Origin of the sequence: Burkholderia sp. Bp9004 (assembly GCF_003858025.1) — a bacterium.
Classification (GTDB): Bacteria; Pseudomonadota; Gammaproteobacteria; order Burkholderiales; family Burkholderiaceae; genus Burkholderia; species Burkholderia diffusa.
Window position 1 is genome coordinate 168,316 of sequence record NZ_QTQD01000005.1, and the last position, 99,286, is coordinate 267,601.

A 99,286-nucleotide genomic window follows, 5' to 3' on the forward strand; every position below is an offset into this window, starting at 1 on the left:
GCACGATCGCGTTGATTCAAACATCGTTCATGTTGTGGGCGGTTGCGTCTGATATGAAAGGCGCCAACGCGGAAGTACGCGACTGCGGATTGCTGTCGCGCGCGAAGATGAAGAAACGTATCGCTGCGGACATGACAAAGGGCTGAGCGTGCTTTCCTTCCTGCGGTCCCTTTTTGCTCGGCGCAAATTTCGCCGGCTTCCCGTGGTTCGTTTTCAATCCAGGCCGATCGATCTCGGCATCGACGGGGCCCCGTATTCGGGCTGGGAAGTCGCGATCCTGGAGGCGTCCGGCGGTACCGTCGGCACGGCGACGTACAGTCTGGCACCTCGAATCGATCGGGTATTCGTCCATCGACTGGAAATTCTCGCGTCGATGAGACGCCGCGGCTATGGTCTCGCCTTCCTGTCGTATCTGCATCGAACGTATCAGTTGCCTATTACCGTGATCGACGAACTGCCGGATGGCCGACCGTTCTGGCTCGCCGCGAGAACCTTTCAATCCGGAACATTGCGGGTAACGTCCGGGAAATCGTCCGATGAGTTCCGCGACGAACTGCTTCAATGGCGGCATCGGCAGGCGGTCATGCTCGGGCTGCGCCCCCAGTCGAAGAAAACATCGGATTCCTAGGAAAACCTGCATGCCGCCCCTCGCGTAAACGGACTTGCTTGCCGCTCATGCGCGACATAGATTGTCGTCATCGAGGTCCGATTTTCTGGAGGTGCCATGCAACTATTCGTCGAACGTGTCGACGTTTGGGCGGCCACCATCGAGGACAAGCCGGGCGGTCTTGCGCATGTGTTGAACGCGTTGCGGGATGCTGGCGCTGATTTGCAATTCGTTGTCGCCCGACGCACGCCCGAAGCATCAGGCAAGGGGGTCGTGTTTGTCGCGCCGCTACAGGGAGACAAGGAGATCCGTGCAGCCACGCAGGCGGGATTCAATGCCACCTCGGGCCTGTACTCCATCCGTGTGATGGGACTGGATCAAGCAGGGATCATCGCAGAGCTGACCCAGCAACTGTCGGACGGCGGGATCAATCTCCGCGGCGTATCCGCTGCCGTGCTCGGCTCGCAGTTCATTGCTTATCTCGCGCTCGGCTCGCAGGCCGACGCCGATAGGGCGATGGACATTTTGCAAAGGGCTTGACCAGCCGTTGTTGTCCCGTGTCTTTGCGTGCCTTCGCGCTTCGTTGTGCCATGTGCGGCAAGTACAGTGCGACGGCAGGTGGATTGAATAGCTCGACGGTAATCGTTCACAGTTGAGTTTTGATGAAAAATAGACGCGTTGTGATAAGAATACTTATCCCGACAACGTCGATGCGAATGAATGTCGCTGTTGAACTCGCCGCCTGGCATGTTCGGTCGGAAGGGGCGGCGCTGCGGTAGCGAGGTGCGTGACGCGCGCGCGTCGAAGTCCCGGACGAGATCGGAGCATGATGCAGGGCAGGACGCCGCCCGCGCATCCCTGCTCAATCGCGCGTCCGCCGAAGCGCGCGCCCCATCTCGGCGATCGGCATCGCCGCGATCGAATTCAGCAACCGCGTCTCGCCGGCGTCCGGGCGCGCGATTGCCCGCACGTCATCGAGCGTCTGCGCCACGTGGCGATCGAGCGGTTCGAGAAAGCGCCGCAGCTCGCTCTCCGCCGCCTTGTCCCTGAGCCCGATTGCCTGTCCGAACGCGATCAGCGCATCCACATCGATATCGACAAATCGCGTCGCGGTGCCGAGCGGCATCGTCAGTTCGCAGTGCGGCCAATGATCGCCACGATGGTCGGGCCGGTGCGTCGGCGTGTGATACACGACCGTGCTGACGATGTCATAGAACGGCGCAAGCCGGTAACCGCGCGCGTCGACGAAGAACGACAGGTTCTTCAGGTGCGCGTCGGCATTGCCGACCACCACGTTGAACACGGTCCAGCGGAATACCGACAGGCGTGCCAGCGCGCGCGTGCTGGTGCGGTCGATCGCGCGGGCAAGCTCCTGCGCATTCGCGCGCTGGTACTTGAAGCCGCGGTCGTAGTTGAGCAGCTGCATCGCGTCGATCGTATGCACGCGCCCGGCCGGCGCCGACGCGACGTCGCGGTCGAACCGGTCGATCACGTAGCACGCGGATGGCGCGCGCAGGAAGTGCACGTCGGGCACGTCGAGCCCCATCCGCTTCGCGAGCTTCATGCAGAAGAATTCGTTGATCGCCGAGTGCGGGTAGCCGGCCGCGCGCATGTCCGGCTTGAGCAGGTGCATCGACGGCTCGCTGCCGACCGGCTCGTACAGCGTGTAGTCGGATGCGTTGCCGCGCAGCACCACCAGCAGCTTCTGCTGCGCGCCGGCCGCCGACATGCGCTTGGGTGCGGTCGCCGTCAGCGCGCGCTCGGGCATTGCCTGGATCCGGCGTTCGAGCTCGTCGAGCGGCAGTGGCTGCAGGCTGCCGGGCGCTTCCTGTTCGCCGTCGGCCAGCAGCGTCAGCGCGCCGGCCGATTCGCGCCCGAAGTACGCGAGCAGGCCCCACGCGTCGGCGGCATCGACCTTCGCCTCGCGCGCGAGCGACGTGCGCATGCCTTCCTCCGGCAGCAGGTTGTCGAAGAACCACTGGACCGGGCGATCGGTCGACGTATCGGTGAAGGTGCCGGCGCGCAGCGCGAACGCCGGCGACAGCGGGTAGGCGGTCGGGGACGCGAGCCATTGCGGGTCGTACGCGAACGACCAGATGCCTTTGTCGTCGGTCAGCGTGCCCATGCGCTCGCCGTTGGCGGAGGCGATCAGCGTTCTAGCCGCCATGGCTGCTCCTGCGGCGTTGCGCGGCCTTCAGCGCGGTGGCTTCCGAAATCTCGACCGACGACTCGGCGTACAGGCGCACGCCCAGCTCGCCGAGCAGCATCATGACCTTGCCGATTTGCGCGGTCGGCTTGCCGGCTTCCACCTGGCTGATGAATTTCGGCGACAGCCCGGTCGCGTTCGCGAGTTCGTCGCGCGTGAACCCCTGCTGGAGCCGCGCCGCGCGGATGAGGTGGGCGAGCGCGCCGATCGTGTCGACGGACTGGGACTCCGACATGACGTTCTCCGTACTTCGTATCTGATCGGGAACAGTATTGCACAACTCGGCGGCCCGGGCATCATTTCGTATCCGTACAGGAACGAAAGTCCAGTAAAAGGACTCGGAACATCGTTTCGTACCCGAACGGGAACAAAAGCTCGTAGAGCTGTATGTTGAAACCGCCTTCGTATCCAATCGAATACGAAAAAGTGTCGAGCCGGCCAGGCCGGCGAGGACGCATGGCGCCGACGGTTATCCGCCGCCGGCGATCACGGTCAGTGGGCCAACGTCGTCGTCGACGGCCCGCGCGGCGCGCGTCCGTCATTCCACAAACAGGTCGGGCCCGAACCTTGCGCCCCGCAAGCGCCGCCCGCGGCCGCACCGCGACGTGTCACACATGACGGATTGGGAGGGAGGCGCGCATGGAGCCGATGCCGGTCGTACTTCAGTGGGATGCGGTCCTCGTCAGGATCGCCCTCGCGCTGGTCGCGGGCGGGCTGATCGGTCTCGATCGCAGCGAATCCGGCAAGACGGCCGGGCTGCGCACGACGATCCTCGTCTGCCTTGCCGCGTGCCTGTCGATGCTTCAGGTCAATGCGTTGCTGCTGCAGGCCGGCAAGCCGCAGGGCGCGTTCTCGGTGCTCGACCTGATGCGCCTGCCGCTCGGCATCCTGACCGGGATGGGCTTTATCGGCGGCGGCGCGATCCTGCATCGCGACGGCCTCGTATCCGGCGTGACGACGGCCGCGACGCTGTGGTTCGTGACCGTGGTCGGTCTGTGCATCGGCGGCGGCCAGTTGTCGCTCGGCGCGCTCGGACTCGTGCTCGGACTCCTCGTCGTGTGGCCGCTGCGGCTGGTCGAGCAGCGCGTGCGGCGCGTCAGGACGGCACTGATCACGATCGAGTACGAATTCGGCTCGCCGGCGCGCGAGCGTCTGACGACCGGGCTGCGCGACGCTGGCTTCGCGTGTCGCACGCGCGGTTTTCGCGAAACGGCCGCGCGTGCGGCGCGCGAAGAGGAACTGTTCGTAGCGTGGCGCGAACCGACCAATGCCGATGCGATGCTGCCTCAATTGATCCGGATCGCCGAATTGGCTGGCCTGACGTCGATCCGTTATTCCGCGGAGAACTGAGCCGCACGACGCTTTCCGAGCGTAGGTTGGCTGCGTGCCCCGTGCCCCGTTCAGCGTCCGGCTTCCGCTCCGGCGCCGTCGTGCGAATCGCCGTTCGGGCTGGGCGGGCTCATCGCGAGATGAAGTGCGGCCGGGTCGACCGGTTTCACGAAATGCTCCAGAAACCCGGTCGCGAGACAGCGTTCGCGATCCGCGTTGCGGCCATAGCCGGTCAGCGCGAGAAAGATGCACGGCGTGACTTCGTTGATCGCCTTCAGCCGCCTCAGCAGCTCATAGCCGTCCATCACCGGCAGCCCGATGTCGAGGATCGCGACGTCGGGACGGTAAGCGCGGTACGCGGCCAGCGCGGTCACCGGGTCGTGCACGACGGCGACTTCGTGACCGGCTTCGCGCAGCCATTGCGCGAGCGTCGATGCGGCATCCTCGTTGTCGTCGACCAGCATCACGCGCCGGCCGGTGCGGCCCGGCGCCATGTCGCGGATGCCGTGCGGCGGCTGCGGCGCGGCCATTGCCACGGCTTTCGGCCGGTACTCGGGCAGTGAGATCGTAAACGTGCTGCCGCAGCCGGGTCCGGCGCTGTCCGCGCGCACCGTGCCGCCGTGCAGGGTGACGAGACTGCGCACGAGCGCGAGGCCGATACCGAGGCCGCCGTGCGCCTGCTTCGCGTCGCCGTCGAGCCGGTAGAACGGCTCGAAGATGCTGTCGAGGCGGTCGCGCGGAATGCCGGCGCCGTTGTCGCTTACCTCGACGAGCGCGGTGCCGTCGGCGCCGCGGGCCGCGCGCACCGTGACGTCGCCGCCCGGCAGCGTGTATTTCGCCGCGTTGGTCAGCAGGTTCGCGACGACCTGCGACAGCCGCACCGAGTCGCCGTGGCAGCGCGCGTCCGGATCGGTGTCGACATGCAGGCGGTGACGGCGCTGCTCGAACAGCGGGCTCGCGACCTCGACCGCGCGGTCGACGATGTCCGCGAGCTGCACAGGTTCCTTCTTCAGCGCGATCTTGCCGCGCGTGATGCGCGACACGTCGAGCAGATCGTCGATCAGCCGGACCATGTGATCGAGCTGCCGCTGGATGATCGCGATCTCGTTCGGCGTCGCCTGGCCGTTGCGATGGCGGATCAGCTCCAGCGCGAGCGAGATCGGCGTCAGCGGATTACGCAGCTCATGGCCGAGCACCGCGAGAAACTGATCCTTCGCCTGATTCGCGTCACGAAGTTCGCCGAGCAGCCGGTCGCGCTCGGCATTCGCGGCGACGAGCTTCTCGCGCGCGGCGACGTGCTCGGTCACCTCGACCGCGCTGACGATCACGCCGAGCCCGTCCGCGAGCGGCTGCGGATTGAAGTGCAGCCGGTACACGCGGGCGTCGTCCGGCTCGGGCCGGTCGCGGTGCTCGCTGATCGTCGTCGAGCGGCCCAGCGTGCGGGCGGTTTCCAGCGCGCGCACGATCGCCGGCGTATCGCCGCCGGGTAGCACCGACGTCAGCCGCTGGTCGACGATGTCGGTCCGGCCGCACAGCTCCGAGAAACGGTGATTCGCGAGCACGATCCGGTGTGCGGCGCCCGACAGCAGCGCGATCGGCAACGGCGCGTGCATCAGGACGCCATTGCGTTGCTGCTCGGCGTCCTCGCGACGGCGGATCTCGTCGCTCAGCGCGCGCGAGCGCTGCTGCGACAGCGCCAGCGTCAGGTGCAGCTCGTTTTCGTCGTTGCGCAGCGATGCGTCGGGCAGGATGCGGCGATGCAGCGCGCATACATGGCGGAACGTCTCCGATTGCTCGGCGCTTGGAAACACGTCGCCCGGATAGCCGCAGTAAAGCGAGAAGCGATGTTGCTCGATCAGCTCGTTCCATAGCGCTTCGAGCCGCAGCGCACCGGCGTACCGCTCCTGCGCGCACAGCAGCGCGACCATTTCGCCGAACACATGCACGGGTCGGCCGGCGCGGACCGCCGCTTCGACGATCGTGCCGATCGAGCGGCGAAAGCGCGTGGGGTCAGGGAGGTCGCCGTCCATGAAGCTGTCGAGCAGCGTCTGCGCGCTCGACATGAAGATGCGCTCGCGGGCCGCGTGGCCGATCGGTGCGCCGAGCGTGCGCAGGCGTTCGTGCACTGCCGCGAGGCAGTCGGGTCGCGCGATCACGATCGCGCTGCCGCCCGCGCGCAGCGCATCGGCCGCGAACAGTGCGACTTCCGACACGAGCTGCGCATCGGACTCGTAGAACTGGACGAAGTGATCGGCCCGCATCGGTGCCGATTCCAGCAGGGGAGATGCAGTTTTCATCGCTCACGACCAGACAATGCCGTTGGCGGCCGGCGATTCCGTGCCGCAGCCATATCCGGGCCGACGCGAGCAAGCCGCGTGCCGCGCGTGCCCCCAGGCCCGAGGGCCGTGCGGCATGAGCCCGGTATGCGCGGGCGGTGCCGGATGACGCTGCGTTTGTAAATTCTGCCGCGGATCGCAGGACGGATGCGCGATCAGGGTGGCGCGGTAGAGGCGGCTCGACGGTCAGTCCCGAGCCGGAGTGGTCGCCGGTCAGTGACAAGGCCGGACGAACCCGCGGCGCGTCGGTGGCGCGGCGCAATACCGGCGCCGGATCGCGGCGCCATGCCCGGCGCCCGACGGCCAAATGCTCAGAACTTTACGCGCAGCCCGTGCGACGCGCGGCGACCGGTGCTCGCGGCCATATCGATCGATGGAATCGTCCGATGGACGCGCTCCGGGTGACGGGGGGACGGTGTTCTTATGCAACGGGGTGCCGTGCGGCGCGAGGCCGATGTGCTACGCGCGAACGCCTGTCATCAGGAAAACGTCGTCGCGACCATGATGCCGAACACCAGGCCGAGCGCGATGCCGGTCAGCCGGCCGTAGATGGATGCGCGCACATTGTCGTCCAGCTCGAACGGCGAGCGCTTGTGCTTCCATACCGTGCTGAATGCCACCGGACGGGTCAGCAGCACGGTGCATGCGATCAACACGGGTGTCGCGACGAGCATCGCGATGCGCGGCCCGTTCCAGTCGACGCCATGCATCATCAGCGAAACGAGCACGGCGAGCGGCACCTCGACGCACAGGCCGAGCAGCGATCCGCCGACGAAGGAGTCTCCCGGTGATTGGAGCATGGTCGTCCGTCCGTTCGAATGAAAGCCGCACCCGTTTGCGAGCGGCTGAAAGGGCGACCGCGGCCCTTGTCGGAGGCCATGGTCGATCGTGTGGCCGGATGTTAAGGCAAATTGTCGACAGGTTGTCGGCTATTCAAGCTATTTAACAAATGTTCGATGGAAACCGGGTATCGTGCGCGGCACGGGACGAGCGCGCCGTGGTACAAGTCGGGCTTCGCACGCTTCGTGCGCGACGCGGCGCGGTACGCCGGCGACGCGCGTCGGGCGGCCTGAGCGGCAGCGATCAGCGAACGACAAGGACTCGACCGCACACCGCTCAGGCCCGAAAACCCGATCTGAACGCGATTCGACGGCGCGCGTGCAGTCGCAAAGCATTGCCGATCAATTTCCCGGCCGGTGCGCTGAACGAGTCGGCATGGATCCTGTCGCGATTCGACGGCTGCTGGCGCTGGTTCGCGGATCGGGACGATTCGCGGTGGTATCCGGCGGCCCGGATGTTCCGGCGCACGGAGCCTGGGCGCCGGGACGACGTGATCGAGCAGTGGCGCGTGCACTTGAAACCAACCAGGGGACTGCAACATGATCGAACATCTGACCAATCATCCGGCGACGATCGCCTGCAAGGTGTGTGGTGCCGACGCGGACATCTGCGGCGTGGTCGATTTCTCGCGTTGCGGCGCGGACATGATCGCCGGGAAAAAAGTCGATCCGTTCGTCGGCGTGCCGATCTACTACTACGCGTGCAGGCAATGCGGGTTCACCTGCACGCCGGCCTTCGACCACTGGACGCACGATGATTTCGCGCGTCACGTGTACAACGACGACTACGCGCGCCACGATCCGGAGTATCTCGAGCATCGTCCGCAGCAGCATGCCGACCTGATCTGCACGAGCTTTCCGTCGATGCGGGAGAACCGCATTCTCGATTTCGGCTCGGGGCTCGGGCTGCTGGAAAAGAAGTTGTCCGCGCGCGGGTTCGCGGATGTGACCTCGTACGATCCGTTCAGCCATCCCGTCGCGCCGCAGGGGCAATTCGATGCGATCCTGTCGTTCGAAGTCTTCGAGCATCATCCGGATCCCCGCAGCCTGTTCGCCGACATCATCCGGTACAGGGGGCCTGCCGGCGCACTGCTGTTTCAGACGTCCCTGATCACGCCGGAGATCCTTGCGCGTGGGATCGAGCAATGGTGGTACTGCGTGCCGCGCAACGGGCATATTTCGTTCTATACGAGCCACGCGCTGACGCTGCTGGCGACGCAGCATGGGCTCGAATTCGGCTCGTTCAGCCCGGAATTGCACGTGGTTTTCGATCGTGCGTCGGCGCCGGGGTGGCTTTCGAAGTTCTTTCAGTGAAATGGGGCGCTCAGTCAGCCGCGACATCGGCTGCCAGGAATCCGAGACGCCATTGTTCAGGAGGCGATCCATCATCCCGAGCCGGATATCCACACCACGCACGTCGCCCCGCAGGCGCGAGATCGGCCTCATTCGCGGCTTTCACCGTCAATGCCGCCCGGCCACGGAGATGAAGCCTCGCGCGAGGCAGTGCCGTTCGCGCGTCGGCCGCCGTTCTTGATGCAGGTCACGTGAGACGCCGAAGCGTCGGATCAGGATGAACGTGTTCGGCCGACAGCGCCGGCCAATGCCGGCCCGCGCTTGTCGCTCGCGGCTCGGCCGCGGCCATCGGAGGGCTCGTCATGGATCACGGGAATGCACACGTCGTCTGGTTCGACGACCTGCGGCGCGGCGACGTGGCGCGCGTCGGCGGCAAGAATGCGTCGCTGGGCGAATTGATCGGCAACCTGTCCGCACAGGGCGTGAGCGTGCCACCCGGGTTCGCGTCGACAGCGGACGCTTACTGGCGATTCATCGATGCAAACGGATTGAGGCAAGCCATCGGCAGCACGCTCGAGGCATTCGGCGCACGCAAGATGGCGCTCGCCGAGGCCGGTGCGTCGATCCGGCAGGCGATCCTCCGCGGAGACTGGCCCGACGACATCGCCGACGCGATCCGGGACGCGTATCGGCAACTGTGCCGACAGGCCGGCGGAGACGACGTCGATGTCGCCGTCCGCTCGAGCGCCACCGCCGAGGATCTTCCCGACGCGAGCTTCGCGGGCCAGCAGGAAACCTATCTGAACGTGCGCGGTGAGCATGCGCTGCTCGCGGCGTGCCGCCGATGCTATGCGTCGCTGTTCACCGACCGCGCGATCTCCTACCGCGAAGAAAAGGGCTTCGATCACTTGCGCGTCGCGCTGTCGATCGGCGTGCAGCGGATGGTGCGTTCGGACCTCGGCGCGGCCGGCGTGATGTTTTCGCTCGACACGGAAACAGGATTCGACAAGGTGGTGCTGATCAGCGCGGCATGGGGGCTTGGCGAGAATGTCGTGCAGGGCACCGTGGACCCCGACGAATACGAGGTGTTCAAGCCCTTGCTTGGCGATCCGGCGTGCACACCGGTCATCGGCAAGACGCTCGGCGGCAAGGCATGCAAGCTGATCTATGCGCGCGACGAGAATGCACCGACCCGCAACGTGCCGACCTCGAAAGCCGAGCGTGCCACCTTCGTGCTGGCGGACAGCGACATCCTGGCGCTTGCGAAGTGGGCCTGCGCCATCGAGGCGCACTATGGCCAGCCGATGGATATCGAGTGGGCGAAGGACGGCGTAAGCGGAGAACTGTTCGTCGTGCAGGCACGTCCCGAAACGGTGCAGTCCCGGCGCGAATCCAGCGCCATCAAGACCTACCGACTTGGTCAGACCGGCCGCAAGCTGCTCACCGGCGTCAGTGTCGGCGAGGCGATCGCGGCCGGCAGCGTGTGCGTGATCGAGAGTCCGCACGACATGGGGCGATTCGTCGACGGCGCGGTACTGGTGACGCACACGACCGATCCCGACTGGCTGCCGGTGATGCGTCGCGCCGCGGCGATCGTCACCGATCATGGCGGCCGCACGTCGCATGCCGCGATCGTGAGCCGCGAGCTCGGATTGCCGGCCATCGTCGGCACCGGCAACGCGACCCGCATGCTGCACGATCAGCAGGAAGTGACGGTCTCGTGCGCGGAGGGCGAGGCCGGGTTCGTGTACGAAGGCATCGCGCAATACCACGTGGACGCGATCGACCTGACCGACCTGCCGGCCACCCGTACGCAGGTCATGCTGAATCTCGCGAATCCGGCCGCGGCGTTCAGGTGGTGGCGACTGCCCGCCGATGGAATCGGGCTCGCGCGCATGGAGTTCGTGATCAGCAACCATATCAAGGCCCACCCGATGGCGCTGGCCCACTACGACGCGCTGACGGACGCGCATGCGAAGCGCGAGATCGCCGCCCTGACGTCGGGGTACGACGACCCGTCGAACTATTTCGTCGACCGGCTGGCGCACGGCCTCGCGCGTATCGCGGCGGTCTGTCATCCCGCGCCGGTGATCGTCCGCATGAGCGACTTCAAGACGAATGAGTACGCGCATCTGGTCGGCGGCGCGCAGTTCGAACCGCTGGAAGAAAATCCGATGCTCGGATTTCGCGGCGCGTCACGCTACTATTCGCCGCGCTACCGTGACGGATTCGCGCTCGAATGCCGAGCCATCGCGCGGCTGCGAAACGGCATGGGATTCAGGAACGTGGTCGTGATGATCCCGTTCTGCCGGACGCTCGACGAGGCGGACCGCGTGCTCGAGGTCCTGGCCGCCAACGGACTGAAGCGCGGCGAAGACGGATTGCAGATCTATGTGATGTGCGAAATCCCGTCGAACGTCATCCTGGCGAGCCAGTTTGCGCAGCGCTTCGACGGCTTCTCGATCGGAAGCAATGATCTGACCCAACTGACGCTCGGCGTAGACCGCGACTCGGCGGAATTGGCCGGGTTGTTCGACGAACAGAACGAAGCCGTGAAGTGGATGATCGCCCGCGTGATCGAGTCCGCCCGCAACGCGGGGGCGAAGGTCGGCTTGTGCGGCCAGGCGCCGAGCGATCATCCGGCATTCGTCGATTTTCTCGTGGCGTGCGGCATCGACTCGGTTTCCGTCAGCCCTGACAGCTTCATCGCGGTCAAGCGGCGCGTGGCCGTCGCGGAAAGCGCTGCGCCCGGTGAGCGTGCGTCGCCGGAATGAGCCACATCCAGTCGGCCTCGCCGCCAATTGTCGCGGCCTGCTCGCGTATCGAAAAGAGCGCCGACGAGCGTTCGCCGCTGACGAACGCGTCGTCGATCTGACGAAGCCGCCGGATTTCAGCAAATGTACGGAGATGCGCGAAACCGGCACGCGCAGCCGCGCGTACTCGAGCGCTTCCCGTGCGATCCGATAAAGAACGGAGGCTGCCGCGGCGTCCACGCCGGTCTCGGTTAGTTCGGTATCAATCTTCACGCCATATCGCGAGAACAATTCCTGCGCGAGCCCTTCGTGAAGCTCGGAAGCGAGACGGGTCCGTTCGGCCTCGCGGGTACGCTGCAATGTGCGCGCCAGTTCGCGCAGCGCGTGTCGCGATTCACGCCATTCCCGCTCGGTCGCATTGCGCCGCGTGACGTCCTGGAAGGTCAGCAGAACCGACGCGCGGGAGGATTCGGCTGAACCGACCGATTCCCGAGCGTGGCGGCGCGCACACGACCGTCCCGGATCGGAATGAACGCAGGGTCAAGCCATGCCCGTGCGCGGTCGGCCATCTTCCGAGCGAGCGAATGCCGCCTGCAGTACAGGATGCACGTCGGTGAGCCAATGATCGCCGGTAAAGAGTCCGTAGTGGTCGCAGTCGTCGATGTCGACGCGTTGCCGCGCATTCGCTGCGAGACCGCTGCACATGGCCAGCGCGGCATGGGTCTGGCCGGCACCGGTGACGGCATCGCATTTGCCTTCAACGGTCATCAACGCGATCGAGCGCAGCGCGGCGGGATCGACCAACTGGCCGTGAACGTGCCAAGTCCGGTTTGCCAGGCATGCCCGCTGGAAAACGATGTCGACCGTATCGAGGAAGTACTCGGCGGGCATGTCGAGGAGCGTCAGGTATTCCCGCAGCGCGCGGCGTGCGGTTGCGAGTGCGTTGGCGTCGCCGCTCGACACCGCTCGTCGATAGCGATCGACCAGCGCCACGTAGTGTTGCGGATAGGCGAGCGCGATCTCGGCACGCTGCAGATAGGCCGGAAATACCTGTCGTCCGTATCCGGCGAAGCTGTGCGGCACCGTCTCGATCAGCGTGGCGCGACACCAGTCGAGCGAATGCGAGCGGGCCGCGATCCCGAGCGCACTCGGATTGATGCGGGCATCGAGGGGGCCACCGATCAACGTCAGGCTCGCCGGCAGCGCGGCACCGCGTTGTGCGCGCAGCGCAATGGCGCCGAGCGACGGAAACGTCGCCTGACAGACCGCGACGACGTGCACCGGGCGCGCGTCCGCAAGCAGGGTATCGATGAAACCGTCGAGCATCGACACGTATTCGTCGAGGCCGAATCGGCCCGCGTCGCGCGGCACATCGCGCGCATCGATCCAGTCGGTGATGCAGACGTCGCCGTCGGCCAGCAGGGTCTCGACCGTCTCCCGCATCATCACGGCCACATGGCCGGCCAGCGGCACGCAGAGCAGGATCACGCGTTGCGCACCCGCGTGCGAGAAGCGGCGCAGCGTGCAAAACGGAGTGTGCGCGACGATCGTTTCGTCGAGGTCGATGCGACGGCCGCCTACGTCGATCGACTCGATGGCGAACCGTGGCGCGTCGGGCTGCAGGTCGAGCAGGGGTTCGAACAGGTCGGTGTAGTACGACGACGCGGCATCGGGCCAAAGGCCGCATGTGAACCGCGCCGCCGTGTCCCACGTTCGCAACCATTGCCGTTGCTGTTCGATCAGGTCATACCACATGGCGCATGGGCGGGAAGTCGCGTGAAATTCGGACAAGCCTACTGTCGCCGGATCGTGCGGCGACGGGTTGACCTGCATCAGCGTCGCCCCGATCGCCGGTGCATGAGCTGGTGTACGGATCCCGGACGGAAGCACGGAGTGGAACATGGACACGTCTCGACGCATACTCGTCGTCTTCTACTCGCGCAGTGAAACGACGGCGGCGGTCGAGCGGCGGCTTGCCGACCGCGAACGGCACATGAGCGCGTAGCGGGCAACGTGACGGCGCGGACGACGCGCGCGTCGCCCGATGCGTGACGGTCGATCACACGACCTGCGATTTGCGAGCCGGTCGCCTCGCGGACGACGATGACGGCCCCATGCCTTGCCCGAACCACGGAATCTCGGCACCGAGCGAGGCGACATACCGTGCCCAGCCTCCCGGGTTGTCGGAGAACAGCCACGCGCATACGGGCTCCGCGAGGGCATCGCGATCGAGCGGCTCGTCGAGTAACAGCTGCGGCCACAGACAGTATGCGTGGAGGACCGCGCGCGTGAATTCACGCACGGTCATGTGCGCGAATACCTGATTCAGCAGTGGAATGTCCGCGAGCATCGGCTGCGCGGCCAGCAGCGAATCTAGCGTCCTGTCATCCGGTTCGTATTCGAGCACGCAACTGAGCGTTCGCAGGATGCTGCCCAGGTGCACGAGCAAGGCGCGGCGAGCTTCGGCTTCGTTTGGCATGGGTGGCGTCCGGATTGGCGGAACGGATTGCTCCGCGTGTTTCCTTGAAATCTATGAGCGATGTCGCGCGAGAACGTTGATGGCGGTCAATCACAGCAGTCAGGACCGTTCGGCATATCGGCGACGGTGGCCTCAGCAGCGCGCGTATTGCCAGAGCGGGATTTCACGCCGCACCGGGCGACGGGAAGTTCGACGCGAAGACCGGGCAAGCAATCCGGGGCTGTCCCGCGAGGCGTGCGCATCGGTGTTTCGATGGGCCTGCATCAGACGAATCGGGGAACGTTTCGATCGTTCGCGTCTGCCGGATGACCTGCATCAAGAACGATTGCCCGGCAGGAGCGAATATTGATGTTCTTGCATGTCGACCTCTACATGTGCCGTGCCGTCTGCGTCTTCACGTTCATGATACGGACACCATCATGCCCGCCTTATTTACGAACACGTTGAATCGCCAGATCATTTCCCGTTCCGAAGCATCGGCACCGAGCGTGTCAGCTGCTACGCCTCACCAGCATCACCGGATCGACGCCGATGGCGACCGGCTGCTGAGTCCGCACGAAATCGCGATCCTGATGGTGCTCGCCAGCGAGCCGCGCCGCCAGCAGGGCGACCCCGTCGACCTGCGCTGCCTCGTCGATCGCGGTCTCGTTCGACTGGATGCAGCATCGCTTGCCGAGGCGCCCGCCTGCCTGTCGGCCGACGGGCGCCAAATGGTGTTGCGACTCGCCAGAAGCGATCGCACCAGGCAAGGGCGCAACGTCGACGTCACGACTGCATTTCGCGCGATCGCGGCGGAAACATCGGCCGGGATCGCGCTCCACGCCGCGCGCTGACCTGTATCAATTCCGCGCGGCGCAGCGGGAATTACCGTTGTCTTCATCGATTGCGGACAGGAGTCGATGGCCATGAAAAGCGACAGCGAGCTGAAGAAGGACGTCGAACAGGAACTCGAGTGGGATCCGTCGATCGATGCGGTGCGCATCGGCGTCGAAGTGCACGAACGCATCGTGACGTCGACTGGTCAGATCGGCTCGCCGAGCGAACGGCGGCTTGCCTTCGATGCCGCGTGGTCGGCGCCGGGCGTGCGCGACGTGGTCGATCAACTTACCGTTGCATGATGGTTCGGGTGGCGGCGGACATCGATCGATGGTCCGCCTTGCCCCGGCCGGGAGAACGAACATGAATGCCGCGATGCTCTGTACCCGCGATGTCGCCATGTGTTCGGCACGCGCAACCGTCGTCGAGGCGGCGGAAATGATGCGCGACGCGCACGCCGGCGATCTGATCGTCGTGCGCGAAGAGGAGGGGCGATGCGTGCCGGTCGGCATGGTGACCGATCGCGACATCGTGCTGACGGTGGTCAGCCCCGATGCGGAGGCCGGTTCGCTGTTCGTCGGTGACATCATGTCGGCGCCCGTCGCGACCGCGAACGTCGACGACGACATCTGGCTGCTCGCGAAGCGGATGCGCCAGCACGGCGTCCGTCGATTGCCGGTCGTCGGCGACGACGGCGAGCTCGTCGGCATTGTCTCGCTCGACGATCTGCTGCGCGCGGCCGCGGCGCTGCTCGACGAGTTGCGGCTCGTGGCGGCCCGCCAGCCGTATTTCGAGGAGAAACAGCGTGGCTGATCCAGTCGGTTCCAGCTTCCGTCGCGCCGGGCATGACGCAGCGGCGGTCTCGATGCCGGTGCGATGCGCCCCTCGGCCGCGCGCGATCCCATGACACGCGGCCGGCATACCGGCCTGCGCACCCCGATGCGCCGGTGGCTCGGCGCAATCGGTCTCTGCCTGCTGCTGTCGAGCGCGACGACGTGGCTCGGGGCGATCCACGACCATCCGGTGAGCATCGGTGTCTTGACCGGCATGACCGCGCCGGAGTGTGGGCGCGTGAGCGCGCGGCCGGCTGGATCGCTGCTGATGACACCGATTCCCGAATACGACGTCTGCCTGCCGCTGTTCGTTTATCGCGCATCGTATCCGGATGCCGCGAGCGACGTCGCGTCGTACCGCACCTGGATCCTGCAGCAGCGGGTCGGTGAATTCTGGCAATTGTTCGGCTATGTGCTTCTGCTGTGGGCCGCGATCCTGGGCCTCGTTGCCGGTCCGATATGGATCTTCCGGCGGCAGGCCGGATATCGTCATCGCGCCTCGCGGCGTGGCGCGACCGATGATCGAAGCGGCATGCGCTCGCACGGCAAGCAAGGGGGTAATCATGACGATTTCCGGTGAATTGAACGCGGCGGACTGGACCGTGGCGATCGAAACGGTTGGCGTCGCGAGCGGCGGCTATAGCTGCCGGGTCCACGTGATGGTCCGCTCGCCCGACTGCAAGTGCGAGCATGTCTTTCCGCATCACCGGGTATTCGCGACCGAGCGCGAGGCTGCGCTGGAGGGGTTGCGCAGCGGAATGACATGGATCGAAATGAAGAAATCGGACACCTTCACGTACTGACGGACGGCGGTGCTCACCGTCATCTGCGCTGTATTCGAACCGGCGAGCACGGCGATACGAACCCTGCGCGAGGCATGACCTGAGACCTGCGAATGCCGCGTCGCCGGCATTCCGCCGGGCCGCGGGCATGCGTTGATCCCGATCAAAGCCGCGCGGCACGGCCTCAATACGATGGATCGCATCTCCGCGAAGAATGACAACCATGAACAGGCTCAGACGCGCATGCCGCGTGCTCGTGCTGTGCGCGTCGGCGTGCTGCGTTCCGACGCAGCCGGCACATGCCCAGCATGGGCGTCATGTCCCCCGCCAGGAATTTCACCGCAGGGATTTCCACGGGCGGGACTTTCGCCACTTCGCGCCGAGGGAGCGTGCGCGATGGCAGGGCGGTCGATGGGTGCAGGACTGGCACGGCGGGCGTTACGCGTGGTGGTGGATCGTCGACGGCTACTGGTACATCTATCCTGAACCGATGTATCCGTATCCGACCTACATTCCGCCGGCGATCGTCGTTCAGCGGCCGCCACCGACCCCGGCCCGGCTGCCGCCGGCACGCACGTGGTACTACTGCAACGACCCGCGCGGATACTATCCGTATGTCGCGTCGTGCAATGGCGTGTGGACCGCGGTTCCGTCGACCCCGGGCCCCGCGCCGCAATGACGGAAGCGACGCTTGTCCGCAACGAAGCGGCCGGATACCGGCTGCACGATTGCGCACGAGCGACGCGGGAGGGCACATGATGAACGGATTCTGGCCGGACGCTGACGTCGACGACGTGCTGCTGGCGGATTGGTATGAACTGACGATGATGCAGGCCGCGTTCGATGCCGGAATGAACGACACGGCCAGCTTCGAGTTCTTCGTGCGGGCGCTGCCCGAGCATCGGGCATTCCTGATGGCGGCGGGACTGGAGCACGTGCTCGACTATCTGGAGGGCCTGTGCTTTACGGCCGCCACCCTCGAGCGACTGGCCGCGACCGGGCGCTTGCGAGCGGATTTCCTCGCGTCGCTCGCCGGCTTCCGCTTTACGGGCACCGTCGACGCGATGCCGGAAGGCACGGTGTTTTTCGGCGACGAACCGATCCTGCGGATCACGGCGCCGCTTCGCGAGGCGCAGTTCGTCGAGAGCCGCGTGATGAACCTGCTCCATTACGCGACGCTGGTTGCCAGCAAGGCCGCACGCGCCACGCTCGTCGCGCATGGCAGGTTGCTGGTCGACTTCGGCCTGCGGCGCGCGCATGGCGCGGAGGCGGCGATGCTGTCCGCGCGGGCCAGTTACCTTGCAGGATTTTCCGGCACGGCGACCCTGCTCGCCGGCTTGCGTTACGACATTCCCGTCTATGGCACGATGGCGCATTCATACGTCCAGGCGCATGACGACGAAGCGCTTGCGTTCGAGCATTTCGCGCGGTCGCAGCCGGATAACGCGTTGCTGCTGATCGATACGTACGATACGGAGCACGCGGCGCACAAGGTAGTCGAACTGGCGCGGCGGCTTGCGCCCGAGAACGTGCGCATCAAGGGCGTCCGGATCGACAGCGGCGATCTGGCGGCGCACGCGCGCAACGTGCGCGCGATTCTCGACGACGGCGGCCTGACGGACGCGACGATCTTCGCGAGCGGCAATCTCGACGAACACCGGCTGCAGGAACTTGTTCACCAGCATGCGCCGATCGACGGTTTCGGAATCGGCACACAGATGAGTACGTCGGCGGACGCACCGTGCCTCGACTGCGCGTACAAGCTCGTCGAGTATGCGGGCCGGGCGCGCTGCAAACGCTCGGAGGGCAAGGCCACGCTGCCCGGCCGCAAGCAGGTGTTTCGGGAATACGGCCCGGACGGGCGAATCACCGCCGACAGCATCGGACTCGACGGCGAACACATCGACGGAACCCCGCTGTTGCGGCCCGTCATGATCGGAGGGGCGCGACTCGCTGCCCCCACGCTCGGCGAGAGCCGCATTCACGCAATGCGCGAACTGTCCACGCTACCCGATCCGATGCATGCGCTGATGCCCGTCATGCCGCTGCAGCCGGCGATTTCTCCGGCGCTGTCGGCACTCGTCGCGCAGGAGAATGCCAGGTTGGACACGCCCGCTGGGCAGCAAGCGGCATGATCGATGCCCATCTCCCGGCCGGCCGCGCGATCACGCTGAGCGACAAGGTGGCCGCGTTGCGCATGCCCGCAGCCTGGCCAGACGGCACGGGATCGGTCGAGGCCGTGGAGACGCACATGTCATGGGTATTCCTGACGGACCGGTACGCGTGGAAGCTCAAGAAGCCCGTGCGCGCGCCGCAACTCGATTTTCGAACGCTGGCCGCGCGGCATCGCTTCTGTTGCGAGGAGGTGCGTTTGAACCGTCGGCTCGCGGCCGACGTCTATCTCGACGTGGTGCCGCTCGTCATCGACGCCCGCGGTTGCTTGCATGCGGGCGGACCTGGCGAAATAGTCGACTGGCTGGTCAGGATGCGGCGCCTGCCGGCTGCACGCATGCTCGACCGCGTGTTGTCGCGTGGCATGGCTACGGCAGGTGATGCGTGTCGCATCGCGGCTCGCCTGAGCGCGTTCTACCATACCCTGGCACCCGCGCGAATCGACGGTTCGGCTTATCGCGAAGCGCTGCGTTGCACGATCGACGCCAATGAACGCGCGTTGTGCAAGCCACTCGCGGGCCAGTCCGCCGATACCGTGCGGACGCTCTGCGCGCGGCAGCGATCGTTGCTCGTCTGTGAAGCCGCGCGCTTCGACCTGCGTGTGCGACAGGGGCATGTCGTCGAAGGGCACGGCGATCTGCGTCCCGAACACGTCTGCATCGACGATCCGGTCGCGATCATCGATTGCCTCGAATTCTGCAGACGACTGAGAGTCCAGGATGCGGCCGACGAGGTCGGCTTTCTCGCGCTCGAATGCGAGCGTCTCGGCACACCGGGTTTCGCGGACGCGCTCGTCAATGCCTATCGCTCCGCGAGCGGCGACGATGTCGATGACGGATGCGTGAATTTCTACCAGAGCTGCCGGGCCATGACGCGCGCGCGGCTCGCCGCGTGGCACCTGCGCGAGCCCGCATTCAGGGTGACGCCGGTCTGGCGCGATCGCGCGAGCACGTACGTCGCGCTCGCCCGGCGGCACGCCGACGACTGCGAGCTTGCTTGGGTGGCAAGCCATGTCAGCGCCGCAACAGGTCCGTGAGCGAGCCGCCGCGATGGATACGCGCAATCGCCTCGGCAAACAGCGGCGCGCTGTCGAGTATCGCGAGCTTGTCCCTGAGCGGCCCGGCCGGCACGCGCCAGGGCGGCACCGTGTCGGTCACGGCGATGCCGGCGAGCGCGTCGCCGCCGAGCAGGTCGGCCGCGTCTTCAAAGAACATCCCATGCGTCGCGACCGCGTAGACGGATTGCGCGCCGAGCGTGCGGCAATCCTCAGCCGTGCGGGCCAATGTCGTCCCGGTGCCGATCAGGTCGTCGACGATGACGGCGCAACGGCCGGCGACCTCGCCCACGATCGGCTTGGGTGTCACGATGCCGCCGCTGCGCAGCTTGCCGGCGAACGCCGCGTCGGCCGGGCGCCCGGTGCGCGCTTCCAGCCGTGCACGGAAGTCCTCGGCTCGCCGCACGCCCCCTGCGTCGGGCGATACGACCACGACCGGCCGGTCGCCGGCTTGCCCGGCGAACCATTCGACCAGCATGCCGTTCGCCTCGAGATGCTCCGTCGGGCAGCGAAACGCGTTCTGGAACGCCGCGATGTTGTGGATGTCGATCGTGACGACGCGATCGACGCCCACCGCTTCGAGCAACGTGGCGACATAGCGCGTGGATACCGGATCGCGCGGCTGGGACCGGCGGTCCTTGCGCGAGTAGCACAGGTAGGGCGTCACCGCACAAACGCGTGCGGCCGACGCGTCCTTCAACGCGCCGATGAACAGCAGCAACCGGCACAGCTTGTCGTTGACGGAACTGCCTGGCTCGCCGTGCAGCGACTGCACGACGTAGACATCGTGTCCGCGCACGCTGACAAGCGCACGCGTCTTGTGTTCGCCGTCCTCGAACGGACGTTCCTCGTGCGCGGCGAGCGTGACGCCGAGACGGGCCGCGATTCGTTCACCGAAGGCGCGACACGAGGCGAAGGCAAACAGGCTGAAAGGGAGTCGTTCCATGGCATGGCTACCTCGATTCATGCAGTTATCGGGCGTTGCGAATCATGACGCGCTTTGACGTGTTCAACGGTGATGCGGACGGCATCTGTTCGCTTCAGCAGCTCCGGCTCGAGATGCCGGCCGAGTCGGTGCTCGTGACGGGGCCCAAGCGCGACATCGCGCTGCTCGCGCGCGTGCCGGCCGCCCGAGGCGACATCGTCACCGTCCTGGACGTTTCGCTCGACGCGAACCGCGCGGCACTCGATGCGCTGCTGGCGCGCGGGGTCGACGTCGACTATTTCGATCACCACATGCCCGGCGCCGTGCCCACTCATCCGCACCTTCGCGCGCATATCGACACGGCGCCGGACACCTGTACGAGCATCATCGTCGACCGGTACCTGGCGGGCCGGCAGCGACTCTGGGCGGTGGTCGGCGCCTATGGCGACAATCTCGTCGGCGCGGCCGGCAAGCTCGCCGCCGCCTGCGGCCTGACGGATGCCGATGCCTACCGTCTGCAGGTGCTTGGCGAATCCGTGAACTACAACGGGTACGGCGATCGCCCGGACGATCTCTTCATGGCACCGCTGGCCGTGTATGCGGCGGTGCGGCAATATGCGAACCCGCTCGAGTTCGCGAGGTCGCCCCTCGCGCGGCGGCTCGACGCCAACCGGCGACGCGATATCGCGCGGGCGGAGCGACAGCGCGCGAACATCGCACTGCCGGGGGCGGACGTCTATATCCTCCCCGCCACGCGCTGGGCGCGTCGCGTGCGCGGCGTTTTCGCCAATCGGCTCGCGCGTGGCGACGCGGCACGCGCTCACGCGGTGCTGACGTTGGCGGTCTCGGGTGGGTACACCGTCAGCGTTCGCGCGCCCGTCGCCGCGCCGTATGGCGCCGATCGTCTTTGTCGCGCATTTCCGGAAGGCGGTGGCCGGGAAGGGGCGGCCGGCATCAACCGGCTCGCGCCGGAGCGCCTCGACGCGTTCGTCGAGGCGCTCGCGAACGCGTACCCCGCCGCGTGAGCCGACGCAGGCGCGCTCGTCGGTGCGGTACGGCGTAGCCGGAACGGATGTCATCGGGACGCTCCTGAACGGTGGCCGTTGCGCGGCAGGACTCGCTGCAATCGTGGCGCCGCGCATTGCCGGGCGGTTGACGCAGGTCAAGCCTGCCGGCCGCCCCGCCCGGGAAGACGAGCCGCCATCATCGGCGGGGAGAGGCGTCGTGGAGCACCATGCGGAGGTAGTGCGCGGCGGGCGCTGCTCGGCACGATTGCATCGGCGCTCGCGCTCCGGACCGACGCGCTGTATTCGACGGCGGCCGCGCTCGATCTGCTCGCGTTTGCCGAATGGCGCGACCGGTCCATCCGGCTAAGTGCCGCGGGCCATGTACTCGCGCAAAGCGACGACGATGCCCGGCGGTGTCTGTTTCGCGAGCATGTCGTCCGGTTCGTGCCGCTCGCCGAGCATATCGACGAAGTGCTGGGCGAACGCGAAGGGCATCGCGCGCCGCGCGAGCGTTTCGAGCTCGAACTCGACGATCATCTCGATCCGCGCAGCGCGGACCAGGCGCTGCGGGGCGTGATCGACTGGGGCCGCTACGCGGGATTGTTCGACTACGACGACCATACCCGCACGTTCGGCCGCTGACCGCTCGGGCTGCATGTCGGTCGCGTGCTTGATCGGCATCAAGCGTCTCACGGCGGGGCGTGCGACGCTGGACGAACCGTCGACGCAACCGCGTCGATCCGGCAGACACGCTCCGCAACTCGACGTCAATGACCGTTCACGGGAGGACTGACCATGAACTGGCTTTCAGAATACTTCGCCCAGCGCACGAGCCCGCTGGCGCTTTCGCTCTGGGTCCATCCGCCGCTCGCGCTCGGGCCCGACGGCCCGATCTGTCGGGAGCCTTACCGCCTGCCGTACCCGGGCGTGGAACTCGTTTTCACACCGGCGGAGGCGGTCGAGCGCGGCGGGAAGATCTATACGCTGCCGGCACGTTATGACTCCAGGGGGCTGCTTGCCGCGCGCAGCACGGCGCATGACGAGGCCACGTCGTTCTTCCGCGAGGTAACGATTTTCGCGCCGTCGCAGTTCAATTGCGACTTCGTCGTGACGGTCAACGGCGAATTTTCCTTCGTGCCGTCGTTCTGGCAGGACGGGTCGCCCGGTTTCTCGGGCGTCTGCGCGCCCGCCGCGAGCGGTTGCGCGACCGGCGAGAAAGCCGGTCCACCGTGGCTGTTCCAGGGATATCTCAGCATCTAGAGTGCGTTCCCGCCATCGGCGGGAACCGGCGTCACGCGCGCTCGTCCGCGCGTGTTCGCCAGAAGGCGAGGCACGCGAGCGCGCCGAGCATTCCGCCGAGATGGGCGAAATGCGCGACACCGCTCGTGTCGCCGCTGAGGCCGGACAGCAGTTCGGTCAACGCATAGCCGGTCGCGAAGAGCCATGCGGGCATCGGTACCGGTGGAAACAGCAGCATGACGCGTCGTTTCGGAAACAGTACGGCATAGGCGATCAGCGCGCCGAAAACGCCGGCCGACGCACCGACGGTCGGTGCGTCGCTGGGCGGCAGGGCCCGGATCACCACGAGCTGCGTGATCGCGCCGGCCAGCACGCTCGCCAGATAGAGCGCGAGAAAGCGCGCGCGCCCGAGCACGCGTTCGACGTCGCGTCCGAACATGTAGAGCCCGAACATGTTGAACGCGATATGAGCGAGGCTGGCATGCAGCACGCTGTAGGTCAGCAACTGCCAGACGTGGAAACCCGGTGCCGCCGGCACGCCCGGTCGTGCCGGCGGCCATAGCGCGAACAGATCGATGAGCACCGGCCCGCCGCTCGCCTCGGCGATGAACACGGCGAAGTTCACCAGAATCAATGCGTAGGTCATGGCGACGGAATCCGCGGGACGGAGGTGGCGTTGCCGGCCAGCGGTGCGACCGGAATCGAATTTCACGACATACCGCCACGTTATCGGTGGCACGTGCGTGGCCGTTGAGGCAGATCATGGACGGTCGCAGCCTCGCAGCCTCGCCGCCTCGCCGTCCGCGCCGCGTCAGGCACCGACGGCGAGCGGCAGGTTGACGTGCGTCAAGCCTGCCCGGGGCGCCGCGCTTACCCTGAACTCGGGAAACATGCGTCGCCGCGGGGCGGTGCGCATGCGTATCGTCCATGCAAAGGGCAATGGGAGCTTCATCATGCACATCGGAAGAATCAGTACCCAACCGGTCGAAACGTGCACGGCCGAATGCAGTGCGTTTGAACTGGCCGATCGCATGCGGCACGCGCATGTCGGCGACATCGTCGTGATCGAGTACCGCAATGGCGAAGCCATTCCGATCGGCCTGATTACCGACCGCGACCTGGTGATCGAGGTGATGGCCCGCGGCGACGATCCGGGCGACGTGACGGCCGGCCAGATCATGTCGCGGGGTCTCGTCGTCGTGTCCGACACGGACGAGATCGGCGTCGCGCTCGAAGAGATGCGCCGGTCGGGCATTCGGAGACTGCCGGTCGTCGACGATGCAGGCCGCCTCGTCGGTATCGTGACGCTCGACGATATCGTCGAGCATCTCGCGGGGTTGCTCAGCGGCGTCGTGGAAGTCGGCAAGCTGCAGCAGATCGAGGAGCAGCGTTTCCGCGCGTGACGTTGCGGGGCCGGCGCCCGGCGCGGCCGGGCCGCTTGCCCGAGGCATGCGCCCCGCGCGCTCATGTGCGCAGCGTGGCGAGCAACGGCGCCCAGAACGCGGGGCTTTCGTACGCCGCGGCATCGCAATCGGTGTCGAAACGAATCGCGATCGCGGCTTCGGCTTCGGTGAGCGGGTCGGCATGCCCGATCTGCCGGGCCAGCACGGCGGTGTCGGCATCGGAGGCATCGTGTCCGCGTGCAGCGCGGGCAGCGACGCGCGCGGTGAGCGTTGCCCGACTCGCGGTGAAATCGAGTATTGCGACGCGCACGCCGAGCCGTGCGGCGAGGGCGACGAACGCCGAACGGTTGTGCTGGCGCAGGAACGTCGCGTCGACGATCGCCGTGTAGCCGCTGTCGAGGACCACACGCGCCTCCGAAAGCAGTCTTTCGTAAACCTCGTCGATCGCCGTGTCCGAATACGCGCCGGGGGACAGGCGGGTGTCGGTCGATGCACCGGCCAGGCGCTTGCGCTCGACGTCGCTGGACAACCTTATGGCGCCGAGTTGCGCGGCCAGCGCCCGGCTGGCCAGCGATTTGCCCGAGCCGGAAACCCCGTGACACAGGAGCAACACCGGTTGCGCTTCGCGTCGCGCATCGGCCATCGCCGACGCAATGCGCAAGTAGCCGGCGCGCGCCGCTTCGTCGCCGCGCAGTCGGGCGGTCAGCGCGCGTACCAGCGCACGGTAGACGAAGTAGCACGGCAGCACGCCCAGTGCCGCATGGTCGCCCGTGCGTGCCAGCCAGCCGGAAAGGAGGCGGTGGGCACAATCCGCACGTCCATGAGCGGAGAAATCCATCAGCGCGAACGCAAGATCGCTCGCCACGTCGATCCAGCGCAGCGTGTCGTCGAATTCGATGCAGTCGAACATCAGGATCCGGTTCCGCCAGCATACGATGTTGTCGAGATGCAGGTCCCCATGGCACGCGCGCACGAAACCGAGCGCATGCCGATCGGCGAGCAGCGGTGCGATGCGGGTCAGTTCGGCTTCGTACCAGGCGCGCAGCGCGGCTTCGTCCGGCACGGTGACGTCGAGCGTGTCGAGCAAGGGCCGGCACTGGGCGGCGACGCTCGCTGCGCTGCCGGCACGGCCGCGTGGCGCACGGCGCGACGCGTGCAGATGATGGCGGGCCAGCGTATCGGCGAGGGCGTCCGCATCCGCCAGACCGTCGTCGTGCGATGCGCTGCGAACCGACAACATCGCCCGCGCGTCGAACCGGCGCATGCGCACCACGTACTCGCCAGGCACCGTCTGCTGCCGGCGCCGGCGCCCGCCGGTCGGCACCGGTGCAGCGAACGCGCATCGCCGGCCGTGCGAGACGAGCGGCCAGACACCCAGGTACAGCGGGCCGGCGAACGGCCGATTGAGCGTGCACTCCGCGAGCGCGCAGCGGCGCCGCAGTGCGGGCCGCATGAGATCGACGAAGGCGAAGTGCACCGGCTTGATGCGCTTGTACGCGTAGCGCCCGGCCAGATAAATGACGGACAGATGGGTTTCGATCCGCTCGATCCGGCCCGCGGGGTGGGGATAGGTGGCGGGTCGGCGCATTGCGCGATCGAATTGCGTCGACTTTCGTCGGGCATCTCCGCGACTCAGCGCGAACGGAACATGCGGCGATCGGGGCATGATGAACGGATCGGTTATACGGGGCGCGCGTTCGGGTTGCCGCACCCGCTGGAGTGGGTTCGAAACGAGCATCGGGCATGGCATGTTCTCGCCAGCTCGATGTCACTGGATCGGGTTGACCGGCCAAGGATTGCCGATTCGACGCCCCCTATTGCAGCCGACCCACGCATGTTTCGACTTGATGTCCGTCAAGCAGGGCTGACTGGGAGGGCGGCCTGCGTCGGCCGCCCGCCGCCTCCACACCGGCCGCGATGATGCGCTGTCCGTCGCGCGCGAACGCGTCTGATGACACACATCAACCGCGTTCGGCGGAGTGGCAATACAGTCGAATTCAGCGCTTGCGCAATGGTGGCGCGTGACTGCATGCGAAATGCCGCATGCCAGTCGCGATGCGGTCGGCTCGATGCCGAGCGCGATCATGCCGTTCCGTTGCGAGCGGAACTCACAGCCTCGCGAGGCATTGGCGATGAAACGACGGATGTTGATGGTTGGCGTGCTGCTTGCGCTGGGCGCGTGTGCAGGACCGGACCGGCTCGCGACCTTCAGGTCGACGGAGACGCAGCTACTTGCGATGCGTCAGGCCGCATCGCTGCAGTGTTCGACCCCGTCCGAATGCGACCGCGCGTGGAGCCGCACGCGGCGCTACGTCCAGGATCATTCGTCAACCCGAATCACGCAATTCAGTGCGGACCGGATCGAAACGGCGCAACCGTATCTGGCTGGAGAAGTCTATCTGTGGGCATCACGCGCGGAATCGGGCGGCGGCTCGGTGATCCGGCTCAAGGCGATGTGCAAGGGCATGTATGACAGCAACGGCGGCCCGGGATGGCAATACGATGTGTGCGCCAGGAAAATCCTTCAAATCGAGCAAGACTTCCGGTCAGACGAGAAACCGCCGGGCTAGCGACAGATTCCGTCAGCCGTCGGTAATGCGGCGTCTCGCCTCTCGGTCGGCCGGATGCCGGCCAACGGCGCTCGTTTCTTCTAGTACCGGTTTCGCCGCGGCTCCAAACCGTTGACCTCGGTCAACGCCTGCTTGCGGCGAGCACCGATGATGGAAGCGAATCCGGACGCCGCCGGCGCGTCGCTTCTCCGCGAGGTTCGCATGTACACGAATATCATGGTCGCCACGGACGGTAGTCCTTCGGCGAATCAGGCGCTCGACGAAGGCCTCAGGATGGCCAGGTTATGCGGCGCCCGCCTGTTTGCCGTGTTCGTCGTCGACAAATCCACGCTGTTCGCCTACGGCGGCCGCATGGAGCCGGAAGCCTTGCTCGACGAGATCCGGCGCCATGGCGCCGCGATCTTGCGAGACGCCGACCGGACGATCTCGCGCGCCGCAGTCAACGGCGAGACGGAAATCATCGAGACCGATCTGGGTCAGGACGTCGCGGAGCGCCTGCAGCGCTACGTCGTCGATCGTTCGATCGATCTGGCCGTGGTCGGCACGCACGGTCGACGCGGTGTCCGGCGGCTGGTGCTCGGCAGCGTCGCCGAACGCTTCCTTCGCGCATCGAGTTGCGCGGTCATGCTCGTGCGCGGCGAGGACACCTCACACGCCACGGTCGCGGCCTAGGGCCAGTGCGCCACCTGTGCAGGTGATCATCATGCAGATATCGTTTCCTTCCGAACATCCGACGTATTGCGACCTCGATTCCGCGCTGAGCTTTCCGGCGCTCGTCGAAGGTCGCCGCGTGCGCTGCGCGATCACCTCGGCCGCGCTGGAAGACCACTTCCGCGCGGCGTCGCCTCGCGAGCAGGATCTCGTCGAGGCCTTTGCGCGACATCGTCCCGCCATCGAGCGCACTGCCCGCTGGCTGCTCGAGGAAATCGGCGGACGGCCGATCCTGCTCCACAGCGGCCATTTCCGGTTCTGTACGTAATCGACCGCCACCCTTGACGCGCATCAAGCGCGTGCCGGGGCGTGCGGGTACGCTGGATTTCGAAAGATCATTCGTCCCATGCGCGGCATGTGGTGTCGGTGTCGCGCCATCCGATCTTCATTGCGGCCGATGCTGTCGGGACGAAAGCGCCGGTCGCATGTCACCGTATGAGGAGTACGAACCATGAGCAACATGACGCGTTACGATCCGTTTTCGATGGAACCCGTGTCCGATCTGTTCCAGGGGCTGTTCAGGCCGCTACGCGGCATGGCACTGGCAGACGAGCCCGATCTTGCGTCGATGAAGATCGACGTCTCCGAAAACGACAAGGCGTATACGGTCAACGCGGAACTGCCCGGCGTCGCAAAGGACGACATCGACGTCCAGGTGACGGGAAATACCGTATCGATCAACGCGAAGATCGAGCGCAACACCGAACAGAAGAACGGCGAACGCGTGATCCGGCGCGAGCGCTACAGCGGTGCGATCAGCCGCACGTTCTCGCTGCCCGGCGACATCGATGACGCCAGCGCGACGGCGACGTATCAGGATGGCGTGCTGTCGCTGACGCTGCCGAAGAAGGCGCAGGTCGGGCAGAAGAAACTCACGATCAGCTGATCGGACGACGGGCAACGGGCGATGCAGGCACGCATCGCCCATCGGGAGAACCCGGCGCGCGGAGCGATCCGCGCGCTGTTTCGTTGGAACGCAAGCATTTTCCCTCACGCATGCGATGGCGTACTGCCGGGCCGATAGCCGACCGTCTGCGCGAGGATCGGCAGCTCGTCCTCGTTCAGCCGCAGCGCGTCGGCGAGCGTGCGGTGATTGATCCAGCCGCGCACGACCGTTCCGAGGCCGGCCGCCGCGCAATACAGCGAGACGTTCTGTGCGATGGCGCCGGCCGCGATCGCCGAGAACACGTCGCGTTGCTGCGGCGGCATGTCGAGTATCGCGCCCGTCCGGATGACGTAGACGAGATCCAGCGGCGCGCGGCCGACGAAGTCCTGATAGCCCGTGAGGTTGCGCGCATCGACCGCGTGTTTCAGCACCAGCCGATGCGCGGGCGCATCGTAGCGATAGACACCGTACGGCAGCGCGACGTAGATGTCGATTTCATTGAATGCGTGCGCGGACGGCGCGGTACGACCGCCGCTCGCCGGGCGGTTGATGCCGTCCGCTGCCCACAGCATCGTGCCGAGCGTCATCGGCGGGAGCGGTGTGGAGGCGAATTCGCGGGTGCTCATTCGGGTCGCGAGCGCCGCCATCAGCGGCACGTCGTTGTCGAGCATCGGGCGCGGCAGATCGACGATCGCCGGCGAGTCGCCCTCGGGCGACGCCGGCTGCATCACGGGCGCCGGCGAATAGGTCAACAGCTGCTGTTCGGTCATTCGAGTCTCCTTGAAGCGTGATTGCGCGTGCCTGGAACGGCGCGCATCGGCGATTTCACGATAAGACGGCCGGGCCGTAGCGGCTTGACTTCCGTCAAGTGGTGCACCGGCCGGCCACGATGTGCGGCGCGCGGCATCCGTTGACCTGCATCAGCGATCGGGCGCCGCACATGTGCAAATCTGGCTAGGTGCGGCGGACAGGCACGCCGTGGCTCACAGGAGAGCAGACGATGAAAACCGACAAGCAGTTGAAGCAGGATGTCGAGGACGAACTGGAGTCCGACCCGTCGATCGACTCGACACGCATTGGCGTCGAGGTGACCGACCGGATCGTGACGCTTTCGGGGCACCCGCCGAGCTACGCGGAGAAACTGGCGATCGAGCGCGCGGCGAACCGCGTGGCCGGTGTCAAGGCGCTCGTCGTCGACATGACCGTGCATCTGCCGGACGACGACGTGCGTACCGACGAGGACATCGCGAAAGCGGTGCGCTCGGTGCTGCACTGGACGGTCGGGCTGCATGACGACGCGGTCAAGGTCCAGGTCGAACGCGGCTGGATCACGTTGTCCGGCAGGGTCGACTGGGCGTACCAGAGCCACCTGGCCGTGCGCACGATCTCGCAGATGCGCAGCGTGACGGGCGTGACCGACCACATCGCGGTACAGGGGACGGTCGGTGCGGACGACATCGGCGGGAACATCAAGCGCGCGATCATGCGTCACGCGGAGCGCGAGGCGAAGCACATCGCCATCGACGTGCACGACGGCACCGTGCGGCTGTCCGGCAAGGTCGGCTCGTTTTCCGAGCGCAAGGCCGTGCGCGGTGCCGCGTGGTCGGCGCGCGGCGTGCGTGCCGTCGTCGATGATCTGGTGGTCGAGTAAATCCCGCTGGCGGATGTGCGATTCGCGGCGGGTCAGGAGGGCGGTCGGATGACACTTTCGGGTGAACTTCACGAAGCGGACTGGTCGGTCGCGATCGAGACGGTCGCGGCCGAATCCGGCGGCTTTTGTTGCCGGATCCACGTCACGCTCAAATCGCCGGACGGCGCTTGCGAGCGAACGTTCTCGCACAGCAGGACGCATGCAACCGAGCGCGAAGCCGCGATCGACGCGCTGCGCGCCGGGATGACGTGGATCGAGATGAAGAAGTCGAACACCTTCACGTTCTGAACCGGTGCGCGGGGCAGGTCGACGAAGGCGTCGGTCCCGTCGCGCGATGCGGCGAGCGCCAAATCGATTCGCGCCGCAGTCGTCTACCGCGTCTTGTGCGAGACGCGCCGGCGCTGCGCGCGCTTTCTCTTGCAGCCACGCGTATGTCGCTCCGGCCGTCGAACATGCCTGGCAACCGCATCGGTCACGGTCGGGAAGAAGCTGGCCTCACCGAACACGTCGAACAGGCCGTAGGCGCGCAGGCGGTCCTTCACCGGCCCCTTCATCTCCGCGAAATTCATCGCGATGCCGCGGTCCCCGAGTTCCTTGTGGAGTGCCACGAGCCGATCCGCGGCGCTGACGTCGATGTCGGTGACGGGCTCGGCGGCGACCACGACTCGCGTGACCGGATCCGCCGCTCGCGCGATCGCCGTGAGCAGATGCTCGCAGAAGATCTCGACGTTCGCATAGAAGAGCGGGGCATCCCAGCGGAACAGCACGAGCCCGGGCGTTTGCACCGCGTCCGGATGCCGCGCGACGTCGTGATAGCCGCGCACGCCCGTCAGCCGGCCCAGCAACGCGTCGTACGGATGCCAGGCCCGCCAGACGAATGACAGCAGCGACAGCGCGCTGGCGAGCAGGATGCCGGGTACGACGCCCATGCCGATCACGCCGGCGAAACACAGCATCGAAATCAGACATTCGCCGCGGCGCATCCGGTATAGCCGCACGACGCTGCGCACGTCGGCGATGCCGAACGCCGCATAGATCACGACAGCGGCCAGCGCCGTGCGCGGGACGAACGTGAGCAGCATCGGCGCGGCAACGAGCAGAATCGCGATGCACGCGGCCGCGACGACATTCGTGACCTGGCTTTGCGCGCCCGCGGCGATCGCGACCGGTGTGCGGGACGCGCTGCTGCTGACCGCGCAGCCCTGCGTCACGCCGGCGAGCAGATTGGCCGCGCCCAGTGCGATCAGCTCCTGGTTGCGGTCCGGCGCATCGCCTGCCCGTGCGGAAAGCGCGCGCGACAGCATGCTGATGTCGGCGAATGACACCAGTGCGACGGCGATCGCGCCGGACGCAAGTGCGCCCACGTCGGCAAGCGAGACGGCCGGCAGGTGCGGGGCGGGCATGCCGGCCGGCAACGCGCCGACCGTGGCGATGCCGTGCAACGACGGCAGGCGAGCGGCGAGCGTTGCCGCCAGCACGGCGATCAATATGCCGGGCCAGCGCGGCGTCACGCGTTTGATCAGGATGATGGTCGCCAGCACCGCGACGCCGAGCAAACCGGCAGCGGTGGAAAAACGACCGTCGACGAAGGCATGCACGATGTGCGGCACGGTGGAAAACACGTCGCTGCCCGACACCGGCATGCTGAACAGTTCGGGCAGCCGCCCGACCACGAGTGCGATGGCGATGCCGTTGAGGTAACCGTACTGGATCGGGCGCGACAGCAGATCGGTGACGAAGCCGAGACCGAGCGCGCCGAGCAGGATGCAGATCGCGCCGGCCGAGAGCGCCAGCGCGCCGGAAAGCGCGATCGCGCGCTGCGGATCATGGGCGGCAAGCGGGACGATGGCACCCGCGATCAGCGCCGCCAGCGCGGAATCCGGGCCGAGAACGAGAATCCGGCTCGGGCCGAGCAGCGCATAGGCGAGCAATGCAGCAATCGACGCATAGAGGCCCGTGATGGCGGGCAGCCCGGCTGCCTGCGCATAGCTCATGCCGACCGGCACTAGGACGGCCGAAAGCGCGATCCCCGCGTACAGGTCGCGCGAAAGCCACGCACGACGATAGTGCGCGAGCAGCGCTACACCCGGGAGCATGCGGGTGATCCGTCCGGATAACGCGCGGTTCATCGCGGAAAGGTCGGGACGAAAGGGTTGCCTTGCCCCGACAGCCAGACGTTCATCGGAATGTGGCCGCCCCCGAATAGACGCGTGAAACCGCGCAGCAACAGGGGCCGTCGCAGCGGCGACGGAGGCCGAGGCACGACGCCACGACGCCGGGCATCACGCCACCTTGAGCGTGGAAAGCTGCAGCGCCTGGGCGAAGCGGGCCAGTGTGGCGATCGATCCCGTCACGCTTTCGTACCGCTCGCGCCCGATCTGCCCGTCGAGTATCACGAGCATGCCGGCGTCTCGAGCGAGCGCGACGAGTGCCACCGTGTCGAGCGCGGCTGTGTCGGACGTGTCAGATGTGGCGGCCCGCATCTCCGAATCGGAACGATAGTCGGCGTGTGACATGACGTCTCTCCCAGGTTGTTGTGCGATCGGTGTGCCGGTCGGCCGGTATCCGTAGTTTCAGTATCGTTGCCGCGCACCCCCGATTCAATCAGCCGGCCCTGAAGTCGCGGTAGGAAACACGCCCGCGTCGTCGGCGGATTCCTACACTGCGCGGGGCTTCGCAGACGCCTTGCAGCGTGCCGGCGCGCGTTCCCGACGCCGCGCATACCAGCTTCCGATCGCGTGCCAGATCGCCGCGGCGGATTCGCAATACGTGAACAGTTCCAGATCGCGGCGGTCGATCATCCCTTCGTCCGCGAGAAACGCCAGGTCGACCGCGCGGCGCCAGTACGCCTCGCCGACGAGGACGACCGGCAGCGGCGCGATCTTGCGCGTCTGCAACAGGGTCAGCACCTCGAACAGCTCGTCGAACGTGCCATAGCCGCCAGGGAAGAAGACGGCCGCTTTCGCGCGCTCGAGCAGGTGCAGCTTGCGGATCGCGAAATAGTGAAACCGGAAGCAGAGATCCGGCGTGATGTACGGATTCGGCGCCTGCTCGCGCGGCAGCTCGATATTGAAGCCAATGCTCGGGGCGCCGCGCTCGTAGGCGCCGCGGTTGGCGGCTTCCATGATGCCGGGGCCGCCGCCGGTGACGATGGCCAGCCGCGCGGTGCGCGTGCACCGGTCGGCATGGGCGACGATGCGCCCGAACTCGCGCGCGACGCGGTAATACACGCCGTATTCGACGAGCCGGCTGGCAATCATGACGGCGCGCCGCCGGCTCGGGTCGTGCGGACGCTCCGCGAGCAGGCGATTCGCTTCGTCCAGCCGCGCGTTGGCGACCGACGGCGCGACGATACGCGTGCTGCCATAAATCACGACCGCATGGCCGATCCGCTCGTTCTGCAGGCGCTCCTCGGCCTTCCAGTAATCGAATTGCAGCCGGATACCGCGCATGCCGGAGCCTTCCAGAACGGTCGCATCGTCGTTGGCCCGGGTGCGGTTCGGGATTTTGGCGGTGCGCCGCGCGCGGCGTGAGATGCGCTGGATGCCATCCATGCGGACGACGGCATCGGGCCTCGTGCGTAGCCGTTTGCCAGGCGCCTTCGCGATGGTCGCGACGGGGGCGGGACGGCGGCGTGCGTTGCCTTTTGCCATGCCGGCGGGAGCGCGTTTGACGGTGGTCGACATCAACGGAAGCGCCGTGCGACGGTCACTGGCTCAGCACCCATTGCACGAGCTGGTGCGCGTCGTCGGCAGACAGCGGCCCGCCGCGATCGATGGCCGACGGCATCGGCGTGTCGCCCCAATGCATACGACCGCCGACGCGCAGCTTGCTCTCCAGCTCCGCGGCGGCGTGCGGATCGTCGCGGTACCGCTCGGCGATCTCGTGAAACGACGGCCCGAGGAACGTCATGTCCTGCGTATGACAGAACATGCAGTGCTGCGCGTTGACGAGCTCGGTCGGCTCGGGCACGGTCGTCTGCGCGGCGGCCATGCCGGCCATGCCCGTCGTCACGGCGATCGCGCAGAGGGCGGCGTAACGCATGATGCTCATGTTCGTTTCCTCGTCGAGATCAGGAGAAGGAGACCACTTCGTCGAGCGGGCGACGCGGCGAATGCGGCGTATGCGGACCGCGCCCGACGCGCAGCAGCAACTGCGGCTGGCCGCGCAGTCCGAGCATATGGCAGAGATGGGCACGCAACCCGGCCGTCTCGATCGGCTGGTTCAGGTACGACGCGGTATAGCCCGCGCGCGTCGCAACGAGCAGGATGCGCTCCAGCGCCTGGCCGGCGGCGAGCCACGCTTCGCGATCGTCGCGCAAGGTCGCGATGCACACGATCAACGGCGATGCGCCGACGAGCTGGTGATGCAGCGCGGCCAGCCCGTTGCCGAGATCGAAGGTCCGTACCGCCATCGTCACGACGGGCGCGGCGAAGTCCAGCAACGTCGGCACGCCTGCCGCGAATGCCGGCATGCCGTCGACGTGCCGGCGCGGATCGATCCAGCTCGCCAGCTCCCGCCTGAAGCGCGGGTCCGCGAACTGCTGACGGTCGGCTTCGGCGACCAGCTCCGCGACGCGTGCGCGATGCGCGATCGAGTCGACGCACGCGACGTCGGCGCCTTCCGCGACACCGGCCGCGATCAACGCTTTCTGGATCTCGTCCGGCACGGTCGTCGATTCGAAAGGGGCGCGCGTCGTGACGCGGTCAGGAATCGCATCGAACAGCGCGCCTAGGGACGCATCGGAATAGCCGTCGTCGCAGATCCGGACCGTCGCAAGGAGATCGGGGTCGACTTCGGAAGGGAACGTGCTGATCGTGTGGGCGAGCCCGGCGTGATCGAGCGCGACACGCAGGTTGAGCAACGCCGCGCCGCAGCTGATGATCAGTTCGCGATCGAACGGATCGACCACGGGCAACGCGCGAACGCGATCCGCGCACAAGGAAATCGTGGCGCCGTTGACCAGGAAGCGCCACGGCTGGGAATTGTGGCTGGACGGAGCCAGCACCGCATAGCCCAGCAACTCCCTCAACTGATGCTCGGGACGGGCGCTTGCGGCAAGCGGGGGAACGGATATCATCGATCATCTCCAGGTTGCCGCGCGGGCGGCGTCACGCCACTTCATCGTGTCAGCAACCGTCCGGCGGCCGTTGACCCACGTCAAGCGCCCTTCATCGGGGCCAACGCAGGCGGTCCCCGACGACTACGCTTGGGAAGCGAATCGCGCGAAACCGGTCGCGCAGGGAGGCGAGCATGCTTGCGATGATGTTTGATGGCACGACACCGCATTTGCGCGAAGCACGCGTGCCGGATCCGTCGCCCGCGGCGGGCCAGCTGCTGATCGACGTACATGCATGCGGCGTCTGCCGGACCGATCTGCACGTCGTCGACGGCGAGCTCGCGCACCCGAAGCTGCCGCTGATTCCAGGGCACGAAATCGTCGGAACGGTTCGCCGACTGGGCGAAGGCGTGACGGCCTTCGCCGTGGGCGACCGCGTAGGCGTTCCGTGGCTAGGGTCGACGTGCGGGCATTGCGCGTACTGCACGTCCGGCCGCGAGAACCTGTGCGACAGCCCCGGATTCACCGGCTATACGATCGACGGCGGCTATGCCGAGTGCGCGGTCGCCGATCACCGCTATTGCGTGCATCTGCCGCAACGCTATTCCGATCTGGAGGCGGCGCCGCTCCTGTGCGCCGGCCTGATCGGTTATCGAACCTTGCGCATGGCGGGCGGCGCACGCCGCATCGGCATCTACGGTTTCGGGGCGGCGGCCCATCTCGTCGCGCAGGTCGCGCATTTCGAAGGACGCAAGGTGTTCGCGCTGACGAAGCCCGGCGACATGGCGGCACAGCAGCTCGCGCTGTCGCTGGGTGCCGCGTGGGCCGGCGGCAGCGACGAAGCGCCGCCGGAGCCGCTCGATGCCGCGCTGATTTTCGCGCCGGTGGGCGCGCTGGTGCCGGCCGCGCTGCGCGCGGTCGACAAAGGCGGGATCGTCGTGTGCGGCGGCATTCACATGAGCGACATCCCGGGCTTTCCGTACGCGTGGCTGTGGGGCGAGCGCCGCATCGCATCGGTGGCCAATCTGACGCGTGCGGACGCAGTCGAATTCATGCGGATCGCCGCCGCGATGCCGCTGCGGGTCGAGGCGGTGCGCTACGCGCTGACGGATGCGAACCGCGCACTCGACGACCTGCGCGGCGGGCGCGTATCGGGCGCCGCCGTGCTGGGCATGCGCGGTTGATCGCCTCGACGGCTTCGGGGCGCGCTCAGATCTGCCGCAGGCCGTCCGAATCGACGATCCGGATCTGCTTGCCTTGCGCTGCGAGGAGCCCCTTGTGCTGGAACTTCGACAGCATGCGGCTGACCGTTTCGAGCTTCATGCCGAGATATTCGCCGATTTCGTCGCGCGTCATCCGCAGCACGAATTCCGCGGCCGAGTAGCCGCGCGCCTTGAAGCGCGCGGAAAGATTCAGCAGGAACGCGGCCACCCGCTGCTCGGCACTCATCGTGCCGAGCAGCAGCATCTGGGAGGATTCGCGCACGATCTCGCCGCTCATCATTTGATACACGTGATGCTGCATGGGACGCACTTCCCGGCACATCTGCTCGAGCTGGCCGAACGGGATGATGCAGACCGTGCTGTCCTCGAGCGCGATCGCGTCGCCGTTGTGGTGCCCGGTGTGCACGCCATCCAGCCCGAGCGATTCGCCGACGATCTGAAAGCCGGTGATCTGCTCGTCGCCGTCGCGATGCATCACGATGGTCTTGAACGATCCGGTTCTCACTGCATAAATGCTGTTGAATGCGTCGCCCGCGCGGAACAGCGTTTCGCCGCGCCTGACGTGGCGCGTCGTGCAGATCATCGCGTCGACGCGCACGAAATCGTCGGGCGAAAGATCGGGCGGCAGGCAGACGGTACGCAATGCACACGTCGAACAACGGGACGCGGCGCGCTTGGGCTGATCCGTCGGTTCGACGGCGTGCAGCGGGATGAACGGGCGTAACGGCATGGTCGTCAAGACTTCTGCACTGCTCTGCATGATCGGCTCCAGTTCGGGGGCAGCGGCGGCTCGCCGTCGGGCGGGGTGCGCTGACCGTTGTACCGGCGGCCTTGGTCTCTGCCGCCTTCCTGTCGGGAAAACCCCACCGGACGCGCCGGGAGACCGATATGCCGGTCTCGTCGATGATGCGGCCTTGGCTCCGGGAGGCACGTGTGTTCGCTTTTCTTGATGTGCAGTATGGATGTTGCGCAACGTCAAGAAAATCAGCCGGAATTGAAGTTGGCGTAGGTGAGATGGAAGTCTTGTAGGGGGGTTCCTACAAAGGCGCGGCAACTTGTCGCGAGCGTCGCCGCGCCCGCATGGCCGTCGTCAGCGAGACTTTCGGGGCATCAAGACCGGGGCGCGGCCATGCCGGATGCCGCTGTCAGAGGTCGTCCGGGTCCTCGAACAGCTTGTGGCGCATCGCGTAGCGCACGAGTGCCGTGTCGTTCGGCATCTGCATCTTCTCGAGGATCCGCGTCTTGTACGTGCTGACGGTCTTGACGCTGACGCAGAGCGCCTGCGCGATTTCGGAAATCGACTCGCCGATGGTGACGCGCCGGAAGACGTCGAACTCGCGGTCGGACAGGCGCTGGTGCGGCAGGAGATCGGTCGGCTCGTTCAGACTTTGCGCGAACTGCTCGGCCATGGTCAGGCTGACGTAGACGCCGCCGGCCGCGATCTTGCTCAATGCAGCGACCAGTTCGGCGCTGGCACTTTCCTTGGTCATGTAGCCCGAGGCGCCCGCCCGGAACGCACGCACCGCATATTGCTGTTCGGCATGCATCGTCAGCACGAGGATATGCAATCCCGGCTTCTCGTCCTTGACCTGCTTGATGAGTTCGACACCGTTGCGGCCGGGCATCGACAGGTCGAGCACCAGCACGTCGGCGTCCCTGTCGCGCATGAGCGCGATCGTCGAGGCACCGTCGTGCGCTTCCCCGACGACCTCGAAACCGCTTGCGCTCTGCAGGATGTGTCGAAGACCCTCCCTGACGAGTGCGTGGTCGTCGGCGATGAGTACCCTGATCATGACAGCACATCTCCTTGCTGGATGGCGTGAAGCGGCAGCGCCACGGTGATCGTGAATCCCGCGCCTGGCCGGTTGTCGATCGTCACCGTCCCGTCGAGCATGTGCGCGCGCTCGCGGATGCCGATCAGGCCGAACGACGGGCGTTCCTGCGCATCGCGGGTGTGCTCCGGCGCGCCGTGACCGTTGTCCGCGATGCGCAGCATGCAATATCCGTCTTCCACTTTCAATGCCAGCTTCACGTTCGTGGCGTCCGAGTGCCGCGCGACGTTGGTCAGCGCCTCCTGCACGATGCGGAACAGCGTGGTCGCGCCGGTGCCGGTGAACGCGGTATCGACGGGCGCGATGTCCCGGTCGACCGTGATCCGGTAGCGGCGCGTGAAATCGTTTGCAAGCCATTCGATCGCCGGGACGAGGCCCAGGTCGTCGAGCATCACCGGCCGCAGATCGGCCGCGATGCGCCGCACGGACGCAACGATCGAATCGATCAGGCGATGCATGCCGCCCAACTGCTCGCGCACACCGGTATTGGGGGCGACAACACCACCGAGCCCCAGCTCGACGGCCGAGAGATCCATCTTGAGCGCGGTGAGTTGCTGGCCGAGGTCGTCGTGCAACTCGCGGGCGATGCGCGTCTTCTCCTCCTCGCGCACGTTCTGCAGGTTGGCGGACAGGTCGCGCAGTTCCTCGCGTGACTGCTTGAGGGCATTTTCCGCGCGCATGCGCTCGGTCACGTCGCGCAGCATGACCGTGTATAGCTTGCCGGTGCCGTCGCGAATCTGCGAGATCGACGCCTCGATCGGAAACTCGGTGCCGTCGGCGCGCAAGCCGAACAGCACGCGCTGCCGCCCCATCTGGCGCTCCGACACGCCCGTCACGCCGAATTGCTCGACGTGTCGCGCATGCGCGGCGCGGAAGCGCTCGGGGATGAAGCGGGACAGCGGCGCACCGACCGCCTCCATCGCGGAGACGCCGAACACGCGTTCGGCGGCCGGGTTGAAGATCACGATCGTCTGGCTTTCGTCGACGGTGATGATGGCCTCCATCGACGACCGGATGATGCCCATCATCCGCGCCTCGGTGGGTTGGCTGTCGCCGGCGGGCATACCGGCGAGCCCTCGCTTCGCGACGACCTGCTGCACGAGCGCGGCCAGCGTCAGCGAGAGCGCGGTGCCGGCCAGCAGGACGGCCATCATGAAGCCGGACGTGTCGGCGCGCGGCGCGCTGTAGCGCAGCGAGAGCGGCGTGCCGCCGAACGTCAGCGTATCGGTTCGCTGGAGCATGTCGCGTGCGGCAGTCGAGTCGCCGACGCCGACGCCTCCGGAGTACACCGGCGCGGCCGGATTGTCGGCCGTGATTTCCAGGTGCAAGCGGTCGAGAACGGACGAATCGACGAGGCGATCCGGATTCAGCGCCGCAAAAACGTACCCGGTGGCCGTCGCGTGCTGCGGCCCGGACGAAGCGATATCTTGAGTGTTCCCATAAATCGGCAGGTACAGCGTCAGGTCCGTCCGGGCAATCATTGAATCAGTGCTGTCCTGGATCGCGTTCGCGGCGAGCGCGACCCTGCCGGTTTCCGCCGTGCGCTGCAGCGCCTGCCGGGTCGCCTGATTGTCCTCCGCCGCGCTCGGCTCGATTCTCCCGAGGCTGCGGACGGGCGACTGCAATCCGTCCAGATTCAGACTGGCGAGATAGCGGCGCCACGCAGCCCCGGATTGCGGCGCGGGCAGGGTTGACGCAAAGCCGCGCGCGCTGCGCAATACGGCAGCCGCGCCGAGGAGGGTGCGCCGAAGGTCGGCCGTCGCGAGTATCGCGGTTTGCTCGAACCTCGCCTGGGCGACGTGCCGTGCCCCGTTCTGCAGTGCCCGGGACGCCGCAAACGTTGCAGTCAGGCCAAGCGCCAGCGTTAGCAGCGCGGCCATGGCTGCATATCGCGCAGGCCGAGTCCGGTGCGACGCCGGCCCGGCCCTGGAGGGGGGCGAATTCGTTGTCATTGCCGTTGATCCTGACGGACTTCGTCGGTGGCTGGCTGGCGGCGGGCCGGACGCGAGGCACGAACAGCGGGGCGGGCCGCAACTGCGATATCGCCCCGGATTGTGCGCGCTTTCCTTACGTTCGCCAATCAGGACCGATGCGTACGGGCGGCACCGTGCGTGCTTGACCCGTGTCAACGGAAAGGCGCCCGCCGGGATCAGACTGGTTTCACGAACCGGTCGAACCCGGACGACGGCAGGGAGGCACCATGTACCAAAGGATCTTTGTGGCACTCGACGGCAGCCGCAGTGCGCGGCTCGCGCTCGACGAGGCGATTTCGCTCGCCCGCGATTCGGGCAGCCTGGTCATCGCCATGTGCGTGGTATCGGATGCGCCGCGGCTGGCCGACGTCGACAGCGGCTATATCGACCAGCGCGACCCGGCCGGACTGGACGCGGACAGGGCCGCTGTCGCGGTCTCGGACGCGGAAACCGCGTTCCAGCTGTCCGGCGTGCGTGGCATCGCGCAAACGATCGACGCGTGCGGAGAGGACATCTCGGACGTGCTGGCGCGAGCCGCCGACGAATGCGATGCGGATCTGATCGTGATGGGCACGCATGGCCGGCGCGGCGTGCGCCGTGCGTTGCTCGGCAGCGTCGCCGAATCGCTGGTGCGAATCGCAAATCGGCCGGTGCTGGTCGTACGGGAGGGGCCGGGCGCCTGCGCCAGCATGTTGTGACGGTCGGAGCAGGAAACGGGGCAGCCGCGAGTGGCCGACCCCGTTTTGGTTCGCTCAGTGAGACAGCAGGACCGGCACCGTCATCGTCTCGAGGATCGTGCGCGTCGCGCCGCCCAGCACGCGTTCGTGCATGCGCGCATGGCTGTACAGGCCCATCACCAGCAGATCCGCGTGCAGGTCGGTCGCCCGGTTCAGCAGCGTCGCACCCACGCTCACCGACCGTTCGCGCGGCGTGGTCGAGAACGAGGCGCGAATGCCGTGCCGTTCGAGATACGCGGCGACGTCGACACCCGCCGGCGTCTTGTCCGGATCGGGCTGCCCGCGGGCGACCGTCTCGACGTTGACGAAGCGCGCGCGGGTGAGCAGCGGCAGTGCGTCGGCCATCGCGCGCGCGGCCTCGCGCCCGCCGTCCCAGCCGATCAGCACGTTCTCGCCGAGCGTTCGCACGTCGCCCGCGTAGGGTACGACGAGCGCCGGGCGCCCGCTGCCCATCACGACGTCCTCGACGAAATGCCGTGCGACGTAGGTCAGGCGGTCGTCGGGGTTCTCCTGGCCGAGCACCAGCAGATCGGCGTGGCGCGCATGCAGGACCGCGGCCTCGGTGACGTTGCCGGTCGGCGCCTGCCATTCGACGCTGCGCCCGGCGCGTTCGGCGGCGATCAGGAACCTTTCTTCCGCGTCCTTGCGCCGCTGGTCGCACAGGCGTTCGTAGACCGCCAGCTTCAGCGGTTCGTCGGGCCGTCGCAACGGCTCGAAGAGGTCCTGGCAAACCACGTAGAGGCCGATCAGATGGGCGTTCCAGCGTCCCGCGAGTTCGAGGGCGAGGTCGACGCGCGTCGCACAGCGCTCGCTGTCGTCGAGATGAACGAGCAGGGTCTTGTAGCTCATGACGGCTCCTTTTCGGTTGATGCCGCGGTGGTCTCGGCGGACGCCTTCGCCGCGCTGCTCGCCGGAATCATCAGGACCGGGCACCTGGCCTGACGCAGCACGCGCTCGGCCACGCTGCCGAGGAAGAGGCGCTGGAAACCGCGCCGGCCGTGCGTGCCCATCACGATCAGGTCGGCGTTGATCTCGCCGGCGAGACCGACGATGTGTTGCGCGACGTCTTCACCCGCCGGCGCGACATTGGAGATCCTCGGCGTGCCGGCCACGTCGCGCGCTTTCATGCGTTTCGCCGCGTCTTCTGTGACGCGCAGCCCTTCCTCGCGGAATGCATCGATCAGGATCGACGGGTCGTATCCGTACGTGTCGTACGCCGGCACCAGGAAATCGACGACATAGACGGGAGTCAGCCGTGCACCCGTCTCCGACGCGAGGTTCAGCGCGGCGTCGAGTGCGCGGGACGACGTATCACTGCCGTCGAGCGCAACCAGAATGTTCGAGTACATGACGTGTCCCCTGAACGGATGTTGATGCAATCATCATCGGCGCGCGCACGCCGATCGCGCTGATCTGGATCAACCGTCGCGGTTGCCGCGCAGCACGCGCACCGCGGCGCGCGCCGCGACCCACGCTTCGTTGGTCGGCTCGACGACCACGGTGACCGCGCTCGACGCGGACGACACGACATGCGCGTGGGCGGCATTCGCGCGCGCGTCGAGCGCGATGCCGAGCCACCCGAGCGACGCGCAGATCCGCTCGCGCAGTTCCGCCGAGTGTTCGCCGATGCCGGCGGTGAAGACCAGCATGTCGAGGCCGCCCAGCAGCGCGGTCAGCGCGCCGGTTTCACGCACGATGCGATGGACGTACAGCGCCAGCGCGTCGCGGGCCGGCTCGTCGCCGGCCGCTTCGCAAGCGAGCAGCACGCGCGGATCGCCGGATGCCCCCGACACGCCCTTGAGCCCCGACTCGTGATACAGCAGGTGTCCCAGTGCGTCGCCGGACAGCTTGCCGACCTCGAGCAGGTGGAGGACGACGCCAGGGTCGAGCGTCCCGCAGCGGGTGCTCATCATCAATCCGTCGAGCGCGGAGAAGCCCATGGTCGTCGCGACGCTGCGGCAGTCGCGCAGCGCGCACAGGCTCGCGCCGCTGCCGAGATGGGCGGCGATCACGCGGCCATGCGCACGTGCGCCGAACGATTCGGCGAGCGCGATGGACAGGTATTCGTACGACAGCCCATGGAATCCGTAGCGGCGCACGCCCTGGTCGAACCACGCATGCGGCAACGGCAGCAGCTGCTCGACGCGCGGCAGCGTGCGATGAAACGCGGTGTCGAACACGGCGATCTGCGGGACATCCGGAAACGCGTCGCGCAGCGCGTCGATCGCATCCAGGCTGTGCGGCTGATGCAAGGGTGCCAGCGGCGTCAGCGTGCGCAGCGCGTCCAGCGCTTCACCGTCGATGACCATCGGCTCCACGTATCGCGCGCCGCCGTGTACGACGCGATGTGCGATCGCGCCCAGCGTGATGTGCGGCAACCGTACGCGAATCCACATCGCGATCTGCGCGAGCACGGCGCGGTAGGGATCGCCCCCGACGAGCGGCAGCGAACCGTCCGAATCGGCATCGAACCGGATCGACACGCTGTTGCCGGCCGCGACCGCTTCGCCGCCGTGCAACGGCTGCCGCACGGGATCGCCGTGCGGCGGATACGCGAAGATCGAGAACTTGACGCTCGACGAACCGGCATTCACGACGAGCAGTGCGAGCGTACGCATCGGCCGGCTCAGTGCGACATCAGCACTGGCAGCGTCATCGACGCCAGCACAGTGCGCGTGGCGCCGCCCATCACCAGCTCGCGCCAGCGCGGATGGCCGTAGGCGCCCATCACCAGCAGGTCGGAACCCGTTTCATAAGCGCGCGACAGCAACGTGTCGCCGATCGCCGAGCCGGCGCCGGCATCGATATCGAGCACGTTCACGTCGCGTGCATGGCGCGCCAGCATCAGCGCGGCGTCGGCGGCCGGAATACGCGTGGTTGCCGCTTCCGAATTGCCGTCGATCACGGCGGCGACCGTCGTGCGCTTCGCGTGTTCGAGAAAGGGAATCGCGTCCTGCGCGGCGCGGGCCGCTTCCCGGCTGCCGTCCCACGCGACGAACACCCGTTCGCCGATCGACGGGAATTCGCCGGTATACGGCACGAACAGCACCGGGCGACCGGCGGACAACACGAGGTTTTCAGGAAACTGGTCGTCGATGAAGGTCTCGGGATCGTTCGGGTCGCTCTGGCCCGCGATCACGAGGTCGGCCAGGCGTGCGGCACGCGGCACGGCCAGGTTCGCGCGATCGTCGGCACGCACCCAGGCGGCCTGCACTTTCGCGCGGGCCGTCTCCGCATGGAACAGGCGTTCCAGCGCGGCGAGCCGTTCGTCGCGCTGTTCGCGGTGTTCACGGAAGTAATCGGCGGACCCGGCCATCACGTAGAACGAATGCGGTTCCGGTGTGTAGACCGCGTACAGGCCGGTCAGATGCGCACCGAAGCGCCGGGCGAGACGCAACGCGAGCTCGAGCCGCGAATGCGCGCGGGCGCTCGAATCGAGGTGCACGACTATGCTCTTGTAGCTCATCGGGATCGCTCCATCGACGGGGGAACCGCCAGTGCAATCCAGTCTACGGAGCAGGGTTTCCGCGTACTTGACTCAGATCAACGGCCCCCTTGCGCGATGCCCGCACAGTGAAGCGGTCGCGATGCCGATCCCGGGCAGGCGGCATGTGGCGGAATGCCAACCCATTGACCGGATCGAAAGAGGAAAGCCGATGAGTACGTACGCTTTGACGACACCGAATGACGTTTGCCGCGCGGGCTGCGATCTCGCGTTGCGCATGGTCGCGCAGAACCGCGACTGGCAGCATGAATGGCATGCGCTGGCAGGGCGGCGCATCGAGCGCGACCGCGACGCGGTTCGTCATCTGCAGCAGGCGCTTGCGGACACGAAGGAGTGGACGGCCTTCGGCGAGGCGGCCCGGCAGGTGATGAGCGACTACGCGATCGCGAGCGTCGCGATCTGGCAGGATGCCACCGAGCTGTGCATGCGAGCGCAATACGAGAGCGCCGGCGCATGGCGCACCTGGGCGCGCGAATGCGGCGCAGGCGCGCTGTCGCGTTATCAGACCGACTGGTTGCCCGATCTGGAACGACTGGCCGTGGTCAACGAAGCCAGCATGCCGTGGGCAGACTGGATGACGGCACTGGAACGCGGGATCGAGGACGTGGCCGGCGCGGCGCCGGGTGCCCCCCGCCGCCTGAACGGCATGGCTGGCGCACGGGAGAACGGCCATGCGCGCTGAACGTGTCGCGTTCATCACGGGAGGCATGGGTGGGCTCGGCGCCGCGATCAGCCGTCGCCTGCACGATGCCGGCATGACGGTGGCGGTGTCGCACACCGAAGGCAACGACCACGTCGCGACGTGGCTCACGCACGAACGCGAGGCGGGCAGGACGTTCCACGCGTTCGAGGTCGACGTCGCCGACTACGATTCGTGCCAGCATTGCGGGGCCCGCGTGCTGGCCGAGTTCGGGCGCGTCGACGTGCTCGTCAACAATGCCGGGATCACGCACGACGCCACCTTCGTGAAGATGACCAAGAGCATGTGGGATGCGGTGCTGCGCACCAATCTCGACGGCATGTTCAACATGACGAAGCCGTTCGTGCCGGGAATGATCGAGGCCGGCTTCGGGCGGATCGTGAACATCGGCTCGGTGAACGGTTCGCGCGGCGCATACGGGCAGACGAACTACGCGGCCGCGAAGGCTGGCATCCACGGCTTCACGAAGGCGCTGGCGCTCGAGCTAGCGCGCCACGGCGTCACGGTCAACACGGTTGCGCCTGGCTATCTGGCGACCGCAATGCTCGAGACGGTGCCGAAGGAAGTGCTCGACACGAAGATCCTGCCGCAGATTCCGGTCGGCCGCCTTGGCAATCCTGACGAAATCGCCGAGCTCGTCGCCTTCCTGTGTTCCGACGCGGGGGCTTTCGCGACGGGCGCGGAATTCGACGTCAACGGCGGCATGCACATGCGATGAAAGCATCCGTCATGCACTTGCCGATCGAGCACGAATCGATGCGGCCAACGGGTACGAGCGAACCGGCGTCGCGCGCGGCCGAATGCACGCCGGTCCGCACGTCGCCCACCGAACAATGGAACCGCGCCGCGCATGCGAACGTGGCCGCGATGACCTTCGGGCTGTCGCCCGCGTCGATGGCGCTGGCCATGCTCGACTGGGGCGCGCATCTGGCCGTGTCGCCGGGAAAATGCTTCGAGCTCGCGACGCAGGCGTGGCTGGCTGCCGCTGCACCGGCCGCAAGCCGGGGCGAGGGCGAGGCCGACGAGGCCGACACGAGCGGTCTGGCCGTGCACGCCGGGCAGGCCGACCCGCGCTTCGCCGCGCCCGCGTGGGCCGGATGGCCGTTTTGCGCGTATCGCGACGTCTTCCTGTCGATCCAGCGCTGGTGGCGCGACGCGACGCGCGGCGTGCCGGGTGTCGAACGGCACCACGAGGAACTGGTCGGATTCATCGCGCGACAGTGGCTCGACGCGTGCTCGCCGGGCAATTTCCTGGCGACCAACCCGGTCGTGCTCGACGCGACGATGCGCAGCGGCGGCGCGAATCTCGCGGCAGGCTTCCGGCACTGGCTGGACGACGCGAATGCGTTGCTCGATCGCACGAGCGGCACGCGGGCCCGCGACACTCGCAGCTATCTGCCGGGGCGCGACGTGGCGATCACGCCGGGCCGCGTCGTGTGGCGCAACGCGCTGTGCGAGCTGCTGCAATACGACCCGACGACGCCCACCGTGGCACGCGAGCCGATCCTGATCGTGCCGTCGTGGATCATGAAGTACTACATCCTCGACCTGCAGCCGCACGATTCGCTGATCCGCTTCCTGGTCGATGCCGGCCACACGGTGTTTGCCGTGTCGTGGCGCAATCCGGGCGCGGAGGCGCGCGAGCTCGGGCTCGACGATTATCTGCGTGACGGGTGCATGGCGGCGCTCGACGCCGTCCGGTCGACCTGCGGCGAAGCCGTCCACGCGGTCGGCTACTGCCTTGGCGGCACGCTGCTGGCGATCGCTGCGGCGGCGCTCGCGCGCGACGGGCGGCAGCACGACGCATTGCGGTCCGTCACGTTGCTGGCGGCGCAGACCGATTTCAGCGAACCTGGCGAACTCGGCCTCTTCATCGACGCGAGCGAACTGTCCGCGCTCGATGCGCTGATGTGGCGGCAGGGCTACCTGGACGGCGCGCAGATGTCCGCCGCGTTCCAGCTGCTGAACGCGCGCGACCTGATCTGGTCGCGCATGATGAGCGAATACCTGCTCGGCACGCGCACCAAGCCGAATGACCTGATGTCGTGGAACGAGGACACCACGCGCATGCCGTATCGGATGCATACGGAATACCTGACGCGGCTCTTTCTCGACAACGATCTCGCGGCCGGCCGCTACTGCGTCGACGGGCGACCGGTCGCGCTGTCGGATATCGACGTGCCGACGTTCGTGGTCGGGACCGAACGCGATCACGTGTCGCCCTGGCATTCCGTCTACAAGCTGCATCTGCTCACGCACCACGCGCTGACGTTCGTGCTGACCTCCGGCGGCCACAATGCCGGCATCGTGTCCGAGCCCGGGCATCCGGGGCGCCACTATCGCTGCGCGACGCGCGCGCCCGGCGCGCCTTATCGCAGCCGGCACGATTTCGTGAGCGAAACACCCGCGGTCGACGGTTCGTGGTGGGCATGCTGGCGCGACTGGTTGCGCGCGCATTCGTCGGGCGACGTGCCGGCGCGGGTGCCGGCCGCCGGCTTCGGCGCCGCACCTGGCACGTACGTGCTCGAGACATGAACATGAACCTGCATCCGGATGTGTCCGTTGGCGCGTGCCTGCCCGGGCTGTTGCCGCGCGCGGACGGCGAACTTCCCGAACTGATCGAGCGTGCGCGCCACGCGCCGCCGCTGACGGTGGCCGTCGTGCATCCGTGCGACACGGCCAGTCTCGTCGCGCTTGCCGCGATCAATGCGTCGCCGTTGGGCGCGTCGATCGAGCCGCTGATCGTCGCGCCGCGTGCGAAGGTGTTGCGCGTGGCGGACGAGGCGAGCGTCGATCTGTCGAAATGGACGATCGAGGACGTGCCGCACAGCCACGCGGCGGCGGCCCGGGCGGTGGCGCTCGCGAAGTCGGGCCGCGTCGGCGCGCTGATGAAGGGCAGCCTGCATACCGACGAGCTGATGGGCGCGGTCGTCGCCGCGGAATCGGGCCTGCGCACGGACAAGCGCATGTCTCACTGTTTCCTGATCGAGGCGCCCGCCTATCCGCGCCCGTTCCTGCTGACCGACGCGGCCGTCAATATCGCACCGGATCTCGCGCAGAAGGCGGCCATCACGCAGAACGCGATCGACGTCGCGCATGCGCTGGGCGTTGCGTGCCCGCGCGTGGCCGTGCTGTGCGCGGTCGAGACCGTCAATCCGGCGATGCGCTCGACGCTCGACGCGGCGGCGCTGGCGAAGATGGCCGAGCGCGGGCAGATCACGGGGGCGATCGTCGACGGCCCGCTCGCGTTCGACAACGCGATATCGCTGCGGGCCGCGCGCGAGAAGGGAATCGACTCGCCGGTTGCCGGCCGTGCCGACATCCTGGTCGTGCCCGATATCGAAGCGGGCAACATGCTCGCGAAACAGCTCGAATACCTGGGCGGTGCCGCCAACGCGGGCGTCGTCGTGGGCGCGCGCGTGCCGATCGTGCTGACGAGCCGCGCCGACGGCGTCGCCGTCCGGGTCGCCTCGTGTGCGCTCGCGGTGTTGCTGGCACAGGTCCGGCCTGACGCCGCCCCCATGCCTGAACAGGCCCCCCTTTCGATGGAGGAATCGCGATGAAAGCACTCGTTTACCACGGCCCAGGGCGCAAGGCGCTCGAACGGCGGCCCAAACCGGAACTGCAGTCGCCCACCGACGCGATCGTCCGCGTGACGCGCACGACGATCTGCGGCACCGATCTGCACATTCTCAAGGGCGACGTGCCGACGTGCGAACCGGGCCGCATTCTCGGTCATGAAGGCGTCGGTATCGTCGAGCAGGTCGGCGCCGCGGTTGATTCGTTGAAGCCGGGCGATCACGTGCTGATTTCGTGCATCTCGTCGTGCGGCCGCTGCGAGTATTGCCGTCGCGGACTGTATTCGCATTGCACGACCGGCGGCTGGATACTCGGCAACCGGATCGACGGCACGCAGGCCGAGTTCGTGCGCATCCCGCATGCGCCGACCAGCCTGTACCGGATTCCGGCCGGTTCGGACGAGGACGCGCTCGTGATGCTGTCCGACATCCTGCCGACCGGATTCGAATGCGGCGTGCTGAACGGCAAGGTGCAGCCGGGCTGCTCGGTCGCGATCGTCGGCGCGGGGCCGATCGGGCTGGCCGCGTTGCTGACCGCGCAGTTCTATTCGCCCGCGCGGGTCATCATGATCGATCCGGACAGCAACCGGCTCGAGGTTGCACGGCGTTTCGGCGCGACCGACTGCTTCGACGGCAGCGGCGGCGACCCGGTGGCGGAAGTCATGAAGCTGACCGACGGCGTGGGCGTGGATTGCGCGATCGAAGCGGTCGGCATTCCGGCGACGTTCGAGATGTGCACGTCGCTCGTGGCACCCGGCGGGGTCGTCGCGAACGTCGGCGTGCACGGTGTCAAGGCCGACCTGCACCTCGAGAAGCTGTGGGATCGCAACATCTCGATCACGACGCGGCTCGTCGACACGGTCAGCACGCCGATGCTGCTGAAAACCGTGGGCGCCGGACGCCTCGATCCGGCGCGCCTGATCACGCACCGGTTCTCGCTCGACGACGTGGAACGCGCGTACGACACGTTCGGGCGCGCCGCGCAAACCCATGCGTTGAAGGTCATCATCGAAGTCGGCTGATTGCCGGGCCGTGCGCGGCGGGAACCGGTGGCCTCCGCCTCCCGTCACGCGCGGCGGGCATTTCGCCCGCGATTCGTCGGCAATTCGCCGGCAGTCAGGACGACAGCGCGGCGGGTTCCTGCGTGTTGCTTGATTCAGCCTCGTCCAGATCGACGCACTGCCCGTAGGTCGGCACCTCGCACCGCCAGTGCAGGTTCTCCGAGATGCGGCGGCGCATGGCGTCCGCAGCAGCGGGTTCGCCATGCGTGACGAACGTCCGCACGGGCGCGCACTGCATCGTGCCGAGCCACTTCAGAATCTCTTCGTAGTCGCCATGGGCCGACAGCGTCGTGATCGACTCGACCTGAGCGCGCACGCGGACGTACTCGCCATGAATCTTCAGCGTCGGCTCGTGCGCCGCCAGCGCCGCGCCACGCGTGCCGGCGGCCTGATAGCCGACCAGCGCGATCGTGTTGCGCGCATCGGGCGCATAGCGGGTCAGGTGATGCAGCACGCGCCCGCCCGTCGCCATCCCGCTGCCGGCGATGATGACCATCGGGCCGTGGTGTTCGGCAATCGCCTTCGACTGGTCGACCGAGCGGATCATCGTCGCCGCGTGGCCGAGCGCATTCGCGTCGGAGACGGTCAGGCGGTGCTCGAGGATATGGTGACGATAGATCTCGGTCACGTCCGTCGCCATCGGGCTGTCGAGGAACACCGGGACGCGCGCCATGCGGCCGGACGCCTTGAGCCGCGCGATGTAGTGCAGGATTTCCTGCGCGCGGCCGACGGTGAAGCAGGGCATCACGACGACCCCGCCGCGCGCGAAGGTCTTGTCGAACATCGCGGCCAGTTCGTTCTCGGGATCCGACGTCGGATGGAGCCGGTCGCCGTATGTCGATTCCACGACCAGATAGTCCGCATGCGCGGGCGGGCGCGGCGGCTGCATGATCGGGTCGTGATACCGGCCGAGGTCGCCCGAGAACGCGAGCACCTTGTGGTCCCAGTGCATCACGACGCTCGCCGCGCCGAGGATGTGCCCGGCCGGGAGCAGGCGGAACGACAGGCTGCCGCCAAGCGCCGTGCATTCGTCGAAGGCGACGGGCTTCAGCAGGCGTAGCGCGCGCTGCGCATCGTCCAGCGTGTAGAGCGGTTGCGCCGGATGATGCTTCGAGTAACCGTGCCGGTTCGCGAAGTCGGCTTCCTCTTCCTGCAGCCGCGCGCTGTCGCGCAGCATGATGTCGCAGAGTTCGGCCGTGGCCGCCGTGCAGTACACCGGCCCGCGATAGCCTTCGCGTACCAGCACCGGAAGATAGCCGCTGTGATCGATGTGCGCGTGCGTGAGCACGACCGCACTCAGCGTGTCGGGCGCGAGCGGCAGCGCTCCCCAGTTGCGCAGCCGCAGGTTCTTCGTCCCCTGGAACAGGCCGCAATCGACCAGGACGCGCCGGCCGCCGTGCTCGACCAGATACTTCGAGCCGGTCACCGTCTCGGTCGCGCCGAGAAATGTCAGTTTCATGGATTGCCTCACCGGAAGTCGACGGAACAGTAAGTCGATTAGATTCCGAACGCGCGGGCAGCGGTTGACCGAAATCAGGAATTGAGGGATCACCATGCCGTCCGGGCGAGATTCCCCGACGGCGCCCGGTTTGACGACGATCAACTGCGAGCCGCGGCGGCGGCAGGATAGTGATTTCGTGCGCGCATGCGGTGTCGTGTCGTGACCCGTTATCCGCGCATGCCGTGCGCGCGATGCGTATCGGCATCACGAGTCTTTCGGGATGAACCCATCATGACGTTGATCGCCAATCTGGATGGCGCCGGGCCCCTTTACCGGCTGTGCTTCGTCCGCTCGCCGTGGGCGTGGTTCACATGCTTGCCGCTCGACGAGCAATGCGGCGAGCGCTGGGCGGACGTGCCGTACCAGAATGCCGCGAAACCGCCGTACAGCTATTCGCGCGCGCAATTGCTCCGGGTCGCGTTCGACGCGCCGAGTCTTTTGCCGCCCGAGGCCGGGCGGCACGGGCACGCGTGGAGCGTCCAGCAGATCAACCACGGCGCGGCGCCATGGCTGCGCAGCGAGGATTTCGTCGATGCGTTGACGCTGACCGTGCCGGCCGGAGCGACGCTCGCCACGTTCGTCGAAAGGATCGAGGCCGCCGGCGGCACCGTCTACGGGCCGCTCGGCTGGGCGGAATTGCCGCCGTGGCAGCGGCCCGACGTCGCGGCGCAGACGGGCTGAATGGGGCCAGACGGGCTTGAATGGGCCTGAAAACGGAGCTGAATGCCCGTGCGGCGCGCGTGTCAGCCCGCGTCGCCCCAGCCGCCGCCGAGCGCGACGTAGAACGCGACCGTGTCCTGCAGGCGCTGCGCGACCGTTTGCAGCCACGCAATCCGCGCCTGATGGTATTGCACGTCGGCGACCAGCAACTGGACGTAGCCGGCGATCCCCGCGTCGTAACCGGCTTGCGTGAGTTTCAGCGCGTCACGGGCCGCGGCCATTGCGCGCGCCTGCGCATCGAGCGCCGCCGCGTCGTTCGCAAGCGCGCGCAACGTGTCGGCCACCTGCGAGAACGCCGACAGGACGACCTGCCGATAGGTCGCATCGGCTTCGTCGTACGCATCCTGCGCGGCGCGCCGCTGGTTCAGCAGCGTGCCGCCATGAAAGATCGGCGCGGCGAGCCCGGCGCCGACACTCCATGCGCGGCTGGCCGGCGCGAACAGCGTGCCGGCGACGACGCTTTCGAACCCGCCCGATGCGGACAGCGTGAGGTTCGGGTAGAGCGCGGCCGTCGCGACACCGACCTGTGCGCTGGCCACGTGCAGTTCGGCTTCGGCCCGCAGAATGTCGGGGCGGCGGCGCACCAGCGACGACGGCGCCGTGTCCGGCAGGCTGGCGGGCAATTCGATCCCGTCGAGCGACAGGTCCGGCGTCCGCCAGTCGACCGGGTAGCGGCCGGCCAGCAGCGCGAGCAGATCGTCGGCCTGCGCACGCTTCTGGTCGAGCGCGGGCAGTGTCGCCTCGAGCGATGCCCGCTGCGATTCCAGCGTCAGCACCGCGACGTAGGCCGCCGCGCCGGCCGCCACCTGTACGCGCGTCAGACGAATCTGCTCGTCGAGCAGGCCGATCATCTCGCGCGTCGCCGCGGCTTCGTCGTGATAGGCCGCGCGCGCGACCATCGTATTGACGACGTTCGCGGTCAGCATCAGATACGCGCCCGCCAGCGCCTGCCGTTGCGCATCGACGTCGGCCTTGAGCGCTTCGACCTGGCGCCGTTCGCCGCCCCACAGGTCGAGCGTGTAGCTGACCGTCGCCGACAGCGTGAACAGGTTGAAGATCGATGCCGGCAATGCCTGGCCGGTGCGCAGCGGCGTGGCGCGCTGGCGCGACGCGCCGGCCTGTGCATCCACCTGCGGAAAGAAGATCCCCTGGCCGGCCCGCAGCGCGTGCTCGCTGCGCCGCAGCGTCGCTTCGGCGAGATCGAGCGTCGGGCTGCCGGTTAGTGCTTCGTCGACGGTCGAGTCGATCGCGCGGCTGCCGATGCGCGTCCACCAGTCGCGCGTGAGCGCCGTGTCCGCCGACAAGGCCTGCGTCCGTCCATCGCCGGTCCAGGGGCCGGACGCCGCGCCCGGATCGTCGGGCGGCACGAAGTGCGCGACGCGCGGCGCGGGCGGCGGGACGAAATTCGGCCCGACCGTGCATCCGGCGAGCAGCACGGCGACGGCCAGCGCGCCGGCTCCGCGGCGCAGCGCGGGTGCGCGACGCGCTCCGTTATTTGCCTGCGACGTAGACATCGACGATCTGCCCGGGAAACAGCCGCACGTTCCTGTTCGGCACGATACGGAAAATGACCGGCAGCACGCGCACGTCGACGCGCTCGGTGCGCTGGTCGGACAGCTCGATCTTCGGCGTGACGTACGGCTGCACGCGCACGAACTGGAGATCGGCCTCGACCGACGTGCCGCGCACGAACATGTGCGCCTTCAACGCATGCAGATCGGGTAGCTGGTGGATCAGGATTTCGTCGATGTAGCAGCGCACCTGCAGCTGGTCGGCCGGTGTGCCGAGCACCACGACCGGTGTGCTGCCCCGCGTATAGGTGTCGTAGAGCCCCTGCGAGTTCAGGTAGGCCCCGACCGCCGCGTTCATCGCCAGAACGGTCCCGTCGGCCGGCGCGCGCAGCGTGTAGCGGGCGAGCAGGGCGGCCGCCGCATCCGCCGCGCGTCGCAGCGCGATGGCCTGCGCTTCCTGGTTGCGCACGTCGTAGCCCCAGGCACCGGCTTTCGTCAGGCGATACTGCCGTGTCACGACGTCCAGGTTGGCCGCCGCGACGCGCGCCGCGTTCGCGGCCGTGTCGAGTGCGTCGCGGCTCACCGCCTTCGGATCGATGTCGTACGCGTGCCGCTGCTTGTCGTACTGGTCCTGGGCGAGCTTCAGGCTCGCCTGCGCGGCCGCGGTCTGCGCACTGGCCACGTCGAGCACCTCGCGGCGCGGCTGTGCCTTCAGTTCGTCGAGCAGGGCGACGGCCGCGTCGGCCTGCGCCGCGAGCTGGGCGGCGGTGGCGCGCTGTATCGCGTCGTCGATCGTCAGCAACGCGTCGCCGGCCTTCACCGGATCGCCGTCGTGCACGAGGATGCGCGTCACTGCGCCCGAGACGTCCGGATAGACGTTCACGTTCGCGCCGGCCGGTTGCTCGCTCTCGACGATGCCGTTCGCATAGACGCCGCGCACGTACGGATTGGCGGCCGGCTTGAATACCGGCGGCTGCGGCGGCTCCTGGCGGCTGTAGAGCCACGCGGCGGCGACGCTTGCCAGGAAGCCGAGCACGGCCAGCACGAACACGAGGCGGTGCTTCATCGCGCACCTCCGCGCTCGATTCCGTTCAGCCTGCCGTCTTCCATCCGCAGGATGCGATCCGCGTATTCGAAGATCCGCGCGTCGTGCGTGACGATCACGATGCAGCGCGTGTCGCTCAGTACCTTGTGCTTGACGAAGTCGATGATCATGCGGCCCGTGTCGCCGTCGAGCGACGCGGTGGGCTCGTCGAGGATCAGCAGGTCGGGCTGGCTGACGATCGCGCGCGCGATCGCGACGCGCTGCTGCTCGCCGCCGGACAGCTTGACGGGCGGCAGTTGCGCGCGGTTCGCGAGCCCGACGACATCCAGGTACGTGTGCGCTTCCTTGATCGCGTCGTCCCACGGCCGGCGCTTCAGGATCAGCGGGATCGCGACGTTTTCCGCAGTGGTGAGCCGCGGGAACAGGTGGTAGTCCTGGAACACGAAGCCGATCCGGTTCAGCCGGAAATCGGCGATCGAATCGTTCGACTGCGCCCACAGATCGACGCCGTCGATCGACACTGAGCCGTCGTCGGGCCGAAGGATGCCCGAGATCACGCTGAGCAGCGTGGTCTTGCCGCTACCGGACGGCCCGACGATCAGCAGCATCTCGCCGAAGTTCGCCTGGATCGATACGTCGCGCAGCGCCTGCGTGCGTGCATCGCCTTCGCCGAACCATTTGCTGACGCCGCGCGCGTCGATCGCGATGCCGGCCATCGTCAGCCCCGGAAGATGTCGAACGGCTCGATGCGCAGCACGCGCCGCACGCCGAGATAGCTCGAGATCGTTGCGATCACGACCACCATGCCGAACGCGAGCGACAGGTTGCCGTAAGTGATGAGCGCCGCGTAGTCCGGAATCCTCAGCTTGGCGACCGTGATCATCAGCACGCACAGCCCGACGCCGATACCGTAGCCGGTCAGCGCGGTGAAGGTCGCCTGGAACAGGATCATCGCGACCAGCTCGCGGCTCTTCGCGCCGATCGCCTTCAGCGCGCCGAACTTGTCCAGGTTCTCGAGGATGAACGCGTAGAACGTCTGCCCTGAAATCGACAGGCCGATGATGAAGCTGATGATCGTCATCAGCATGATGTTGGTGCCGAGGCCCGTCTCGTACTTGTAGAAGCGCGCGATCTGCGCGATGAATTCGTCGCGCGTGTACGCGCGATAGCCGAGCGACGTCACCACCGCCTTGATGTGTGCAACGTCCGCATCCGACTTCGGCTCGACGAGGATGTACGAGGTCGTGAAGCGCGGCGACGGAATATAGCGGATCGCACGCGCGTACGTGGTGTAGAGCGTCGGCGTGCCGAACAGGCCGCTCGCGGCGACCTTCGCGATACCGACGATCACGCCGCGATGGTCGTTCAGTTCGAAATCGGTGCCGACGGACGGATTCTCGAGCTTCCGAAACTCGGGATCCTGAATCGCGATGAAGCCGTTTTCCGCGTAGATGTCCTCGATGCGGCCCTGCAGCATCGTCGGGCGGCCGAACAGGCTGGCGTCGTCGAGGCCGACGACCGTCACGGCCTGGTAGGTGCCGGAACGCAGCTTGACGAGCGCGCCGCCGGAATAGAGCGGCACCGCATACTTGACGCCGTCGATGCTGCGCACGGCGTCGAGCACGTAGTCGGGCATGCCGATGCTGTTCGCGATCGTCTTCACGGCCGGGTCCATCACCCAGACCTTCGCGCCAATATTGATGACCGACGCCGACGACTTGTTCAGGATGCCGGCGAATAGCGACGTCATCTCGATCATCAGCAGCACCGAGAAGGTGATGCCGACGGTCAACGCGGTGAATTTCGCACTGTCGTTGACGAGCAGCTTGAACGCGAGACGGAGGATACCGTTCACGATGACGAATCCAGCGCGTCCGGTCCGTGCCGCTGATGTCCGGACGACGCGGGATCGAGCTGCGCGATGAACGCGACGATGCCCGACACCAGCGCAATGATCGCGTACGGAACGACCGTCTCGTCGATCAGCATCGCATGCACGACGCCCAGCAGCGAAGCGAGCGCGATGAACACGCAGAGCGTCGCAAGCGCGCTTCGGTATGGCAGGCCCATCATGACGTTCTCCCGGGAAGCGGCCGCCGTGGACGGCGTTGCCGTCAACGTAGCTGCCACTGGTTGCGCAAGACATGGCGTCATGATCGCGTGCCGCGCTCCGGCACGATTGATCTGTATCAACGGACAAATTCCGGTGTCACGGGCGCGACGCGTCGATCAAGTCATCTGACCAATCGTCTTGCGGAATCGCGTGAGCGACAGCAGGAACAGCACGCAGCCGATCGCGAACAGCGCGGCAAACTGGGTCCACACCGCATCGAGCCCGGCGCCGCGATACGGGATGCGCTGCGCGAGCTCGACGAAATGGGTGGTCGGCGCGGCCAGCATGATGTCCTGCACGACGGGCGGCATGCTTTCGCGCGGCGTCAGTCCGCCCGACAGCAGTTGCAGCGGCAGCAGCACGAGGACGAGCAGCATGCCGAACTGCGGCATGCTGCGCACGAGCGTCGCGAGAAAGATCCCCATCGACGTGGTCGCGAACAGGTGCAACGCCATGCCGGCCACGAACAGCGGCACGGACCCGGGAATCGGCACGTGCAGCGCGCCGCCCACGACGAGCGTCAGCGACGCGACTGCCGCCGCCGCGACGACGAGCCCCATCGACCAGACCTTCGCGAGCATGATTTCCGCCGCGGTCACCGGCATGACGAGCAGATGCTCGATCGTGCCGTGCTCGCGCTCGCGAATCAGCGCGGCCCCGGTGAGGATCATCGACAGCATCGTCACGTTGTTGATCAGCTCCATCAGCGCGCCGAACCAGACTTCGTCGAGATTCGGGTTGAAGCGCATCCGCATCGCGAGATCGACGGGCGGCAAGGACGTGCCGCGATGGCGCCGCACGAAGGCATCGATCTCGCCCGCCACGATCTGCTGGACGTAACCGCCGCCGGTGAACGCCTGCGTCATGCGGGTCGCATCGACGTTGAGCTGGACCGTCGCGTGGCGGCCGGCGAGCACGTCGCGCTGGAAGTCGGGCGGAATGTCGAGCGAGAATGTGTAGTCGCCGTTGTCCAGCCCGCGATCGGCCGCGCCGGCGTCGACGATCGGCGGCGGTGCGAATTGCGGCGGGAAGAACGCCGCCGCGATGCGCGCCGACAGCGGCGACGCATCCTCGTCGACGATCGCGATCGGCACCTTGTGCAGCGTTTCCGGGCGGGCGGTGGCGGCGACGTAGATCGACGCGCTGAACGTATAGATGATGAGCGCGAGCAGGATCGGGTCGCGAGCGAGGCTCCACAGTTCCTTGACCCCGAGCCGGAAAACGACGAGCAGGCGGGACATGGTCAGCGCTCCTGCTTGCGCAACAGCACGCCGGTCATGACCAGGATGACCGGCACGGCCGCGAGCATCGGCCAGAACTGGGACGACAGGTCGGCCAGCCCGAGCGCCTTGTTGTAGACGCCGCGGCTGATCGCGAGCATGTAGGTGGCCGGATAGACGGTGCCGATCCACTTGCCGCTGCCCTCGAGCGACGACAGCGGCGTGAGCAGGCCCGAAAACTGCACGACGGGAATCAGCGTGCCGACGATCGTCATGAAGATTGCGGCGATCTGGCTGCGGGTGAACGTCGACGCGAACAGCCCGATGCCGGTGGCCACGACGTTGAATATCAGCACCGCGGCCGCCAGCGTCGCGAAACTGCCCTTGATCCGCACGCCGAACACGACGTCGGCCAGCACGACCATCAGCAGGAAGTTCAACATGGCCAGCATGACGTACGGCGCCTGCTTGCCGAGCAGGAATTCGGCCCGCGTGACGGGTGTCACGTAGAGGTTGACGATCGACCCGAGCTCGCGTTCCCGCACGACGGCGAGCGCGGTCAGCATCGCGGGCAGCATCAGCAGCAGCATCGGCATGATCGCCGGAATCATCGCCGGCAGGCTCTTGACGTCGGGGTTGTAGCGATAGCGGATCGCGATGTCCACGGCCGGGACGAGCGACACGCCGAGCCGGCGCTTCGCCTGGTCGCGCAGCCAGTTTTCGTGCATGCCGGCCACGTAGCCGCGGATCGTTTCCGCGCGCATCGGCATCGCGCCATCGACCCATGCGCCGATCTCCACGCGGCGGCCCCGCGCGACGTCGCGCGCGAAACCGGGCGGGATCTCGAGCGCGAGCGACAGCTGGCCGTTGCGCATGCGGCGCTCGATGTCGCGGTCGTCCGCGAGCGGTGCGCGCGGCACGAAATAGCGGGAACCGGCGAGATTCTGCGCATAGTCCTGGCTCAGGATCGACTGATCGCGGTCGAGCACCGCGAACGTCAGGTTGTCGACGTCGAGACTGATCCCGATGCTGATCACGCACATCAGCACGAGCGAGCCGAACAGCGCCAGCGTCGCGCGCAACGGGTCGCGCCTCAGTTCCAGCACTTCGCGCCACAGATAGCTGCCGGCGCGCGCCGGGCTGAACCATGCGGCCGCATGGCCGGCGCCGGCCGCAGCGGGCGGCGCGGCGAGCCAGCCGGCGTCGGACGGCGCATCGGCCGCCGTGCCGTCCGAACCGCCCGCGCCATCCGCTTTCTGCGCGTCGCTCAGATAGCCGATGAACGCGTCCTCGAGCGTGGCCGCGCCGCGCAGGCGCACCAGTTCCTCGGGCGCGGCGCTCGCGAGCACGCGGCCCGCATGCATCAGCGAGATGCGGTCGCACCGCGCGGCCTCGTTCATGAAGTGCGTCGAGATGAAGATGGTGACGCGATCGTTGCGCGCGAGCTCGATCATCAGCCGCCAGAAGTCGTCCCGCGCGACCGGGTCCACGCCCGACGTCGGCTCGTCCAGGATCAGCAACTCGGGCTTGTGCACCATCGCCACCGCGAGGGACAGCCGCTGCCGCATCCCGAGCGGCAGGCGCTCGGGCAGCGCGTCGAGTGCGTCCGTGAGTCCGAAGCGCGCGATCATTTCGGTCACGCGTGCGGGTACATCCGATTCCGGTACGCCGAACAGGCGCGCGTGCAGCACGAGGTTTTGCCGGACGGTCAGTTCGCCATAGAGCGAAAACCCTTGCGACATGTAGCCGACGCGCCTGCGCGTGTCGATGTCGTTCGCGGTGATCGGCCGGCCGAACAGCGTCGCCGTACCTTCCGACGCGGGCAGCAGGCCGGTGAGCATCTTCATGGTCGTCGACTTGCCGCAGCCGTTGGAGCCGAGAAAGCCGAAGATTTCGCCGCGGCGGATCTGCAGGCTCACGTGGTCGACCGCGACGAAATCGCCGAACCGCATCGTCAGCGCGTCGGCCTCGATCGCGTAGCCGGCCGCCTGATCGGGCTGGAACGGCTCGATCACGACCGGCTGGTGTCCGCGCCGGCGGGCCTCCGGCAGCAACGCGATGAACGCGGCTTCCAGCGTGTCGCAACCGGTGCGTTCGAGCAGCTCGCCGGGGCTGCCGGTTGCCAGCACGCGGCCCGCGTCCATCGCGATCAGCCGGTCGAAACGTCGAGCCTCGTCCATGTACGCGGTGGCGACCAGCACGCTCATCGCCGGGCGGGCGGCGCGAATGCGTCCGATCAGCTCCCAGAACTGCGCGCGCGACAGCGGATCGACGCCGGTCGTCGGTTCGTCCAGGATCAGCAGGTCGGGATCATGGATCAACGCGCAGCACAGGCCGAGTTTCTGCTTCATGCCGCCGGACAGCTTGCCGGCCGGGCGATCCAGGAACGGCTGCAGGCCGGTGCTGCGTGTCAGCGCGTCGATCCGGCGGCGGCGCTCCGCGGCATCGTGGCCGAACAGTCTCGCGAAGAACTGCAGGTTTTCCTCGACCGACAGCGTCGCGTACAGGTTCCGGCCGAGGCCTTGCGGCATGTAGGCGATGCGCCGGCATACGCGTGCGCGATGACGGCGCGACGACAGGTCGCCGTCGAGCGTCCATACGCGGCCCTGCTGGATCGCGCGCGCGCCGGACACGAGCGCGAGCAGGCTCGACTTGCCGACGCCGTCCGGCCCGATCAGCCCGATCATGCAGCCGGCGGGGATGTCGAGGGTCACGTCGTCGAGCGCGTACTTGTCGCCGTAGCGCAGCGAGACGCCGGACAGCCGGGCGACCATGCGCGGATCGGCCGACACCGGCGAACCGTCGATCGATCCCGCATCCGTCTCGACGGGCGTCGTCGCATTCATTGCGGCACCCTGATCGCGAGGCGATCCGGCCAGCCCGCGTGCGGATCGGTCTTCAGCCACGCGACGCCCGGCAACCCGGTCTTCACGAGTTTCAGGTGGCGCTGCAACAGATCGCGATCGATGCGCGCCTTGACCCGGAACATCAGCTTCTGCCGCTCGGTGGCCGTCTCGACCGTCTTCGGCGTGAACTGCGCGGTGCTCGACACATAGGACACGCGCGCGGGAATCACGTATTCCGGTGCCGCATCGAGCACGATCCGCACGTCGGCGCCGAGCGGGACCCGGCCGACGACCGCTTCGGGCAGGAAGAACGTCATGTAGACGTCGGACAGGTCGACGACGTTGAGCACCTTGCCGCCTGCCGGCAGGACTTCGCCCGACTCGGCAATCCGGTACTGGACGCGCCCGTCGCGCGGCGACGTCAGTTCGCTGTCCGAGATGTCGGCCTGCACGCGCGCCACGGTCGCCTGCGCGGCCGTCACGGCCGAGCGCGCCGCGACGAGCTGGGCCCGGGTTGCGTCGACGGCGGCCTGGGCCGCTTCCACCTGGGCGCGTGCGGCGTTCACCGTCGCGCGCAGGCTGCCGGCGCGCGCGCGATCGTCGTCCAGTTCCTGCATCGATGACGCCCCGTCGCGCGACAGCGTTTCGGACCGCGCGAGCCGCCGCGAGGCCGCATCCAGCTCGCTTTCCCGCTGCACGACGACGGCCGCGGCCGCGGCCTTGTCGCTGCGGCGCTGCGCGACCTGCGCGTCGATGCTTGCCGCGGTGTTCACCGCCTGCTGCTCCCGCGCCCGTGCCTCGTCGAGCTGCGCCTGCAGCACGACGACGTCCATGCGGGCGAGCGGCTGGCCGGCCGTCACGAAGTCGCCTTCGTCGACGAGCATGGCGGTGACGCGTCCCGGCAGCTTGGTCGCGACGTCGATTTCGGTCGCCTCGATGCGGCCGTTGCCGCTGACGAGCCCCGCATCCGTCTGGCCGTCGCGCCAGCGCGTCCACCCGTAGTACGCGAGGCCGATCGCGAGCACGGCCGCACCGACACCGATCAGAAGAGGGCGCGGGATGGTTTTCATGGTGTGTTGTCCGAGTCTGTCGAAAGGGGAACCGTTGCCGCGGCGGTCTTGCCGGTGTCGATCACGCCGCCGCCGAGCGCGCCGTACAGCGCGACGCGGCTCGAGAGCAGCGCACGACGGGTCATGACCAGCTGCTGCTCGGCGTTCATCAGGTCCCGTTGCGCATCGAGCACTTCGAGGAAGCGGGTCGCCCCGCTGTCGTAGCGCAGCTTCGCGAGGCGTGCGCGCTCGGCCTGCGACGCCAGCGTGGCGCGCTCGATGGCGACCTGATCGGCCAGCCAGTGGCGCGCCGCGAGCGCATCGGACACGTCACGGAACGCGCGCTGCAGCGTCTTCTCGTACTGCGCGAGCGCCTCGTCGCGTTGCGCGTGCGAGAGCGCGAGATTCGACCGATTGCGGCCGCCGTCGACGAGCGGCAGCGTGACGTTGGGAATCACCGACCACACGCCCGCTCCGGACGACAGCAGGTCATGCAGCGCGCTGCTTCCCGAACCGATCGCGCTCGTCAATGCGATGCGCGGAAAGAATGCCGCGCGCGCCGCGCCGATGTTCGCGCGGGTCGCCTCGAGTTCATGCTCCGCCGCGATCACGTCCGGACGCCGGGTCAGCAGCGACGAAGGCAGGCCGGGGGCGAGCGACGGCAGCACCGCACCGTCGTTCAGCGCGAGCGGCGTGGCGGCCAGCGCGGGCGGCGCACCGACGAGCAACGCCAGCGCATCGGCCGCCGCCGCGCGGGCTTGCTGCAACTGGACGCCGAGCGATTCCGCCTGCTGCAGCAGGATCTCCGATTGCGTCAGGTCGAGGCGCGAGATCGCGCCGGCCGCGTGACGGAGCCGGAAAATCCGCAGCGATTCTCGGCGTGTGTCGATCGTCGCGCGGGTCAGCGCGATGCGTTCGTCGATCTCGCACAGCGTCAGATACGCGTCCGCTACGCCGGTGACGACGCTCAGCGTCACCGCCTGCCGGGCCGCATCACTCGCGAGGTAGCGCTGGAGCGCCGCTGCTTTCAGGTTGCGCACGCGGCCCCAGAAATCGATCTCCCATTGCGTCTCGGCCAGCTGGACTTCATAGACCTGGCCGATGACGGGCGCCGGGGAGAGGAAGCCGCCCGGCGTGCGAAACCGTGCATAGGCCGCGCCCGCACCGATCGTCGGCCATTGATCCGCGCTGCGGATGCCGTAGACCGCGCGAGCCTGCTCGACGCGTGCAACCGCCGCGCGCAGATCCCGGTTGTTGGCGAGCGCCTGCCCGATCAACGCGCGCAGGCGCGCGTCGACGAAGTAAGCCTGCCACTCGGGCACGGGCGCCGCCGCTGTCGCGTCGGCGGAAGGATCCGGAAAGGATGCGGGAATCGGCGCGACCGGACGCTCGTCCGGTGGCGCAAGCGACAGGCAGCCCGACAGCAGCCCCATGCCCGCCGCGAGCGCAATGGCACGCAGGCGCCGCATGGCGGCAGGATGAAAGCGAACGGGAGGCGCGGCAGCGCGCATGGGATGCCTCGTCGAATACGAAAATGCAGGAATACGGGATGGCGCAGCCCTCCAGGCGTCGCCGATTCGGATTCACTTATATCCGACGAATGCCGGGTTTCCCCTTGATCTGTGTCACTTGGGCGGGAATGCGTTTCGAGCGGCCCCTCGCTTGACGCGCGGGTCGCCGCGTGCCTCGGCCGGTTTCGTGATGGCGTGCCGGACGGAACCACGCGGTGCCCGTCACGGGCGGTCGCCCGGCCTGAGATTGAGCAGCACGACGAACGCGAGGATGCTGGAGATCAGCGTGACGATCGAGTACCTGAACACCTCCTCGTCGAACAGCATCCCGTGAACGATGCCGACCAGCGACGCAATCGCGATGAACACGCTGAGCGTCGCGAGCATGATGCGGTACTGCTTGTGGATCATGACGGTCTCCCGGAAAGCGATGGACGTCGACGGTCATACGAATGCGAAACGTTCGTGTTGCTGCGGTTTTGGCGACGTCTGCGGATTCATGATCGCGTCGCGCCTCGTCGCGCGGTTGATCTGCGTCAACGGGCAAACCGGCCATCGCCTGCCCGCCAGACTCTGCCGCCAGCCGGCCTTTGATTGATCCTCGTCAAGCCGCCGGCGCGGCCGTGCGCGATGCTGAACACGGTGTCGCACGCATTCGCTCGCGAGCTTTGCGGCCGGCACGGGCCGACGGGAGACCGACATGAAGTCCGACGCAGTACTCAAGCAGGATGTCGAGCAGGCGTTGTTCTGGAATCCGGCGATCGACGCGCGCCGGATCGACGTCGAGGTCCGCGACCGGATCGTGACGTTGCGCGGCACGGTCGACAGCTGGGCCCAGAAGCTCGAGGCGCAGAAAACGGCACTGCACATCGCCGATGCGCGTGCGCTGGTGCTCGAGCTGAATGTCGCCCCGCCGGAGAACGCCTGCGCGGACCAGGAACTGGCGATCGCGATCACGTTCGCGCTCGGATGGCAGGATGCGCTGCGCGATCACAAGATCGGCGTCGAGGTCGATCACGGCTGCGTGACGCTCGACGGCGAAGTCGATCATGCGTATCAGAGCCGGGCGGCGGAAGCGATGGTGAGCCGGATGATCGGCGTCGTCGGCGTGGCGAACCGCATCCGGGTGCGCGCCGACCATACGGTGCCGGACGTCGGCGTCCGGATCGCCGAGGCGCTTGCGCGTCGTGCGCAGCGCGAAACCGCGGGAATTTCGATCGACGCAACCGACGGCATCGTCACGCTGACGGGCACGGTCGCGTCGCTGGCCGAAAAGCGCGCCGCATGCGGCGCGGCCGGGTCGGTGAAGGGGGTCCGGCAGGTCGTCGACCGGCTGACCGTTTCCTGACCCGCTTGCACGTGCTGTCTACTACCAGGAGAAACAGCGATGAACCGTTCGCATACCGGCCCCGGCCGAAACCATCTGCGCCGCGACAAGCGCATGCAGCCGCATACGAAGGACAGTTACCGTGATCCGAAGCGGCCGACAGGCGACCACATCTGCGAAGGCTGCGGCGCGGTCTGCGAGGCGGGCCGCTGGACCTGGTCCGCGACCACGCTCGACCGGCGCCAGCTCGAATGCCCGGCCTGCAAGCGCATGCGGGAAAACGTGCCAGCGGGCGAGCTGGTGTTGAACGGCGAGTATCTGCGCGCGCACCAGTCGACGATTCTAGAGTTGCTGGAGCGTCAGGCCGATCTGGAGACGAGCGAGCACGCGCTCGAACGCATCATGGACATCGAGAAATCCGCCGATTCGCTCATCGTTCGAACGACGGGCATGCATATGGTCCGCCGCCTCGGCGAAGCGTTGCTGCACGCGCACCACGGCGATCTCAAGATCAACTATCGCGACGGCGAGGACGTGCTGCGAGCGCACTGGAAGCGCGACGACGCGTGAGCGTGTGGTAGTCCACCGGTCAGGTTCGATCCCATGAAAAAAGCATTCGACTACTCCGGGCTGCTGATCCCGATCGCGTTCGCCGTGCTGGTGGCGGTTCAACTGCTGGCGCGCCAGCCGGCGGCGACGTCGATTTCCTACAGCGATTTTCACCACCTGGTGGACGCACGGCTCGTCGACGATCTCGAGATCGGCCAATCGTCGATCTCTGGCACGCTGCGCATGCCGGCGGCCGGCGCCGCGCTGCCCGCGTCCGACGCGGCCGAGGTGAAGGAAGCCGGCCCGCCGTGGCGCTTCACGACGAATCGGGTGAGCGACGAAGGCCTGGTCGCCACGCTGACGACTGCCGGGATTCGCTACCGCGGCGCGACGGATACGGGCTGGATCGGGACGCTCGCGTCATGGATATTCCCGTTGATCGGCTTCGTCCTGATCTGGAATTTCATGATGCGAAGGCCGGGCGGGATGAGGGACCTGAGCGGCATGGGCAAAAGCCGCGCCCGCGTGTACGTGCAGAAGGAAACCGGCATCACGTTCGACGATATCGCGGGCATCGACGAGGCGAAGGCCGAGTTGCAGCAGATCGTCGCGTTCCTGCGCAACCCCGAACGCTACCAGCGGCTCGGCGGCAAGATCCCGAAGGGCGTGCTGATCGTCGGTGCGCCCGGTACCGGCAAGACGCTGCTGGCCCGTGCGGTCGCCGGCGAGGCCGCGGTGCCGTTCTTCACGATCAGCGGCTCGGCGTTCGTCGAGATGTTCGTCGGCGTCGGCGCGGCGCGTGTGCGCGATCTCTTCGAGCAGGCCCAGCAGAGCGCGCCGTGCATCGTGTTCATCGACGAGCTCGATGCGCTCGGCAAGGCGCGCGGTGTCGGCCTGATGTCGGGCAACGACGAGCGCGAGCAGACGCTGAACCAGTTGCTCGTCGAGATGGACGGCTTTCAGGCCAATTCGGGCGTCATCATCATGGCCGCGACCAACCGGCCGGAGATCCTGGATCCCGCGCTGCTGCGCCCCGGGCGTTTCGACCGTCACATCGCGATCGACCGGCCGGACCTGATCGGGCGCAAGCAGATCCTGGCCGTGCATACGAAGCACGTGAAGCTCGCGCCGGAAGTCGACCTGGCCGAGCTCGCGCAGCGCACGCCGGGCTTCGTCGGCGCCGATCTCGCGAATGTCGTCAACGAAGCCGCGTTGCGTGCGGCCGAACTGGGCAAGCCCGCGATCGGGATGGCCGATTTCGACGAAGCCATCGATCGCGCGATGACCGGCATGGAGCGCAAGAGCCGCGTGATGAACGAACAGGAAAAGCGGACCATCGCGTACCACGAGTCGGGGCATGCGCTCGTCGCGCAAAGCCGCGCGCACTGCGATCCCGTGAAGAAGGTGTCGATCATCCCGCGCGGAATCGCGGCGCTAGGTTACACACAGCAGGTACCGACCGAGGATCGCTACGTGCTGCGCCGGAGCGAATTGCTTGACCGGCTCGACGTATTGCTCGGCGGACGCGTGGCCGAGGAGATCATATTCGGCGACGTGTCGACCGGCGCGCAGAACGATCTCGAACGGGCGACCGCGCTGGCGCGTCACATGGTGATGCAATACGGAATGAGCGAGAAGGTGGGCCTCGTGACGCTCGACGATGGCGCACGCCAGGGCGCGGCGCCGGGCGTGTGGACGCCGGGCGACGGTCACTGCAGCGAGCACACGGCGCAACTGATCGACGAAGAGGTGCGCGCGCTGCTCGAGGATGCGCATGCGCGGGTCACGGTAACGCTCGGCGAGCAGCGCGATGCGCTCGAACGGATCGCGCGCAGCTTGCTGCAGCACGAATCGATCGATCACGACATGCTGGTGGCGCTCATCGCGCCGGCGGACGATGCCGGCGACACACCCCGGCCGGCGGAAACCGACTCGGAAACGACCACGGGCGTCTCCGCCTGAAGGAACGACCGCCGCGATCGCACCGGACGCCTGCCGTCGGCTATCGTTCAACAACCGATGCAGACAGGGCCGTCGCGCCGCGCGTGCGCCGCGTCATCGGTCACGACCGACGCGAGCCGCGGATCGGGCCGGAAAACCGTGATGCCCTTGAGCCCGTCGCGCCACGCCTGGAAGAACAACGCGTCGACCTCCGCGAGCGAACACTGGCCGGGCATCGTCACGGTCTTCGAGATGCCGGCGTCGACACACGGCTGCAGCGCCGCGAGCATCGCGACATGATCCTCCGGCGCGATGTCCGCGGCCGTGACGAAACAGCCCGGCAGCTTGACGCTCTCGCCATGCAGCTCGCGGAACAGCCGGTAAGCGTGATTCTCCGCACGAAACGACCGGACCTGCCCGTCGGCGGTGCGGACCATGCGACGCTGCGTCCAGCCGACGGCCGGCTCGATCCCGTTCGAACAGTTGTCGCAGAACGCGAGGCTCACGCTGCCGGCCGGCGCGAACGACAGCAGATGGCTGTTGCGCAGCCCGTGCCGCGTGATCGCGTGATGCACCTTCAGCGGCAACAGCGTGCGATATGCGGGGCCGGTCAGATAGGCGGCCGGGTCGTAGGCCGGAAACACGCCGCGCTCGGCTGCAAGCGCGGCCGATGCGGCAAACGCATGCTCGCGCATCGTCAGCACGATCCCGCGTGCGAGCGTGCGTGCCTCCACGCTGTCGTAGCGCAGCCGCAGCATCGTCAGCGCGTCGGCCAGCCCGGTCACGCCGACCCCGATGCGCCGTGTCCGCCGCGCCTCGTGCTCGTGCGCGGCGAGCGGCCATGCGGTCAGGTCGAGCACGTTGTCGAGCATGCGGACCTGGATGCGCACCGCGTCGGCGAGTGTCGCGAAGTCGAAGCGCGGCTTCCTGTCGACACCGAACGGATGTAGAACGAACCGCGACAGGTCGATCGGCCCGAGCACACAGCTGCCGTACGACGGCAGCGGCTGTTCGCCGCACGGGTTCGTCGCGTCGATCCGCTCGTGCTCGCGCAGCGGATTCGCGTCGCGGATCGTGTCGAGGAACAGCAGCCCGGGTTCGGCGCTGTCGCGCGCGGCGTTGACGATCTCGTGCCAGAGCGTGCGGGCCTGAACCGTCGCGTAAAGGTAACGTCCGTCCGGCCGCCGGGGCGGTGTGCCGGATACGTAGCCTGGCGGTGCGTGATGGACGAGCGCCCATGGCAGGTCGTGCCGGACCGCCTGCATGAATGCGTCCGTGACGCCGACCGACAGGTTGAACGTCGGCCAGCGCGAGCGCCCGCGCTTGGCCGCGACGAATGCGACGAGGTCCGGATGGTCGCAGCGCAGCACACCCATTTGTGCGCCCCGGCGCGGGCCGGAAAACGGCAGCGCCCGGCACATCGTATCGAAGCGGTCAATCGCCGCGCATGCGCCGCGCCCGGATGACAGGCGCCGTTCGTACGCGTCGGCGGGCGGCACCGGCGAGAAGTCGTAGCCAATGCCGCCGCCCATCGCCAGCGTGACCCGTGCGTCGTCGAGCGCATGCGCGAGCGCTGCGTCGAGGTCATGAACGGGCGTGTCGGCCGGAATCGCGAGCGGATGGACGAAGCAATTGATCATCGTGCCGCCGGTATGCGCGCCGGCATTCGCGAGGATGCGGCCCGCGCCGATCGCGCCACGCTGCAGGTTCACGAAAAACGCGCGCTCCACCTGTGCACGGAGCTCGGCCGGCTCGGCGAGCGACAGTGCACGGGCGACGCGATGGAAAACGGCCGCGCGAGACGTCTCGCCGGGCTGCGCGTAGCGTTCGGCAAACACGGTGGTGCAAAGCGGCTGCTCGTCCATGACGGGGCTCGGCGACGATGAATGACTCACTGTAGGAGCCTGCCCGAACGTGTCGTTGATCGAGCGCAACCGTGTCCCTTCGCGACATCGCTTGACGGCGGTCAACGCCTTAACCGGCGTCGAACGTAAGGTGGAGCCACGGCCGGCACGCGGCGGTTGCCGCGAATCGCCGCGCCGTCGCGCCAGCCATCGACTGCGAACCACGCACATGACCGATATCGTTACCGTTACCTTGAATCCAGCCGTCGATGTCGCGACGTCCGTCGAGCACATCGTCGATACGCACAAGCTGCGCTGCGCACGCCCGCGGCGTGACCCCGGCGGCGGCGGGATCAACGTCGCCCGAACCATTCACCGCCTCGGGGGCGACTGCGTCGCGCTGTACCTGGCAGGCGGCCCGACCGGCGACGTATTGACGCTGCTGCTGGAAGCCGAGCGCCTGCCGGCCGTGCGCATCAGGATCGCCGGCGAGACGCGAGAGAACGTCTGCGTGACCGAGACCGCGACCGGGCGCGAATACCGGTTTCTGATGCCGGGGCCGTTGGTCACAGAGGCCGAGTGGCGCGACTGCGCAGCCCGCATCGACGCCATGCAACCTGCGCCGCGCTATCTCGTGCTGAGCGGCAGCCTGCCGCCCGGCGCGCCCGACGACCTCTATGCAACGCTCGCGCGGACGGCCCGGGCAAGGGGCAGCCGGGTCGTGGTCGATGCGGCGGGCCGGGCGCTGCAAGCGGCCCTCGAGGCCGGTGTTCATCTCGTGAAGCCCAGTCTCGGCGAACTGAGTGCGCTGGCGGGCGAACCGCTCGACGACACGTCGGCATGCCGGAAGGCGAGCGAACTCGTGGCGCGCGGGCAAGCCGACATCGTCGCGTTGACGCTCGGTGCGCGCGGCGCATGGGTCGTCACGCGCGACGGCGCGCTGCGCCTGCCCGGCAGGCCGGCAGCGGTGTGCAGCACGGTCGGCGCCGGCGACAGTTTCGTCGGCGGCATGGTCTGGGCGCTGGCGCGCGGCGTGCCGTTCGACGAAGCGTGCCGCTATGCGCTGGCGGCATCGGCTGCGTCGGTCGAGCACCCGGGCACGGCGCTGTGCACGCGCGACGACGTCGAACGGATTCATGCCGAACTGGTTGCGCAGGCAAGCTGACGACCAGGTGGCCTGACGCACGCACGATCGCGTCCCCGTACGATCAATCGTTGATCTGGCTCAGCGGTTTTCGCGCCGCGATCGCGAAAAATGGGGCAGCCATTCCACGAGATCTTCCATGGCCTTTCGCCTGCTCGCCTGCCTGCTCCTGTTGTCGTGCGTGCCGCCGGTTTCGTCCGCCGACGTCGCGACCGTCGATTCGCCATCTCAGCGTGTGCTGATCCTGGTCTACCACCGGTTCGCCACCGCGCGACTGGATTCGATGACGGTCCGTACCGAAACGTTCCGCCACCAGTTGCAGGCGATCGAGGCGAACGGCTACCGCATCGTGCCGCTCGCCGACGTCGTGCGCTGGCACGGCGGCCAGGCCGATGCCGTGCCGGCGCGAGCGGTCGCGATCACCGTCGACGACGGCCATCGCTCCGTCTACGACGTGCTGCGCCCATTGCTGGCCGCACATCCCATGCCGGTCACGCTGTTCATCTATCCCTCGGCTATTTCCAACGCCAGCTATGCGATGACATGGGACCAGTTGCGCATGCTCGGGCAGTCCGGCGGGTTCGACATCGAGTCCCACACGTACTGGCATCCGAATTTCCGCACCGAACGCGCCCGGCTCACGGCGGACGACTATCTGCGCTTCGTGTCGTTCCAGTTGAGCCGGTCCCGCGAACGGCTCGAGTCCGAAACCGGCCAGCCGATCCGGATGCTGGCTTGGCCGTTCGGCGTCCATGATGCGCAGACCGACCAGTTGGCCGCTCGCGAGGGCTACATCGCGGCATTCACGCTCGATGCGCGCCCCGTGCGCATCACCGACCCGGCAATGGCGCTGCCACGCTATTTGATTACGGACGCCTGCGACACACGATGCATGAACGGATTGCTGAGAACCGCCGGGGGAAGTCATGATTGAACGCCTGATCGCCTGTCTGCTCGTGTCGCTCGCCGGATTCGCCGCCCACGCGGCGCCCGTCACGATCACCGTCGTCGATGCGACGAACGGGCGCCCGCTGGCCGGCGCGATCGGCCATGCGTCGGGCGCGAACCGTACCGCGAATCGAGATGGCGCGTTTTCACTGGAGATCGACGCGGCGGTTACACGCCTGAGCGTGCGTGCGCCGGGCTACGCGCGAACCGAAGTCACACTGGCACCCGCCGTGGGCGCACAAACGATCCGCATGACCCCGATGCGTCCGAAAGCCGTCTATCTGTCCGCTTACGGCGTCGCGGACCGCACGCTGCGCGAGGCGGCGCTGTCACTTCAGGACAAGACGGCGATCAACGCGCTCGTCATCGACGTGAAGGGCGACAGCGGCGTGACACCATATCGCAGCCTGGCGCGTGAGATCTCCGGTGCCGCGAGCAATGTCGCCGGTGCCATCGTTCGTCCGCCCGATCTGCCGGATCTGCTGCGGACGTTCCACGCGCGCGGTCTCTACCTGATTGCCCGCATCGTCGTGTTCAAGGACGACCCGCTGGCTCGCGCTCACCCCGAGTGGGCCGTGCGCGATGCGGCCGGCGAGATCTGGCAGGACCGCGAGCATCAGCGCTGGATCGACCCGACGTCGCGCGCGGCCTGGCAACACAACTACGACGTCGCGGAAGAGGCCGCCCGCATGGGTTTCGACGAAATCCAGTTCGACTACCTGCGTTTTCCCGACGCCAACGGCCTTCGGTTCGCCGAGCCCAATACCGAGGCCAACCGGGTCGCGGCGATCACCGGATTCCTGATCGGTGCGCGGGAACGGCTGCGTCCGTACAACCTCTACGTGTCGGCGGACATTTTCGGGTACGTCTGCTGGAACAGCGACGACACCTCGATCGGGCAGCGGCTCGATGCGCTCGGACCGGTCGTCGACTATGTGTCGCCGATGCTCTATCCATCGGGCTTTACGTGGGGCTTGCCCGGCTGCCGGAAGCCCACCGAACATTCCGGCGAGATCGTCGCACGGTCGCTGGCCGAGGCGAAGCGCCGGACCGGACTGGACGGTGTCCGGTTTCGGCCGTGGCTCCAGGCGTTTCGCGACTATGCGTTCGATCGCCGGCCGTTCGATGCCGACGAGATCCGCGCACAGGTCGATGCGGCCGATGCGGCGGGCACGGACGGCTGGATGCTGTGGAATCCGCGCAATCGCTACGATCCTGCCGCGTTGCCGCGCTGAGCGGCAGGTGCGGACGGGCGCGAACGTGCAGGAGTCGAATCGATCATGCCGTGGAATGACGAGCGTTATCCGCCCTCGATGCGGAATCTGCCGCCGCCGGTTCGCGGCAAGGCGATCGAGATTGCCAACGCGCTGCTGCGGCAGGGGCGCACCGAGGGCAGCGCGATCCGCATTGCGATCGCGCAGGCGAAACGGTGGGGGCGTGCGCGTGCCGTCTTTCGTGGTCGCGGGTGATGGTCAAGTCGACGAATGACTGAGCGACGGCCCTGCCGTCGATATTAGGCCGAATACCGTGCCGGGCATTCGCGCCCGGCCATCGCCGGATGCAGTCGCGCGGCCAGAACGCACGCCATCAGCATGACGGCGACCGCGATGCCGTGCGCCGGGTTGCGCAGACACGACGCGACCTGCTCGCTTCTCCCCACACCGAACAGGCACCACAGGCAGAAATGCTCGCAGTTGTTCGTGAGCAGCCGGTATTGGCATTCGCCAAGGCGCGAGGCCGCGCGGCGCGCGGCTTCCGTTCCGTCGTACAGCGTGCGCGCGTGGCGAATGACCGCGAACCCGAAGCCGGCACGGAAACCGTCCAGGGTGACGACCTCGACCGGTCCGACGCTCGCATGGCGTGACCATCCCGCGTAGTGAATCACGTTGCCGTCGCCGATGTAGATCCCGTGATGGAGATAGCCGGGGCGGCGGGTCACGAGGTGGGCACCGACCGGCGGTTCGCCATCCAGCGTGGCGTCGTCGGCGTGCGCTGCGGTCGAATCGATCATCGCGAGCTCCTCGGTCCTGCGGCGGCGGGGCGGAAGCGTCACGCGCCGGCCGCGAAAGACGTTGCGTCCTGTCACGTCTCCAGTATTGACAGTGAAGCCGCACGGGACAATCAGCGTGGCCTGAACTTGCTGTCCGACATCGGGCCGCCGTGTCGGAAATTTCCGACGGGGCATGCAATATCGGCTGACAGCCGTCACGGACGATTGCGCCGTCGGTATCCCGCTCCCCCTGTTTTCAGCCGTGCCGCACGGGCAGATGAGGCGCGATGACTACTCGTTCGGCTTCGACAGGCGCGCACTTGACTTGAGTCAACGGGAAATCGACGTTCCGCGCGACGCTGACATCGTCGTCGACACCAATGCGCGACGTCACCGCACGCAGCCCGTTCCGCGACCGGACGGGCGGCATCGCAGCCATGCGTGCTCAATCAGGAGAGTGAAGATGTGGACCGGAACCGTGAAGATGCTGCTGGCAGCCTGTCTGCTGAACATCGGTGCGAACGTGCTGGCTCAAACGTCGACCGAGCCGATCGTGCGCAACGGTGTCGCTTATATCACCGGCGGAATCGGCCAGGACGAGGTCACTGCATTTCGCGATGTCGCGCCTCGCTACAACCTGAGGATCACGTTCGCATCGAAGAGGGGCCATTATCTTTCCGATGTCGATGTCACGCTGTCGTCCGGCAAGTCGACGATTCTCGACGCACGCACGATGGGCCCGTTCCTGTTCGCGCGCGTGCCGCCGGGGCGATATACCGTGTCCGCGCACGACAGGGCCGTTCAGGAAGTCCGGCACGTCGTCGTACCCGCGCGCGGCGCCGTCGATGTGCGCTTTTACTGGCACGACCCCGAACGACAGGGCGCGATACGTCTGTGTGGCGAATGTTCCGGATCGCAGGAGCAACCGGCCCGCTAGCCGCGCGTTCGCTCAGGCGCCGCGCGACGACCATGCGCGGCGCTCGCGTCATCGACGTGGCGGGCCTCCGCTCGCAGCTCGACTCCGCCGATGCGCTCGGCACGAAGGAATGGATGCAGTGGAACAGGCTCGATCGCTACGATCCCGCTGTGCTGCCGCGCTGACCGGCGCGCTGCTGTTCATGCTTGCATCAGCCGGTGCGCACGCGGAATCCGACACGGCCGCGGCTCGGCAGCAGACCGCCGCGATCGCCGCCGAGATCGCCGATGGCCATCTTGCCGGCGCGGTGGTCGTGACGGGCGACGCGGACGGCGTGCGGGTGCGCGTCGCGCGCGGCCTGCGCATGACGGGCGAGCACGTCGAGGCGATGACGGCCGATACCGTCTTCGATCTTGCGTCGCTGACCAAGCCGGTGGCGACGGCGGTCGCGATCATGCAGCTCGCGGAGCGCGGCATGCTGAGCCTCGACGCGCCGGCCGCGCGCTACTGGCCCGCGTTCGGCGCGCACGACAAGGCCGGCATCACGATCCGCCAGTTGCTCGCGCATGTGTCGGGGCTGCCGGCCGGCGTGTCGTCGTCCCGGGCGCTGCGCAGCCGCGCCGCCGTGCTGGCCGACATCGTCGCGATGACACCCGGCGCGCCGGCCGGCACACAGGTGCGCTACAGCGACGTCAACTACGTGGTGCTTGGCGAGATCGTCGAGCGTGTGTCGCATCGGCCGCTCGACGCGTGGTGCGCCGCGCATGTGTTCGCGCCGCTCGGGATGGCGAGCACCGCATTCCGGCCACCGGCGCCGCTGTTCGCGCGCGTGGCACCCACCACCGTTCGCGATGGCCGTCTGCTCCGGGGAAGCGTCCACGATCCCATCGCGGCCGCGATGGGCGGCGTTGCCGGCAATGCGGGCCTGTTCGCGAGTGCGGACGATCTTGCGCGCTTCGCGCGCATGCTGCTGAACGGCGGTTCGCTCGGCCCGGTGCGCGTGCTGACGCGACGCAGCGTGGCCGCGCTCGAGACGCCGGCCACGCTCGACGCGGAAGGCGACCTGCACACGCCCGGCTGGGCGGTCGGGCCGCCGCTCGTCGCGAACCGCTACCGGCTACCGCCGGTCGGCGCGCTGCAACACCTCGGCTACACGGGCACGGCGCTGTGGATCGATCCCGTGACGCGCCGCTTCGCGATCGTGCTCACGAGCCGGCTGTACCCCGACGAAACCGGCACGGCCATGCCATTGCGCGCGCTCGTGCTCGGCATCGTCTCGAGCGAGGCCGCGCCCGTGACGTCGTCGTGGATCGCGACGCGCGTGCCCGCGATGGCGGCGGCGCTCGCGCAGGTCGCCCGGTTGCCGGCATCGCGCGGGCCGGTTCTGGCCGGCATCGACGTGCTCGCGGCGAGCGGCTTCGCGGCCGTCGCAGGCAAGCGCATTGCGCTCATCACGAACCACAGCGGCTTCGACCGGTTCGGCCGGCGCACGGTCGACCTGCTCGCGCAGGCACCGGGCGCGCGGCTCGTCGCCCTGTTCGCGCCCGAGCACGGGCTCGGCACCGACGTCGACGAGACCTTCGGCGACACGGTCGACGCCGCGACCGGTGTGGTCGTTCACAGTCTCTACGGCGATCGCCGCAGGATCGCGCCCGCACTGCTCGCCGATGCCGACGTGGTGGTGCTCGACCTGCAAGACGCAGGCGTACGCTTCTTCACGTACCTGGCCACCCTCGGTTACGCGCTCGAGGCCGCCGCCGCCGCGCATCGCCCGGTGCTCGTGCTCGACCGCCCGGACCCGCTGGGCGGCGATGTGGTCGGCGGCCCCGTCGCCGATGCCGGGCCAGCCACGTTTACCGGCTATTACCCGTTGCCGCTCCAGCCCGGCATGACGCTCGGCGAACTGGCGCGACTGTTCAATGACCGCCTGCATATCGGTGCGGCGCTGACCGTGGTGCCGATGGCGAATTACGCGCGCGCGATGCGCTTCGGCGATACCGGGCTCGGCTGGGTACCTCCATCGCCGAACCTGCGCGATGGCGCCGCGATGTCGCTGTACCCGGAGACGGGGCTCATCGAGGGAGCGGCGGTCAGTGTCGGGCGCGGCACCGGGACGCCGTTCGGCGTGGTTGGCGCGCCGTGGATCGACGGGCGCGTCCTCGCGGGCGATCTTCGCGCGATGCGGCTGGACGCGACGTTCTCGGCGGTCCGCTTCGTGCCTGCGGAGGGGCCGTATCGCGGCAGGGTATGCGAAGGGGTGCGCATCGAACGGCCGCCCGACGCGGCGCGGCCGGGCGAGATCGGCCTGGCGCTCGCGCTGGCGCTGCACCGGCGTTATCCGGCGCGGTTCCGGATCGATGCGATCCGTGCTTCGGTCGGTTCGCGCGAGGTGGCGGACATGCTGGAGGCGGGGCGGTCGCTCGACGAGATCGAGCGCGTGGTTGTCGCGCAGGATGCGGCGTTCGCGCCTGAGAGAGCAGCATTTCTGCTGTACTGAACGGAAGGAAAAACAGGCGGCGGACGTGCTTGGCATGCGCGACGCATGCCATGGCGCGACGTGCAGAGAATGGGCGGCAGAATGCCGGAACGGGTGCTCGTTTCGGTCGGACTCGCGGTGGAGCGTCTGCGCACCATCGTGGCAGGCACCGATCGGCGTGCGCGTCGCGCGGCTGTCCACGGGCGCACGCTAGCGCAACTGCACGCTATTCGTGCGCCTCGGATTGCGTGGCAGGACCGGCCGGATGTTCATCGTGCCGTTTGCCGCGGCCTCGCTGCTTGCGTCCCGTGTCTTCGAGCATTCTCGTGACGTTGCCGAAGGCATTGCGCAGCGCGACGTAGACGTCCTCGTCGTGTTCTTTGCTGGATACCAGTTGATGTCCGGGAATCGTGATTTCGATCCGGATATTGAACGGTTTCCCCTGATGATCGCGCTTCTCGTCCAGCACGACATTGACCCTGCAATGCGAGATGTCCTGCCGGAATCGATCGAGTTTGGATACATGGCGGGCGGCTTCCGCCTCGAGCGCGTCCGAGCGCGGCATGCCTTGAAATACCAGTTCGTAAGGTGGCTTCATTGCTTGATCCGTTGATGGTTGATGAATGCCGGTCGTGCCTCGTCGTGCCGGCGGTCCAGAGATTCCGATTCAGAATGTGGCGATCTGAAGAGCGACATCGAACGCGATGACCACTGCCGAGCACAGAACACCGAGCGTCATGTTCGCGAGCCGATGCCCGACGTCCGGATGCTTGCCTGACCATGCCGTAATGAAGAACAACCCGTCGAGAATCACCTGCAATGCAAATACGAACAGCATCAGCGTGAACTCGTAGCCGGCCTGCGGCAGTTGCGCAAAATTCCAGCCATGCCGGCTCACCCAATAGCTGATCCGATACACCTCGTAGCCGGCCAGCAGCAGGGGAAACACGTAGGAAACGAAATAGGTCGGCAAGGTCGCATGCCGAAACTCGGGTAGGAAATGATGTCCGGTCTGCATGGTTGCCTCCCAACCTGAGCGCGTACGTCAGGACGATGTCGTCCACGTTTTCAGCCTAGGCTTCCGGGGCGACCGCCGCTTGACACGCATCAATGGCGACTTTCATAGACCGCGTCGGCCCGCGGAAACGCGACGATTTCATCGAGAGAGTGTCCAGGCCAGGGCGTAACGCGGACGACAAGGTTTGACCAACATCAACGGCGTGCGTACGGCGCCCTTCATTGTGAATGGGAGCCTGACGCGGTTACGACCGGCATCGGTCGACCGATCGGCGACATGAGCGCCCCGTGATCGGCTGGAAGAGAGCAATTCCGATCGTGCTATCGACGCGAAACCGATCCGCTGAACCTGCAATCCCACAGGAGACCGACATGAAGTCCGACGCGAAACTCAAACACGATGTCGAACAGGAACTGTCCCGGGATCCGGCTGTCGACGCGCGCCAGATCGAGGTCACGGTGCGCGACGGTACAGTGACGCTGCTGGGCATGGTCCCGAGCTGGGCGCAGAAGTTCGCGGCGCAGAAGGCGGTCCAGCGCGTCGGCGGCGTGCGTGTGCTGCTGCTGGAACTCGAAATCGCCGCGCCGGCAGCCAGTCGCTCGGACGCGGAACTGGAAGCCAGGATCATGTCCGCGCTCGACTGGCAGGAAGCGTTGCAGGACCAGTCGATCCGTGTCGAGGTCGACCATGGCCGCGTGACGCTCGACGGCGAAGTGGAGTGGGGTTTTCAGCGTCAAGCGGCAGAGGCGCTGGTGAGCCGGATGGCCGGCGTTGTCGACGTCGCGAACCGCATTCAAGTGCGCGCCGCCCATACCGCGCAGGACATCTGCGCCGAGATTGCCGATGCGTTGGCTCGCCGTGCACAGCGAAAAGGTGCGGCGATCGCCATCGAGGTGGCGAACGGTGTCGTCACGCTGACCGGCACGGTCGATTCGATGGCGGAGAAGCGCGCCGCGTGCGGTGCGGCATGGTCGGTCAAGGGCGTGCGGGAAGTTGTCGATCATCTGACGATTGGATGACCTGACGGATACCTGAATCATTATTCAGTATCACTGACGCAATACGTGGCTTGAATCAACACCCGGCTCGATGTTTCCTGTCACCGGCATCCAGGGTGGGATTGACAGCCCTGCGACAGCGGTGGCGCCTGAGGCTCCGCTGCCGACATGAATTCCGCCTATCACGCTGGCGAGTCGTACGAGATCCACCGGCGGCACGCGCATGGCTCAGCCGAGTTCGGCGCCCCAGTTTCCCGATTGCGCGGCGCCCGGTGACGCGGCCGTGCGTGGGCGATGCGCGATCATGCAATCGGTCGTGAGCAGCAGCGACGCGACCGAGATCGCGTTCTGTAGCGCCGAACGCGCGACCTTGACGGGGTCGACGATTCCGGCAGCAATCATGTCCCCATATGTCGCCGTCGCCGCGTCATAGCCGAACGCTCCGGTTGCGACATCGACCGCGTGTACGACGGCCTGCGCGTCCGCTCCGGCATTTTCGGCGATCTGACGCAGCGGGGACGCCAGTGCGTCGTGCACGATCCGCGCGCCGGTGCGCTGCACATCCGTCAGGTATGTGCCATTGCCTACGAGCGCGCGCCGTGCACGCAGCAGTGCGACGCCACCGCCCGGCACAATGCCTTCCTCCATCGCGGCGCGCGTCGCATGCAACGCATCCTCGAAGCGATTCTTGCGCTCGCGCAGCGCGGTTTCCGTCGCGGCGCCGACGCGAATCACCGCGACGCCGCCCGCGAGTTTCGTCAGCCGGCGCGTCAGCGCGTCGCGCTCGTATCCGGCCGGTGTCGCCGCGATGCGTGTACGCAGCGCCTGGACGCGCTCGTCGATGTGCTGGCGTTCGCCTCGCCCGGCGATGACGGTCGTCGTCTCGCGCGTGATCTCCACGCGCCGCGCGGCACCGAGATCGTCCAGCGTCGTGTGCTCGAGTGTCCGGCCAGCCTGAGCGGAAATGACCGTCGCGCCAGTCAGCGCGGCGAGGTCGGCAAGCTGCTCGGTGCGTGCCTCGCCGAATCCGGGCGAGCGGATCGCGCACGATTTCAGCGTGCCGCGCAGGTGGTTGACGACAAGGGTCGCCAGCGCTTCGCCTTCCACTTCGTTCGCGACGACGAGAAGCGGCTTGCCGGTGCTGCTGAGCGCCTCGAGTACCGGCAGCAGTTGTGCGATCGCGCTGATGTTCATGTCGCAGAGCAGGATGCGCGGCTCGTCAAGGACGACGCGATGATTGTCCGAATCGACGAACAGCGGCGACAGATAGCCGCGATCGATCAGCGAGCCGTCCACCGTCTCGAGCTCGTCGTCGAGCTTCGTGCCGTCCTCGATGCTGATCGCGCCGTCCCTGCCCACACGCTCGACGGCCTGTGCGACAAGCGCGCCGATCGTGCTGTCGCCGCTGGCGGAAATCGTCGCGATCTGGCGCATCTCGTCCGCGCTCGCGCACGGTTTCGACAAGCGGTGCAGTTCGGCGACCACGTCGCGGCCGGCCGCTTCGATCGCGCGCTTGAGCGCCATCGGATCGTGCCCGGCAGTGACACACTTGATGCCTTCGGCAACGATTGCCTGTGCCAGGGTGGTGGCAGTGGTCGTGCCGTCGCCGGCGACTTCGCTCGTGCGGGTCGCCACTTCGCGCAACAACTGGGCGCCCATTTCCTCGAACGGGTCGGGCAGGTCGACAGCGCCGGCGACGACGACGCCCGAGTTCGCAACCAGCGGCGCGGCGCCGGTCCGCTCGACGATCACGTTGCGGCCGCCCGGGCCGAGCGTGATCTTGACTGCCTCGGCAATCGCGTTGACGCCTTTGAGCAGCCGTTGGCGAGCATCCTGGTGAAAGACAAGCGATTTTGCGGGCACGATACACCTCCTCTGCGACGAAGCCGGGCACGACGCGTCTCCGGACCGGCGCCGATACGGATATTCCACCTGCCGGCGCGTCGTGCCGATTGACCTGGGTCAACGAGCGCAATGCGTTTCGCACCGCGTGTGCTCGCCCAAGCGCCTTCGGTCTCTCGATCCTGAGCGTTGATCTCTGTCAATTGCCGCGGTCATCACCAATCGAGAATGACAGAAACAAGATCGAGGCATCGTTCCAGACTGGCATTCTGACGGTCACGCTGCCGAAGACGCTGGAAACGCGCAAGGCCGAGAAGAAGATCGAGGTGAAGGCGGGCTGAAACAGGTTGCGGGCATCCACCGACGCATGCCGCGGGATGCCGGTGCACATGCTTTCCGTTTTCTTCTCGACCGCTCGATCATGCCGTGAAACACCGACATTCGGACGGTCGATGAAAGGCGATCCTGCATTCGCCATGCATGCAGAGCCGATAACCGGGATATCGGCCACGGCGCCATTGCGCCAGTGGTTGCACCGTCGCGTGCAATCCGCCCACACGGGACCGATTTTCTTCAGATCGCCCGCGCGTCATGGCGAATGGATTCAACGGACGCACGCGCCACCCGACAAGCGTGCATGAGGGAGGTCGTCATGTATGCCGGCAAGGTTCTCGTCGTATTCTATTCGCGCACCGGCACGACCCGCCGGGCCGCGTCCGCGTTGGCCGAGATGCTCGACGCCGACGTCGAGGAAATCGTCGTGACGCGCGATCGCGCGGGCCCGTTCGGCTATCTGCGTTCGCTCGTCGAGGCAATCAACCAGAAGCCGGCGGAGATCGTCGCGGCGAAGCGCGACCCGTCCGCGTACGATCTCGTGGTGATCGGTTCCCCAGTCTGGGCAGGCTGCGTATCGTCGCCGGTGCGGGCGTATCTCGTCGCGAATCAGCGGCGCCTGCCGCGTGTCGCATTCTTTTGCAGCTTCGCGCAACGTGGTGCGGATTCCGCACTAACGCAAATGCGGACACTGGCACGCAAGTCGCCGCTCGCCGAATGTCGCGTGACGCCGCGCGAAACGTTGCATGGCGATGCCAGCCCGATCCTGGCGGCATTTGCCGAACAGGCAGCGCGCAGGCTGGCGGAAGCGGTCGCGACGCCTGCGGCGCGCTGAAGCATGCGAGGGCGCACGGAAACGTGCGCCCTCGTGTAACGGTGTGGCGGGCGCTCCGACGTCGGCGCAAACGCCAGCTTGCGCGATGGACCGGCCTCAAGACACCGGTCGGTGTGCGTCTGCGGCCGCGAGATAGCCGACGATATCGTCGAGCGTAACCAGACGACCATAGTCGCGCTCCGGGATCTCCACCTTCAGCCGCGCATGAAGGCCCGTCAGAAAATTGAGCCAGTCCATCGAATCGAGATCGACCTGACCGCGCAGCGGACGATCCGCACGCAGCGTCGACGGGTCGAGTTCCGGCGCGACGGATGCAAGCGTTTCCAGTACGACCGAAAGGATGTCAGCATTGTTCATCGGTTCAACTCCTCGGGGTGCTGCAGCAATTCACCCAGTTCAACCAGGAACAGCGCACCGCGATGGCCGTCGGATACGCAGCCGCGATAACCCGTCTCGTTGCCGGAGAGCGCCCGCCGGGGCGTGCCGGCCGCAGGCGAACCCGCCGCCGCGATCGCCCGTTCGACGTCCGCAAGCGTCACCGAGCCTGTCGGGCCAGTGCCCGTCACACTGTCGGGATCGACCTGGTGCTGCTGCGCAAGCTTGCGCGCGGCTGGCACATCCGGGATCGGGGGCGCCATGTGTGGCCCGTCCGACGCCCGATTCGACCGTGGCCGACACTTGCGTCGCAAGTGCAAAGAACCGGTGATCGCGGATCACGACGCCGCTTGAACGCCTGGATCGCCGCATCTGCGGTGCAATCGGCTGTCGGTTGACATCGCTCAAGCTTGCCTCGGGTTTCCGAGTGAAGCATTCATCTTGCAGGCCAGCCGGTCTCAGTGAGTGCGTGCAGCTTTTCGCCGCAGACCAGCCGGCGAGGGGCCAACGCATTGAAGGAGCACCTTATGCGAGCGCGTGACGTGATGACGACCGCGGTCATTTCCGCCAGTCCGGAGATGAGCGTTCAGGAGACCGCGAAGCTGCTCGTGGAGCACTCGATCAGCGCGGTTCCCGTAATCGATGCGGACGGAAAGCTGATCGGGATCGTAAGCGAAGGCGACCTTGTGCACCGCGTCGAAATTGGCACGCATGCCAGGCGCCGCTCCTGGTGGCTGGAGCTTCTTGCGTCCAGCCGTGAATTGGCCAGCGAGTATGTAAAGGAACACGCGCAGACCGTGAAGGACCTGATGACTGTCGACGTCGTCACGGTCGCCGAGGACACGCCGCTGTCCGAAGTTGCCGAATTGCTGGAACGGCACCGCATCAAGCGCGTGCCGGTCGTCGACAACGGCAAGGTGGCAGGCCTGGTGAGTCGAGCCGATCTCGTGCGCGCGCTTGCCAGCGAGACGAACGACAAACGGAAGTCGGTCGCGCATGCGGACGTCGAGATACGCGAGGCGATACTGAATGCGATGTCTGGCCAACGCTGGGCGCTAACGCGAGGCCAGATCATCGTCAGGAACGGCAAGGTACATCTATGGGGCGTGATCTTCAGCGAAGAGGAGCGCAAAGCGGTGTGCGTGGCAGCCCAGACTGTACCGGGCGTCAAACAGGTGATCAGCCATCTCGTCTATCCTCTTACGCTTCCCTCGATGTAAACGTAAGCGGTCGACACACATCATCGGGGAAAAGTCCGGTGTTCACGCCGCTGCCGAGTGGCGCACGAGCGTGCATTCGTGCTGCGCGAAGCAGCACGAACGCGAACACGAGAGACTACCTCGACCGGTCAGAACTGCTGATCGTAGTTGAGGCGGACATGCTCGGGCTGTGCGAGGCCGTCTCTCGTGATCGTGAGATTGATGTGATAGACACCTTTCCAACGTGCGTCGAACACGTTCCCGTACGTGACCGCATTGCCGTCCTGCGTCGGGTCGAGTGCTATCCGCGTCGATTTTGAATGGAAGGCACTGGCTTCGCTTCGCGGTCCCTGCACGACAGCAACGACGTGAGCATTGTCAATGCGCTTTCCGTTCGACCTGTCGAACAGGGCGACCGTGAGCAGGAACAGGTTCACGTTGTTCGATGCCCCGCCGGAACCGCCGCCCGGCGTAGCGGCGCGACTCGCCGGAACCACACCGTAGTGGACGACGAGCTTGCCCGTCGTCACGCTGCGCGTCAGGTCGTTCGCACCGGCGGTCGATACCGCGCCGACAAGCAATGCCAGCCAGGCAAGCAGCACAAGAAAAATTCGCGATCGCATCGGGGCCTCCTCGGCGGTGGATTTACCGCATCGGCAATGCGCACGCAAAGCGACCGGAATCTTGCTTCCATGCTGACATCTCGCGAAAACGCAGGCTTGACGCAGGTCATGCTGCCGCCAGAGTCATGCCGCCGCATCATTCGGCGGATGCGTCCGTTCCACGCCAGTGCACCGGCAAGCGGACGACATCCACATGCCCCGGGAGATCGCCCGCCACGTCGCTTTCCATGTACGAGAAGTAGACGACGACGAGACGCCGGAGATCGACAATCCGGACCACGTGTATCGATCCAAACACCGGATCGACGGATTCGTCGAACACCTGAGCCAGCCGCGGCAAGCGGGCGGTCGTGGCGAGCGTTCCGGTCTGGTGACAGGACACCGATGCTCCGGCGCTATGTCCGTCGCGCAAGGGCGGTCGTTCGTCGCGCGTGTGCGGCTCCGAGACGAAGCACGTTACTCCGTGGAGCTTCGGGTCGTCGTACGCGGATATGCCGATATGTGCACCGTAGCGCTGAGAGTGTGGCGGAATGCGCGCCAGTTCCTCCGCATCGACGACGGATGCGCAGGAGATCGCCAGCGCGGCGGACGCAATCCATGTACGTGTTCGCAGCATGATCATCGCCAGCATCCTCGACTGATCGGCAAAACTGTCTCGGCAGGGCTCCCGTGCAACGAGACGGATTGAACTTCAGACTAGGTGTCTGCCGGTATCGAACGCTTGACTTGCGTCAAGGCGGGATGAACGGGTGGCCGGATGCTTGCTGCAAGAGCGGCCGATCGGGCGCGACGCAACGGCCATGTGGCGGGCGGCATCGCACTCGCGACACGGCGCGCGCATCCGTGCGTTAAGAATCCGGTAAGGAATTCCCCCGAAGATGAACGCATCGCTCAGGAGAACCACGATGCGCATATCCGACTCGGTTCGCATGCTATGCCGGGCAGGCCTGGGGGCCGCCATATGCGTGGCCGCCATCGCCGACGCAGGTGCCGAAACGCCGGCCCAGTTGCTGGCCGGCTACACGGCACAGTCAGGCGTCGGCGCCATACCGTCGCGCGGTCAGCAGTTCTTCACGTCCCGACATGGGCGCGACTGGAGCTGCGCGACCTGCCATGGCGGCACGCCGACCGGTGCAGGCACGCACATCGTTACCGGTAAGACCATCGAGCCGCTTGCGCCCGCTTTCAACCCGGCCCGATTCACGGACGGCGCCAGGACCGAAAAGTGGTTCCGCAGAAACTGCAAGGACGTCGTCGGGCGCGAATGCTCGTCGGCCGAGAAGGCCGACGTCCTGAGCTGGCTCATGAGTCTGAAACCCTGACGGCGAACGATCATGAACAACATCGACTCGACGAAGTCGCCGCGCAGGATCGCCGCGCGGCGCCATGCACGCGCAAGCGTGCTCGCGATGCTGCTGATGTCGCTGCTGCCGTGCGCGGCACGGGCGGAAGACGAAATGCGCAGCGTCGCGATTCCGTTACTGCCGAAGTACCGGCAGGAGTGCGCGACCTGCCATGTCGCCTATCCGCCCGGGGCGCTGCCCGCCGAATCGTGGCGACGCATCCTGAACGGTCTCGACCATCACTTCGGCACCGATGCGACGCTGGACCGGACAACGATCGGGCAACTGGAAACATGGCTGACGGCACATGCGGCGACGGGCAGCGCGGCGCGCCGTCCCCCGGAAGACAGGATTACCCGGTCGGCGTGGTTCGCCGCCACGCACGACGAGGTTCCTGCGTCCGTATGGCGCAGCGCTGCAGTGAAGCGGCCGTCGAATTGCGCCGCATGTCATACGCAAGCAGACAAAGGAAATTTCGATGAACGATTCGTCCGCATCCCGAGTACACGGTGAACCGGCACCCTCGCGTTCCGCACGGATACTGGTCTGGGACGCTCCGCTGCGCGTATTCCACTGGCTGAGCGTCATTGCCTTCGCCGGCGCGTGGCTGACCGCCGAGAGCGAGCGATGGCGGCTGATGCACGTCGCGTTCGGCTACACGATGCTGGCGCTCGTCGCGTTTCGCGTCGTTTGGGGCGTGGCCGGCACGCGTCATGCGCGGTTCTCGTCGTTCGTGCGTTCGCCGGCGGCCGCTTTCCGCTACGTCCTGAGCCTCGCGAAAGGCCGGCCCGAACATCACGTCGGCCACAACCCCGCCGGCGCGGTGGCGATCGTCGCCATGCTGGCGATGATGGTCGTCACGGGGGTGACCGGCTGGGGGGCCTACACCGGAAACGGCGAGTCGTTCGGTGATCTGCATGAGGGTGCGGCGAACGCCATGCTCGCGCTCGTCGTGTTCCATGTCGCCGCCGTTCTCGTCAGCAGCGTCGTGCATCGTGAGAATCTGGCCGGCGCGATGGTGACCGGCTACAAGCGCGGTGCACCGATCGACGGCATCCGGCGTGCGTGGTGGGGGATCGCTGTCGTGATGACGGCCGCGGTGATCGGCTGGTGGTGGACGCAATGGCAGGCGGCACCGCAGCCCGCTCGAGCGGACCGGCCCGTCGCGACGGACACCGGCCGCCCCGCGCACGGCGCGGGCGGGGACGACGACTGACGGCCACCGGCGGAGTGCTCGATCGTGCGCATCCTGCTCGTGGAAGACGACGTCCTGCTCGGCGACGGGATCCGCGCCGGATTACGCCAGCAAGGGTTCCAGGTCGACTGGGTGCGTGATGGCGACGCGGCCCAGCGCGAGCTGCGCGCGCATGTTCATGCCGCGACGGTCCTCGATCTCGGCCTGCCGCTCGTGGATGGCATGGATGTCCTGCAGCGCATTCGCCGCGACGGCATGGCGTCGCCGATCCTGGTCCTGACCGCGCGCGACGCCGTGCCCGACCGCATCAAGGCGCTCGACGCGGGCGCCGACGACTACGTGATCAAGCCCGTGGACCTGTACGAGCTCGGTGCGCGCCTGCGAGCGCTGGTCCGGCGGTCCCACGGTCGGCCGACCGAGCGGCTCCACGCGCAGGACGTCGAGCTGGAACCCGCGTCGCGAACCGCGCGCCGCGCCGGCGTGCCGGTCGCGCTGTCCACGCGAGAGTTCGACCTGCTGCACATCCTGATGCTGAATGCCGGCCGGGTTCTGTCGCGCGAGCAGATCGAGCAGTATCTGTACAGCTGGGGGCAGGAGGTGGAGAGCAATGCCGTCGAGGTCCACATACATCGCCTGCGCGCCAAGCTCGGCAGCGAGCTGATCCGAACGGTGCGCGGCGTGGGTTACGTGCTGATGCGGGGCGATGCATGAAGGCCCTGCTGCCCGCGCGTTCGTTGCATGGCCGGCTGCTGACGCTCGTGCCGGCCGTGGTTCTCGGTGTCTGGCTATCGACGCTGATGCTGACCTGGCTGGATGCGCAGCGCGAGATCGACCGGTTGCTCGATGGCCACCTCGCGCAGGCGGCGGCACTGCTCGTCGCGCAGCAGGCGCGCGGGCCGGATGACGACGACAATGCGATCGACGCGCCGATCCTTCATCCGTACGGGCCGCGTGTGGCCTTTCAGGTGTTTCATGACGGGCGGCTCGGCCTGCATTCCGAAAACGCACCGGCGAAGCCGATGGTGGCGCCCGAGCTGACCGGACGCGATCGGGCCTCCGGATTCTGGACCGTCGTGATCGACGGGAATGCGTGGCGGGTATTCGTCGTGCACGGCGTGCGCAGCGACGTTCAGGTGTTCGTGGGCGAGCGAATCGATTCACGCGAATCGATCCTGCGCGCCGTCATGCGCAGTGCATTCTGGCCGATGGCGGCCGCGTTGCCGTTGCTGGTGCTCGCCATCGGCTGGGCGGTTCGCCGTGGCACGGCGCCGCTGCGCGATTTCGGCCGAGCGCTGGCGCGGCGCAATCCGCAGGCGCTCGATCCGATTCGGCCGGATCGGACACCGCTCGAGATGCGGTCGATGCTGGATGCGCTGAACCGGCTGTTCGAACGGATTCGCACCGTCATGGACGCGGAGCGCCGATTCACTGCCGATGCGGCTCACGAGTTGCGCACGCCGATCGCGGCCGTCAAGGCACAGGCGCAGGTCGCCATGGCGGAGCCCGACGACGAGCGACGCCGGCATGCGCTGCGAGGCGTGCTCGAAGGGTGCGATCGGGCCGCGCGCCTGGTGGATCAGCTTCTGTTGCTTTCGCGTCTCGATGCGGGCGCACTGACGGACCGTGCACCGGTCGACGTATCGGCCCTGGCGAAACGGGTGGTCGCGGAGGCTGCGCCACGGTCGATCGGAAAACGGCAGCGGCTGGAACTCGATGCGCCATCACCATGCGTCGTCGGCGGCAACGAACCATTGCTCGAGTCGATGGTGCGCAACCTGGTCGACAACGCGATTGGCTACAGCCCGCCACAGGCGCGCATATCCGTTTCGGTTTGCCGACGGGAAGGGCATGCCGTGCTACGGGTCGAAGACGGCGGCCCGGGTATCGGCGACGACGACCTGCACAGGCTCGGCGAACGGTTCTTTCGGCCGCAGGGAGCCCGGCCGGGCGGGAGTGGCCTCGGCTGGTCGATCGTACGGCGAATCGCTGCCGCGCATGACGCGGACATCGAGGTGGGTCGATCGCCCGCGCTCGGCGGCCTGCGCGTGGTCGTCTCGTGGCCGGTTGCCGATGCAACGGACGCGGCCACGCACTAGTCAACCATGTACATCAACGATCAGACCGCACGCGTTCGACAGGTCACGGCAGGCTACGCGAGCAGCCGATCGCGACCGGCACGGCGTGCCCGTCGCCGCGCACGCCGTGCCATGCGATTACTGGCCGGCGGCGCCGCTTGCAGGGCCGCCAGGCTGGCCGTGCATGTAGCCCGGCCCCATGCCCGGCCCCATGCCCGTGCCCATGCCTTGCCCCCGATGCATGCCCCACCTGGGCGGAACGTCGGGCAACTTGATGCCGCGCGCCTTTGCGCGCTTCTGCATCTCGGCGTGATGCTCCGCGCGGATTTTCTCGCGCTCGGCGTCCGATGCCGCAGCGAGCATCCGGGTACGGTATGCGCTGCGCTCGGCGGGTGTCATCAGCTGACTGCCGTACATCATGCCGCCCGGCTCGACGGCGGAACCGCCAGCGGGCTGGCGCGGCTGTGCATCGGCCAGACTGGCCGTCATCGCGACCGCGACGCCGATCAGGCACGAAACGGTGAACCTGCTCACTGCGGACATGACGCTCTCCAAATCGTTTGCATGGTTTCAACCGTACGCAAAGATGACGATCGAACCTTTGCCGCAGATCAAGTCCCCGCGGAGTGCCGGCGATCATGCTGTTGTCAAACGTTCGGCGCATCATTCGGCGTCACGGCGACGAAGCGTGGTGCGCGCACTCGATTCCTGTCATGTCGGAGCTGCCAGCCATGTCGAATTCATTGCATTATCGTGAAAGAACCGCGGAAGTCGCCGAGCAGATGCGCAAGCTTCGGCAGTCGCAGCCGGACCTCATGTCCGCCTTCGGCGCGCTGGGCGCGGCCGGTACCAAAGAGGGCGCGCTGACGAAGAAGACCCGCGAGCTGATCGCGTTAGGCATCGCGATCTCGTGCCGCTGCGACGACTGCATCGGTTTCCACATGCAATCGCTGATCAAGCTGAAGGCGACGCGCGAGGAGATCGAGGCGGTCGCCGGTGTCGCCGTCTACATGGGCGGCGGCCCGTCGATGATGTACGCGGCACATGCGTTGATCGCGTTCGACGAGCTTTCGACGTGACGTGCGGCCTTGCTCAACCCTGGAAGGTGACCTGAATCGTGATGTCAAGAAATCCTGACGTTGTTTCGGAAACCGTCGCTGAATCGACGCCCGCGATGGCCGCCGCGGCCACGCGAAGCACCTGGGTGAGCGTGGCGGTCAACCTCGCGCTGAGCATCGCGCAAGTGGTAATCGGCATCCTGTCCCGATCGCAAGGTCTCGTGGCGGACGGGATTCATTCATTGTCCGACCTGATCGCGGATTTCGTCGTGCTGCTGGCCAGCCACCATAGCCGCAAGCCCGTCGACGAAAAGCATCCTTACGGCCATCAGCGCTTCGAAACCGGCGCATCGCTGGCACTTGCCGCAATCCTGCTGCTGGTGGGGGGCGGGATGCTCTGGTCCGCCATCCAGAAGCTCGAGCATCCGGAAGCGATCGCGCGCGTTCACGTCGCGGCGCTCTGGGTCGCGCTCGCCGCGCTCGCCGCGAAGGAAAGCCTGTTCCGTTATATGTTCGCGGTCGCCACGCGAGTGAAGTCGAGCATGCTCGTCGCCAACGCATGGCACGCGCGTTCGGACGCCGCATCGTCGCTGGTCGTCGCTTGCGGCATCGTCGGCAACCTGCTCGGTTATCCGCTGCTCGATCCCGTCGCCGCGCTGATCGTCGGCGGGATGATCGTGAAAATGGGCGCCACGTTCGGTTGGGACGCCTTGCACGACCTGATGGATCGGGCGGCCGACGCCGAAGACGTGCAGGCGATCCGCGCGACGCTGCGCGCGACACCGGGCGTGCTCGACGTGCACGACCTGCGCACGCGAAAGACCGGCGACCTGATCCTCGTCGACGTGCATCTCGACATCGACGCCGATCTCACGGTTGCGCAAGGGCACGACATCGCGGTGGACGCGCGTGCTCGCGTGATGAAGCATCACCGCGTCCTGAACGTGATGACCCACGTCGATCCGCGCAAGCGGGAACGCATCGCTGAAACCGCGTCCGAGATGCGCGGCCGGTAAGCGGCACCGGTCGGCCGGTCAGCCGGTGCGGCCGATCGGCACGGCGTGCATGCCGGGTGTCATTCCGCGCCGCGCGGAGGATGGCCGCGCCGGAACGTCAACCGGCGTTCCTTGAGAAGCGCGCGCCAATTGAGCTTCATCAACGCGAAGACGACGCCGAGCAACGCCAGTTGCGTGACGATGAAGTATCCGCCGAGATAAGTGCCTTCGAGCCCGGACTCCACGTCCAGCCGGGTCGACGCAAGGCGGCCGAGGTGCGCCCAGATCGCATAGGTCGCGGCGCGGCCGACGAAGAACGCCGCGGCAATGATCCTGAGCGGCAATCCGGAAAGGCCGTATGCGATGAACAGATAGTTCGACGGAAGCGGGCTCAGGGCATAGAAGAAGAACGCACCGGCGGTGAGCGTCCTGTGCTTGCGCAGCCAGTGCGTGGCGACGTCGATGTTCTCGCGATCCGATTGCCGCATCCAGCGGGCGCGCACGAGCGATCTTGCGAAGGTCGCCAGGATGACGCGGCCAGTCGTCGCCGCGCCGGCCGCCACGATGGCAAAGATCAGCGGATTGCCGTCAGGCAGGTTGAACCCGACCCACGACATCGCCATCCACGTGGGCGGGGCGAACGCCGGCATGAGATTCAGCAGAAGAATCAGCAGAAACAGTACCGCCAGCGTCAGCACGATATCGCCTCCAGGCGCTTCGGTGTCACGCTTCGATTGTGCTGACGAAAGGCGCCGCCCGCTTGACTCACGTCAAGCATCGCGCCGTGCCGGTCGTTCGCGTGACGCGCTTCGCCGTGACTCAGGTCAACGGTCGAACCGCGGCATTTCCTAGACTGATGCCACGCCGTGAGCAACCGGAACCGGATGCGGCGAACCCCGCCGTGCACGGCAATCGGAAGAATGGTCATGTCCCGAATCCGCTGGTCGATCGATCTCGCTTTGCTGGTCCTTGCAGCGTCTACGCTCGCCGCGGGGGGCATGTGCGTGGCGTTCGGTCTGCTTTCACTCGCGCGGGGCGTCTGGCTGGTGGGTACGGTGCCGGTCTTGCTCGCGTTGACCGTGTCGCTTGCAAAGGCCGTGGCGAAGCGGCAGGCCGGCATCGACGTGCTCGCATGGCTGGCGATCGGCCTGGCAATCGCGCTGGACGAGACGCTGACCGCCGCGGTCATCGCATTGATGCTGGCCAGCGGCCGGACGCTGGAGCGGTATGCGCAAGACCGCGCGCAACGCGAGATGACGGCGCTGCTCGGCCGTGCCCCCCGGCAGGCGACCCGGTTCGAGAACGGTGAATGGCGTTCCGTTGCGCCGGAAACCATCGTTCCGGGTGACAGGCTGCTCGTGCGTAGCGGCGAATGCGCGCCGGTCGACGGCACGTTGACCGACGACGCGGAACTGGACGAGTCCATGTTGACGGGCGAGTCGTCCACCCAGCGGCGACGTTCCGGCGAAACCGCATGCAGCGGCGTGGTCAACGCAGGCGCGCCATTTGAAATGGTCGCCCGCACCACGGCAGGCGACAGCACGTTTGCGGGCATCGTCCGCATGGTCGAGCGCGCACAACACGAGCGCGGTCCGGCCGTGCGTCTCGCGGATCGCTACGCGGCATTCTTCGTGCTCGCCTCGCTGCTCGTCGCCGGCATCGCGTGGCTGCTGACCGGCGACGTCACACGCGCGCTCGCCGTGCTCGTCGTCGCCACGCCTTGTCCGTTGATCCTCGCCGTGCCGGTCGCCATCGTGTCGGGCATGTCGCGTTGTTCGAAACGCGGCATCCTTGTCAAGGGCGGGGGTGCGCTCGAACGTCTCGCGCAAGCGACGATTCTGTTCTTCGACAAGACCGGGACGCTGACGGGAGGGCGGGCACGCATCGTTGCGATCGAATGCGGCACGGACGTCGGGGCGGGCGATGTGCTGCGTTTCGCGGCGTCATTGGCACAGGCTTCGGGGCACGTCATTTCGGATGCGCTGACGGTCGCCGCGCGGGAACGCCGGATCAATCTGTCGCCGCCATCGGTCGTCATGGAAACGGCGGGCGAGGGCGTCACAGGCGGGGTCGACAACCGGACCGTCGCGATCGGCAAGTTCGGATACGTCTCAGCCTGTTCAACGGTCGCCCCCTGGAGCGACGCGTTCCTCAAGCGGGTCGGCAACGAGGGCGGGGCTGCCGTGTTCGTCGGCGTCGATGGTGTCATGATCGGTGCGATTCAGATGGCCGACCAGGTGCGGCTGGAAACGCCGCGGGCATTGCGGCTGTTGAAACGAGAAGGCGTCGAGCGCCTCGTCATGCTGACCGGCGACCGGCGAGACATTGCCCAGGCCGTCGGCGAGTTGCTGGGTGTTACCGACGTGCGTGCCGAGCAGACGCCGACGGACAAGCTTGCCGCGATTCAGGCCGCGCGCAAGGAAGGCGTGACGATCATGGTCGGCGACGGTGTGAACGACGCGCCGGCGCTCGCGGCCGCCGACGTCGGTATCGCGATGGGCGCGCGGGGGGCGGCCGCGTCATCCGAAGCGGCCGACGTGGTACTGCTGGTGGATCGGCTGGATCGACTCGTGGATGCGATACGTATCGCACGACGGTCGCGCCGAATCGCACTCGAGAGCGTGGTGGCTGGCATGTCGCTGTCGGTCGTCGCAATGACGATTGCGGCGGCCGGATTCCTGCAGCCGATTGCCGGTGCGGTCATTCAGGAAGTCATCGACGTCGTCGTCATCATCAATGCGTTACGCGTGCTGCTGGTTCGCCCGAGGCCAACCGACGCCCGACTTGCCGATGTCGACGTCGAGCAACTCAAGCGCGAGCACACGGCATTGTCACCGTTGCTGGACCAGATCAGGGATCTCGCGGATCGTATGCCGCAACTATCCGGGGCAGCCATCGCCAGTGAGCTTGTCCACGTGATCGACTCGCTGGACGAACGGCTGCTGCCGCACGAACGCGCCGAGGATCGGGACGTCTACGCGCGACTCGCCCCGCTTCTCGGTGGCGAGGACCCGCTGGCGGCGATGAGCGGCGCACATCGGGAGATCTTCAAGATGGTCCGATCGCTCAGGCAGATGGTCGCGGACCTGCCGCGCGACGGAACGAACACCCTGCAGGTGCAGGCGATACAGCGCTTGTTGTACGGGCTGGAAGCGATCGTACGCCTGCATTGCGCTCAGGAGGAGGAACTGTTCCACGCCGTCGGAGCGGATGCGTGACCCTGAAACGCGTCACGCATGCGGCGCACTCACCAGAAGAACCGGCGTTTTCGTGATGCGCGCAACGCGTCCGGCCACGCTGCCGACGAGCCAGCCCGTGACGCCGCGCCGCCCATGGGTGCCCATGACGATCATGTCCGCGCTCCATTCGATGGCGTCGTTCACGATCAGGTGAGGCACGTCCGCGCCGGTGCGATCCGTTTGAATCAGTTGAGACTGCGCGTGCGCGGGTGTGCCATCGAGCAGGGCCATGGCTTTTTGCAGTGCACGATTGCCTTCGCTGACCAACGCGGCTTCCAGCGTCTCGACGGGGACGAAATCACCCAGCGATGTGGGGCGATCGAGCACGTGTATCGCCCGGAATTCGGTCTCGGGACGCGAGAATTTCAACCCCGTTTGCAATGCGTGGAGCGCAATCGGGCTTCCGTCGACAGCGAACAGCATCCGCCGCGGCAGGTGCTCGGCGACCGACGCAAAACCTTCCGGAACGATGAGCAGCGGGCAACCAACGAGCTTGCCGAGCGGGCCGGAAACCGTTCCCTCGATCCATCCGAGCAGCCCATGATGCTGACGTGTGCCGACGATCATGAGTTCGGCCTGCCAGGCTTGTGCACTTTCGGCCAGCGCATGCACGACATCCCCGCCGTGCGTGGACAAGTCGATGACTTCCGTGTCGATCGAGATGTCGTCGCGCGAAATGGCGCTTTGGGCACGCGACAGCGCGTCGGATGCGTCTCGCAACAATTCGTCGCGGGCCGATTCGAGAAATGCCGTGGCTTTCGACCCGAGCGGGACGAGCGTTCGCGGATTCTCCGCAACGCTGACGATATGCACCGCGGCATTCGACGGGAGGAACGCTTTGGCATACGCGAGGGCATGTGTGGATGCGGTGGAACCGTCGACGGCGATCAATACCCGCTGGGAGGCGGAGACTGCCTGGACGGGTGAAGTGCTGGTATTCATGAATGTCTCCCGGTGACAACCGACGGTCTTGTACACGGCAATTTTTCGCACGAGGGCCGTCTACCGGCTTGACCTTCGTCAAGCACGTTCGTCTTCGCAGTGCCGGGTGAAATGGCGGCTCGATCGCGTCGAGTGCATGGCCGCTGCCACGTTGACATGAGTCAACCGGGGGGCCGGCTTCAGGCAGCAGCATTGAAACGACGCCGCGTTGTTCGGGAAAGGCCTTGAGCCTGCGCAACCGCAAAGCGTGTCGCTACCTGACTGGAGAAATGATCATGCGAAAGCTGGCAATGTTGATCGTGCTTGCGCAGGTGCTGTTCGCCGCAACGACGGGCGTGGCTGCCGCTGATTAGTCGGTGCGGAGCGTGACGACGCACGGCCTGACCGTTCGTTTCGGCATCGTGCCGGCAGAAAAGGCGCCACGCGCGCTGGAAGAGGGGGGCGTTCCAGGAGATACGAAGGCCCAGGCCAGCTATCATTTCGTGGTTGCACTGCTTGACGCCCGGACCGGCCCGCGCATCGATGATGCCATGATCCTTGCCAGGATGACCTCACCGGCATCCAAGGCACGGCTGAAGGTTCAAATCAAGCGTTCGCCGGCATTCACGGTCAACGGCATGGTGACGTACGGCAACTACTTCGACATGCCATGGGCGGGGCGGTATCGCATCGATCTTTCGGTCAGACGCCGCGACGGTGCCGACACGGTTCATGTTCGACTGAATTATGAGCCCAGTCTCTGAGTCATCGTATGACCGGTGGTCGTGTGGAGTCGCCACGCAATGAAGGGGCGGGTAAAAATACTATCCCAGGTGATCACGATGCGATGCGTATTCGATGAATACACGCCCGCCCGGAAATTGAACCCTGCACGGCCTGGCGCTCGTCTGATCAACAAATCGCAAGGTATTCCAACGAGGATTGGTCGACCGCCTTCCGCCCTCGCAAGGGTATTCGATGGCAAGGATCCGTGGAATGTCGTCTGTCTATTGATAAGGCATCTGAATGTCTAAACTTGGCTACGCTCGCGTATCGACCGAAGAACAATCGCTGGACTTGCAACTCATTGCACTACGGAAGGCAGGTTGCAGTCGGATCTTTACCGACCACGGCGTGTCCGGGATGCACCACGAGCGTCCTGGCCTGCACGAACTCATTTCGGCTGCGAAGTCGGGAGATACCATCGTTGTCTGGCGCCTCGATCGACTTGGTCGCTCACTAAAACATCTTATTCAAATCCTTTCTGATTTGCGCGAGCGCGGCATTCATTTCGCTTCACTTAATGAAGCAATTGATACAGGAACGCCGACAGGTACGTTCATTTTCCACATGTTGGCTGCACTTGCCGAATTCGAGCGATCGCTTATCAGCGAACGCACCAAGGCCGGAATGGCGGTCGCGAGAACTCATGGGAGTCACTTGGGACGACCGAGAATACTGAACGCTCAACAGATCAAGATTGCGCGTGAGCTTGAGAAAACATTCACAGCAAAGGAAACGGCTCGCCTTCTTTCGGTCGACAAACGGACGCTCGAGAGAGCGCTCCAAAGAGATTCGAATGATACGCACGCCGACACGAAATAATTTTATTGAATATTAATTCATAAAACACCCACTCCCGGATAAGCGCAACATATGGATTAACAAAAACCCAAAGGTGCTATCGGTTGACGTTTCGCCAATGCGAATATATTTATCGTTCTTCGAGTTTTATTCGTGACAGGGTTCTGGGGTGAACCCCGAAATGACGCGCAACGTCAGCAATCGGATGGCACTCCAGCATAATCATGGCTTCTTTCCTTTGCTCCTGACTAAGCGCTGGTTTTCGTCCTATCTGGATTCCGCGGCTGCGGGCGGCGTTCATTCCGGCACGCGTTCGCTCGCTGATCAAGCTTCTTTCGAATTGCGCGAGTGCGCCCATTACGTGAAAAACAAGAACACCGCCTGCCGAATTCGTATTGATCGATTCGGTAATCGAGTGAAGATGAACGTCACGTTTCTCAAGAGTGGCTACCAGATCGATTAATTTCCCCAGAGATCGCCCTAGACGATCCAGTCTCCAGACTACCAGCGTGTCGCCGGCATTCATCCGTATCAGAACAGCATCGAGTCCAGGGCGCGAGAAATCTGCCCCTGAGATACCCCGATCGGTAAATATATAGTGACATCCCGCCTTTTTGAGCGCATCAATTTGCAGGCTGAGATTTTGCTCTTCCGTAGATACGCGTGCATATCCGATGTTCATGATCTTTAATCCAGAGACGTCAAGAATCACCTTTCTGTGCAGACTACCCAGATTAATTTGAGTAATCGTCAAACTGCACGATGAGTGAAAGAAATGGTCGTACATATTCTCCTCGCGCCCCGTCAGATCATAAGTAGATTTACGTCACACCCCGCATAATTGCTAAGAATTGTAAAATCGCGCGTACTTTTTACGTATTCTACTGGACAAAACGGTTCCATTTTGTCGTTGTGTCCCTTTAAATGTCTCTTCCTTGCCTGGCGGGCGTCTAGCCCAATAGCCCTACCCACAGCAATAGCTTTGCGCAAGGGAACCTTTTTTGTATCGTGAAGTAAAAGTGTCGGACCTACGGGCGGGCGTTTGATGTGTCGCCTTGCACCCTCGAACATATGCAGGCCGAACGCAACTCGGGTGCGCGCGAAAATACGAAAGAGCTTTGTCATATGAGATGCCTTGTCGCACGTATGGGCTGGGATTCAACAGGTGCGCGGACAAAGCAAATGGCACCGATGTGCCACGACCAATGGGTGTTTCTGGCAAAGAAAGAGTCAAGGTCCAGGCCAGGCTTGTTCATGTGAGGAAGCTGCCGGTGTGAGATTTCGCAACGCTCCAGGAAATGTGTGCAACCGAGGTTGGAGTTGCGGAAAAGTGATGTCGCGTAGCCGGTTTTGAGAAAAATTGATTAACATTAATTAATCAAATCAACAGAAAATAATGCTCAATTATTTATTGTGCGGCTGATTTATTGGTTATACGAAATATAAAATTTAAATAAATTAATCCAATCCAAATAAGTCATCTGGAATCGGGTTCTCCGATTATTACCTCTTGAACAACTGGCTACTATGAATCGCACCTATCGGAATATCTGGAACGAAGCTCTTGGCGCCTGGGTCGCGGTATCCGAACACGATTCGGCACGGGGGAAGGGCAAGCGCTCGCCATCGGTTAAGCTGCTTGTCAGCTTGTTGTTAGCCGGCGCCGCACAGGCCAGCTACGCAGGTATTTATACGTTCAGCGGGGGAAATGGAGGGGGCAGTTGCGGCTTTGCCGGTGGAGGAACGGGCCCCGACGGCACGCGAACGTATAGCGCCGGAACTGCCCCCCTCGATGGAAGTGGTGGATGGTCGTCGGTTGCTGGCTGTAACGCGAACGGCAACAACTTGAACGGCGTCACCTTGTACGGGTCGTTTACTACCGCCACCGGAAGCGGTGCGGCCGCGTTCGGCATGGGTGCGAGTGCCGGCAATTTGGCGACGGCACTGGGGCTCCAGGCGACTGCTTCGGGCACCGCTGCCTTGGCTGTAGGTTATAACGCTACTGCTTCTGCAGGGTACGGGGTGGCGATTGGCTCCAGCGCCGTGTCGCCAGTGACCGCCTCGGGGTCTGGCTCAATTGCGATCGGTGGCAGTACCGTCACCAAGGGCGCCGTGGCGTCGGGAGGCAACGCAGTGGCCCTTGGAGGCGACGCTGTTGCCTCAGCGATCGATACGCTCGCGATTGGCGCGGGCGCCAAATCGTCCGGTAGCTACGCGACTTCGTTTGGCACCGCTGCAAATGCTACCGGAGTTGGCGCCACAGCATTGGGCAGTAACGGGACAAGTGGCTCCGTGGCTGCTGCGGCCGACTCGGTTGCGATTGCCGGGCAATCCAAAGTGGCTGCTACGGCCACCTCGGGTATTGCGATCGGACGAGGCGCGACCGTGAGTGGCGCGTTTGGCATCGCACAGGGCGATGGCATCATTTCCGGTGCAACAGGGCAGAACGTTGCCATTGGTTCCAGCGGCACCACAGCCAATAGCTCGACGGCGACCGGCGGTGCAGTTGCCATCGGCCTCGGGCAAACGGCAACGGGCGATGGCGCGGTTGCGATCGGTGACCCGAATACGGCAATCGGTACAGGTGCGGTCGCGCTCGGTGCGAACGATTCGTCGAACGGCCAGGGCGCCGTCGCGATCGGCAATGCCAATTCCGCGACCGGTCAAGGCTCGGTCGCTCTGGGCAACAGCAGCACGGCCACTTCGGCCGGAGGCGTCGCGATCGGCGATACCGCGGTCTCCAGCGCCACCAACGCGCAGGCGTTCGGTGCCGGTGCCAACGCGAACGTGGCGGGCTCGGTCGCGCTTGGTTCCGGCGCTGTCACGACCGGCACCGCGAACACGGCCACCGGTGGCACGGGTAGCGTCAGCAGCACGACGATCGGCAGCCAGACGTTCGGCACCTACGCCGGCGCGAACGCCGCCGCCGGTGTGGTCAGCGTCGGCGCGGCCGGGGCCGAGCGGCGCATCCAGAACGTCGCCGCCGGCCTGATCAGCGCGACCAGCACCGACGCGATCAACGGCAGCCAGCTTTTCGCTGTTGCCAGCACAACGACGTCGAGCATTACTAGCCTGTCGACTGGTCTCAGCTCGACCAACAGTTCGGTGGCTTCGCTGTCGACCTCCACGTCGACCGGCCTCTCGTCCGCTAATAGCTCGATCAGCTCGCTGTCCACGTCGACTTCGACCGGCATCAACTCGTTGTCCACGGGCCTCAGCTCGACCAACAGCGCGGTCACGTCGCTGTCGACCTCCACGTCGACTGGTCTCTCGTCCGCTAATAGCTCGATCAGCTCGCTGTCCACGTCGACTTCGACGGGCATCAACTCGTTGTCCACGGGCCTCAGCTCGACCAACAGCTCGGTGGCGTCGCTGTCGTCGTCCACGTCGACGGGTCTCTCGTCGGCAAATAGCTCGATCAGCTCGCTGTCCACCTCGACCTC

The 99,286-nt window shown here is 66.6% G+C and carries 104 protein-coding genes; 57 read left to right on the top strand and 47 right to left on the bottom strand.

Features of this window, described 5'->3' with window-relative positions:
* Nucleotides 1-148 precede the first annotated feature (148 nt).
* Complete coding sequence (locus DIE08_RS36110) at nucleotides 149-628, top strand: hypothetical protein (protein ID WP_260436478.1); 480 nt, start codon at nucleotides 149-151, stop codon at nucleotides 626-628.
* Nucleotides 629-724: 96 nt separating this feature from the next.
* The gene (locus DIE08_RS08490; RefSeq protein WP_124901603.1) at nucleotides 725-1,147 is read left to right on the top strand and encodes an ACT domain-containing protein; all 423 of its coding nucleotides are present in this window, start codon (nucleotides 725-727) and stop codon (nucleotides 1,145-1,147) included.
* Nucleotides 1,148-1,469: 322 nt separating this feature from the next.
* Here DIE08_RS08490 and DIE08_RS08495 read toward each other — a convergent pair whose 3' ends face one another.
* On the bottom strand, nucleotides 1,470-2,774 hold the full coding sequence (locus tag DIE08_RS08495) for a HipA domain-containing protein (protein WP_124625371.1): 1,305 nt from the start codon (nucleotides 2,772-2,774) through the stop codon (nucleotides 1,470-1,472).
* Nucleotides 2,764-3,048 carry a helix-turn-helix transcriptional regulator gene (locus DIE08_RS08500; protein ID WP_059602554.1) on the bottom strand — a complete coding sequence of 95 codons (285 nt, stop codon included), beginning with the start codon at nucleotides 3,046-3,048 and terminating at the stop codon, nucleotides 2,764-2,766. Before DIE08_RS08500 ends, DIE08_RS08495 begins: the two co-directional genes overlap by 11 nt.
* Before the next feature lie 404 nt (nucleotides 3,049-3,452).
* Here DIE08_RS08500 and DIE08_RS08505 point away from each other — a divergent pair, with 404 nt between their 5' ends.
* A complete protein-coding gene (locus DIE08_RS08505; RefSeq protein ID WP_124901604.1) occupies nucleotides 3,453-4,163 on the top strand; it encodes an MgtC/SapB family protein in 711 nt (236 codons plus the stop codon).
* Between the two features lie 50 nt (nucleotides 4,164-4,213).
* On the opposite strand, the gene DIE08_RS08510 is transcribed toward DIE08_RS08505, so the two are convergent.
* Both DIE08_RS08510 and DIE08_RS08515 read right to left on the bottom strand, forming a co-directional pair.
* Nucleotides 4,214-6,403, bottom strand: a complete 2,190-nt coding sequence (locus DIE08_RS08510; protein ID WP_124901671.1) for an ATP-binding protein — start codon at nucleotides 6,401-6,403, stop codon at nucleotides 4,214-4,216.
* A 554-nt stretch (nucleotides 6,404-6,957) separates the two neighbouring features.
* Nucleotides 6,958-7,278, bottom strand: coding sequence for a hypothetical protein (locus tag DIE08_RS08515; RefSeq protein ID WP_124625365.1), 321 nt, complete (start codon nucleotides 7,276-7,278; stop codon nucleotides 6,958-6,960).
* A gap of 579 nt (nucleotides 7,279-7,857) precedes the next feature.
* Here DIE08_RS08515 and DIE08_RS08520 point away from each other — a divergent pair.
* Together DIE08_RS08520 and ppsA are read left to right on the top strand one after the other, a co-directional pair.
* Nucleotides 7,858-8,631, top strand: coding sequence for a class I SAM-dependent methyltransferase (locus tag DIE08_RS08520; RefSeq protein ID WP_124901605.1), 774 nt, complete (start codon nucleotides 7,858-7,860; stop codon nucleotides 8,629-8,631).
* A gap of 341 nt (nucleotides 8,632-8,972) precedes the next feature.
* On the top strand, nucleotides 8,973-11,384 hold the full coding sequence (gene ppsA, locus DIE08_RS08525) for a phosphoenolpyruvate synthase (RefSeq protein WP_124901606.1): 2,412 nt from the start codon (nucleotides 8,973-8,975) through the stop codon (nucleotides 11,382-11,384).
* Between the two features lie 519 nt (nucleotides 11,385-11,903).
* Here ppsA and phaZ read toward each other — a convergent pair.
* A complete protein-coding gene (gene phaZ / locus DIE08_RS08535; RefSeq protein WP_124901672.1) occupies nucleotides 11,904-13,118 on the bottom strand; it encodes a polyhydroxyalkanoate depolymerase in 1,215 nt (404 codons plus the stop codon).
* Between the two features lie 304 nt (nucleotides 13,119-13,422).
* Nucleotides 13,423-13,842: a hypothetical protein gene (locus DIE08_RS08545; protein ID WP_124901607.1), complete on the bottom strand. Its 420-nt coding sequence runs from the start codon at nucleotides 13,840-13,842 to the stop codon at nucleotides 13,423-13,425.
* 305 nt (nucleotides 13,843-14,147) lie between these two features.
* Here DIE08_RS08545 and DIE08_RS08550 point away from each other — a divergent pair, with 305 nt between their 5' ends.
* From DIE08_RS08550 to DIE08_RS08585, 8 genes are all read left to right on the top strand, one after another.
* Complete coding sequence (locus tag DIE08_RS08550) at nucleotides 14,148-14,675, top strand: hypothetical protein (protein ID WP_226117422.1); 528 nt, start codon at nucleotides 14,148-14,150, stop codon at nucleotides 14,673-14,675.
* A gap of 72 nt (nucleotides 14,676-14,747) precedes the next feature.
* Entirely contained in the window at nucleotides 14,748-14,960 is a 213-nt protein-coding gene (locus DIE08_RS08555; RefSeq protein WP_260436480.1) for a BON domain-containing protein, read from the top strand.
* Between the two features lie 61 nt (nucleotides 14,961-15,021).
* Entirely contained in the window at nucleotides 15,022-15,471 is a 450-nt protein-coding gene (locus DIE08_RS08560) for a CBS domain-containing protein (RefSeq protein WP_124625354.1), read from the top strand.
* A gap of 90 nt (nucleotides 15,472-15,561) precedes the next feature.
* Nucleotides 15,562-16,071, top strand: a complete 510-nt coding sequence (locus tag DIE08_RS08565) for a hypothetical protein (RefSeq protein ID WP_260436481.1) — start codon at nucleotides 15,562-15,564, stop codon at nucleotides 16,069-16,071.
* Nucleotides 16,055-16,294 carry a hypothetical protein gene (locus tag DIE08_RS08570; protein WP_124625601.1) on the top strand — a complete coding sequence of 80 codons (240 nt, stop codon included), beginning with the start codon at nucleotides 16,055-16,057 and terminating at the stop codon, nucleotides 16,292-16,294. Before DIE08_RS08565 ends, DIE08_RS08570 begins: the two co-directional genes overlap by 17 nt.
* Nucleotides 16,295-16,688: 394 nt before the next feature.
* Nucleotides 16,689-16,952 carry a hypothetical protein gene (locus tag DIE08_RS36115; RefSeq protein WP_260436482.1) on the top strand — a complete coding sequence of 88 codons (264 nt, stop codon included), beginning with the start codon at nucleotides 16,689-16,691 and terminating at the stop codon, nucleotides 16,950-16,952.
* Between the two features lie 79 nt (nucleotides 16,953-17,031).
* Complete coding sequence (locus DIE08_RS08580) at nucleotides 17,032-18,408, top strand: nicotinate phosphoribosyltransferase (protein WP_124625600.1); 1,377 nt, start codon at nucleotides 17,032-17,034, stop codon at nucleotides 18,406-18,408.
* Nucleotides 18,405-19,481 (top strand): hypothetical protein, encoded by a 1,077-nt coding sequence (locus DIE08_RS08585; RefSeq protein WP_124625348.1) that lies wholly within the window; start codon nucleotides 18,405-18,407, stop codon nucleotides 19,479-19,481. The genes DIE08_RS08580 and DIE08_RS08585 overlap by 4 nt, the downstream gene beginning before the upstream one ends.
* On the opposite strand, the gene DIE08_RS08590 is transcribed toward DIE08_RS08585, so the two are convergent.
* The gene (locus DIE08_RS08590; protein ID WP_185633767.1) at nucleotides 19,459-20,445 is read right to left on the bottom strand and encodes a ribose-phosphate pyrophosphokinase; all 987 of its coding nucleotides are present in this window, start codon (nucleotides 20,443-20,445) and stop codon (nucleotides 19,459-19,461) included. The genes DIE08_RS08585 and DIE08_RS08590 overlap by 23 nt on opposite strands.
* Before the next feature lie 44 nt (nucleotides 20,446-20,489).
* Here DIE08_RS08590 and DIE08_RS08595 point away from each other — a divergent pair, with 44 nt between their 5' ends.
* From DIE08_RS08595 to DIE08_RS08605, 3 genes are all read left to right on the top strand, one after another.
* Nucleotides 20,490-21,449: an acetyltransferase gene (locus DIE08_RS08595; RefSeq protein ID WP_124625342.1), complete on the top strand. Its 960-nt coding sequence runs from the start codon at nucleotides 20,490-20,492 to the stop codon at nucleotides 21,447-21,449.
* A 78-nt stretch (nucleotides 21,450-21,527) separates the two neighbouring features.
* Nucleotides 21,528-22,073: an AAA-associated domain-containing protein gene (locus DIE08_RS08600; protein WP_260436484.1), complete on the top strand. Its 546-nt coding sequence runs from the start codon at nucleotides 21,528-21,530 to the stop codon at nucleotides 22,071-22,073.
* Between the two features lie 153 nt (nucleotides 22,074-22,226).
* The gene (locus DIE08_RS08605; RefSeq protein ID WP_124625339.1) at nucleotides 22,227-22,691 is read left to right on the top strand and encodes a hypothetical protein; all 465 of its coding nucleotides are present in this window, start codon (nucleotides 22,227-22,229) and stop codon (nucleotides 22,689-22,691) included.
* Between the two features lie 31 nt (nucleotides 22,692-22,722).
* Here DIE08_RS08605 and DIE08_RS08610 read toward each other — a convergent pair whose 3' ends face one another.
* Nucleotides 22,723-23,316 (bottom strand): rhomboid family intramembrane serine protease, encoded by a 594-nt coding sequence (locus DIE08_RS08610; RefSeq protein WP_124625336.1) that lies wholly within the window; start codon nucleotides 23,314-23,316, stop codon nucleotides 22,723-22,725.
* Nucleotides 23,317-23,623: 307 nt separating this feature from the next.
* On the opposite strand from DIE08_RS08610, the gene DIE08_RS36535 reads away from it, so the two are divergent.
* Complete coding sequence (locus DIE08_RS36535) at nucleotides 23,624-24,073, top strand: CBS domain-containing protein (RefSeq protein ID WP_059602622.1); 450 nt, start codon at nucleotides 23,624-23,626, stop codon at nucleotides 24,071-24,073.
* 61 nt (nucleotides 24,074-24,134) lie between these two features.
* Here DIE08_RS36535 and DIE08_RS08620 read toward each other — a convergent pair whose 3' ends face one another.
* Nucleotides 24,135-25,739 carry a bifunctional aminoglycoside phosphotransferase/ATP-binding protein gene (locus DIE08_RS08620; protein ID WP_124625333.1) on the bottom strand — a complete coding sequence of 535 codons (1,605 nt, stop codon included), beginning with the start codon at nucleotides 25,737-25,739 and terminating at the stop codon, nucleotides 24,135-24,137.
* A gap of 403 nt (nucleotides 25,740-26,142) precedes the next feature.
* Between DIE08_RS08620 and DIE08_RS08625 the strand changes: the two genes are divergently transcribed.
* The 4 genes from DIE08_RS08625 to DIE08_RS08640 all read left to right on the top strand — a co-directional run bounded on the left by DIE08_RS08625 (nucleotide 26,143) and on the right by DIE08_RS08640 (nucleotide 28,240).
* Nucleotides 26,143-26,643, top strand: a complete 501-nt coding sequence (locus DIE08_RS08625) for a hypothetical protein (protein ID WP_260436488.1) — start codon at nucleotides 26,143-26,145, stop codon at nucleotides 26,641-26,643.
* 201 nt (nucleotides 26,644-26,844) lie between these two features.
* Complete coding sequence (locus tag DIE08_RS08630; protein ID WP_059602627.1) at nucleotides 26,845-27,315, top strand: universal stress protein; 471 nt, start codon at nucleotides 26,845-26,847, stop codon at nucleotides 27,313-27,315.
* A 31-nt stretch (nucleotides 27,316-27,346) separates the two neighbouring features.
* The gene (locus tag DIE08_RS08635) at nucleotides 27,347-27,622 is read left to right on the top strand and encodes a DUF1488 domain-containing protein (RefSeq protein ID WP_059602631.1); all 276 of its coding nucleotides are present in this window, start codon (nucleotides 27,347-27,349) and stop codon (nucleotides 27,620-27,622) included.
* A gap of 183 nt (nucleotides 27,623-27,805) precedes the next feature.
* Nucleotides 27,806-28,240, top strand: a complete 435-nt coding sequence (locus tag DIE08_RS08640; RefSeq protein WP_059602634.1) for an Hsp20/alpha crystallin family protein — start codon at nucleotides 27,806-27,808, stop codon at nucleotides 28,238-28,240.
* Nucleotides 28,241-28,344: 104 nt separating this feature from the next.
* Here the strand turns inward: DIE08_RS08640 and DIE08_RS08645 are convergent, their stop codons facing one another.
* Nucleotides 28,345-29,010, bottom strand: coding sequence for a nitroreductase family protein (locus DIE08_RS08645; RefSeq protein WP_124901608.1), 666 nt, complete (start codon nucleotides 29,008-29,010; stop codon nucleotides 28,345-28,347).
* Between the two features lie 230 nt (nucleotides 29,011-29,240).
* Here DIE08_RS08645 and DIE08_RS08650 point away from each other — a divergent pair, with 230 nt between their 5' ends.
* Nucleotides 29,241-29,891 carry a BON domain-containing protein gene (locus DIE08_RS08650; protein WP_124901609.1) on the top strand — a complete coding sequence of 217 codons (651 nt, stop codon included), beginning with the start codon at nucleotides 29,241-29,243 and terminating at the stop codon, nucleotides 29,889-29,891.
* Between the two features lie 48 nt (nucleotides 29,892-29,939).
* The gene (locus DIE08_RS08655; protein ID WP_124625324.1) at nucleotides 29,940-30,179 is read left to right on the top strand and encodes a hypothetical protein; all 240 of its coding nucleotides are present in this window, start codon (nucleotides 29,940-29,942) and stop codon (nucleotides 30,177-30,179) included.
* An 83-nt stretch (nucleotides 30,180-30,262) separates the two neighbouring features.
* On the opposite strand, the gene DIE08_RS08660 is transcribed toward DIE08_RS08655, so the two are convergent.
* From DIE08_RS08660 to DIE08_RS08680, 5 genes are all read right to left on the bottom strand, one after another.
* Nucleotides 30,263-32,020 (bottom strand): SulP family inorganic anion transporter, encoded by a 1,758-nt coding sequence (locus tag DIE08_RS08660; protein WP_124901610.1) that lies wholly within the window; start codon nucleotides 32,018-32,020, stop codon nucleotides 30,263-30,265.
* Between the two features lie 153 nt (nucleotides 32,021-32,173).
* Nucleotides 32,174-32,374, bottom strand: a complete 201-nt coding sequence (locus DIE08_RS08665; RefSeq protein ID WP_226117513.1) for a hypothetical protein — start codon at nucleotides 32,372-32,374, stop codon at nucleotides 32,174-32,176.
* Between the two features lie 174 nt (nucleotides 32,375-32,548).
* A complete protein-coding gene (locus tag DIE08_RS08670) occupies nucleotides 32,549-33,577 on the bottom strand; it encodes an LOG family protein (RefSeq protein WP_124901611.1) in 1,029 nt (342 codons plus the stop codon).
* Between the two features lie 22 nt (nucleotides 33,578-33,599).
* A complete protein-coding gene (locus DIE08_RS08675) occupies nucleotides 33,600-33,944 on the bottom strand; it encodes a c-type cytochrome (RefSeq protein ID WP_124901612.1) in 345 nt (114 codons plus the stop codon).
* 19 nt (nucleotides 33,945-33,963) lie between these two features.
* Complete coding sequence (locus DIE08_RS08680) at nucleotides 33,964-34,971, bottom strand: Acg family FMN-binding oxidoreductase (protein ID WP_124901613.1); 1,008 nt, start codon at nucleotides 34,969-34,971, stop codon at nucleotides 33,964-33,966.
* 173 nt (nucleotides 34,972-35,144) lie between these two features.
* Between DIE08_RS08680 and DIE08_RS08685 the strand changes: the two genes are divergently transcribed.
* Nucleotides 35,145-36,134, top strand: a complete 990-nt coding sequence (locus tag DIE08_RS08685; protein ID WP_124901614.1) for a zinc-dependent alcohol dehydrogenase family protein — start codon at nucleotides 35,145-35,147, stop codon at nucleotides 36,132-36,134.
* 25 nt (nucleotides 36,135-36,159) lie between these two features.
* On the opposite strand, the gene fnr is transcribed toward DIE08_RS08685, so the two are convergent.
* From fnr to DIE08_RS08700, 3 genes are all read right to left on the bottom strand, one after another.
* Entirely contained in the window at nucleotides 36,160-36,933 is a 774-nt protein-coding gene (gene fnr / locus DIE08_RS08690; protein ID WP_124901615.1) for a fumarate/nitrate reduction transcriptional regulator Fnr, read from the bottom strand.
* 385 nt (nucleotides 36,934-37,318) lie between these two features.
* Nucleotides 37,319-37,966, bottom strand: a complete 648-nt coding sequence (locus DIE08_RS08695; RefSeq protein WP_124901616.1) for a response regulator transcription factor — start codon at nucleotides 37,964-37,966, stop codon at nucleotides 37,319-37,321.
* The gene (locus DIE08_RS08700; protein ID WP_124901674.1) at nucleotides 37,963-39,957 is read right to left on the bottom strand and encodes a PAS domain S-box protein; all 1,995 of its coding nucleotides are present in this window, start codon (nucleotides 39,955-39,957) and stop codon (nucleotides 37,963-37,965) included. Before DIE08_RS08700 ends, DIE08_RS08695 begins: the two co-directional genes overlap by 4 nt.
* Before the next feature lie 248 nt (nucleotides 39,958-40,205).
* On the opposite strand from DIE08_RS08700, the gene DIE08_RS08705 reads away from it, so the two are divergent.
* Nucleotides 40,206-40,676 (top strand): universal stress protein, encoded by a 471-nt coding sequence (locus DIE08_RS08705; RefSeq protein ID WP_124901617.1) that lies wholly within the window; start codon nucleotides 40,206-40,208, stop codon nucleotides 40,674-40,676.
* A 54-nt stretch (nucleotides 40,677-40,730) separates the two neighbouring features.
* Here the strand turns inward: DIE08_RS08705 and DIE08_RS08710 are convergent, their stop codons facing one another.
* From DIE08_RS08710 to DIE08_RS08725, 4 genes are all read right to left on the bottom strand, one after another.
* The gene (locus DIE08_RS08710) at nucleotides 40,731-41,564 is read right to left on the bottom strand and encodes a universal stress protein (protein WP_124901618.1); all 834 of its coding nucleotides are present in this window, start codon (nucleotides 41,562-41,564) and stop codon (nucleotides 40,731-40,733) included.
* On the bottom strand, nucleotides 41,561-42,064 hold the full coding sequence (locus DIE08_RS08715; protein ID WP_124901619.1) for a universal stress protein: 504 nt from the start codon (nucleotides 42,062-42,064) through the stop codon (nucleotides 41,561-41,563). Before DIE08_RS08715 ends, DIE08_RS08710 begins: the two co-directional genes overlap by 4 nt.
* A 69-nt stretch (nucleotides 42,065-42,133) precedes the next feature.
* Entirely contained in the window at nucleotides 42,134-43,333 is a 1,200-nt protein-coding gene (locus DIE08_RS08720; RefSeq protein WP_124901620.1) for an acetate/propionate family kinase, read from the bottom strand.
* 8 nt (nucleotides 43,334-43,341) lie between these two features.
* On the bottom strand, nucleotides 43,342-44,181 hold the full coding sequence (locus tag DIE08_RS08725) for a universal stress protein (RefSeq protein ID WP_059602684.1): 840 nt from the start codon (nucleotides 44,179-44,181) through the stop codon (nucleotides 43,342-43,344).
* Nucleotides 44,182-44,371: 190 nt separating this feature from the next.
* On the opposite strand from DIE08_RS08725, the gene DIE08_RS08730 reads away from it, so the two are divergent.
* Genes DIE08_RS08730 through DIE08_RS08750 form a run of 5 tightly spaced genes read left to right on the top strand, consistent with a single transcriptional unit; the run spans nucleotide 44,372 to nucleotide 49,520 of the window.
* A complete protein-coding gene (locus DIE08_RS08730) occupies nucleotides 44,372-44,902 on the top strand; it encodes a hypothetical protein (protein ID WP_124625278.1) in 531 nt (176 codons plus the stop codon).
* The gene (locus DIE08_RS08735) at nucleotides 44,892-45,638 is read left to right on the top strand and encodes a beta-ketoacyl-ACP reductase (RefSeq protein ID WP_124901621.1); all 747 of its coding nucleotides are present in this window, start codon (nucleotides 44,892-44,894) and stop codon (nucleotides 45,636-45,638) included. The genes DIE08_RS08730 and DIE08_RS08735 overlap by 11 nt, the downstream gene beginning before the upstream one ends.
* Nucleotides 45,635-47,455, top strand: a complete 1,821-nt coding sequence (locus DIE08_RS08740; protein WP_124901622.1) for an alpha/beta hydrolase — start codon at nucleotides 45,635-45,637, stop codon at nucleotides 47,453-47,455. The genes DIE08_RS08735 and DIE08_RS08740 overlap by 4 nt, the downstream gene beginning before the upstream one ends.
* Nucleotides 47,452-48,483 (top strand): bifunctional enoyl-CoA hydratase/phosphate acetyltransferase, encoded by a 1,032-nt coding sequence (locus DIE08_RS08745; protein WP_124901623.1) that lies wholly within the window; start codon nucleotides 47,452-47,454, stop codon nucleotides 48,481-48,483. The genes DIE08_RS08740 and DIE08_RS08745 overlap by 4 nt, the downstream gene beginning before the upstream one ends.
* The gene (locus DIE08_RS08750) at nucleotides 48,480-49,520 is read left to right on the top strand and encodes a zinc-dependent alcohol dehydrogenase family protein (protein WP_124901624.1); all 1,041 of its coding nucleotides are present in this window, start codon (nucleotides 48,480-48,482) and stop codon (nucleotides 49,518-49,520) included. The genes DIE08_RS08745 and DIE08_RS08750 overlap by 4 nt, the downstream gene beginning before the upstream one ends.
* Before the next feature lie 94 nt (nucleotides 49,521-49,614).
* Here the strand turns inward: DIE08_RS08750 and DIE08_RS08755 are convergent, their stop codons facing one another.
* Nucleotides 49,615-51,018, bottom strand: coding sequence for an MBL fold metallo-hydrolase RNA specificity domain-containing protein (locus tag DIE08_RS08755; protein ID WP_124901625.1), 1,404 nt, complete (start codon nucleotides 51,016-51,018; stop codon nucleotides 49,615-49,617).
* 273 nt (nucleotides 51,019-51,291) lie between these two features.
* Here DIE08_RS08755 and DIE08_RS08760 point away from each other — a divergent pair, with 273 nt between their 5' ends.
* A complete protein-coding gene (locus tag DIE08_RS08760; RefSeq protein WP_124901626.1) occupies nucleotides 51,292-51,741 on the top strand; it encodes a hypothetical protein in 450 nt (149 codons plus the stop codon).
* A gap of 62 nt (nucleotides 51,742-51,803) precedes the next feature.
* Here DIE08_RS08760 and DIE08_RS08765 read toward each other — a convergent pair whose 3' ends face one another.
* The 10 genes from DIE08_RS08765 to DIE08_RS08810 all read right to left on the bottom strand — a co-directional run bounded on the left by DIE08_RS08765 (nucleotide 51,804) and on the right by DIE08_RS08810 (nucleotide 63,486).
* Complete coding sequence (locus DIE08_RS08765) at nucleotides 51,804-53,294, bottom strand: efflux transporter outer membrane subunit (RefSeq protein WP_124901627.1); 1,491 nt, start codon at nucleotides 53,292-53,294, stop codon at nucleotides 51,804-51,806.
* On the bottom strand, nucleotides 53,272-54,357 hold the full coding sequence (locus DIE08_RS08770) for an HlyD family secretion protein (RefSeq protein ID WP_124901628.1): 1,086 nt from the start codon (nucleotides 54,355-54,357) through the stop codon (nucleotides 53,272-53,274). The genes DIE08_RS08765 and DIE08_RS08770 overlap by 23 nt, the downstream gene beginning before the upstream one ends.
* Nucleotides 54,354-55,058 (bottom strand): ABC transporter ATP-binding protein, encoded by a 705-nt coding sequence (locus tag DIE08_RS08775; protein ID WP_174919943.1) that lies wholly within the window; start codon nucleotides 55,056-55,058, stop codon nucleotides 54,354-54,356. Before DIE08_RS08775 ends, DIE08_RS08770 begins: the two co-directional genes overlap by 4 nt.
* Nucleotides 55,055-56,191: an ABC transporter permease gene (locus DIE08_RS08780; protein WP_124901629.1), complete on the bottom strand. Its 1,137-nt coding sequence runs from the start codon at nucleotides 56,189-56,191 to the stop codon at nucleotides 55,055-55,057. Before DIE08_RS08780 ends, DIE08_RS08775 begins: the two co-directional genes overlap by 4 nt.
* On the bottom strand, nucleotides 56,188-56,409 hold the full coding sequence (locus tag DIE08_RS08785) for a DUF2964 family protein (protein ID WP_059602720.1): 222 nt from the start codon (nucleotides 56,407-56,409) through the stop codon (nucleotides 56,188-56,190). Before DIE08_RS08785 ends, DIE08_RS08780 begins: the two co-directional genes overlap by 4 nt.
* 156 nt (nucleotides 56,410-56,565) lie before the next feature.
* The gene (locus DIE08_RS08790) at nucleotides 56,566-57,690 is read right to left on the bottom strand and encodes an ABC transporter permease (protein ID WP_124901630.1); all 1,125 of its coding nucleotides are present in this window, start codon (nucleotides 57,688-57,690) and stop codon (nucleotides 56,566-56,568) included.
* Between the two features lie 2 nt (nucleotides 57,691-57,692).
* Nucleotides 57,693-60,515 carry a ribosome-associated ATPase/putative transporter RbbA gene (gene rbbA, locus DIE08_RS08795; RefSeq protein WP_124901631.1) on the bottom strand — a complete coding sequence of 941 codons (2,823 nt, stop codon included), beginning with the start codon at nucleotides 60,513-60,515 and terminating at the stop codon, nucleotides 57,693-57,695.
* Complete coding sequence (locus DIE08_RS08800) at nucleotides 60,512-61,585, bottom strand: HlyD family secretion protein (RefSeq protein ID WP_124901632.1); 1,074 nt, start codon at nucleotides 61,583-61,585, stop codon at nucleotides 60,512-60,514. The genes rbbA and DIE08_RS08800 overlap by 4 nt, the downstream gene beginning before the upstream one ends.
* Nucleotides 61,582-63,075, bottom strand: a complete 1,494-nt coding sequence (locus tag DIE08_RS08805; RefSeq protein WP_124901633.1) for an efflux transporter outer membrane subunit — start codon at nucleotides 63,073-63,075, stop codon at nucleotides 61,582-61,584. The genes DIE08_RS08800 and DIE08_RS08805 overlap by 4 nt, the downstream gene beginning before the upstream one ends.
* Nucleotides 63,076-63,297: 222 nt before the next feature.
* Nucleotides 63,298-63,486, bottom strand: coding sequence for a DUF2964 family protein (locus tag DIE08_RS08810; RefSeq protein WP_059602737.1), 189 nt, complete (start codon nucleotides 63,484-63,486; stop codon nucleotides 63,298-63,300).
* Nucleotides 63,487-63,505: 19 nt separating this feature from the next.
* Here DIE08_RS08810 and DIE08_RS35570 point away from each other — a divergent pair, with 19 nt between their 5' ends.
* The 4 genes from DIE08_RS35570 (at nucleotide 63,506) to ftsH (ending at nucleotide 66,913) form a co-directional block, all read left to right on the top strand.
* Entirely contained in the window at nucleotides 63,506-63,673 is a 168-nt protein-coding gene (locus tag DIE08_RS35570) for a hypothetical protein (protein ID WP_185715838.1), read from the top strand.
* Between the two features lie 102 nt (nucleotides 63,674-63,775).
* Nucleotides 63,776-64,423 (top strand): BON domain-containing protein, encoded by a 648-nt coding sequence (locus DIE08_RS08815; protein ID WP_124901634.1) that lies wholly within the window; start codon nucleotides 63,776-63,778, stop codon nucleotides 64,421-64,423.
* 39 nt (nucleotides 64,424-64,462) lie between these two features.
* Nucleotides 64,463-64,972: a BCAM0308 family protein gene (locus DIE08_RS08820; RefSeq protein WP_124901635.1), complete on the top strand. Its 510-nt coding sequence runs from the start codon at nucleotides 64,463-64,465 to the stop codon at nucleotides 64,970-64,972.
* 33 nt (nucleotides 64,973-65,005) lie between these two features.
* The gene (gene ftsH, locus DIE08_RS08825) at nucleotides 65,006-66,913 is read left to right on the top strand and encodes an ATP-dependent zinc metalloprotease FtsH (protein ID WP_124901636.1); all 1,908 of its coding nucleotides are present in this window, start codon (nucleotides 65,006-65,008) and stop codon (nucleotides 66,911-66,913) included.
* Between the two features lie 47 nt (nucleotides 66,914-66,960).
* Here ftsH and DIE08_RS08830 read toward each other — a convergent pair whose 3' ends face one another.
* Nucleotides 66,961-68,757, bottom strand: a complete 1,797-nt coding sequence (locus DIE08_RS08830) for an adenosylcobalamin-dependent ribonucleoside-diphosphate reductase (RefSeq protein ID WP_124901637.1) — start codon at nucleotides 68,755-68,757, stop codon at nucleotides 66,961-66,963.
* Nucleotides 68,758-68,965: 208 nt separating this feature from the next.
* Between DIE08_RS08830 and DIE08_RS08835 the strand changes: the two genes are divergently transcribed.
* The 4 genes from DIE08_RS08835 to DIE08_RS08850 all read left to right on the top strand — a co-directional run bounded on the left by DIE08_RS08835 (nucleotide 68,966) and on the right by DIE08_RS08850 (nucleotide 72,297).
* Entirely contained in the window at nucleotides 68,966-69,901 is a 936-nt protein-coding gene (locus tag DIE08_RS08835) for a 1-phosphofructokinase family hexose kinase (protein ID WP_124625222.1), read from the top strand.
* A 118-nt stretch (nucleotides 69,902-70,019) separates the two neighbouring features.
* Nucleotides 70,020-70,814: a polysaccharide deacetylase family protein gene (locus tag DIE08_RS08840; protein ID WP_124901638.1), complete on the top strand. Its 795-nt coding sequence runs from the start codon at nucleotides 70,020-70,022 to the stop codon at nucleotides 70,812-70,814.
* A complete protein-coding gene (locus tag DIE08_RS08845; RefSeq protein WP_124901639.1) occupies nucleotides 70,807-72,063 on the top strand; it encodes a putative glycoside hydrolase in 1,257 nt (418 codons plus the stop codon). The genes DIE08_RS08840 and DIE08_RS08845 overlap by 8 nt, the downstream gene beginning before the upstream one ends.
* Nucleotides 72,064-72,108: 45 nt before the next feature.
* On the top strand, nucleotides 72,109-72,297 hold the full coding sequence (locus DIE08_RS08850; RefSeq protein ID WP_124901640.1) for a hypothetical protein: 189 nt from the start codon (nucleotides 72,109-72,111) through the stop codon (nucleotides 72,295-72,297).
* 44 nt (nucleotides 72,298-72,341) lie between these two features.
* On the opposite strand, the gene DIE08_RS08855 is transcribed toward DIE08_RS08850, so the two are convergent.
* Complete coding sequence (locus DIE08_RS08855; protein WP_124901675.1) at nucleotides 72,342-72,839, bottom strand: lecithin retinol acyltransferase family protein; 498 nt, start codon at nucleotides 72,837-72,839, stop codon at nucleotides 72,342-72,344.
* Between the two features lie 442 nt (nucleotides 72,840-73,281).
* Between DIE08_RS08855 and DIE08_RS08865 the strand changes: the two genes are divergently transcribed.
* Together DIE08_RS08865 and DIE08_RS08870 are read left to right on the top strand one after the other, a co-directional pair.
* Nucleotides 73,282-73,755, top strand: coding sequence for a carboxypeptidase regulatory-like domain-containing protein (locus tag DIE08_RS08865; RefSeq protein ID WP_124625208.1), 474 nt, complete (start codon nucleotides 73,282-73,284; stop codon nucleotides 73,753-73,755).
* A gap of 109 nt (nucleotides 73,756-73,864) precedes the next feature.
* Nucleotides 73,865-76,231, top strand: coding sequence for an exo-beta-N-acetylmuramidase NamZ domain-containing protein (locus DIE08_RS08870; protein ID WP_409360393.1), 2,367 nt, complete (start codon nucleotides 73,865-73,867; stop codon nucleotides 76,229-76,231).
* Between the two features lie 205 nt (nucleotides 76,232-76,436).
* On the opposite strand, the gene DIE08_RS08875 is transcribed toward DIE08_RS08870, so the two are convergent.
* Both DIE08_RS08875 and DIE08_RS08880 read right to left on the bottom strand, forming a co-directional pair.
* Nucleotides 76,437-76,808 carry an HPF/RaiA family ribosome-associated protein gene (locus DIE08_RS08875; RefSeq protein ID WP_124625202.1) on the bottom strand — a complete coding sequence of 124 codons (372 nt, stop codon included), beginning with the start codon at nucleotides 76,806-76,808 and terminating at the stop codon, nucleotides 76,437-76,439.
* Between the two features lie 69 nt (nucleotides 76,809-76,877).
* Nucleotides 76,878-77,228 (bottom strand): hypothetical protein, encoded by a 351-nt coding sequence (locus DIE08_RS08880; RefSeq protein WP_059681016.1) that lies wholly within the window; start codon nucleotides 77,226-77,228, stop codon nucleotides 76,878-76,880.
* A gap of 371 nt (nucleotides 77,229-77,599) precedes the next feature.
* On the opposite strand from DIE08_RS08880, the gene DIE08_RS08885 reads away from it, so the two are divergent.
* Nucleotides 77,600-78,247: a BON domain-containing protein gene (locus DIE08_RS08885; protein ID WP_124901643.1), complete on the top strand. Its 648-nt coding sequence runs from the start codon at nucleotides 77,600-77,602 to the stop codon at nucleotides 78,245-78,247.
* 207 nt (nucleotides 78,248-78,454) lie between these two features.
* Here the strand turns inward: DIE08_RS08885 and groL are convergent, their stop codons facing one another.
* Nucleotides 78,455-80,089, bottom strand: a complete 1,635-nt coding sequence (gene groL, locus DIE08_RS08890; RefSeq protein WP_124901644.1) for a chaperonin GroEL — start codon at nucleotides 80,087-80,089, stop codon at nucleotides 78,455-78,457.
* 182 nt (nucleotides 80,090-80,271) lie between these two features.
* On the opposite strand from groL, the gene DIE08_RS36125 reads away from it, so the two are divergent.
* Together DIE08_RS36125 and DIE08_RS08900 are read left to right on the top strand one after the other, a co-directional pair.
* Nucleotides 80,272-80,409: an Hsp20 family protein gene (locus tag DIE08_RS36125; RefSeq protein ID WP_260436495.1), complete on the top strand. Its 138-nt coding sequence runs from the start codon at nucleotides 80,272-80,274 to the stop codon at nucleotides 80,407-80,409.
* A 296-nt stretch (nucleotides 80,410-80,705) separates the two neighbouring features.
* Complete coding sequence (locus tag DIE08_RS08900; RefSeq protein ID WP_260436490.1) at nucleotides 80,706-81,236, top strand: flavodoxin; 531 nt, start codon at nucleotides 80,706-80,708, stop codon at nucleotides 81,234-81,236.
* 96 nt (nucleotides 81,237-81,332) lie between these two features.
* Here DIE08_RS08900 and DIE08_RS08905 read toward each other — a convergent pair whose 3' ends face one another.
* Both DIE08_RS08905 and DIE08_RS08910 read right to left on the bottom strand, forming a co-directional pair.
* On the bottom strand, nucleotides 81,333-81,593 hold the full coding sequence (locus DIE08_RS08905) for an acyl carrier protein (protein ID WP_124901645.1): 261 nt from the start codon (nucleotides 81,591-81,593) through the stop codon (nucleotides 81,333-81,335).
* The gene (locus tag DIE08_RS08910) at nucleotides 81,590-81,874 is read right to left on the bottom strand and encodes an E3 binding domain-containing protein (RefSeq protein ID WP_124901646.1); all 285 of its coding nucleotides are present in this window, start codon (nucleotides 81,872-81,874) and stop codon (nucleotides 81,590-81,592) included. Before DIE08_RS08910 ends, DIE08_RS08905 begins: the two co-directional genes overlap by 4 nt.
* Nucleotides 81,875-82,138: 264 nt before the next feature.
* Here DIE08_RS08910 and DIE08_RS08915 point away from each other — a divergent pair, with 264 nt between their 5' ends.
* Nucleotides 82,139-82,831 (top strand): CBS domain-containing protein, encoded by a 693-nt coding sequence (locus DIE08_RS08915; RefSeq protein WP_124901647.1) that lies wholly within the window; start codon nucleotides 82,139-82,141, stop codon nucleotides 82,829-82,831.
* Between the two features lie 128 nt (nucleotides 82,832-82,959).
* Here DIE08_RS08915 and DIE08_RS08920 read toward each other — a convergent pair whose 3' ends face one another.
* Nucleotides 82,960-83,433, bottom strand: a complete 474-nt coding sequence (locus DIE08_RS08920) for a hypothetical protein (RefSeq protein ID WP_124901648.1) — start codon at nucleotides 83,431-83,433, stop codon at nucleotides 82,960-82,962.
* Nucleotides 83,434-83,569: 136 nt separating this feature from the next.
* On the bottom strand, nucleotides 83,570-84,064 hold the full coding sequence (locus tag DIE08_RS08925) for a CreA family protein (RefSeq protein ID WP_124901649.1): 495 nt from the start codon (nucleotides 84,062-84,064) through the stop codon (nucleotides 83,570-83,572).
* A 298-nt stretch (nucleotides 84,065-84,362) separates the two neighbouring features.
* Between DIE08_RS08925 and DIE08_RS08930 the strand changes: the two genes are divergently transcribed.
* The 5 genes from DIE08_RS08930 to DIE08_RS08950 are packed head-to-tail and all read left to right on the top strand — an operon-like array spanning nucleotide 84,363 to nucleotide 88,067.
* Nucleotides 84,363-84,755 (top strand): DUF1924 domain-containing protein, encoded by a 393-nt coding sequence (locus DIE08_RS08930; RefSeq protein WP_260436496.1) that lies wholly within the window; start codon nucleotides 84,363-84,365, stop codon nucleotides 84,753-84,755.
* Between the two features lie 12 nt (nucleotides 84,756-84,767).
* A complete protein-coding gene (locus DIE08_RS08935; RefSeq protein WP_124901651.1) occupies nucleotides 84,768-85,289 on the top strand; it encodes a diheme cytochrome c in 522 nt (173 codons plus the stop codon).
* Nucleotides 85,255-85,992, top strand: coding sequence for a cytochrome b/b6 domain-containing protein (locus DIE08_RS08940; protein ID WP_124901652.1), 738 nt, complete (start codon nucleotides 85,255-85,257; stop codon nucleotides 85,990-85,992). The genes DIE08_RS08935 and DIE08_RS08940 overlap by 35 nt, the downstream gene beginning before the upstream one ends.
* Nucleotides 85,993-86,016: 24 nt before the next feature.
* Entirely contained in the window at nucleotides 86,017-86,682 is a 666-nt protein-coding gene (locus tag DIE08_RS08945) for a response regulator (RefSeq protein WP_124625185.1), read from the top strand.
* Nucleotides 86,679-88,067 (top strand): ATP-binding protein, encoded by a 1,389-nt coding sequence (locus DIE08_RS08950; RefSeq protein WP_124901653.1) that lies wholly within the window; start codon nucleotides 86,679-86,681, stop codon nucleotides 88,065-88,067. The genes DIE08_RS08945 and DIE08_RS08950 overlap by 4 nt, the downstream gene beginning before the upstream one ends.
* A 117-nt stretch (nucleotides 88,068-88,184) precedes the next feature.
* Here the strand turns inward: DIE08_RS08950 and DIE08_RS08955 are convergent, their stop codons facing one another.
* A complete protein-coding gene (locus tag DIE08_RS08955) occupies nucleotides 88,185-88,589 on the bottom strand; it encodes a hypothetical protein (protein WP_124901654.1) in 405 nt (134 codons plus the stop codon).
* Nucleotides 88,590-88,777: 188 nt separating this feature from the next.
* Between DIE08_RS08955 and DIE08_RS08960 the strand changes: the two genes are divergently transcribed.
* Both DIE08_RS08960 and DIE08_RS08965 read left to right on the top strand, forming a co-directional pair.
* Entirely contained in the window at nucleotides 88,778-89,125 is a 348-nt protein-coding gene (locus tag DIE08_RS08960) for a carboxymuconolactone decarboxylase family protein (RefSeq protein ID WP_059602793.1), read from the top strand.
* A 41-nt stretch (nucleotides 89,126-89,166) separates the two neighbouring features.
* A complete protein-coding gene (locus tag DIE08_RS08965) occupies nucleotides 89,167-90,120 on the top strand; it encodes a cation diffusion facilitator family transporter (RefSeq protein WP_124901655.1) in 954 nt (317 codons plus the stop codon).
* 59 nt (nucleotides 90,121-90,179) lie between these two features.
* Here the strand turns inward: DIE08_RS08965 and DIE08_RS08970 are convergent, their stop codons facing one another.
* Both DIE08_RS08970 and DIE08_RS08975 read right to left on the bottom strand, forming a co-directional pair.
* Nucleotides 90,180-90,797 (bottom strand): hypothetical protein, encoded by a 618-nt coding sequence (locus DIE08_RS08970; protein ID WP_124901656.1) that lies wholly within the window; start codon nucleotides 90,795-90,797, stop codon nucleotides 90,180-90,182.
* A complete protein-coding gene (locus DIE08_RS08975; RefSeq protein ID WP_124901657.1) occupies nucleotides 90,791-91,027 on the bottom strand; it encodes a hypothetical protein in 237 nt (78 codons plus the stop codon). Before DIE08_RS08975 ends, DIE08_RS08970 begins: the two co-directional genes overlap by 7 nt.
* On the opposite strand from DIE08_RS08975, the gene DIE08_RS08980 reads away from it, so the two are divergent.
* Nucleotides 91,026-93,317, top strand: coding sequence for a heavy metal translocating P-type ATPase (locus DIE08_RS08980; RefSeq protein ID WP_124901658.1), 2,292 nt, complete (start codon nucleotides 91,026-91,028; stop codon nucleotides 93,315-93,317). The genes DIE08_RS08975 and DIE08_RS08980 overlap by 2 nt on opposite strands.
* Nucleotides 93,318-93,329: 12 nt before the next feature.
* Here the strand turns inward: DIE08_RS08980 and DIE08_RS08985 are convergent, their stop codons facing one another.
* Nucleotides 93,330-94,280, bottom strand: a complete 951-nt coding sequence (locus DIE08_RS08985; protein ID WP_124901659.1) for a universal stress protein — start codon at nucleotides 94,278-94,280, stop codon at nucleotides 93,330-93,332.
* Between the two features lie 224 nt (nucleotides 94,281-94,504).
* Between DIE08_RS08985 and DIE08_RS36130 the strand changes: the two genes are divergently transcribed.
* The 3 genes from DIE08_RS36130 (at nucleotide 94,505) to DIE08_RS08995 (ending at nucleotide 95,864) form a co-directional block, all read left to right on the top strand.
* Nucleotides 94,505-94,633 (top strand): hypothetical protein, encoded by a 129-nt coding sequence (locus tag DIE08_RS36130; protein ID WP_260436491.1) that lies wholly within the window; start codon nucleotides 94,505-94,507, stop codon nucleotides 94,631-94,633.
* 12 nt (nucleotides 94,634-94,645) lie between these two features.
* Nucleotides 94,646-95,023: a hypothetical protein gene (locus DIE08_RS08990; RefSeq protein ID WP_124901660.1), complete on the top strand. Its 378-nt coding sequence runs from the start codon at nucleotides 94,646-94,648 to the stop codon at nucleotides 95,021-95,023.
* A gap of 262 nt (nucleotides 95,024-95,285) precedes the next feature.
* Nucleotides 95,286-95,864: a recombinase family protein gene (locus tag DIE08_RS08995; RefSeq protein WP_124901661.1), complete on the top strand. Its 579-nt coding sequence runs from the start codon at nucleotides 95,286-95,288 to the stop codon at nucleotides 95,862-95,864.
* A 109-nt stretch (nucleotides 95,865-95,973) separates the two neighbouring features.
* On the opposite strand, the gene DIE08_RS09000 is transcribed toward DIE08_RS08995, so the two are convergent.
* On the bottom strand, nucleotides 95,974-96,525 hold the full coding sequence (locus tag DIE08_RS09000) for a recombinase family protein (protein ID WP_124901662.1): 552 nt from the start codon (nucleotides 96,523-96,525) through the stop codon (nucleotides 95,974-95,976).
* Nucleotides 96,526-97,370: 845 nt separating this feature from the next.
* On the opposite strand from DIE08_RS09000, the gene DIE08_RS09005 reads away from it, so the two are divergent.
* Nucleotides 97,371-99,286 (top strand): ESPR domain-containing protein (locus tag DIE08_RS09005; protein WP_260436492.1); only part of this gene is annotated, 1,916 nt, incomplete at its 3' end.

What these genes read in the sequence shown, in the direction of transcription:
- DIE08_RS08490 (WP_124901603.1), top strand. Translation starts at nt 725, where the DNA reads ATGCAACTATTCGTCGAACGTGTCGACGTTTGGGCGGCCACCATCGAG.
- DIE08_RS08495 (WP_124625371.1), bottom strand. Translation starts at nt 2,774, where the DNA reads ATGGCGGCTAGAACGCTGATCGCCTCCGCCAACGGCGAGCGCATGGGC.
- DIE08_RS08500 (WP_059602554.1), bottom strand. Translation starts at nt 3,048, where the DNA reads ATGTCGGAGTCCCAGTCCGTCGACACGATCGGCGCGCTCGCCCACCTC.
- DIE08_RS08505 (WP_124901604.1), top strand. Translation starts at nt 3,453, where the DNA reads ATGGAGCCGATGCCGGTCGTACTTCAGTGGGATGCGGTCCTCGTCAGG.
- DIE08_RS08510 (WP_124901671.1), bottom strand. Translation starts at nt 6,403, where the DNA reads ATGCGGGCCGATCACTTCGTCCAGTTCTACGAGTCCGATGCGCAGCTC.
- DIE08_RS08515 (WP_124625365.1), bottom strand. Translation starts at nt 7,278, where the DNA reads ATGCTCCAATCACCGGGAGACTCCTTCGTCGGCGGATCGCTGCTCGGC.
- DIE08_RS08520 (WP_124901605.1), top strand. Translation starts at nt 7,858, where the DNA reads ATGATCGAACATCTGACCAATCATCCGGCGACGATCGCCTGCAAGGTG.
- ppsA (WP_124901606.1), top strand. Translation starts at nt 8,973, where the DNA reads ATGGATCACGGGAATGCACACGTCGTCTGGTTCGACGACCTGCGGCGC.
- phaZ (WP_124901672.1), bottom strand. Translation starts at nt 13,118, where the DNA reads ATGTGGTATGACCTGATCGAACAGCAACGGCAATGGTTGCGAACGTGG.
- DIE08_RS08545 (WP_124901607.1), bottom strand. Translation starts at nt 13,842, where the DNA reads ATGCCAAACGAAGCCGAAGCTCGCCGCGCCTTGCTCGTGCACCTGGGC.
- DIE08_RS08550 (WP_226117422.1), top strand. Translation starts at nt 14,148, where the DNA reads ATGACCTGCATCAAGAACGATTGCCCGGCAGGAGCGAATATTGATGTT.
- DIE08_RS08555 (WP_260436480.1), top strand. Translation starts at nt 14,748, where the DNA reads ATGAAAAGCGACAGCGAGCTGAAGAAGGACGTCGAACAGGAACTCGAG.
- DIE08_RS08560 (WP_124625354.1), top strand. Translation starts at nt 15,022, where the DNA reads ATGAATGCCGCGATGCTCTGTACCCGCGATGTCGCCATGTGTTCGGCA.
- DIE08_RS08565 (WP_260436481.1), top strand. Translation starts at nt 15,562, where the DNA reads ATGACACGCGGCCGGCATACCGGCCTGCGCACCCCGATGCGCCGGTGG.
- DIE08_RS08570 (WP_124625601.1), top strand. Translation starts at nt 16,055, where the DNA reads ATGACGATTTCCGGTGAATTGAACGCGGCGGACTGGACCGTGGCGATC.
- DIE08_RS08580 (WP_124625600.1), top strand. Translation starts at nt 17,032, where the DNA reads ATGAACGGATTCTGGCCGGACGCTGACGTCGACGACGTGCTGCTGGCG.
- DIE08_RS08585 (WP_124625348.1), top strand. Translation starts at nt 18,405, where the DNA reads ATGATCGATGCCCATCTCCCGGCCGGCCGCGCGATCACGCTGAGCGAC.
- DIE08_RS08590 (WP_185633767.1), bottom strand. Translation starts at nt 20,445, where the DNA reads ATGGAACGACTCCCTTTCAGCCTGTTTGCCTTCGCCTCGTGTCGCGCC.
- DIE08_RS08595 (WP_124625342.1), top strand. Translation starts at nt 20,490, where the DNA reads ATGACGCGCTTTGACGTGTTCAACGGTGATGCGGACGGCATCTGTTCG.
- DIE08_RS08605 (WP_124625339.1), top strand. Translation starts at nt 22,227, where the DNA reads ATGAACTGGCTTTCAGAATACTTCGCCCAGCGCACGAGCCCGCTGGCG.
- DIE08_RS08610 (WP_124625336.1), bottom strand. Translation starts at nt 23,316, where the DNA reads ATGACCTACGCATTGATTCTGGTGAACTTCGCCGTGTTCATCGCCGAG.
- DIE08_RS36535 (WP_059602622.1), top strand. Translation starts at nt 23,624, where the DNA reads ATGCACATCGGAAGAATCAGTACCCAACCGGTCGAAACGTGCACGGCC.
- DIE08_RS08620 (WP_124625333.1), bottom strand. Translation starts at nt 25,739, where the DNA reads ATGCCCCGATCGCCGCATGTTCCGTTCGCGCTGAGTCGCGGAGATGCC.
- DIE08_RS08625 (WP_260436488.1), top strand. Translation starts at nt 26,143, where the DNA reads ATGCCGAGCGCGATCATGCCGTTCCGTTGCGAGCGGAACTCACAGCCT.
- DIE08_RS08630 (WP_059602627.1), top strand. Translation starts at nt 26,845, where the DNA reads ATGTACACGAATATCATGGTCGCCACGGACGGTAGTCCTTCGGCGAAT.
- DIE08_RS08635 (WP_059602631.1), top strand. Translation starts at nt 27,347, where the DNA reads ATGCAGATATCGTTTCCTTCCGAACATCCGACGTATTGCGACCTCGAT.
- DIE08_RS08640 (WP_059602634.1), top strand. Translation starts at nt 27,806, where the DNA reads ATGAGCAACATGACGCGTTACGATCCGTTTTCGATGGAACCCGTGTCC.
- DIE08_RS08645 (WP_124901608.1), bottom strand. Translation starts at nt 29,010, where the DNA reads ATGACCGAACAGCAGCTGTTGACCTATTCGCCGGCGCCCGTGATGCAG.
- DIE08_RS08650 (WP_124901609.1), top strand. Translation starts at nt 29,241, where the DNA reads ATGAAAACCGACAAGCAGTTGAAGCAGGATGTCGAGGACGAACTGGAG.
- DIE08_RS08655 (WP_124625324.1), top strand. Translation starts at nt 29,940, where the DNA reads ATGACACTTTCGGGTGAACTTCACGAAGCGGACTGGTCGGTCGCGATC.
- DIE08_RS08660 (WP_124901610.1), bottom strand. Translation starts at nt 32,020, where the DNA reads ATGAACCGCGCGTTATCCGGACGGATCACCCGCATGCTCCCGGGTGTA.
- DIE08_RS08665 (WP_226117513.1), bottom strand. Translation starts at nt 32,374, where the DNA reads ATGCGGGCCGCCACATCTGACACGTCCGACACAGCCGCGCTCGACACG.
- DIE08_RS08670 (WP_124901611.1), bottom strand. Translation starts at nt 33,577, where the DNA reads ATGTCGACCACCGTCAAACGCGCTCCCGCCGGCATGGCAAAAGGCAAC.
- DIE08_RS08675 (WP_124901612.1), bottom strand. Translation starts at nt 33,944, where the DNA reads ATGAGCATCATGCGTTACGCCGCCCTCTGCGCGATCGCCGTGACGACG.
- DIE08_RS08680 (WP_124901613.1), bottom strand. Translation starts at nt 34,971, where the DNA reads ATGATATCCGTTCCCCCGCTTGCCGCAAGCGCCCGTCCCGAGCATCAG.
- DIE08_RS08685 (WP_124901614.1), top strand. Translation starts at nt 35,145, where the DNA reads ATGCTTGCGATGATGTTTGATGGCACGACACCGCATTTGCGCGAAGCA.
- fnr (WP_124901615.1), bottom strand. Translation starts at nt 36,933, where the DNA reads ATGCAGAGCAGTGCAGAAGTCTTGACGACCATGCCGTTACGCCCGTTC.
- DIE08_RS08695 (WP_124901616.1), bottom strand. Translation starts at nt 37,966, where the DNA reads ATGATCAGGGTACTCATCGCCGACGACCACGCACTCGTCAGGGAGGGT.
- DIE08_RS08700 (WP_124901674.1), bottom strand. Translation starts at nt 39,957, where the DNA reads ATGACAACGAATTCGCCCCCCTCCAGGGCCGGGCCGGCGTCGCACCGG.
- DIE08_RS08705 (WP_124901617.1), top strand. Translation starts at nt 40,206, where the DNA reads ATGTACCAAAGGATCTTTGTGGCACTCGACGGCAGCCGCAGTGCGCGG.
- DIE08_RS08710 (WP_124901618.1), bottom strand. Translation starts at nt 41,564, where the DNA reads ATGAGCTACAAGACCCTGCTCGTTCATCTCGACGACAGCGAGCGCTGT.
- DIE08_RS08715 (WP_124901619.1), bottom strand. Translation starts at nt 42,064, where the DNA reads ATGTACTCGAACATTCTGGTTGCGCTCGACGGCAGTGATACGTCGTCC.
- DIE08_RS08720 (WP_124901620.1), bottom strand. Translation starts at nt 43,333, where the DNA reads ATGCGTACGCTCGCACTGCTCGTCGTGAATGCCGGTTCGTCGAGCGTC.
- DIE08_RS08725 (WP_059602684.1), bottom strand. Translation starts at nt 44,181, where the DNA reads ATGAGCTACAAGAGCATAGTCGTGCACCTCGATTCGAGCGCCCGCGCG.
- DIE08_RS08730 (WP_124625278.1), top strand. Translation starts at nt 44,372, where the DNA reads ATGAGTACGTACGCTTTGACGACACCGAATGACGTTTGCCGCGCGGGC.
- DIE08_RS08735 (WP_124901621.1), top strand. Translation starts at nt 44,892, where the DNA reads ATGCGCGCTGAACGTGTCGCGTTCATCACGGGAGGCATGGGTGGGCTC.
- DIE08_RS08740 (WP_124901622.1), top strand. Translation starts at nt 45,635, where the DNA reads ATGAAAGCATCCGTCATGCACTTGCCGATCGAGCACGAATCGATGCGG.
- DIE08_RS08745 (WP_124901623.1), top strand. Translation starts at nt 47,452, where the DNA reads ATGAACATGAACCTGCATCCGGATGTGTCCGTTGGCGCGTGCCTGCCC.
- DIE08_RS08750 (WP_124901624.1), top strand. Translation starts at nt 48,480, where the DNA reads ATGAAAGCACTCGTTTACCACGGCCCAGGGCGCAAGGCGCTCGAACGG.
- DIE08_RS08755 (WP_124901625.1), bottom strand. Translation starts at nt 51,018, where the DNA reads ATGAAACTGACATTTCTCGGCGCGACCGAGACGGTGACCGGCTCGAAG.
- DIE08_RS08760 (WP_124901626.1), top strand. Translation starts at nt 51,292, where the DNA reads ATGACGTTGATCGCCAATCTGGATGGCGCCGGGCCCCTTTACCGGCTG.
- DIE08_RS08765 (WP_124901627.1), bottom strand. Translation starts at nt 53,294, where the DNA reads ATGTCTACGTCGCAGGCAAATAACGGAGCGCGTCGCGCACCCGCGCTG.
- DIE08_RS08770 (WP_124901628.1), bottom strand. Translation starts at nt 54,357, where the DNA reads ATGAAGCACCGCCTCGTGTTCGTGCTGGCCGTGCTCGGCTTCCTGGCA.
- DIE08_RS08785 (WP_059602720.1), bottom strand. Translation starts at nt 56,409, where the DNA reads ATGATGGGCCTGCCATACCGAAGCGCGCTTGCGACGCTCTGCGTGTTC.
- DIE08_RS08790 (WP_124901630.1), bottom strand. Translation starts at nt 57,690, where the DNA reads ATGTCCCGCCTGCTCGTCGTTTTCCGGCTCGGGGTCAAGGAACTGTGG.
- rbbA (WP_124901631.1), bottom strand. Translation starts at nt 60,515, where the DNA reads ATGAATGCGACGACGCCCGTCGAGACGGATGCGGGATCGATCGACGGT.
- DIE08_RS08800 (WP_124901632.1), bottom strand. Translation starts at nt 61,585, where the DNA reads ATGAAAACCATCCCGCGCCCTCTTCTGATCGGTGTCGGTGCGGCCGTG.
- DIE08_RS08805 (WP_124901633.1), bottom strand. Translation starts at nt 63,075, where the DNA reads ATGCGCGCTGCCGCGCCTCCCGTTCGCTTTCATCCTGCCGCCATGCGG.
- DIE08_RS08810 (WP_059602737.1), bottom strand. Translation starts at nt 63,486, where the DNA reads ATGATCCACAAGCAGTACCGCATCATGCTCGCGACGCTCAGCGTGTTC.
- DIE08_RS35570 (WP_185715838.1), top strand. Translation starts at nt 63,506, where the DNA reads ATGGACGTCGACGGTCATACGAATGCGAAACGTTCGTGTTGCTGCGGT.
- DIE08_RS08815 (WP_124901634.1), top strand. Translation starts at nt 63,776, where the DNA reads ATGAAGTCCGACGCAGTACTCAAGCAGGATGTCGAGCAGGCGTTGTTC.
- DIE08_RS08820 (WP_124901635.1), top strand. Translation starts at nt 64,463, where the DNA reads ATGAACCGTTCGCATACCGGCCCCGGCCGAAACCATCTGCGCCGCGAC.
- ftsH (WP_124901636.1), top strand. Translation starts at nt 65,006, where the DNA reads ATGAAAAAAGCATTCGACTACTCCGGGCTGCTGATCCCGATCGCGTTC.
- DIE08_RS08830 (WP_124901637.1), bottom strand. Translation starts at nt 68,757, where the DNA reads ATGGACGAGCAGCCGCTTTGCACCACCGTGTTTGCCGAACGCTACGCG.
- DIE08_RS08835 (WP_124625222.1), top strand. Translation starts at nt 68,966, where the DNA reads ATGACCGATATCGTTACCGTTACCTTGAATCCAGCCGTCGATGTCGCG.
- DIE08_RS08840 (WP_124901638.1), top strand. Translation starts at nt 70,020, where the DNA reads ATGGCCTTTCGCCTGCTCGCCTGCCTGCTCCTGTTGTCGTGCGTGCCG.
- DIE08_RS08845 (WP_124901639.1), top strand. Translation starts at nt 70,807, where the DNA reads ATGATTGAACGCCTGATCGCCTGTCTGCTCGTGTCGCTCGCCGGATTC.
- DIE08_RS08850 (WP_124901640.1), top strand. Translation starts at nt 72,109, where the DNA reads ATGCCGTGGAATGACGAGCGTTATCCGCCCTCGATGCGGAATCTGCCG.
- DIE08_RS08855 (WP_124901675.1), bottom strand. Translation starts at nt 72,839, where the DNA reads ATGATCGATTCGACCGCAGCGCACGCCGACGACGCCACGCTGGATGGC.
- DIE08_RS08865 (WP_124625208.1), top strand. Translation starts at nt 73,282, where the DNA reads ATGTGGACCGGAACCGTGAAGATGCTGCTGGCAGCCTGTCTGCTGAAC.
- DIE08_RS08870 (WP_409360393.1), top strand. Translation starts at nt 73,865, where the DNA reads ATGGATGCAGTGGAACAGGCTCGATCGCTACGATCCCGCTGTGCTGCC.
- DIE08_RS08875 (WP_124625202.1), bottom strand. Translation starts at nt 76,808, where the DNA reads ATGAAGCCACCTTACGAACTGGTATTTCAAGGCATGCCGCGCTCGGAC.
- DIE08_RS08880 (WP_059681016.1), bottom strand. Translation starts at nt 77,228, where the DNA reads ATGCAGACCGGACATCATTTCCTACCCGAGTTTCGGCATGCGACCTTG.
- DIE08_RS08885 (WP_124901643.1), top strand. Translation starts at nt 77,600, where the DNA reads ATGAAGTCCGACGCGAAACTCAAACACGATGTCGAACAGGAACTGTCC.
- DIE08_RS08900 (WP_260436490.1), top strand. Translation starts at nt 80,706, where the DNA reads ATGAGGGAGGTCGTCATGTATGCCGGCAAGGTTCTCGTCGTATTCTAT.
- DIE08_RS08905 (WP_124901645.1), bottom strand. Translation starts at nt 81,593, where the DNA reads ATGAACAATGCTGACATCCTTTCGGTCGTACTGGAAACGCTTGCATCC.
- DIE08_RS08910 (WP_124901646.1), bottom strand. Translation starts at nt 81,874, where the DNA reads ATGGCGCCCCCGATCCCGGATGTGCCAGCCGCGCGCAAGCTTGCGCAG.
- DIE08_RS08915 (WP_124901647.1), top strand. Translation starts at nt 82,139, where the DNA reads ATGCGAGCGCGTGACGTGATGACGACCGCGGTCATTTCCGCCAGTCCG.
- DIE08_RS08920 (WP_124901648.1), bottom strand. Translation starts at nt 83,433, where the DNA reads ATGCGATCGCGAATTTTTCTTGTGCTGCTTGCCTGGCTGGCATTGCTT.
- DIE08_RS08925 (WP_124901649.1), bottom strand. Translation starts at nt 84,064, where the DNA reads ATGCTGGCGATGATCATGCTGCGAACACGTACATGGATTGCGTCCGCC.
- DIE08_RS08930 (WP_260436496.1), top strand. Translation starts at nt 84,363, where the DNA reads ATGCTATGCCGGGCAGGCCTGGGGGCCGCCATATGCGTGGCCGCCATC.
- DIE08_RS08935 (WP_124901651.1), top strand. Translation starts at nt 84,768, where the DNA reads ATGAACAACATCGACTCGACGAAGTCGCCGCGCAGGATCGCCGCGCGG.
- DIE08_RS08940 (WP_124901652.1), top strand. Translation starts at nt 85,255, where the DNA reads ATGAACGATTCGTCCGCATCCCGAGTACACGGTGAACCGGCACCCTCG.
- DIE08_RS08950 (WP_124901653.1), top strand. Translation starts at nt 86,679, where the DNA reads ATGAAGGCCCTGCTGCCCGCGCGTTCGTTGCATGGCCGGCTGCTGACG.
- DIE08_RS08955 (WP_124901654.1), bottom strand. Translation starts at nt 88,589, where the DNA reads ATGTCCGCAGTGAGCAGGTTCACCGTTTCGTGCCTGATCGGCGTCGCG.
- DIE08_RS08960 (WP_059602793.1), top strand. Translation starts at nt 88,778, where the DNA reads ATGTCGAATTCATTGCATTATCGTGAAAGAACCGCGGAAGTCGCCGAG.
- DIE08_RS08965 (WP_124901655.1), top strand. Translation starts at nt 89,167, where the DNA reads ATGTCAAGAAATCCTGACGTTGTTTCGGAAACCGTCGCTGAATCGACG.
- DIE08_RS08980 (WP_124901658.1), top strand. Translation starts at nt 91,026, where the DNA reads ATGTCCCGAATCCGCTGGTCGATCGATCTCGCTTTGCTGGTCCTTGCA.
- DIE08_RS08975 (WP_124901657.1), bottom strand. Translation starts at nt 91,027, where the DNA reads ATGACCATTCTTCCGATTGCCGTGCACGGCGGGGTTCGCCGCATCCGG.
- DIE08_RS08985 (WP_124901659.1), bottom strand. Translation starts at nt 94,280, where the DNA reads ATGAATACCAGCACTTCACCCGTCCAGGCAGTCTCCGCCTCCCAGCGG.
- DIE08_RS08995 (WP_124901661.1), top strand. Translation starts at nt 95,286, where the DNA reads ATGTCTAAACTTGGCTACGCTCGCGTATCGACCGAAGAACAATCGCTG.
- DIE08_RS09000 (WP_124901662.1), bottom strand. Translation starts at nt 96,525, where the DNA reads ATGAACATCGGATATGCACGCGTATCTACGGAAGAGCAAAATCTCAGC.